Here is a 114829-nt window from a genome sequence, read left to right as displayed (position 1 = left end):
GAAGACGCCGACTGTCTCGCTGTTTTCCACAGCCAGCGCCAGCCGGGCGGCGGCGGCGTCCATACCATGCAGCGTGGAGGGATCGGGCAAGAAGTTGCGCAGGCGCGGTTCAACGAAAGCTTGTGCCGTATCGGGACGGAGACCCCGCATGGCCATGATACGGCCCACAATCTCGGGCACACCACAAATCTGGGCGATAGCGCTTCCCAGACGCAGCGTGGCGGGGCTATCCGCCCCGTCGCGCCAGACCCATCGATGCCCGAACAGACTGCATTCCACGCCAAGAACGGCTTCATCTGACGTGGTGGCGTCATCCATCGGGAGTGTCTCGGACATCGATATAGTCAACTGAGGCTCAGTTGGGGCTCCAGGTCTTGCGGTTGAAGTTGTGATACCCCTCGATGAAGCGGAGTGTTCCAGACTTGGAACGCATGACCAGCGAGTGTGTCACGGCGCGCTGGGGTGGCAGACGCTTGATGCCTTCGAGCAGGAAGCCCGAGGTCACGCCGGTTGCGGAGAACAGCACGTCACCAGCGGCCAGATCGGTCAGACCGAGCTTGCGATCCGGCTGCTTGCCGGGGTTCATCTTCTGGGCGCGCTCGCGCTGGGCATCGTCCTCAAACATCAGACGTGCCTGCATCTGACCGCCCATGCAGCGAATGGCGGCAGCGGCCAGTACACCTTCCGGCGCACCGCCTGAACCGGCGTAGATGTCCACTGACGAGCTTTCCAGACAGGCGGCAATGCCTGCGGCCACATCGCCGTCCGAGATCAGGCGCACACGGGCTCCCGCTTCGCGTGTCTTGGCGATGAGTTCCGCGTGACGCTCACGATCGAGCGCGCACAGCGTGATGTCGCCAATGTCGCATTTGCGGGCTTTGGCGAGATTACGGATGTTGGCGTCAATGGCAGCGTCAATGTCCACCACGCCCTCGGGCAGACCTGAGCCAACAATGATCTTGTCCATGTACACGTCCGGGGCGTGCAGGAAATTGCCGCGCTCGGCCAGCGCCACGACGGTGATGGCGTTGGGCATGTCCTTGGCACACAGATTGGTGCCTTCCAGCGGATCGACGGCGATGTCCATGGCGGGGCCGCCTGCGCCGACCTTCTCGCCGATATAGAGCATCGGCGCTTCGTCCATCTCGCCTTCGCCGATGACGACCGTGCCGTCGATGGCCACCGTGTCGAATGCCTTGCGCATCGCCTCGACGGCGGCGCCGTCCGCATCGTTCTTCTTGCCGCGGCCCGTCCAGTGAGCGGAAGCGAGAGCGGCGGCTTCCGTCACGCGCACCAGTTCAAGCGCCAGATTGCGGTCGGAGTAGAACAGTTCTTCGTTGGAAGCGGTCGGCATGAGCAACGTCTCCGGCAGGGTGACGCGGCGCGCTTCCTGCGGGCCGCGAAAAGTTAACGATGCACCGCCCTTTCGATCAGGTCGAGAGGGCGGGCACGCAGATCAGAACGTCTCGATACGGATCAGCACCGGTTCGGCCGAGACGACATCGAGTGCCGCGATGCGCTGACGGGCGGCCTGCATGGCCCGTTCTTCCGTCGGATGCGTAACCAGCACGAGCGGCACATCATCTCCACTGCGAGCGGACGGATGCTGGATCATGCGGCTCAGCGACACGCCGCAATCGCGCAGGATGGCGGTGATGTCGGCAATCACGCCCGCGCGGTCTGTCACGCTCAGGCGCAGATAGAACGCACCGTGCCATTCATCGGCGGGACGGCTGCGAACAGCGGTTACGTCCGTCTCGTAGGTGCCCCAGACCGGAATGGTCTTGCCGCGCGCGATGTCGATGATGTCGGCGGCAACCGCCGTGGCGGTCGGCCCTGCACCTGCACCACGTCCCTCGATCATCAGGCGTCCAACGAACGCGCCTTCCGCGATGACGGCATTGAACACACCATCCACCTGCGCGATCGGCGCCGTCTCCGGGACGAGGCAGGGAGCCACGCGGGCATCGATGCCACGCTCGGACTGACGGGCAAGGCCAAGCAGTTTGATCCGGTAGCCCAGCGTGCGGGCAAAGCCGAGATCGAGAGCGCCAATGCTGCGGATGCCCTCGACATGCACGCTGTCGAATTCGACGGGTTTGCCGAACGCCAGCGCAGCGAGGATCGCCAATTTATGGGCCGCGTCAAAGCCATCCACATCGGTGGTCGGGTTGGCTTCGGCATAGCCCAGATCCTGCGCTTCCTTGAGCACGTCCGCGAAATCGCGACCCGTCTCACGCATGGCGGTGAGGATGTAGTTGCAGGTGCCGTTGAGGATGCCGCCGATGGAGAGAATGCGGTCCGCCGCTAGCCCCTCACGCACGGTCTTGATGGCAGGGATGCCCCCGGCTACGGCGGCTTCGAAGAGCAGCGGCGCGTTGTGGGCGGCGCTCAGGCGGCTGAGGCGTTCGCCATGCAGCGCGAGGAGAGCCTTGTTAGCCGTGACCACGGGCTTGCCGGCGGTCAGCGCGGCTTCGACCAGTTCGCGGGCCTTGCCTTCCGCGCCACCGATCAGTTCCACCACGACATCGACATCCGGATCGCTGGCGAGGTCGATGGCGTCGGCGTGCCAGCTCAGGGCGCTCAGGTCGATGCCGCGATCGCGCGTGCGGTCACGCGCGGCAACGGCTGTGATCTGGATCGGACGTCCGGCCCGTGCCGTAATCAGGTCCGCGTTGTCACGCAGAAGGATGGCAAGCCCGGCTCCAACGGTGCCGAGCCCCGCGACACCGAGGCGCAACGGATGTTTGGATGCGGCTTCTTCCTTGGACGAAGTCACGACGCGGTATCCTCCAGAACTGACGGTTTGCCTGCTGTCGCAGGGGTAGGGGCTGTGACGCCGTGAGCGGACAGGAAGCCTTTGATGGCGCGTGTCGCCTGACGCAGGCGCTGGGTGTTCTCAACCAGACCGATGCGCACAAAACCTTCACCGTGTTCGCCGAACCCAAGACCCGGTGCTACGGCGACGCCTGCTTCCTGAAGCAGGAGCTTGGAAAAGGCGACGCTGCCCATGTCACGGAACTTTTCCGGAATGGGCGCCCAGGCGAACATGGAACCTTCAGGCGTGGGCACATCCCAGCCTGCGGCGTGCAGACCACGCAGCAGCACGTCGCGGCGGTCCTTGTACATGGCGCGGATTTCGGCCACGCAGTCCTGCGGGCCACTCAGCGCTGCGACGGCGGCAACCTGAATCGGCGTGAATGCGCCATAGTCCAGATAGGACTTGATGCGCGTAAGAGCGGAAATCAGGCGCGGATTGCCAGCGGCGAAACCCATGCGCCAGCCCGCCATGGAATAGGTCTTGGAGAGCGAGGTGAACTCGACGGCGATATCCTTCGCACCCTCGACAGCGAGAATGGAGGGGGGCACCAGATCGCCAAAATAGATCTCGGCGTAGGCAAGATCGGAAAGGATAAAAATCTCTTCCCGACGGCAGAAGGCGACCAGTTCCTTGTAGAAATCGAGGTCCGCCAGATAGGCCGTGGGGTTGGAAGGGAAATTGACGATCAGCGCCGTGGGTTTGGGCACGGAGTGGCGCACGGCGCGTTCCAGCGCGCGCAGCATCTCGTCATCCGGATAGGCCGGGATGGAGCGCACGGACGCGCCCGCGATAATGAAGCCGAACTGATGAATGGGATAGGACGGGTTCGGGACAAGAATGGTGTCGCCGGGGCTGGTGATGGCAGAGGCCAGATTGGCGAGGCCTTCCTTGGAGCCAAGAGTGGCGATCACTTCCGTCTCGGGATCGAGCTTCACGTCGAAACGGCGCTCGTAATAACCCGCCAGCGCACGGCGCAGACCGGGAATGCCACGGCTGACGGAATAGCGATGGCTGCGTGGATCGGCCACGGTTTCCACCAGCTTTTTCACGATGTGCGGCGGTGTGGGCGTGTCCGGGTTGCCCATGCCGAGATCGATGATGTCCTCGCCCCGGGCTCGGGCCGCTGCCTTGGCCTTGTTGACCTCCGCGAAGACATAGGGCGGGAGGCGACGGATGCGATGGAACTCTTCGGTCATGGCCGGACTGTCCTGCTGGCTCTTGTGGAGCTTCTTGCCGGAATGGCGGGGTTCAAACGTATAGGAAGCGGGGGCAGGAGTGGCAAGGTCGCGCGAGCCGATGCTCAGGCCGGGATTGCCCCTCTCCGACGCCTGCACAGGACAGCCGCGCGCCGCAGCGCAAACTGCGAGATGAGGGTGGCTGTCACCAGAACAATGGCTACGCCCAATGCTGTTGAGTGACCCGGTCCAGCGGCCAGTGTCGTGCACAGTGCGCCGATCCCCATCTGGGCGCTGCCATACAATCCGGAAGCCGAGCCCGCGACATGGGGATTGATGCTGATGGCTTCCGTCATGGCGGCAGGAGAGGTCAGGCCCGCGCCGATGGTAAAGATCATCATGCAGAACATAATGGGCAATGCGGAGAGATGGCCGCTCACCGCCAGTGCGAGGAACCCTGAGGCTCCAAGAAGACTGAGGAGATTGGCGCGGACCATGATCGTGGTGCCCTCCACCCGCGCGGCAATGCGGCTCAGGAGCATGTTGCCCAGCCATATACCGGCAAGAAGCGCCACCAGTGCCCAGCCCGTAACGGAGGGCGGTTGATGCAGTTCATTGGCGAAGATGAACGGAGCGGCGGCCACGAACGCATACATGGACGTCGTGGCGCAGCCACCGCCCAACGCGCAGAGAAAAAATGCGGGCGAACGCAGCAGGGCGATGTAATCACGCAGGACCGACGCACCTGAGCCTCGGCGGCCCGGACCATCCGTTTCGGGCAGGTGCGTGCGGGTGAGAAAAAGATTGAACGCCCCCATCAGCGCCATGGCCAGCAGGACGGAGCGCCAGCCGAAGACGTGGGTCATGAAGGTGCCCACGAGCGGGGCGAGACCGGGGCCGATGACCACCATCAGATTCATCAGGGCCAGCTTGCGCGCGACTTCGTTGGTGGTGGACGTGTCGCGCACAATGGCGCGGGCCAGCACAAGCCCGGCACATCCCCCCAATGCCTGTAGCAGGCGGGCGGTCAGAAGAAGCGGCACGGTGGGCGCGAAGGCGGCCAGAAAACCTGCCAGCGTGTAGAGGCTCAGGCCAACTGTCAGCACAGGCTTGCGCCCGAAGCGGTCGGAAAAGGGGCCGTAAATCAGTTGCCCGACGGCAAGCCCCGCGATGTAGAGACTGATTGCCGCCTGCATCGTCGCGGGAGATGTGTCCATTTCCTGTGCCGCGGCAGGGAGTGCGGGCACAAAGATATGCATGGCCAGAGTGCCGCTCAGCGTGATGAGAGCGAGCAACCACAGAGGTGGCGTTTTCATGCGGCGCGAGCCCGATGCGCCGGTAGTGGAAAGAAAATCATGGGTTACAGGATCGGGCATTGTTCCGCGGTAGGCAACTTGCTGTGTCGCCCGACTGTTTCATGAGCGGTGCGCTGGAAAAGGAAAGAACAATGGAAAAAGAGACTCCCAGAATGGGAACGGCGGAAAAGCCAGCGCACGCAGTGTCGGGTTTTTTCGGTATCCCATTGGTGTTGCTGCTTGCCTTCCTGGCCGTTGGGAGCATTGGCGCTTCCAGCCGATTGGGCGATGCGCCGCAGCAGACCCTTTTTCTGGTGACAGGGGGCGTATGCGGTCTGGGCGCTTTTTTTCTGCTGCGCGGCTTTCTCACGCTTCAGCCCAATGAATCGGCGGTTCTTACGTTCTTTGGCCGTTATTCAGGCACGCTCACACGGGACGGTTTCTGGCTGGTCAATCCTTTTTCAGTGCGCAGGCGCGTTTCACGGCGTCTTGTGTCGCAGGAAATCGGGCCGCTGAAAGTCAACGATGCGGCGGGCAATCCGGTCGAGATCGGCATGGTGCTGACATGGCATGTGGCGGAAGCCTCGCGCGCCGTGTTCGATGTGGAAAGTTATCCTGTTTATGTCTCGGCTCAGGGCGAGACGGCGCTGCGCAGTCTGGCGAACAGTCATCCTTACGATGAAGAGGAGTATCGTCAGGCTCTGTCCGTCAGGCAGGGCGTTGACACTCGGATTGCACAGGACATGCTTTCCTTGCGCGATGGTGGTGATCGTCTGACAGCAGCGCTGCTGGCGGATCTGCGGGATCGGATGGGACTGGCGGGTCTGATCGTGGCGGACGCCCGTCTGTCGCATCTGGCCTATTCTCCTGAAATCGCGGGAGCGATGCTGCGCAAGCAGGCGGCCAGTGCCGTGATCGCCGCGCGGCGGACCATTACATCGGGCGCGGTGGATATCGTGGAGCAGGCGTTGACGGAGCTTGAAGGACGGCTGGGGAGTGTGCTGGACGCTGACCGCAAGGCAGCGATGGTGTCCAATCTTCTTGTTGTGCTTGTAGGTGACCGGGAGGTGGCGCCGGTGATCAATACGGGGGTGCGGCAGCCGTAACCTGCACCGGAGATTGAGAAAACATGACCGAAGAAAAAGAATAATTTCATAAAAAGGATGTCGTTCGCTTGACCGATATCATGGAAGCCTGTGCGGCGCGCGCGTTTGCTGCGCGGGTATCAGGATCAGGAGAACGACCATGGCACGAGTAGCAGGCAAGGTTGCGATCATAAGCGGCTCGGCAGGAGGCATCGGCAAGGCAACGGCCGTGCTTCTGGCGAAGGAAGGCGCGTCCGTCGTCATTGGGGACGTGAACGAGGAAGAGGGCCGCAAGACGGTTGCGGAAATCGAGGCAGCGGGTGGAAAAGCCTTGTTCGTGCCTCTGGATGTGCGCAAGGAGGCGGCTTGGATAGCGGCTATCGACGCGACACTCAAAGCGTTCGGTAAGCTCGATATTGCGGTGAACAATGCGGGTATCGCTCATCCGGGCACGGTGGAAAGTGCTACACTTGAGGATTGGCATCTCGTGCAATCCATCAATCTGGACGGCGTCTTTCTCGGCACGAAGCATGCCATTGAGGGCATGAAGAAAAACGGCACGAAAGGGTCGATCGTCAATCTTTCGTCCATTGAAGGTCTGATCGGTGATCCGACGCTTGCGGCGTATAACGCCAGCAAGGGCGGCGTGCGTATCTTCACAAAATCAGCGGCGCTGCATTGCGCAAAATCCGGCTACGGTATTCGCGTGAACTCGGTGCATCCGGGCTATATCTGGACACCGATGGTTCAGGGACTGACAGCGGAAGATGTCGCTGCTCGTCAGAAACTGGTGGATCTGCACCCAATTGGACATCTGGGCGAGCCGGACGACATTGCCTATGGCATTCTCTATTTGGCATCCGATGAGTCGAAATTCATGACCGGTAGCGAACTGGTCATTGACGGTGGCTATACCGCACAGTGAAAAATGGAGCGGGAAGCTGGGTCTTTCCGCTCCATCTTGTCCTTACGACTCAATGAATCCGGACAGCACGGCCTGAAACTGCGCCGGCTGCTCGGCGTGAACCCAGTGCCCTGCGTTCTTGATGGTCGTCAGTCGGTAATGGGGGAAAAGCCGCTTCATCTCGGGATAGTTTTCGGGCTGGATATAGTGCGAGCGTTCCCCCGCCACGAACAGCGTGGGGCCGTCATAGGTCATGCCGGCAGGGGTGGATGGCCAGCCCACGATGTCCGGCATGGCGGCGGCAATCTCGTGAATGCCGATGGTCCAGTGCGGGTGATCGCCGAGTTCGATGTTCTGCATCATCAGATTGCGCACTTCGGGCTCTGAAATTACTTCTGCCAGAAGGGCATCCGCGCTGGCACGTGTCAGATGCTCGGGAAAGGGCAGGGCGGCCAGACGCGCCGCCAGATCGTATCCTTGCGAAAAGCCCCCCTCGCCGGGTGCGATGTCGGCCACCAGCAGTTTCGCCACCCGGTCGGGATGATGCAGCGCCAGCATCATGGCGGTCTTGCCACCCATCGAGTGGCCGACAACGATGGCGTTTTCCACATTGAGATGGGTCAGCGTCTCAAAGACGTCCTCGGCCATTATGGGGTAGCTCATCGGCCCGTGTGGGCTGTCGCCATGATTTCGCAGATCCATCGCCAGTGTGCGGCGCGACTGCGCGAGCCGACGCTGGAAGAAGCCGAAATTACGTGCCCGCCCAAACAGACCGTGCAGGAACACGACGGGAGGAAGGGAAGACGCGTCCGTGTCCGGTGCATCCGGTCCACGGTTTATGACATTGAGAAGCATGGTCTGGAAGAGTTCCGTTTTCTTCGATCAGGAATGGACGAGAATGATTTTTCCGCTGTGGCTCCCGTCTTCCATCATCCTGTGAGCTTCCACTACCTCTTCCAGCGGGAAGGTGGCGTGAATGACCGGCGCAAGATGACCGTCATCGAGGAGCGGCCAGACATATTCGTGCAATTCCCGTGCGACGTTCGCCTTGTAGGCTGTGTTGCGTGGCCGAAGCGTGGTGCCCGTGATGTGCAGACGGCGCGTCATGATGCGTGCCAGTCCGACTTCGGTGGCTTTCGCACCGCCTTGCAGCGCAATGATGACGAGCCGTCCGTCCACGGCCAGCGCCTTGAGATTTCGCTCGAAATAGGGGCCGCCCATGATGTCGAGGATGACATTCACACCCTTGCCATCCGTGTGCTCGCGTACCTTTTCCACGAAATCGTCCGTGCGGTAGTTGATGGCAACGGCCCCCAGCTTTTCGCACAGGGCGCATTTCTCGGCATCGCCGGCGGTCGCCAGCGGGACTGCGCCCATGGCACGGGCAATCTGGATGGCTGTCGTGCCGATGCCCCCCGCACCACCGTGAATGAGGACGGTCTCGCCCTTTTGCAGATGCGCGGTCGTGAACAGGTTGGACCAGACGGTGAAGAAGGTTTCCGGCAGGGCGGCCGCCCGCACGGCGTCGTAACCTTTGGGCCACGGAAGGCACTGCACGGCAGGAACCGCGCAGTAATCGGCATAACCGCCACCATTGGCCAGCGCGCAGACCTTGGTGCCAAGGGGTGGCAGCGTCACGCCATCTAGAGCCGGACCGTGTGCGACGACTTCGCCCGCGATCTCGAGCCCGAGCAACGGACTGGCACCCGGTGGAGGCGGATAAAGCCCCTTGCGTTGCATGATGTCGGGCCGGTTGACGCCGCTGGCCTGAACCCGGACCAGCACTTCTCCTGCGGCCGGGACTGGTAGAGAGACTTCACCGAGTTTCATGACTTCGGGAGAGCCGGGCTCGTCCACGAGGACGGCCGTCATTGTGTCTGGCAGGGTGATGCTCATGGGGTCGGACCTGTCCGGTTGCCTGCGATATCGTGTTCAACGCAGGCTAGGCCGGTCCGATCCCCAAGGCCAATAACAGCTCCTTTACGAGAGCATGTCTCAGACGACGCGATGTTCCCATCCGCGCGTGTCTTTCACGCGCCCGCGCTGCACACCGATCAACGTCTCACGCAGGCTCATGGCCACCGGTCCCGGCGCTTGCGGGATTTTGACTTCACCGGTCTTGGTGCGGACAGCCCCGATGGGCGAGATGGCGGCTGCCGTGCCACAGGCAAAGGTTTCGGTCAGACGACCGGATTTTGCGTCCGCCAGCCACTGGTCAACGGTGTAGGGCTCCTCACGCACCGTCATGCCTTTTTCGCGGGCGATGGTGAGAATGGAATCGCGCGTGATACCGGGCAGAATGGTGCCGGTCAGGGCGGGGGTGCTGATGGACCCGTCATCGAACACGAAGAAGATGTTCATGCCGCCCATTTCTTCGATGTAGCGGTGATTGACCGCGTCAAGGAACACAACCTGATCGCAGCCGTTTTCCTTGGCTTCGGCCTGTGCCAGCAGGGAAGCGGCGTAGTTGCCGCCACACTTGGCAGCGCCCGTGCCGCCGGGGGCTGCGCGTGTGTAGGTCTCCGACACCCAGACTGTGACGGCGCCAGAGCTGAAATAGGCGCCGACAGGTGCTGCGATCACAAGGAACAGGTATTCCGAGGCGGGCTTCACGCCGAGAAACGCATCATTGGCGAACATGAAGGGCCGGATGTAGAGGCTCGCGTTCTCGCCTTCGGGTACCCAGTCGCGGTCGGCTTTTACCAGTTCGTCCACGGCGCGGATGAACAGCTTTTCCGGCAGCGGTGGCATGGCCATGCGCTCTGCGGAGGAACGGAAGCGTCGGGCGTTGGCGTCGGGGCGGAAGATGGCAATACCATCGTCGGACGTGCGGAACGCTTTCATGCCCTCGAAGATTTCCTGCGCGTAGTGCAGTACGGCGGCCGAAGGATCGAGCGTGAGCGGGCCGCGCGGCATCACCTGCGCGTCGTGCCAGCCTTGACCTTCCTTGTAGCGGATCATGACCATGTGGTCTGTGGACACACGCCCGAACGCCGGATTGGCGATGAGTTCCGCGCGCCGCTCGGGGGATGTCGGGTTGGGATGCGCAAGGATCTTGAATTCGAGGTCTTCGGCGCTGCTCACGGCCTGTGTCTCCTGCCTCTGTCCGGCTTCGATGGGTGTGGGCCTTGCGGCCTTGTGTTGCGCACTTGACCGGAAATTGCCCGCGCGGGCAATCCGGAAGCTGTGCAATCCTGCTCGTGGTCGTTCTTTTAGGCCTGCGTCGCGTGCACATGGCGCATCGCCGCATGGAACTGGGCCGTCACCAGCATGGGCAACTGGTCGGGCGTTGCGGCAATAGCTTCGGGGGCGGCCTCAAGCATTTCACCTGCGCCGCTGTAGCCCCATGCCACACCGATGGCGCGGATGTTGTTTGCGTGCGCGCCGGAGATATCGAAGCGCCGGTCTCCGATCATCACGGCATGATGCGTTTCGATCTTATGATCGCGCAGAGCGGAGGCGATCAGTTCGGGCTTTTCCGCGCCGCTGTCGTCGGGCTGCGCGCCATAGATCTCGCGGAAACGCTCCACCAGCCCGTGGCGCTCCAAAATGCTTCGGGCCAATGCTTTCGGTTTGGACGTGGCAATATAAAGCGTGGCGCCGGCAGCACGTAATGTGTCGAGCACCTCGCGCATGCCTTCGAATACAGGCGTTTGTAGCTTGCCTGTCGTTTCATAGAGCTGACGATACCGCTCCATCGCCTCATCGCAGCGCGTGTCATCATAATAACGGAGGATTTCCCCGATCAGGTCACGCAATGGCGGCCCAACCACCCAGTTGAGGTCATGCTCAGGGTCGGGATCATGCCCCATATCGCGCAGAACCTGATGGATCGTGGCGATGATGCCGGTGCGGGAGTTGATGATCGTGCCATCGAGATCGAAAAGCACGGAGGCGCCGCCAAGCGGACTTGCGGGAAGTGTCATGACGACATGTTGCCCGGCTTTGCGAAAATCCGTCAATGCGAGGAGCGGCAGCGCAGTTTGCCGATGACGAGGCCTTTCATGGCTGAAGAGAAAGCGCTTTATCCGGAAGTAAAATATGTCTCTAAGTAATATAAATAATAAATTGTATTATTATTGATACTATGAGCTTTTTATAAGCTATTTTGATGTTCATTAGACTATATGCGCAAAGAAATGATGATATTGGGCAACGTAACGATCCCCATCATGTGATGTAGTACGTGACCCGTTCCGCATCCCAGACCGCGTCTGCAATCCAGATTCCCCGGCCCCAACCAACGCGGGCATTGAACGATCGCAGCGAGTCCCGGGAGGCGATGCCGCAGGATGACCGGGAGTCGTTGATCCGGTTGATCCGCCTCGCCATGCCGCGGAATGAACAACCGGCCATCCTTGCCGAAAACCTTTTGGAACGTTTTGGCTCGTTCCCATCCGTTCTGGCGGCTCCCACTCAGGCATTGCGGTCCGTCATGGGGGTGGGACCGCACATGCTTTCCGCTCTGAAAGTGTTTCGGGAGGCGGCGGTGCGTTTGCAGCGGGCTTCTCTTGAGGATTGTGAGGTTCTTCTCCACCGCGACCAACTGCACATCTATCTCGCGGCCGTGCTGGCGCGGGAAGTGATCGAGCAGTTCCACATTCTCTTCCTGGATGGTGAAGGGCGTCTGATTGCCGATGAATCGCAGGCACGTGGAACGGTCAACCATACACCGGTCTATCCGCGTGAAGTGGTGCGCAGGGCGTTGGAACTGGAAGCGACAGCGCTCATTCTCGTCCACAATCACCCAAGCGGCGATCCCACCCCGTCACGCGACGATGTAGAAATGACGAAGCAGGTGGCCGCTGCTGCAAGTGTGTTTGGGATCGTGGTGCGCGATCATATCATTGTTGGTAACGGCAAGTGGCTGAGCTTTGCCGATACCAACAGGATGTGAAGACAGACCGTCAGCGGCTCATCAGCACAGGCAGAGTGCTGTTCTCGAGAATATGGCGCGTGACACCGCCGAGAATGAGCTGCCGCAGACGGGAATGGGAGTAAGCGCCCATCGCGAGCATATCCGCGCCAAAATCCTGACAGGCGGCGAGCAACCCGCGTCCAATGTCGCGATCGATTGCGGAAAACTCGACGCGATCCGCCGCGATGCCGTGCATCGAGAGATAGTCCACGACTTCGCGGGCATCGGGTCCACGCCGCTGGTAGTCGTTGCAGTGCAGCACGCGCACCCGTTCCGCAGTACTGGCCCATGCCAGCACACCGCGTAGGGCAGACGCGGCTTCCGCCGTTCCATTCCAGCCGATGCATACGCGTTTGACCATATGACGCATGGGTTCACGCGGCGCGATGACAGCCGGGCGGCCGCTGTCGAACAGAACGGCGTGCAGGGCTTCAGACGAGGACACGTCATCGCCTGTGTCAGGATGTGGGACGAGCGTGAAGTCCGAAAGACGCGCATGCCACGGGACGATTTCGTGCTCCGGACCTTGGAACATGTTGAAGCTCATGCTCGGGCGACCCTGAGGGAACGGAATGCGTGGTGGCACCACTTCGATATCGGGTGTTCTGGCGCCAAAAGATTCAAAAGCCTGTTGAATCTCACGAGACAGCCGATTGCCCTCGCGCTCGGCGGAAGCGATCAGTTCTTCCACCATGCCCCCGGTCAACCCTTCTCCTGCAAGCGGGGCGATGTCGCGCCCGTCGGAGCGGACATGCAGGACCGCGAGATGAGCCTGAAAACGCCGTGCAAAGTTTGCCCCCAATACAAAAGCGGCCTCAATGTTGCGAAGGCCACTGATGGGGAGAAGAATTTTGCTCACCTGTTTCATTTTTTTATTCTCCTGAGCAGTCAGTGTGAGGGCAGGTGGGGGACGGACTTTTCCCCGATGGACCTTCAACGCCGGAAAGGGACATTGGTTACATGCCCAGTCCGCATCTTGTGCGAAATCGTCGCATGATCGAATGATCGAAGTCATGCGTGATCGCTTGCTGCGAGCCGCATCGAAAGGGAGTGCATGACAGTGAGTGAAGCTCGGGTGGGATGTGGCGCTGCCATCATTGAGAGGGGCCGCGTTTTATTGCTCAGACGCAAGCGGCCACCGGAAGAAGGATGCTGGGGGTTGCCGGGCGGCAAGGTCGATCCATTCGAGACATTACCTGCTGCCGTGCGCCGTGAGGTTGCCGAGGAACTCGGCCTCGACATTTCACCCCACTATCTGCTGTGCGTGGTGGACCAGATCGATCGTGAACAAGGGACGCATTGGGTTGCGCCGGTCTATCTTGTTACGGCTTTTGAGGGAGAGCCGCGCCTGATGGAACCTCACAAACACGCGGCATTTGGCTGGTTCCCGCTGGACGCCTTGCCTCAGCCACTTACGGAGGCGACCCGCGTCGCCATCCGTGCGCTGGAAGCTCGGGAACATGCTCAGGGATAAAGGCGCGTGACCTCCCACGCGGCCTTGCCGTGGTTTACCCAGATGGCCCGGTCATGCAGGCGATAGGGGCGCTCCTGCCAGAACTCGAAGCGCTCGGGACGCAGACAGAAACCTGACCAGTCGGCGGGGCGTGGCACGGGCTTGCCTTCATAGCGTTCTTCCACCTCATGGATGCGGCGCTCGAACGTTTCACGATCAGGCAGGGGACGGGACTGATCGGAGGCGATGGCGCCGATCTGCGAGAGGCGACGGCGTGTGGCGAAATAGGCATCCGCTTCGGCTGTCGTCACGGGCGCCACGGTCCCTTCGATGCGGATCTGACGCCGCAAGCTTTTCCAATGAAACAGCAGGGCTGCGACCGGTGTCGCTTCCAGTTCACGCCCTTTGCGGCTTTCCAAGTTGGTGTAGAATCGGAAGCCGTCGCGGTCGAATCCCTTTAGCAGGATGATGCGTGCCGAAGGCCGTCCTTCCGGAGAGACGGTGGCGAGGGTCATGGCATTGGGATCGGATAGTTCCGAGGCTTCGGCGTCCTGCATCCATTTCGTGAAGAGATCGAACGGATCGGAAGAAAGGTCGATCAGGGGCAGGGTGTCCACATTCGGCTCAGTGGCGGCCATGGCGTGTCTCCGTTCGACATGATGCGTGAGGGGATTCTCGGTCACGCGGACTTGTTCCCGCGCGCTGGTTGTGCAACGACCCGTGCCATCTTGTCACCATTCCAGCCAGTCGAGGTTTTTCGATGACCGAGCATACCACCGCTCCCGCAACCGGTAACCTGATGCGCGGGAAAAGGGGGCTCGTGATGGGGGTCGCCAATGACCGGTCCATCGCATGGTCCATCGCGCAGGCGGTTGCGGCACAGGGTGGTGAACTGGCCTTCACTTATCAGGGTGAGGCACTTGGTAAGCGGGTTTTGCCGCTGGCCGAGAGCATTGGCTCCAAACTGGTTCTGCCGTGCGATGTGGCGGATGATGCTGCCATCGACGAGACTTTTTCCGTGCTGGAAAAGGAGTGGGGCACCCTCGACTTCGTGGTGCATGCCATCGGCTGGGCTGACAAGAAGTATTTGCGTGGACGCTACGTGGACACGCCGCGCGAAGCGTTCCTCACCGCGATGGATATCTCCTGTTATTCCTTCACGGCCGTCGCCCGGCGCGCAGCCGCCATGATGAAGAATGGCGGTTCGCTTCTGACCCTGTCCTATCTCGGGGCCGAGCGTGTCATGCCGCATTACAACGTCATGGGTGTGGCCAAGGCGGCCCTGGAGGCTTCCGTGCGGTACATGGCGGCCGATCTGGGCCGTGACGGTATCCGTGTGAACGCCATTTCGGCTGGCCCCATCAAGACACTGGCGGCCAGCGGTATCGGTGACTTCCGCTATATCCTCAAGTGGAACCAGTACAATTCACCGCTGGAGCGCAATGTGGCGCTTGAAGAAGTTGGGGGCGCCGGCCTTTATATGGTGTCTGACCTGTCGCGTGGCGTGACGGGTGAGGTGCATCATGTGGACAGCGGTTATCACATCGTGGGCATGAAAAATCCGCTTGCGCCCGATATCTCGGTCGCGGGCGAGTAAGCAGCGGGGAGCGGTCGGGGATGTCCTACAACACCTTCGGGCACATGTTCCGCGTGACGACCTGGGGCGAGAGCCACGGTCCGGCCATCGGCTGCGTGGTGGATGGCTGCCCGCCACGGCTCGCACTGAGCGAACAGGACATTCAGCCGTTTCTTGAGCGCCGTCGTCCCGGTCAGTCTTCTTTCACCACGCAGCGGCGTGAGCCGGACATGGTGCGCATCTGTTCGGGTGTGTTCGAGGGGATGACGACGGGCACGCCCATCTCGCTCATTATCGAGAACACCGACCAGCGTTCGCGTGACTACGGCGAGATCGCCCAGACGTTCCGTCCCGGTCACGCCGATCTAGCGTATCAGAGCAAATATGGCATTCGCGACTATCGTGGTGGAGGTCGTTCGTCCGCGCGTGAAACCGCCATGCGTGTGGCAGCGGGTGCTGTGGCCCGCCGAGTGCTGGGTGATGGCGTGCGCATCCGTGGCGCTCTTGTGCAGATCGGTCAGCATGAAATCGACCGCAACCGCTGGAATTGGGACGAGGTGGGGCAGAACCCGTTCTTCGCCCCCGATCCGGAAATCGTTCCTGTGTGGGAAGAGTATCTCGGCGCCATTCGCAAGGCGGGTTCGTCCGTGGGTGCTGTGATCGAAGTGGTGGCCGAAGGCGTGCCCTCCGGATTGGGGGCGCCGATTTACGGCAAACTGGATGCGGACCTTGCGGGCGCGTTGATGAGCATCAACGCCGTCAAAGCCGTGGAGATCGGGGACGGCTTCGCAACAGCCGCCTATACCGGTCCGGAAAATGCGGACGCCATGCACATGCATGATGGACAGGTCATGTTCGAGAGCAATCACGCGGGCGGCATTCTTGGAGGCATCTCCACCGGACAGCCGATTGTGGCGCGATTTGCCGTCAAGCCGACCAGTTCCATGCTTATTCCCGTGCCATCCGTCAGCCTTGCGGGCGAGGATGTACAGGTCGTCACCAAAGGGCGTCACGACCCCTGTGTGGGCATTCGTGCTGTACCGGTGGGAGAGGCGATGATGGCCTGTGTGCTGGCCGATCATCTGCTGCGGCACCGCGGGCAGGTTGGAGACTTCTGAGAGTCGTCCTCCGTTAAGCGCTCCACGCGTCTTGTGTCCTGCGACGATGTGCCCCCATCATTGGCGCTCATTGTGGCGTGAGGGGAGCGAAAAGAATGAAACAGCACGACAATGATCTGCCGGATCGGTTGGGGTGTCTGCTTCCGTCTTTTCCTGTTTCTGAACAGCACAAATCCGCAATGGAGACGTTTAGGCGCGTCATCCGTGAGGATATTGCGCCTATGGCCGCCGAGAACGATCGGCAGGGACGTTATCCACGACAGTCCATTGCCGCTCTGAAAGCGGCGGATTTTCTCAGGGTGCCTGTACCTGTGGCGCATGGCGGCCTGGGCTTTTCACAGGCTCTTTCCCAACATTTGATGTTTGAACTGGGCAGGGCCGATCCCGCTGTCGCGCAGATATACAAAGTGCATGACGACCTGACACGCGAACTGCTCGATGTGGGGTCGGAGCGCTTTTGCGCCGCATTGGTGAAGGCCGTTTGTGAAGACCGGGCCATCATAGGGGCCGCTATTGCCGAGAATGGACGCAGTGTCGATCAGTTTGGGCAGGTGACGGCCGCGCCAGATGGGGAGGGAGGGTATGTCCTCAACGGACGCAAGATTTATGCAACTGGAGCCGCTGGGGCGGATCTGATTCTTGTGGCGTCTTTCGATCTTGGACAGCAGGCCATGCGGTTGGATCTAGTGCCGGCTGGAACGCCGGGCATGACGATCGGGCAGGACTGGGATCGTCTCGGGCAGCGCGCCACGGATTCCGGCAGCGTGACATTTGAGAACCTGCGCACACACCCAAACTGGAGCGCGCTGGCACCGGGACGAATGCCGCCCGTTCATGGTTCTCTGCGCTACCAGAATGGGTTTTCCATGATCCTGCTGGGTATTGGTGCAGGTGCACTGAATGCTGCGAATGATTTTGTAGTGACCACAAGCCGGCCTTGGCCTTCCGCCCAGGTGGAGCGGGCTAGTGACGATCTTCTGGTTCGGCGGTTGTTTGGAGAAATCGGCGCCGATTTGGCGGCGGCCTGTGCTCTGGGGCGAAATGCAGCGGAACTTCTGGATGCCTTCGAACGAGCGGAGGTGTCGCGCACCGATGTTGCGATGTCTGTCTATGCAGCCCGGTCCAGCGCCACACGGTCTGCATTGCGTGCGACGTCCGACCTCATGTCCGTTCTGGGGGCGAGAGTGACCGATGCACGGGTGGGATTCGACCGGTACTGGCGCGATGCCCGCACGTTGTCTCTGCATGATCCGGTGGAATGGAAGCACGAGGAAATCGGCCGGCATCTACTCACGGGATGGGAGCCGCCACCGGGACTGTATCAGTAACGTTGGAAAGAACCGGCGGATGGTAGCGGTGGACGGATTTGAACCGCCGACCAAGGGATTATGATTCCCCTGCTCTACCGCTGAGCTACACCGCCATCGCGCCGGTGAGCGGGGAAATAGCTTTCCGGCGGAGGCGCGTCAAGCGGGTGGGCGCATTTTGCCGTGGAAGACGTGAGAAAACAGCTCTCTAGGCATGGCGGCTTCCGAAAAACCGGAAGATTCCGGCCCCACAGCCCAGGTAAACGAGAAGCAGAATCGCAGAGATCGGGTTTCCGGTGAACAGACCGAGGAGCATATCCGAGACGAGCGGAAAAACCATAACCATCGAGAAGAAGATGCCCAGCGTGGGTATGATCCCGATGGTCATGCCTTTGATCCGGACGCTGGCGGACGGCATGCGGAAAGGCCGGGGCGCGTCCGGGCGACGGTTACGATCTATGATGGCGGTCAGATTGACGGCAGCGAACGCTGTTGCCGTGCCGAGACTGACCAGATCGCTGATGATGTCGATGGGCAGGAGAGCTGTCGCAAGCGCCACGATCGTACCGAGAACGAGCGTGCCGTGCGTGGGGGTGCGGTAGCGCGGATGGAGCGTGCAGAAGAAGGCCGGTAGAAGCCGGTCACGCGCCATGGTAAAGAAAATCCGGCTTTGCCCATAAAGCAGTCCGAACACCACGGAACACAGGCCGATCACGGCTCCAAGCTTGACCAGCAGCGCCAGCGACGGCCAGCCGATGGCATCGACCGCCAGCGCCAGCGGATCGGCCACGTCGAGCGTACGCCATGGCACCACGCCCATCAGCACCAATGCCACGCACAGATAGACCACCGTGGACAGGATGAGGGAGACGATGATGCCAATCGGCACGTCGCGCTTGGGGTTGCGAGCTTCGGGAGAGGCGGTCGAGACGACCTCGAAGCCGACATAGGCAAAGAAAATCACGGAAGCAGCCCGGAAGATACCGGGCACGCCATAACGGAATCCTCCTTCATAGGGTGGGATGAAGGGGTGCCAGAGGGCCGGGTGGATGGCGGGAATACCCACTGCCACGAACACGAACAGGACGCCCACTTTAAGCAGGACGATGGCTGTGTTGATCCGCGCGGATTCCTGCACGCCCAGCATGAGAAGGAACGTCACGAGCAACACACAGGCGGCGCCAATCAGATCGAGGCGTGGGGCGAACGTGACGTGCATCGTGCTGGCGGATGTCACTGTCTGGAGCATGGTTGTGTGCAGCCAACCCGGCACCATCACGCCGAAGTCCGCCAGCAGGCTCGTCGCATAGCCGGAGAAACCCGCGGCGACGCCCGAGCATGAGATTCCGTATTCGAGGAGTAGGAGCCAGCCGACCCACCATGCGCCTGCCCGCCCGAAGGAGAGGCGCGCGTAACCATAGGCCGAGCCGGAAACGGGCATGGCGGCTGCCAGTTCGCCATAGGAAAAGGCTGTGAACAGGCAGGCAAGTCCCGCGAGCATGAAGGACAGCACAATGGCCGGACCGGCGTAATTGGCCGCTGCGGTGCCGGTCATTACGTAGATACCAGCACCAATCGTGGAGCCGACACCCAGCATGGTCAGTTGTATTGGTCCAAGTGTGCGTCGCAGCGTCATGTCACCGGAGGCTTCCCCAATCTCTCTATTGGCGGGAGCGGCGGGTGGAGTGTGGATAATTCTTGCCTCCTCCGGGCGACTGTCCGTGTCTGTTTCATTCGCAAATGGCGCGACCGCGCCGTTTGTCCGACAGACAGGACGGATGACCGTTGCAGAGCCGGGCGTCAGTGAACGCCGTGCAGCACTGCGAACGAGCCAATGCCCATCAGGATGCAGTAAATCGCGAAAGGCGCGAGCGCCCAGTTATCGTGGTTGCGGAAGTAACGCATCAGGACAGCCGTGCAGATCAGGGCCGTGATTCCGGAGACGACGGCTGCAATCAGTCCGATATGAATCTGCTCGGACGTGACGGTCATATGCCGCATTTTGAAAAGCTGGTGAGCGGTGGCCGCCAGAATGACCGGTTCGGCCATCAGGAACGAGAAGCGTGCCGCCACATCATGATGCAGTCCACGCAGCAGGCCACCGGCGATGGTCGCACCCGAGCGCGAAATGCCCGGAAAGAGGGCCAGACACTGGAAAGAGCCGATCACCAAAGCGTCCTGTGCGGAGAGACTGGCAATGGGGCGATCAGCGGCTTCGTTTATGGAGGCCGCCTTGGTCGGGAGATGTGAGCGCAGGCGTTCTACCGTTAGCAGCATCAGGCCGTTGACCACCAACAGACCGGCCACAGGTAACGGCGAACCAAAGAGGTGACGCAGAAGATGCTCGAACAGTCCTCCCACGATAATGGCCGGGATGGTGGCGATGACGAGCAGAAAAAGGATGCGCAGGCTTTCAAGCCGGTAGCGATTGCCGTGACGTCCGAACAGTCCACTGAAAATGGCGGCCCAGTCGCGCCAGAAGAACACGAAAAGGGCAACGGATGTGCCCAGATGCAGCATGACGAGAAACGGCAGAAACGTCTCGTCGCTTTCATTGAAAGGCCAGTGGAGCAGGGCCGGAAGAAGTACGGCATGGCCGAGACTGCTGACAGGAAAGAGTTCCGTCGCCCCCTGAAGGATGGCGATGACCAAAGCCTGCAACAGCGTCATGTGCAAAAACCTGTTTGTTGCGTGCATGCGTGACGATGATCGTTGCAGGCACGGTAATGACGATAGGGAGTCGAACGACTTAAAAGTTGTATTAACGTGGGCTACGGAAAAACGATACCAGCCTCCACGCATTTCCTCGGCTTGACGTCCTGTCGCCCTCCGCCATTAGTGCGTGGAGAAACGCGCTTCCTGGAGGGAGACAGATCGCATGGGTCATAATCGTCAGACCGGCACCGCCGTGTTCAGCCTGCTTGTGCTGGGAATTGCCGCCGGTTTTGGGATCTATGCCCGCAGCATGCAGACGGGGCATGGCGTGCCGCGCTATCCGCTGTCGGCACGCTTTGTCTCCGCCAATGGGCTTGCGCGCGGTGCTGATGTCGCTCTGTCAGGTGTGACGGTCGGTCGCGTGTCCTCCATTCATCTCGATCCGCAGACAGACATGGCTGTCGTAGCGTTTGAGGTGAATGATACGTTGCATTTCCCGGTGGACAGCGTGCTGACGGTCGGGGCACCCACGCTCTCGCGTGACAATGCGCTGATGATCGAGCCGGGAAAATCGCCCCAGCTTGTCAAGGCGGGGGATATGCTGACGCACACGCGCGAACCGCTGAGCCTGGAGCAGCAGGTGAGCAACTACATCTTCGGCAATGGTGGTCTGCCGACGGAGTGATATCTCAGTCGTTCTGGGGGTAAGAACGCAGGAGCCGCTTCTGTTCGCGCCATTGCCGAATGCCTGCGGGCAGGGAGGTCGATTTCCAGCCCCGCGCCCGGTTTTTCGCGCCGATCCGGAACGCCTCGCCATAATGATGAAACTGCGCCGCATAGGCCTCGCGCAGCGTCGTATGAGCATCCCAGATATGGGTGGCCTCCGACCCAACACCGTTGATCTCGATGATTTCGAAATCCTTGCCTTCGCGCAGGGCGCTTTCCGATCGGAATTTCACGTCGATGCGTCCGAAATGAAACTCGGGGATGTCGCGCAGGATGCGGTTGAGCACATCTGTCAGGGCGGGCGTAATGTCCGCTGCTCCATTGCGGAAGATCGCGCCTTTGCAGTGATTGCCCGTGAACACGAGTGGCAGAGTCTGCCTTTTGGACAGCACATCATTGAGCCGGTCCGCCAGTCGGGGGCGATAAATGTGCGGCAGGAGGCGCGTGCGGGGATCGGCGTCGAGCAGTTCCGCGACAGTGGAACGCCCATCGCCCGTCAACGCCGGCACGTCCTTGTAAGTGAGAGATGTGATCTGACCGCAGTCTTCCTGAGGGTGGCGGATATAGAACAGTCCGGCCTCATGCTCCCATGGGATGAGACGCTGAAGCACAAGCCGCACACCTCTGGGAAATTCCGCCAGTGCGAGCGCCAGTGCGTCCGTGGTCCGCGCCAGCTTCACACCCGTACCGTTGCACCCGATGTCGGGTTTCACCACCACGGGCAGGGAAATCCCTGCTGCAGCAAGAGCAGCTTGTGCTCGTGTCAGATCGTTGGTGTCGGTGTCCAGAACGACCCATGGAGCGATGAACTGCCGGGCGAAGGGACCGGCCATGTCGAGGATGGAACTCTTGCTTTCGCCGCAGAGGCCGCCGGTGGAAATTAGCGGATTTGCGGCTGTGGGCATCCCGAAGTCGCGATACCGCACACCCATGGCGATCCAGTATGCGACAATGGGAGTGTAGAAGAGCCAACCGGGCCAGAACTCGAAGAAGCTGAGCGGTTCGTGTTCGTCTTTTCCGCGCCCCATGACAGACTCGAACAGCTTGCGGGCGCGCGACGTCCGGCGACGTGGTGTTTCCATGGGCGGAGCGGGTACCTTTGCGCTGGCGAGGCGGGGAAGGGGAGAAGGAGCGTCCGAGGGGGTGATGTCCGGCATGGAGAGAGTGCTGTCGGGCGTAAGCTCGATTTCGTGTAACTGGTCCATCGTGGCTCAAACCCGTGACGTTGGAGACTGCATGCGGGCGATATGTCGCCCGACTAGAAAGATGGCGACCACAAATCCGGCCACCCCGACCCAGCGCCAAGCTCCCAGCGCATCCAGCAGCACCTGACCGATTTTCAGCGATAAGGCAAACAGCGCGCTGGTCCAGATGAAGGTCGCCGCAATTGTGGCGAGCAGAAACACACGGAAACCGGCCGCGAAAAATCCCGATGCAGTGTAGATCGGCAGGCGCGTGCCGGGAATGAAGCGGCAGACGAAGATTACGCGAAATAGGGCGGCGCCCCGCCACCAGCCCATCGCCGGTTTGTCGCCCATGCGCGCGGTTTCCTGTCCGGATGGCGCCCATCGGCGGGCAGGCGGCCAGAAAGCGGCCAGTCGCCCCAGTCCGTACAGGCCCGCGTCTCCGGTGACGATGCCGACATACAGGGAAGCAAGCGCAAGAGGGAGCGCCACCACACCATCGCCCACGGCAATGGCGGTCAGGATGGTTGCGCCATCTTCGAGGATAAAGGTGCCAAGCAGGATCGCCAGCGCCTGAGCGAGCGGCTCATGGGAGGCCGCTTCCAGCCACGCGCCCAGATTGCCGGAGGAAGCAAGGGACATGCCCTGCTCTTTGCATGTCCGACGACAATCTCCAACTCGCATCGCATGAAGAGAGGGATCATGCCTGCCTGTGGCCGACTCTTTGTGTTAATGAATCATTATTCCTTTTCTCGGGTTGCGTAAGCCAGCCCCGATTGTTCGTCATTGCTGCAGGACCAACGGTTTGCCCGATACTTTCTGTTCTATCAGCGCGATTGCCCGTGAAATCCCCGATCTGCCGCCGCAGGGAGCGAAGCGCCTCACCGCATTGCGGCGTGCTGTTGCCGGGCGGAAGGCGCCCGCAGCGCTTGGTGTCCGGCGGCGACCTGTCCACGCAGCCGAGTCCGCAGTGGTGCCGAAAGCCCAGATTCGTCCGACAGCCACCATTGTCTGTCTGAGCGAGGAAGAGGCGCGTGCCATTCCGACCGAAGCACGCTATTTCGACCCACAGTGGTATCTGAAGACCAATCCCGATGTGCGGCAGGCCGGGATGAACCCGGTGCAGCATTACCGCCAAACGGGGGCGAAAGAGGGCCGCAATCCCAATCCTTATTTTGATTCGGCTGATTATCTGGCCGCAAATCCGGATGTCGTGGAAAAAGGTCTGGAGGCCTTCCGTCATTTCATCATGTACGGAATTGCCGAGCGTCGTCGCCTGAAACCGTGATGGACGCGCCACACAAGACGCCACGTCATTTCACGACTATGGAGCCTGTGCTTCCAAGGTATTAAGGAAGACCGTCCCGTAGATCGGGCACGAGCAGAATCTGAAACGGAGAGCAGTGTGGTCGAGTTTGTCCGGGCAAGGCGCATGATCGGTCGGCGTGCCGCAGTTGGTGGTCTTGTGGCTTCGGGCATGGCGACGGCGCTCAAATCGCCCGCGGCTCTCGCTGCGGCCGCGTCGGGCACCAGATCCAACGCCACGTCGTCCTACAGCGCCTTTCTGGCTGGCGTGCGGGAGCAGGCGGTGCAGCAGGGTGTGCCGGCCTCCATCGTGACCGAAGCTCTGGCCCTGACTCATGCGCCAAACGCCAAGGTGCTCAAACTCGACCGTCATCAGCCCGAGTTTACGCTGACCTGGGCGCAGTACCGCCAGCGCGTCATCACTCAGACCAAAATCGATGCGGGCCGCAAGGCGCTGGCAAGTTACAACGGCACGCTTGAAGCTGTGGAAGCCCGCACGGGCGTGGATCGTCAGCCGGTCATGGGCATCTGGGGCATGGAGTCGTGGTACGGCAAGCTGACGGGTGGGTTCAACGTCATCGATGCGTTGGCGACGCTGGCGTATGATGGCCGTCGCTCTTCCTTCTTTCGCTCCGAACTTCTCAAAGCACTCCAGATTCTGGGCGAGGGGCGTATCGCGCCGGCTCACATGACGGGCAGTTACGCAGGGGCCATGGGGCAGCCGCAGTTCATGCCCAGCGCCTATCTGCGCTACGCTCGCAGCATGGATGGCTCGGGCCATGCCGACATCTGGACCAATGTGCCGGATGTGATGATGTCGATCGCCAACTATCTGGCGAAATGCGGCTGGCGCACCGGTGAGCCCTGGGGGCAGGAGGTCACCGTTCCCGAAACGCTCGCGCAGGCCGAAATCGGACGGGAGCATACGCGCACGCTTGAGGCGTGGACGCAGGCGGGCGTGCGCCGCAAGGACGGCTCGAAGTTCTCCCGTTCCGATGTGGAAGGCGCGATCGTGCGCCCCGATGGACCCGGCACGGAAGCGTTCATGGTCTATCACAATTTCAACGTCATCCGGCGCTATAACCCTTCCGATTATTATGCGCTGGGCGTCGGCCTGATGGGTGCCGCCACCACATGATCTGCCGTGCCGTGAAGGCGGGTGCGCGTGTCGCTGGCCACGGCTGGCCGTTGGTGCTGGCTTTGGGCGTCAGCGCCTGCCAGCCACCGCGTCCGACACTGACGCCGCATGTTCATTATGAAGTCGGTGCGGCCTATCAGGCCGATGGGGTATGGCATTATCCCCAGCAGGATCTGTCCTATCGCGCGACGGGTCTGGCGGTCATCGACCCACCGACCGATGCTTCGCGCCTGACAGCCGATGGTGAGGTCTACGATCCGCAGGCCATGGCGGGCGCCCATCCCACGCTCCAGCTTCCAGCGCAGGTCACCGTGCGCAATCTCGATAATGGACGCGAGATCACAATCCGCATCAATGATCGCGGTCCGGTGCAGCGTGGACGGCTGCTCTCACTTACGCCGCAGGCGGCACGGATGCTGGCCATGAGCACATCACCTGCGCGTGTTGAGATCATCGAGGATGAGCTGCCGAGCCGCATGTTCGCCGAAACGCTGCCCGGTGGTCCTTTGCTAAATATGCAGGCGGCTCCAGTGGAGCAGGTGACAGTCAACGCGCTGGATGGGAAGAATGGTGTTGTCCAGACTTCTACCAGCCCCGCCGCGGTCGGATCAAGCTACGCGCCTGTGACCGCACTTGCTGCTCTTCCGGTGACGGCACGACAGGAGTGGGCCGTGCCGACCAGCTTGTGGATTGAAATCGGGCGCTTTACCCAGCGCTCCTATGCAGCGCTTGCCGCCATGCGGGCCGGCGGCACCGTCAGCGCGTCTGACGATGACCGTGGGCCACTGTGGCGCGTGCGTGTGGGGCCGTTCACACGGGTGGATGAAGCCGATGCAGCTCTGGACCGGGCACTGGCTGCCGGGTTAACGGGTGCGCACATAGTCGTCGAATAGGATTGGATCGTGCAGACTCGACGGATTCTTCTTGCTGGCACTGCGGCTCTCGCCGGAAGCGCAAGCCTTCTCAGCCGCACCGCTTCGGCGCGCTCGCATCATGGCGGGGGGCACAAGGCGGCTGCCGCTGCGAGCGAAACGCCTGCCGTTCCTTCCACACCGGCGACGACGCCCATCGGGCCAGTGGACACGATTGCGCGCTGGGCGTGCATCATCGATTTCGACAGCGGGCAGACCCTGCTGGAGAAGGCGGCGGACGAGCATATGCCGCCCTCCTCCATGACGAAGATGATGACGGCTTATGTCGTCTTCACCATGCTTCAGTCCGGTCGTCTGCGGCTCGATCAGCAGCTTCCTGTCAGCGAGAAAGCCTGGCGGATGCAGGGGTCGAAGATGTTCGTGCCGCTGGGCGCGAGCATCGCTGTGCAGGAACTGATTCAGGGGATGCTGATCCAGTCCGGCAACGATGCGTGCATTGTGCTGGCGGAAGGCATTTCCGGCTCGGAAGAGCAGTTTGTCGCCGTGATGAACGAGACGGCCGCCAAGCTGGGCATGACCAACACGCACTACGTGAACACGACCGGGTGGCCTGCGGAAGGCCATTACATGTCGGCCCGCGACACCTGCACCATCGCCGCGCACCTGATCCGCGATTTCCCGCAATATTATCATTTCTTCTCAGAAACCTCTTTCAGCTTCAACAAGATCAATCAGGGCAACCGCAATGTGCTGGTGGACAAGGGTTTGGCCGATGGGCTGAAGACCGGTCACACGGATGCGGGTGGGTTTGGCCTGTGTGCTTCTTCCAAGCGCGAAGGTCGCCGGGTCATCATGACCATCAACGGCACGCCCACCACCAACGCCCGTGCGCATGAGGGCGAGCGACTGATGGCGTGGGCATTTGCCAATTTCGAACTGGTAACGGTCGTTCATCAGGGGCAGCCCATTGAACAGGCGCCTGTCTGGCTGGGCGAAAGTGCAACCGTGCCGGTGGTGGCGCTGCGGGATGTGTCGCTGGTGCTGCCGCATGGCTGGCAGAACCGCGTGCAGGCTTCTCTTGATTACTCGGGGCCGATTCCTGCTCCCGTTACGCAGGGGCAGCCTGTCGGGCAGATGACGCTCATCGTGCGAGCCAATGCCACACCGGCGCCGGTTCCTGCGGCAGCGCCGTCCGTTTCGGGCGGAACGGTGACTCCGTCAGCAGCCCCTGCGCCTTCCGGCGATACGGTCATTACCGTGCCGGTCGTTGCCGGCGCGAGTGTCGCGAGGCTGGGCTTTGGCGGTCGGATCGCCGCGCGGCTTGGCTTGAGGCATCACTGATCCGATGAGCAGCACGCTGGCACGCGGCGCATTCATCACTTTCGAGGGCGGAGAAGGCGCGGGCAAATCCACACAGCTCCGCCTCGTTGCTGCGCAGCTAACGGAGATGGGGCATACGGTCGTGGCCACCCGGGAACCCGGTGGTTCGCCGGGGGCGGAGGCGCTGCGTGAACTGCTGCTGTTCGGCAAGCACGATTTGTCGGCGCGGGCCGAAATCATGACGCATTTCGCGGCACGGTGCGATCATGTGGACCGTGTGATCCGTCCTGCCATCGCGGCGGGGCAGATCGTGCTGTGCGATCGGTTCTTCGATTCAACCATGGCTTATCAAGGATATGGGCGGGGGCAGGGCGATGCTGGCCTGATCGGCCTGATCGCCTCCCTGCGCGGCCTGATCGATCTCGATCCTGATCTGACTGTGTTGTTCGAAGTCGGTCTTGAGACAGGGCACAGGCGTATTGCCGCGCGGGCTGCTGCGAATGCACCTGAGGGGGCAGCAGCGATTCTGGATCGTTATGAGCGGGCCGATCAGGAGTTTCATGCACGCGTGGCACAGGGCTTCCAGACGATTGCCGCGCATGAACCCGCCCGTTTCGCGCGTGTGTCGTCTGAATCCGCGAGCGTGGAAAGCGTGACGGCACGTGTCGTGGAGATTATCGAGACCTTTCTGAAAGGGCGCTGACCATTGGCCGCGCGTCGTGCCACTTCGGCTGCCGAGGCCGATCCCAATGCGGTGGTTTCGCCTCTGGATGCGGCCCGGCAGGCGTCGCTCGCGCTGGTCGGGCATGAGGCGGAACTTGCGGTGTTCGCCAAAGCCTTCGCCTCGGGGCGCCTGCATCACGCATGGCTGCTGACGGGGCCGGAAGGTATCGGCAAGACGGCGCTTGCCTTTCGCATGGCGCGAATACTGCTCAACGCTCAGGACGGTGCTTCGCAGGCCGGACATCTCGTAACGGCAGGTTCGCATCCTGACTTGCTGGCCGTGGGCCGCAGTTTCGATGAAAAACGCCAGCGGTTTCGTGGAGAAATCGTGGCGGATGAAATCCGGCCCATCAACGCTTTTATGCACCGCACGGCGGCGGAAGGTGGCTGGCGGGTGGTTATCATCGACACGGCTGAGGCCATGAATCGCAATGCCGCGAATGCGTTGCTCAAGATTCTTGAAGAGCCACCCGCGCGGGCGATCCTGATCCTGACCAGCGCCACGCCCGGTGCTTTGTTGCCCACCATCCGCAGCCGTGTCCGCAAACTTTCGGTCCTGCCGTTGAGTGAAACCGAAATGCGCCGCGTGCTGGACCGTGTCGCGCCGGAGGCCGAGCCACAGGAAATCGCGCGGGTGTTGCCACTGGCGCAAGGCTCGCCGGGGCGGGCGTTGACGCTGCTGGCTGACAAGGGCGGCGCTCTTGAAAAGCTGGCGCACGAAGCCCTATCCGGAATGCCCGCTGGACGCACTCTGGATGTGGCCGAGACGCTGGGCCGGAGTGGTGATACGGTTTTTGCGCTGTTCTTCGGTCTTCTGGGAAACGCTCTGGCCAATGCCGCGCGGAGTGCACCGCTTGCGCGTGGGGCGCATCTTGCCGATGTCTGGCATCAGATTGCCAGCTTGCGGGAGCAGACCGAACGGTTCAACCTCGATAAGCAGGAAGCGGTCATTGAGGCTTTGACACTCGCGGCAACAGCGGGCCGAAGCTGAGGCGGCTACGTGTTTTTGTCCCGCAGGGGTCGCGGGAGCGGGCGTGTTCCGATATGTGTGGCGCAACATCGCAGGCCGACATTGCGAAGCCTCTCGCCTTCGTACTGTCGCGACCCATGTAGACAGCAGGATTGAGAAGAGCAGGACATGACCGGCCGTTTCTACGTCACGACACCGATCTATTATGTGAACGGCGCGCCCCATATCGGCCATGCCTACACCTCGATCGCTGCCGACATCGTTGCCCGTTTCCATCGTCTGTGTGGGGATGACGTGTTCTTTCTGACCGGCACGGATGAGCACGGGCAGAAAGTGGAACAGGCCGCGCAGGCCGCCGGTGAAGCTCCGCAGGCGTTCACGGATCGGATTTCCAACGATTTCCGTGCCGTAGCGGATGCAATGAACATCTCCTACGACGACTTCATCCGCACGACCGAACCGCGCCATATCAAGGGTGCTCAGGCCATCTGGGAAAAAGTCGCGGCCAACGGCGATATTTATCTCGGTGCGTATGAGGGCTGGTACGCTCTGCGTGACGAGGCGTTCTACAATGAGGACGAAATCACCACGCGCCCGGACGGCACCAAGGTCGCGCCCACGGGCGCACCGGTCGAATGGATGCGCGAGCCGTCTTATTTCTTCAAGCTTTCGGCCTATCAGGACAAACTGCTCGAACTCTATGAGACGCATCCCGATTTCATCGGACCGGCAGGCCGTCGCAACGAGATTGTCAGCTTCGTCAAGCAGGGTCTGCGCGACCTGTCCATCAGCCGCACGAGCTTCAAATGGGGCGTGCCAGTGCCGGGCGATGCGGACCACGTCATGTATGTGTGGTTCGATGCCCTGACCAACTATCTCACGGCACTTGGCTATCCCGACACCAACAGTCCACGCATGGCGTTCTGGCCCGCCAACCTGCATCTGGTGGGCAAGGACATTGCCCGTTTCCACACGGTGTATTGGCCTGCCTTCCTGATGGCCGCGGGCATTGAACTGCCGAAGATGGTCTTCTCCAACGGCTGGTGGACGGTCGAAGGTGAGAAGATGAGCAAATCGCTCGGCAATGTCATCGACCCGCGCGATCTGGTGGCCGAGTTCGGACTGGACGCCGTGCGCTTCTTCCTGATGCGTGAAGTGCCGTTCGGTGGGGACAGCGATCTGTCGCGTCGCTCACTAATCAACCGCATGAATGTCGAGTTGGCGAACGATCTGGGCAATCTGGCTCAACGCACGCTCTCTCTGATTGCGCGCAACTGCGGGGGGTTGCTGCCAGCGCAGGGCAAGCACACAGAAGCGGACGCGCATCTGCTCGGACAGGCGGCTGTGCTGCCGGATGTGATGAAAGCGCAGATCGCGCGTGTGGCGCTAACGGACGCATTGGAAGAGGTGTGGAAGCTGATCCGCGCCTGTAACGCCTATATTGACCATCAGGCACCATGGGCGCTCAAGAAAACCGATCCGGAGCGCATGGCCGATGTCCTGCGCGTTCTGGCGGATGCCTTGCGTGCCATTGCCACGGTGCTTCAGCCCTATATGCCCGGCAGCATGGACCGGATGCTCACACAGCTTGGGGTGGAGACGGACGAGCGTGATTTCGATGCGCTTGACGTGCCATTGCCCGCGGGTCGTCCGTTGCCGAAACCCGAAGGTATCTTCCCGCGCTATGTCGCACCGGAAGGTGAGGGTGCGAAATGACCGGCCTGATCGACAGTCACTGTCACCTCGACCATTTTTCGGATGAGGAGATGCCGGGTCTTCTTGATCGCGCACGGGAGGCTGGTCTGGACGGTATGGTCACCATCGGCACGCGCCTCTCGCATCAGCAGGTGCAGAAAGCGCTGACCCGTCACGCGCGGCCGGATCTTTCCATCTGGTGTGCAATCGGTACGCATCCGGACCACGTTATGGAAGAAGGTGTGCCGCAGGCTGAAGAGATCGTGGCGTTGGCGGATGCGCCGGAAGTCGTGGCGATCGGAGAAAGCGGACTGGATTATTTCCACGGCGCACCCGAGGTTCGTCCCACCCAGCACGCGAGCTTTCGTGCCCATATTCACGCTGCGCGCCTGAGCGGCCTGCCTCTGGTCATTCATGCCCGTCAGGCAGATGAGGATGTGGCCGAGATCCTGCGGGACGAGACCGAGACCCGGGGCGCGTTTCCGTTTCTGCTGCACTGCTTTGCTTCAGGTCCGGAACTGGCGCGCACAACGCTCGATCTGGGCGGGTATGTCAGCTTTTCCGGTCTTGTGACCTTCCCTAAAACGCAGGATCTGCGTGACATCGCGGAGCAGGTGCCACTGGATCGGATATTGGTGGAGACGGATTCACCCTTTCTTGCGCCCGTTCCCAAGCGCGGCAAACGGAACGAACCGGGTTACACGGCTCTTACGGCCAGTGTGGTGGCGCAGCTTCATGGTCTGGACGATGAAGCCTTTGCCGAGACGACGACGACCAATTTTCATCGCCTTTTCACCAAGGCGCACTGACATTGTGTTCCGGGAGATCCGCGCGTGTCCGATAAGCTCCTGACCGTCACCGTTCTGGGTTGCGGCGGTTCTTCCGGCGTGCCGTTGATTGGCGGCGTGGACGGAAAGGGCGACTGGGGCGATTGCGATCCGACAGAGCCACGCAACCGTCGCACGCGCGCGTCCATCCTGCTCACGGCTCCCGATGGTCGTCGTCTGCTGGTGGACACAGGGCCGGACATGCGTAACCAGCTTCTGGCCTGCGGAATCTCCCACGCTGACGCCATTTTTTATACTCACGCCCATGCCGATCATATCGCGGGGCTGGACGATGTGCGGCCATTTAACTGGAAGCTAGGGCGGCCGATCGAGGCATTCGGAACCGAGCACACGCTCTCTGACATTCGAACACGGTTCGACTACGCTTTTCGCCCATGGACTCCACAGGATGCCTTTCGTCCCGGAGTGGAGGCCCGTGTCATTCCTCCCCGTGGCAAGGTGGAGATCGTGGGGCTGGAGCTTGATGTCTTCACGCAGCGTCATGGACGGATCGAGTCACTCGGGTTCCGCTGCGGTGGTTTTGCTTACTGCACGGACGTGGTGGAACTGTCGGAAGACGCGCTGGCCTGTCTCGAAGGCGTGGACACGTGGATGGTCGATTGCCTTCAGATGAAGCCCCATTCAGCGCATGCGTGGCTGGGGCAGGTGCTGGAATGGCGTGACCGTATCGCACCACGTCGCACCATTCTCACGCATCTTGGCCCCTTCATGGACTGGGCCACGTTGGAGCGGACTTTGCCCGAAGGGATAGAGGCGGCGTTTGACGGAATGGTCTTCAACGCGCCGTTTTCCGCGGTAATCTGAGAGGATCACGGCGTCTGTCGGACAGGGTTTGGAATCGTCCGCATGTCGGGCGCGACTCTGTGTGAGGCATGTTCATCACATCGCAGGCGACAATTTAACACTGAGACCGGGTGACGTTTTGCACAACCCGTTCGGATCATTGGCATAAATCGTCAAAGATAAGAGCCGCGTTCTTCGCGTTTCCGAAAGCTGCTCGCGATTTCTCTTGAAAATGTCGTGGTGTGTTCGATAGCGTGATTGCATGAACACCACACGAACCGCGCCTTTTGCCCGCTTTCTGTCTGCAAGACAACCCCTGTTTACGAGTCGAAGACAGAGACGAAGAGCATTTCGGCAAATATGTTCTGCCGGTTCGCGGTTGGAACGGTCAGACTGATGTCCGGGCGACAGTTCCGACCCTCCTCCCATCCCACCTGAAAGGGTTTTCCCGGCGCCACAGCAGTATCGCTGACATCTCTCGGAGAGCGTGACATATGGCTTCTGTCTCTGACGTCTTTTCTCTCGCTACCGCGATGCGTGACCGGCATCGCGAGACCGAAATGAGCCTTGCCGACTATCTGGATTTGTGCCGAACAGACCCGTCCTGCTACGCCAGCGCCGCCGAGCGCATGCTCAAGGCAATCGGTGAGCCGGTACTTGTGGACACCTCCCGCGATCCCCGCCTTTCGCGCATCTTCATGAACCGTACGGTGCGGACCTATCCTGCCTTCAAAGATTTCTACGGAATGGAGGAGACGATCGAACAGATCGTGGGCTTCTTCCGTCATGCCGCCCAGGGGTTGGAGGAACGCAAGCAGATCATCTATCTGCTGGGTCCAGTGGGCGGCGGCAAATCCTCTCTGGGTGAACGGCTGAAGAGCCTGATGGAGCATGAACCGATCTACGTGCTCAAGGCCGGTCGTCATCTCAGCCCGATTTTCGAAAGCCCGCTCGGCCTTTTCGATCCTTTCACGATGGGAGACGCGCTGGAGCGCGATTACGCCATCCCACGTCGCGTACTGACCGGAATCGCAAGCCCTTGGGCGCTCAAACGGTTGGAAGAGTTCGACGGCGATATTTCGCGCTTTACGGTGGTGAAGCTGCATCCTTCACGCCTGCGCCAGATTGCCATCGCCAAGACCGAACCGGGAGACGACAACAATCAGGACGTCTCGGCGTTGGTGGGCAAGGTGGACATCCGCCAGCTTGAACATTTCAGCCAGAACGATCCGGATGCCTACAGCTTCTCGGGCGGTTTGAACCGCGCCAATCAGGGCATCCTTGAATTCGTCGAGATGTTCAAGGCGCCGATCAAAATGCTGCACCCACTGCTGACGGCTACGCAGGAAGGCAATTATGTTGGCACGGAGAATATCGGCTCCATTCCCTTTACGGGTGTGATCCTCGCTCACTCGAACGAAGCGGAATGGCAGAGCTTTCGCAACAACCGCACGAATGAGGCGTTTCTCGATCGTGTCTCCGTCATCAAGGTGCCTTACTGCCTGCGGGTGACGGAGGAGGCGAAGATCTATGAAAAACTGGTGGACAGTTCGGCTCTGAAAGACGCGCCGCTTGCGCCCAACACGCTCGACATGCTGGCCCGCTTTGCCGTGCTTTCACGCCTCAAGCCGCACCCGAACTCCACGCAGTATGCAAAGCTGCGGGTTTATGACGGAGAAAATATCCGCGAGACGGATCCGAAAGCCCGCACCATGCAGGAATATCGCGATGCGGCGGGTGTGGATGAAGGTATGGACGGTGTCTCCACGCGCTTTGCCTACAAGGTGCTGTCGGCCACCTTCAACCATGACTCCACCGAGATTTCGGCTGATCCTGTGCATCTGATGTATGTGCTGGAGCAGACCGTGCGGCGTGAGCAGTTCCCCCCGGAAGTGGAGGCGAACTACCTTGCTGTTCTGAAATCCGAACTGGCTGGGCGTTATGCCGAGTTTCTCGGCAATGAAATCCAGAAAGCTTATCTGGAGAGCTACAACGATTACGGACAGAACCTGTTCGACCGCTATCTGGATTATGCCGACGCTTGGATTGAGGATCAGGATTTCAAGGATCCCGACACCGGGCAGATGCTCAATCGTGATCTGCTCAATGCGGAACTGACCAAGATCGAGAAGCCTGCGGGTATCGCCAATCCCAAGGACTTCCGCAACGAAGTGGTGAAGTTCTCGCTGCGCGCGCGGGCCTCCAACGGCGGCCATAACCCTTCATGGAACGCTTATGAGAAAATCCGCGATGTCATCGAGAAGCGGATGTTCAGCCAGGTGGAAGACCTGCTGCCGGTCATCAGTTTCGGGTCCAAGAAGGATGGAGATACAGAACGCAAGCATGACGAGTTCGTGGAACGCATGATGGAGCGCGGATACACGGAACGGCAGGTGCGCCGGCTCGTTGAATGGTACATGCGCGTGAAGCAGTCCGCCTGACACACCGAAAGCTCGGGAGTGGCGCTTTGGAAATTATCGACAGACGGTCCAATCCACACGGTAAAAATCTGGAAAACCGCCGACGTGCGCTGGAAAGGGCGCGCGGAGCGGTACAGGAAGCGGTGCGTGAAGCCGTGGCCAATGGACGCATCCGTGACACGGGGCAGGGCAATGCTGTCACCATCCCGGCGGATGCTCTGCATGAACCCGGTTTCCATCGGGTGTTTACGGAAGGAAAGCGGCATATTGTCCTCTCTGGCAATCACGAGTTTTCGCGCGGCGATCGTCTGCGGCGTCCTCCTTCGGGCGGCGGTGCCGGTGGTGGCGGTGCGGGACAGGCTGGGACGGACGGTGGTGGGGAGGATTCCTATCGTTTCCTGCTGTCACGCGACGAATTCCTTGATCTCTTCTTCGGCGATCTGGAGTTGCCAGATCTTGTAAAACGCGAGTTGGCGGCAACGGAAACCACGACACCCAGCCGTGCAGGCCTGAGCAGCGAGGGATCTCCCTCCCAACTCGATCTTGGGCGCACCATGCGGCACTCCATGGCACGCCGTATTGGTCTTGGGCGGCCCAAACCGGCGGAACTGAAGGAGGTGGAAGCGCGCATCGAGCAATTGGAAGAGGAACGTCCGCTTTCGGACGCGGCTCTGCTCGAACTTGAAGAACTGCGTGAACGACGCGGCGCTTTGCGGCAGCGGCTCAACCGTATTCCTTGGGTCGATCCAGTGGATCTACGTTATCGACGGTTCGCGCCTACTCCCAAGCCCTCCACGCGTGCCGTTATGTTCTGTCTGATGGATGTTTCCGGTTCCATGACGGAGCGCATGAAAGAACTGGCCAAGCAGTTCTTCCTTCTCCTGCATGTCTTTCTGGAGAAACGTTACAAGACACTCGATATCGTCTTCATTCGACATGCGGAGACGGCCGAGGAGGTGGATGAGGAAACGTTTTTCCACGATCCGCGCACGGGCGGAACGGTAGTGTCGACTGCGCTGGAAGAAATGATCCATGTCCAACGAGCACGTTATCCCGCGCAACAGTGGAACATCTACGTGGCCCAGGCCTCAGATGGTGACAACACGACGTCCGACACGCCTCACGCCGTCAAACTTCTGGAAGAGGATATCCTGCCCGTCGTTCAATACTATGCCTATATCGAGGTGGCAGGATCCGGTGCCGTCATCCGGGGTGAGACGGATTTGTGGCAGGCGTGGCGCACAGTGGCCGAACGCAACGCGCATCTGGCAATCCGGCAGGTGACGGATCGCAAGGACATCTTTCCGGTCTTTCGCGAACTGTTCTCGCGCAAGGCCGGCACGGAGGTTGCCCGCACATGACCAACACTGGAAAAGGATTGCTCTATCAGGGCGCGGACTGGAACTTCTCCATTATCCGCGATTGCTACGACGCGATCGAGCGTGTGGCGCATGACGAACTGGGTCTGGATACTTTCCCCAACCGCATCGAAGTCATCACGTCCGAACAGATGCTGGATGTCTACACTGCCAATGGCATGCCGATCAGTTATCACCACTGGTCTTACGGTAAGCGTTTTGCCAGCCATGAAAACGCTTACCGTCGTGGATTGATGGGGCTGGCGTATGAAGTTGTCATCAATTCCAATCCCTGCATCAGCTATCTGATGGAGGAAAACAGCGCCACGATGCAGGCGCTGGTCATCGCGCATGCGGCGTTCGGTCATAACCATTTCTTCAAGAATAACCGCCTGTTTCAGGAATGGACCGATCCGTCACAGATCCTGAATTATCTCGAATTCGCACGCGGTTACATCTCCCGGTGCGAGGAGCAGCACGGACAGCAGGCGGTGGAGCGCGTTCTTGACGCTGCGCATGCGTTGCAGGGGCAGGGGGTGAACCGACACAGCGGTTCGCGGCGGGTGGATCTGCGGGGAGAGCAGGAGCGCGCGCGGGCACGTCGGATGCACGAGGATGAATCCTATAACGATCTGTGGCGCACCCTGCCTCAAGGGGGGGAGATGATAGCACAGGGAGAAAGTGAGCGGGAAGCGCTGCGTCATCGCTTTGGACTGCCCGAAGAGAACCTGCTTTATTTTCTGGAAAAAAATGCCCCGCGTCTGGCGCCATGGGAGCGCGAGATCATCCGCATCGTCCGGTTGATCGCGCAGTATTTCTACCCTCAACCACAGCTCAAACTGATGAACGAGGGATGCGCCACATGGGTGCATGACCGGATTATGACCAGCTTGCATGAGCAGGGGCGTATTGATGATGCGGCCTTCATGGAGGCTATTCATTCGACATCCAATGTCATCATGCAGTTTGGCTATGAGCAGGGGGCGACGAGTTTCAACCCGTATGCCCTCGGTTTTGCGATGATGAAAGACATTGAGCGTATCTGCACAGCGCCGCAGGCAGAGGATCGGCACTGGTTTCCGGACATTGCGGGAAATGGAGACCCTTACGGCACTCTACGCTATGCCTGGGCGGAATATCGGGATGAGAGTTTCATTCTTCAATTTCTTTCGCCGCGTGTCATGCGGGACTTCCGCATGTTCCGCCTGCTTGACGATACTCGTGATCCCTATCTTCTGGTGGATGCCATTCATGATGAGGCGGGATATCGCGATATTCGTCGTACGGTGGCCGCAACACACGATCCGTCCGCATGGTACGCGGAAATCGAAATCGTGGATGTGGACATGTTCGGAGATCGTACACTGAGGCTGGAACATCGAACACAGAACGGGCAGATTCTCTCCGAAAACGACATGAAACTGACGCTACGGGGATTGGCCGATCTGTGGGGCTACCGCGTTGTTCTGGATGAGATCGATGTACCGAGCGGCTCCGTACTGGCGACCCATGAGTCGACACCGCCCCAGTAGAATAGAAGTCGGGTTATGAAATACACAAAGGGAGCGCGGGGATTGGCCGCGCTCCCTTTGAGAATTAAGCTTCTAAACCCTCAATATTCAGGAACGAAGCAACCGTTACGCACTCAGGCGCACTGAGGATTCGGTTAGAGCCAGATAAGGGCCACCAGCCAGTACCTGCACATCGAGAAAAGCAGCGTCGCCTTTCACGGGAGTATCGAGCAGCAGCACGGCGTTGCCATTCGTCCAGCGACAGGTTCCGTTGCTTTCCACGCCATACCAGCCCGGAAGCGGGGTGCGGACCAGATGCCCCGACACTTCGCGGGCCGTACCGCCTTGAGTCACCACGACCTCACCAATGAGCACGCCAAGTTCGCGGCGATCATCGACAAACGGTCCAACGACGTCGCTCGGACGGCTGGCGCGCGAGACAAGCCGGATGCGCTGCGTGCCACGTGGCAGATTGAAGGAGACACGATCGGCCAGCCGTCGCACGGGCTTCAGAATCTCACCATCGTCCGTGACAAGGTGAAGTCCGGATTCTGCCACTGTTGCGGCGGCCGACGAGGTTTCATGGTGATGACCTTCGACCCGGCTGGCACGCTCGGCAATGGCACGGAAAATGGGTTCCACGAAGGCCCGATCCGTGTCCAGAGGTGCGGCCAAGATGGACGCAGAAGAAGAGCCGCGCAGTCTGACAACCACGCCCTGCTCACGGAAAGCTGCGCGATTGCCTGTATCCAGATAGCTTTCCGTGAACGCACCTTCCGCCATGAGAATGGCGTGTTCAGCCGTTTCGATGTGGAAGTAATCGTAGGAGGTGATCGTGTGGTCGTAAAAAATGGACGAGCCGTTCACCAGCATCCGTACGGGGACCAGCTTGCCGCTCAGGAAAAGGGCGTGCTCTGGGGTCACGAGCAGATCGCGGGATGGTACACCGTCGGAAATCGCATTCTTGAGAATGCGCACGGGATATCCCGCTTCGTCGTCGGGAAGACCTTCGCGCACGACGGTGTGGGCATGACCGGCCCATACCACTTCGCGCGCCACCATCTCGCCCGCAACCAGCGTCATCACGCTGTCGCCACTATGGATGGTTTCCACAGCCTGCGGTCCGGTCGGCGTTTCGATCAGTGTGCCGGTCAGGAAGCACAGGGTGACGTTGAGATTCTGGCCGGTACCGGGTGCGCCGGAATGAAACCAGTCTCCAGGGCGATGGACGCCATTCATCGTTGCAACTGTATCTGCTGAAGATGCTGGAACGCCATTGACGCTGAGTCCCCCCAGCGTGGAAAGCGTGCCGCCACCATTACCCAGTGTAAAGGAGACCTCCGAAGAACCTGTCGGATAGGCCGTGCCGAGCGAGGTCATTCCGCTCACGTTCACGTTGCCACTGGAAAGAGACAGGCTGTCGGCCACATTCAGCGAGCCGTTCACGGCGAGAGAGCCATTTCCCTGGATACTGGCGACACTGGCGGTGACGTCCTTGTCGCCAACGATCTTGCCGCTGCCTGTTGCCATAAGAGTACCCAGTGACACGGAGGACGCAAAGGTCGTTGTGCCACCGCCGGTTACGGTAAAGGTGCCTTTGCCGGTCACGTCCTGACTGAACGTCACATGAGCCGTTCCCGCGGCAATCTGACCGTTGTCGATGACAGGCGCATTGATGGTCACGTTACCCCAATACGGAAGGTCGAGACTCGCTCCCGCCTGCACCGTGAGAGAGGCATAGTTCAGGGATGCCGTGCCCGATCCATCGGCATAGGCAAGAGCGACCGTGGCACCCTTGGGAATGACGACGTCATCGGTCGATGTGGGCGCGGCGGAGGCTGCGGACCCGTCTACGCTCCAGTTTGCCGGATCATCGAAACGTCCGCTTTGTCCGTCGCCAGACCAGATGTAAGTGGCCATTTTGGTTGCCTGTCTCAATAAATTATTGACTTGGCCACCGCCACTTAGCGCGTTGCGAAACGCGTGCGGAGCCAATTTCGTAAACATAATCTTAACATAAATTTTTTAAGGCGTCATATCGATTGGTCGTTAATTAAATGTAAAATACAGATTTCTCGCCGGTCATAATTCTGTCGAAAATATAAATATTGAACAGAATCCGAGATGAATGTGTCTGTCTCATTCAGTGAACTGATTTCCAAACAAAAAGACTATTTTGTGCCAGATAACCGCTTCCGCGACACGCACGGACGGTTGCCCTTGCAGCCCGGCGTCGTCCATGAGACGTCGCAGAGTAAGTTCAGGTTGCAGGAGAGAGAGCCCCATGCCGTCTGTCGCATATTCAGAGATGCCACCGCTGCTTGCGGCAGGGCTCGACCCGGAACCTGTAAACGTAGTGGGCGGCACGGACCCAACATCTCCTTTTTTGCTGGTGAGCGACCATGCCGGTCGGGCCATTCCACAGGCTTTGGGAGGTCTTGGCGTGTCGGCCGAGGAGCGGGCTCGACATATCGGCTGGGATATTGGCATCGATGGCGTGGGACGTCGGCTGGCGGAGAAAACCGGAGCTTTACTGATCGAACAGGCGTATTCCCGCCTTGTCATCGACTGCAACCGTGCGCCCGGGCATCCGACGGCCATTGTCACTGCTAGCGATGGCACGCCTGTTCCCGCGAACGCGGATCTTTCGGCGCAAGACGCGGCTGCCCGTACCCGCGCGATTTTCGAGCCGTATCATATCCGGATCGGGCAGGAACTCGACTGTCGCGAAGCAGAAGGACGCGAGACGTTTCTGATAGCACTGCACAGCTTCACGCCCACTATGCGTGGAATACAGCGGCCATGGCATTGCGGCATTCTTCACAATCACGATCCGCAGTTCGGTCATCTGCTGATGGAACTGCTGCGTGAGGAGGGGCTCATCGTTGGTGACAACGAGCCGTATGAGCTGACGGATACCAGTGACTACACCATTCCGGTTCATGGTGAGCGGCGAAAGATCCCCCATGTGGAGATCGAGATTCGTCAGGATCTGATCCTCGGTCGGGAGGGGCAGGAAGAATGGGGAGACCGGCTTTCCCGCCTGCTGCCTCAGGCCGTGGCGCATTATCATTCGCGTTATGGACGTCACCCCGATGAGGAGGCCAGTCAATGAACGGCCCGCGTATCACCGGAAAAGCACGATTGGCGGGTGTGATCGGTCAGCCGGTCAGTCACTCGCTTTCGCCCGTTCTGCACAACTACTGGCTGGCGCGTCACGGTATCGATGGTGCTTACGTGCCGCTTTGTGTGGCTCCGGAAGCGTTCGATACGGCCATTCGAGGATTACAGGCGGCAGGGTTTCGTGGCGCGAACGTCACTATCCCTCACAAGGAAGCTGCTTTTGCCATTGCAGATGAGGTCAATCCCATGGCCCGCATCGCAGGTTCTGTAAACACGCTCGTGTTTCGTGAGGACGGAACGATTCAGGGGACGTCCACCGACGGGTTCGGTTATATCGCAAGCCTGCAAGCCGAAGGGGTTGTGCTTCCAGCTCTGGCAGCGCGGGAGCCGGCGCTCCTTCTCGGGGCGGGCGGGGCCGCGCGTTCCATCGCGGTCAGTCTTCTGGAGCAAGGAATTGCGGTTCGCCTTGCAAATCGAACAGCTGCGCGGGCAGCGGAACTTGCCGCGAGCATCACCGCTGCGTGGACAAAACATGCCGGGCAGTCGGGCGCTGGCGTGAGTGTTTGCTCGTGGGACAGTTGGGAAGAAGAACTGAGAGACATCTCGCTCCTTGTAAACACGACCTCCCTCGGCATGGCGGGCGGCCCCAATCCTGCGTGGAAGCCAGATTTGTCACGTGCCGGTTCCGATCTTGTCGTGTCGGATATTGTCTATGTCCCGCGCGAGACGCCGCTACTGCGAAGCGCTGCGGCGCATGGTCTCCGGACTGTGGGCGGTCTTGGCATGTTACTGCATCAGGCGCGGCCGGGCTTTCGTGCGTGGTTCGGAGCGGATGCCGAGGTGGATGAGGCGACAGTCAGGCACGTGCTGGCCGCTTTGCATCGTTGAGCCACTCATGAAGATTCTGGGACTGACAGGTGGAATGGGCATGGGCAAAAGCACGGTCGCGCGGATGTTCCGTGAGGCCGGTTTGCCAGTGTTTGATTCCGACGCGACCGTGCACCGTCTTCAAGGTCCGGGCGGGGCTGCGGTTAAATCGATAGGGAAGCTGGTGCCTGATGCCCTGCATATCTCTGAGGGGCAGAGCACGTTGGATCGTGGGGTGTTGAGGAAGGCCGTTGTGGCGGACCCGACCTTGATGTGGGAACTGGAAAAAATCGTTCATCCTCTCGTGTTTGCGGCGCGGGACCGTTTTCTCAAGCGTTGCCGACGTCGTGGATGTGATTGGGTCGTGCTGGATGTGCCCCTGCTGTTCGAGACAGGAGGAGATAAACGCTGTGATAAGGTGGTCGTTGTGTCGGCTCCACGTCGCACGCAGATAAAACGGATAGCCCGTCGGCGTAGTCTGAACGCTGTGGAAACGCAGCGTCTGATTGCCCGACAGATGTCCGACCGGGAGAAACGCCGGCGGGCGGATGTGGTCATCCGTACGGGGCTGTCGTTTGCCGATACGCGTAAACAGGTGAAAGCATTGATCCGGGAGTTGCGGTCATGAAACGTGCGGTGCTGTTCGATACCGAAACCACGGGACTGGAAGCTACGGGCGGCGACCGGATCATCGAGATTGCGGCTCTCGAAATGATGGGCGATCTTCCAACGGGAAAGACTTTTCATGTTCTGATCGACCCTGAACGTGACATTCCCGAGGAAGCCTCGCGCGTTCATGGGTTCACGCTTGCGGATCTCGAGGGAAAGCCAAAATTCGCCGAGGTGGCACAGGGGTTTCTCGATTTCATCGGTGACGACGATCTGATTGCCCACAATGCGACCTTCGATTTCGGCTTCATCAACGCCGAACTGGCGCGCGTTGGAAAAGCGCCTCTCGATCCAGCACGGAAGGTGGACACGTTGGAACTTGCGCGGGAACGGTTTCCGGGCATGCCCAACAGTCTAGACGCCTTGTGTCGCCGGTATGGGATCGATCTCTCCGAACGCACGACCCATAACGCGCTGCTCGACTGCAAGCTGCTGGCGGAGGTCTATCTCGAACTCATGGGCGGCCGCCAGCACGGTCTTGGGCTGGGCGTGGAAGAGGGCGATTCTCCCGCCGTCCGCTACAGCGGCCCGATGGGGCGCACGCCCGTTTTGATCCGTCCCGATAAAAAAACTCTCGCGGCACACCGGATATTTGTGGAAGCCATGCCGGACTCGATCTGGCTCAGGGGTGAGCCGACAGTCGGGGAGTGATCCTCACGCAACGAGTGTGACAATAGCGACCAACCCTTGCGGAGAGCGGTTGCGGAGCACGACATTTCCCCCCAGACCACGGATGATGGTTCGGACGATGGCCAGTCCCAAACCTGTGCCTCCCGTTTCACGGTTGCGGCTTTCCTCACCCCGAACGAACGGCTCGAACATCCGTTCCAGATCGGCCTCATCCAGCCCCGGGCCGTCATCTTCAATCGTCACAATGACGCGCCCGTCTTCGGGAGGGGCGACCGTTACCCGTGCTTCACCACCGTAGAGAACCGCATTGTTGACCAGATTAGTGAAAGCGCGTTTCAGACTGAGGGGACGTCCGCGAATGACGATTTGTGGTGGATTTCCAACAAGTTCGATGTTGTCTGCGTGATCGGGATGACTTTCGGCCACATCGTCCACGACTGTCTGGAGGAGTGCTGTCAGATCGAGAGCAGAGATCGCCTCACGGGATGAGCTGTCCCGTCCAAACGCCAGAGTGGACTCCACCATGGCCGAAAGTTCATTGAGATCGTTGAGGAACTTTCCGCGCATGACGTCATCGTCGATGAATTCCGTACGCAGTTTCAGGCGCGTTATGGGTGTACGCAAATCATGGCCGATGGCCGAGAGAATTTGTGTGCGCTCGGCGACAAAACGCCGAATGCGCCGCGCCATCGTATTGAAAGCCGCCGCGGCGCGGGCGACCTCCACGGGACCGTCCTCAGAGAGCGGTGGCGCGGTATCATCGGGCACGAAGTTTTCAGCTGCAGCAGCCAGAGTCCGTACTGGAACGAGCAGGCGTCTCACGCCCCATACGATCAGAAACCCGCCGCCGGCTGTCATGAGGCCAAGGGCTATGGGAAAAGTGGGCGAGTCAAAAGGATTGGGAACGGGCAGCCAGTACCGGATGATGAGCCAGCGGTCTTCGTCTGGAAGTTGCAACGCAATGCCACGTCCACGCCCTGAGCCTTCGGGCAGCATCATTACCTTCCGGGGAAACCAGGGCGGCCCCATCCGCCGGAAACGGAACTGTGAGGGACCGGAAGGAAAGCCGAAAATATCCGGCGGGGGCATCGTGGAACAGGCTTCGGCGGATGGGTACTGGTTCCGAAGAAAAGGAGGAATATCGGCGGGATCGTGACATTCGGGAGCCGAAAATGGTGGAATGAGAGGCATGCCGAGATGATCGTCTTCCGGTCGCGGCCCTTCATTGTCCCTTGGAGGGAATGGAAAATGTCCTTCTCTTTCAGCAAATGGCGGCATTCCGTCGAAGCCACCCGGCCCACCACCGCCGCCGGGTCCGCCACCGCCTTCGGGGCCACCACCTCCGCCCGGCGGCCCACCACCCGGTCCTGCGGGCGGCAGAAAGAGCATGGTTCTTACAAGGTGCCGGGGAACCTCGACTGTCAGGTCTTCATCGGGTTTCGATGCCAGATGAACCGTGAAATCATCGGGAAGCGAGAGGTGTTCGACTTCATCGGTCCGCTCGGAGGGTGGGTTTTCCGCCACACTCCGATAGATCATCATGGCACGAACCGTCGCGCGATGCGCAGCAAGCCGTTCATCGAAGCTCATGCGGTCGAGAGTCTCGATGGTCAGCCCGAGCACTTCAAGAACGGCAAAGCCGACGATCAGAAGAAGGCTCATCCGTGCCGCCAGTGTGCGCGGCATGAAGCGTGAAAATCTGGCAGATGTGCTGCGAAGCATCCGGGTTCTCAGGAGTTTTCGGAGATGAAAATAGCTCCGAAAGAACCGCTTTCAGCGCCGCTCGACATCGGCTGCCAGCACGTATCCACCTCCGCGAACAGTCTTGATGAGCTGGGCGTTGCGGCCATCATCCTCAAGCTTTCGCCGCAGGCGGCTGACGGCAACGTCGATGGCGCGGTCAAACGGCCCGGCCTGACGTCCCCGGAGCAGGTCAAGTAGCATGTCACGGGTCAACACACGGTTTGCGCGCTCAAGGAGAGCCAGCAGCAAATCATATTCACCCCCCGTCAGTGCGACTTCCGTTCCCTGAGGATTGAGGAGCCGTCGGCGGGCGAGTTCCAGCGTCCAGCCTGAAAATACGATTTCGCGCACATCACCCGATCCAGCGTCGGATGAACTGTCGGCGCGGCGCATGACGGCACGTATGCGGGCCAGAAGTTCGCGCGGGTTGAAAGGCTTGGAGACGTAGTCATCCGCCCCGAGTTCCAGACCGATGATGCGGTCTGTCTCATCTCCCATGGCGGTGAGCATGATAATCGGGACATTGGCCTGCGAGCGCAGCCAGCGCGCAATGTCCAGCCCGGTTTCACCCGGCAGCATCAGATCCACCACGACCAGATGATAATGCCCCTGCGCCCACAGTTTACGGGCTTCCCGCCCGTCGCGAGCACTGGTGACACGCATCTGGTTGCGCTCAAGAAAGCACGAAAGCAGATCGCGAATTTCCCGGTCGTCATCAATGACCAGAATATGCGGTATTGGATCCATGTCAGACCTTATAGGACAGATGAATGGGCCTGTGCAGGCCATGTTGCACTCCGTTGCACTTGAGCACGAAAATGCGACATAGCCCGATGAGTCTTTGAGGATGCGAAAAGCTGGATCATGATAAAAGTCTGAATACCGAAGCGGGAAGTAAAAATGCGTTCAGTCAGTGCGCGTTTTCATGGATGGTTCATCTCGTCTTTCCTGGCGGGTTGCATCATCGCGCCATGCGGATGTGCATTTGCTCAGGACGCCGCACCTTCTTCGCAGGGTACGGGCACATCCGCCGATCCGCCCGGCTTTTCCCTTTTCAACCCTGTTCCAACAGATACGCCCCGAGAAGTGGTGTCTCCATTTCCGGCGCCAGACGGGACGAGCGGCGATAACCCCGACTTGCGTATCACGCTGCCTGTCGTACCCATCGCTCCAACACAGAAAGATGCGTCTTCCATTGAAGGAGAAATCGGTCACGAACGGCTTGACGGGTTGATTGACCGGGAGGTTCTGGGCGCAGACGGTCACGTCCTCGGTCATGTCGTGAATGTTCTGATCGGATCGGATGGGGAAATGCGGGCCGTGGTGCTCGATATCGGCGGATTTCTTGGCGTTGGTAGCCGCCGTGTTGCCGTATCGAGCGTCCTTCTGACGATTAATCGCGATAGTGGCAAGAACCGCACAATCACTCTGTATGTTCCCGATCAGGCGATCCGTTCAGCTCCTCAATACGACCCGGATGCTCAGGATGTTTCTGTCTTGATAGGACCACGGGTTGCGCCGGCGTCAGCATATCCTATGGAGGACACCACGCCTTCAGACATTCCCCAGAAAAGTGATCGGCCCTCTCCATGATCTCGCAAGGCTTTTTCGTGCGTTTGCAGGAGAGATAAGGCGGAGAATGACCGTGCTAAAAGGACTGCCACACAATAGCGGGCTGGGACTGGATGGTGTCAGTTTCTTTGTGGCCAATCTTCAGGCGGCTTTCGGACCTTTCATTTCCGTCTATCTGACTGAGGAACACTGGACTCAGGGCGAGATCGGCATGGCGCTGAGTATCGGTTCGGTCACGGCCATGGTCAGTCAGGTGCCAGCAGGGGCGCTGGTGGACGCATTGGTCAACAAGCGGCGAGTGGCGGAAGTTTCGATTATCGCGATCATCCTGTCCTGCCTTCTCATGGCCATCATGCCGCAGCGCCTGCCTGTTGCCTTGGCCGAAATCCTGCATGGTCTGGCAAGCTGCACCCTCAATCCCGCTATCAGCGCCCTGACGCTGGGTGTCGTAGCGGCGCGTCTCGCGCGTGATCCCGTGGGGGCAAGAGGGGCGCTGGGAGTACGCTTCGGGCGCAACGCCAGTCTCGCCGCGATCGGTAACGCTCTGTCGGCCGGATTGATGGGCGCTGCGGGCTATCTGGTGTCCGCTCGGGCAACCTTTGTTCTGGGTGCTCTCATGGCTGTGCCGGGACTGCTTGCTCTGCGGATGATTGAGCCGGTGGGCACGCCATTAAACGAAAGTGCAGCAGGTCTTGCGGAGGGTGAGCGACCCGAGCGCGCGCGGGTGCGTTCGGTTCTTACGTTGCTACGGGAGCGGGGACTGTTTTCGTTTGCTCTGTGTATCGTGTTCTTTCATCTCTCCAATGCTGCCATGCTGCCGCTTGCGGCCGGACAGATTACGAAAGAAGCCGGTCGGTCGGCGGAAATCGTTATTGCGGCCTGTATTCTCGGGCCGCAGCTTCTTGGTGCTTTGCTGTCCCCGTTTTTTGGCCGATGGGCCGAGAATATCGGACGTCGTCCGGTCATGCTCGGCGCTTTTCTTGCACTTCCCTTGCGAGGCATGCTTCTCGGTTACGTCTCCGATCCCCTACTGATCGTGGCTGTACAGATGCTCGATGGTGTCAGTTCGGCGGCATTTGGGGTCATGCTGCCGTTGGTGACAGCGGATCTGACCCGTCAGACCGGGCACTTCAATCTCTGTATGGGGATGTTGGGACTGGCGATGGGGCTGGGGGCGAGTTTCAGCACTACGCTGGCGGGTTCCGTGGCCGATCACTCGCTGCCGGAAGCCTTCGGGCTGCTGGCGGTTTGTGGTCTCATATGTGTTCTGGTGGTCGCCTTCATGATGAAGGAGACGGGCCTTGATGCCAGCAAACGGCCCGATGTGAAAACATGAGCCTATTGTTCAATCTGTAATGAGACGACACCATTCCTCACGCAGAATAGTGTCCAGTTGCGCGATCGTTATATCCAGTCCCAGATTCCGCAGACTTGTCACGCCGTGTTCGCGAATGCCGCAGGGAACGATGCCTTCAAACGCGGACAGGTCCGGGTCTACGTTGATGGAAATACCGTGCCAGCTCACCCAGCGGGTCACGCGCACACCGAGGGCGGCAATCTTGGATTCTACGCCTGTGGCCTCATCTACCACCCACACGCCCACACGACCTTCCCTGCGTTCCCCTCTCACACCGCACCGGGCAAGAGTGGCGATCACCCAGCTTTCCAGAAACCCGACATAGGCCCGCAGATCGCGGGGCGGCAGAGGGCCATGCTGTCGGGTGAGATCGAGCATGGGATAGGCCACCCGCTGACCGGGGCCATGATAGGTCCATTGCCCTCCACGACCGGCAGAATAGGTGGGATACCCTCGCGGATTAAACAGGTCGGCTTCTTTTGCAGATGTACCCGCCGTGAAGACCGAAGGGTGTTCAAGCAGCCAGATCCGTTCCTGCGCGCCGTCGGCGCGAATGGCGCGTGCTGTCTCTTCCATACGCGCCAATGCCAGCGGGTAGGGGACAAGTTCATCCGAGCGCTCCCACAGGATCTCATGCTCGCCGCCGGGAACGGTTCCGCAGGAGTGCGGGGGAGATAAATCTTTCGCCCGAATCGCAGATTCGGACATTGCGGCATCCTCAAGCATCGGTTATACGCCCTCCAACTTCAGCCGGTATCACTCAAACGATGCCGGTTGTCACGGGCGGCCGTGGCGGAATGGTAGACGCGCAAGCTTGAGGTGCTTGTGGGGGAAACCCTGTGGAAGTTCGAGTCTTCTCGGCCGCACCAAAGTTTCCGGAAATCCGGACACCCATAATGTGAGTTGATTTGGATCAAAGAGTTCTGCCCTCCGGGCAGGGCTGGATCGCAGGAATTGCGATCTCCTCGCATTTGTCACGTTTTTAACAATCTTAACCACTAGAACGATGCGGCCTGTGCGATCTACAGTCGCGCTACAGCAGCGTTACGCGCCGCGCATCCTTCGGAGTGTGCGGCGCGTAATGCTTGGTGTCTGCACATGAGCATAGAAGGTGCCGCTTCGTGACAAAACCTTTGCGTAAAGCCGTTCTCCCCGTTGCCGGACTTGGAACCCGCTTTCTTCCGGCCACCAAAGCCATGCCCAAGGAAATGCTGCCCGTCGTCGACCGGCCGCTGATCCAGTACGCGGTCGATGAAGCCCGCGCGGCCGGCATCGAGGAGATCTGCCTGATCACCGGTCGCGGCAAGGATTCCCTCATCGATTATTTCGATGTCGCGTTCGAGCTTGAGTACACCCTGCGCGAGCGCAACAAGGTCGAAGCTCTCAAGGCGCTGGAACCCAGCAGCATCGAGGCCGGTTCGCTTGTTGCCGTTCGTCAGCAGGAGCCGCTCGGGCTTGGTCACGCCATCTGGTGCGCCCGCAGCTTCATCGGTGACGATCCGTTTGCCATCCTGCTGCCTGACGACATCGTGCAGTCCGGTGTGCCGTGCCTCAAGCAGCTTGCCGATGCGTATTATGCGACCGGCGGCAGCGTTGTGGCCGTGGAAGAAGTGCCCCGCGAGCGCACCAATCAGTACGGTATTCTCAAGCCGGGCAAGGATGACGGCAAGCTGGTGGAGATCGAAGGGCTGGTTGAAAAGCCCAAGCCGGAAGATGCGCCGTCCAACCTGTCCATCATCGGCCGTTACATCCTGACGCCCGAAATCATGCCGTTCCTTGCTCTTCTTGAGAAAGGTGCGGGCGGTGAAGTGCAGCTTACTGACGCCATGGCCAAGACGATCGGCAAGACGCCGTTCCATGGTCTGCGCTATGAGGGCAAGCGCTTCGATTGCGGCAACAAGATCGGCTTCCTTGAAGCACAGATCGCGTTCGCGCTGGAACGTCCCGATCTGGCCAACGACGTCAAAGGCTTTCTCAAAAACTATACGGCGTCACTCTGATGAGCTTTCGGCACACGTTCGAAGCCACGAGCCTCCGCGAGTATGATATTCGCGGAATCGTGGGCAAGACTCTGAGCGTTGAGGATGCGTTCGCGATCGGACGCACCTTCGCCAGCATGGTTATCCGTAGCGGCGGCAAGACCGTGGTGATCGGTTATGATGGCCGCGTTTCCTCGCCTTCATTGGAAGAAGCGCTGGTCAACGGCGCTGTGTCTTCTGGCGCCGACGTGACGCGCATCGGGCGCGGCCCCACGCCGATGCTCTATTTCGCTTCCGTCACGCTCAAGGCGGACGGCGCGATCATGGTCACCGGCAGTCACAATCCGGCCAATTACAACGGCTTCAAGATGATGATGGCCGGCAAGCCGTTCTTCGGCGAGCAGATCCGTCATCTCGGTCATCTGTCGCACAAGGGCGATGTCGTGCCCGAGACCAAGGGCACGGTGAAGACCATCGACATCAAGCCTGAGTATGTGGCGCGTCTGCTTCAGGATTATGACGGTGGTGATCGCAAACTGAAGGTGGTCTGGGACAGTGGTAACAGTGCTGCAGGCGATGTTCTGCCCGCGCTGCTTGCCAAACTGCCGGGCGAGCACACGCTCCTCAATGGTAAGGTGGACGGTACGTTTCCGGCCCATCATCCCGATCCGACCGTAGCCAAGAACCTTGAGCAGCTTATCGAGGCTGTGAAGGCGCAGAAGGCCGATCTTGGTATCGCCTTCGACGGTGACGCGGATCGCGTGGGCGTGGTGGACGACAAGGGGGGCATTCTCTGGGGTGACCAGATCCTTGTCCTGCTGGCGCGCGACGTGCTGAAGAACCATCCGGGTGGCACGATCATCGCGGATGTGAAGGCGTCTCAGGTTCTCTTCGACGAAGTGAAAAAAGCCGGTGGCGAGCCGCTGATGTGGCGCACGGGTCATTCGCTCATCAAGACGAAGATGGCCGAGACGAAGTCACCGCTAGCTGGCGAGATGTCGGGACACATCTTCTTTGCCGACAAGTGGTACGGTTTCGATGACGCGATCTACGCGGCCATCCGTGTGCTGGGCATCGTTGCCCGCATGAAAGAGCCACTGTCGGCGTTCCGCGAGAGCCTGCCGCAGACCGTCACCACGCCTGAGATCCGCTTTGACTGCGATGACGTGCGCAAGTTCAAGGTGATTGAAGAAGTGGCGGAACGTCTGCGGAAGGATGGCGCGGATGTGTCCGAGATCGACGGCGTTCGCGTGAACACGCCGGATGGTTGGTGGCTGCTTCGTGCTTCCAATACGCAGGCCGTGCTTGTTGCGCGCTGCGAGGGCAAAAGCGAGCGGGGGCTGGACAATCTCAAGGCAGCACTTGCTCGCCAGCTTGAACTGTCCGGTCTGGAAAAGCCCGACTTTTCAGGTGAGAACGCCGGTCACTGAGGTCTGCTTTCCCAGAAAAGGAGTGGCGTTTCATGAGTGATGATACGTTTCGCTCCTTTCTGGAGCCGGGCCAGTGGGTCCGGCATCCCGATCATCCTCAATGGGGTGACGGACAGGTTCAGTCCGCCATCGGTTCCCGCGTGACCGTCAATTTCGAACACATGGGCAAGGTGGTGCTCGACGCCCGTGTCGTGACGTTGCAGGTGATCTGACACTTCCGGCTTTGCCGCGGGTCGGTTGCGGGCATATATAGTACCAATGCAGTCCGGTCTGATCGACTCCCAGGGCAGACACGTGTCCTATCTCCGCGTCTCGGTTACGGACCGATGCGATATGCGCTGCCTTTACTGCATGGCGGAGGAGATGGAGTTTCTTCCGCGCGACGATGTCCTTACGTTCGCTGAACTTGATCGCATCTGCACAGTATTCATCCGCCGGGGCGTGCGACGCATCCGGCTGACGGGAGGGGAACCTCTGGTCCGTCGGGGGATCGATGGGTTTGTGCGGGAACTTGGGCGCTGGACGACAGGCAATGCTCCGTTAAAGTTGGATGAGCTGACTCTCACCACCAATGGCACTCAGCTTCCTGTGCATGCTTCCGCATTGAAAGAGGCGGGTGTGCGTCGCGTCAATGTGAGCATGGATTCACTCGATCCGGCACGCTTCGCCAGTATCACGCGGAGAGGCACGCTGGAGAGAACGATAGCGGGCATCCACGCCGCGCGTGAGACGGGGCTGGAAGTGCGCGTGAACACGGTGGTCATGCGCGGTGTGAATGACGATGAACTGGATCGTCTCATTGCATGGTGTGGAGAAGTCGGGACCGATCTGTGTCTCATCGAAACCATGCCCATGGGCGAGACGGGAGATGATCGCACCGGGCATTATCTCCCATTAGGAGAGGTTCGCCGCGATCTTGCCCAGAAGTGGCATCTTGTTCCGCTGACGGACCGGAGTGCGGGACCTGCCCGTTATATGCGGGTGGAAGAAACCGGTCGCCGGCTAGGGTTTATCACCCCGCTAAGTCACGACTTCTGTGCGACCTGCAATCGGGTAAGGGTGTCTTGCACCGGGCAGCTTTACACATGCCTCGGGTCCGATGGTGCGGTCGATCTTCGCCGGATCCTGCGAGAAGGCGGGACAGACGATGATCTGCTGACAGCCATCAATCTGGCGCTCGCTTTCAAGCCGGCCCGGCATGATTTTTTCATTCCCCAAGAGGGGCAGGATGTGCGCGGGCCCGCCCGTTTGATGAACGTGACGGGAGGCTGATTCGGCACTTGTCGGGCATGCGGTTGACGGTATCCATTCCGCCCCGGAAACTGATGTAAAAGCATATTTGGCAATGAATGTTGGGTTTTTGGAAATGAGTCCCGTGTTGAATGATGGAGACTCGGGACAAGAGGCAGGAATGAACGGGAACACCAAAGTTACGCCAGTCATCCGCGATATCGTCGAGCGGTCGCTGGAGGAAATCGAAGACTCGCTTGAGGCACGGATTGTGCTGGCCTTTGAGTCAGGGGCGCGGGGCGCTGGTACGCCTTCACAGGACAGCCCGTGGCGCATTCATTTCGTGTTCGTTCATTCGCTCGACTGGTATCTGCGCCTCACTCCCGGCGCGGACAGCGTCGATTTGCCAGTATCGGATGATTTTACGCTTACGGGGTGGGATATCGGCCGTCTTGTTCGCACCATGAAAAATGAAAATCCCGGCGCCACAGCATGGTTGCGTAGCGCCATTGCGTGGCGCGCGGACGAGGATCTTCTTTCCCGTCTCGAAGCCTTGCAGCGTCGGAGTTGGCAGCCGGGGCAGGAGTTCCGGCGCCAACTGGATGAAGGTGTGAGCACCGTCCAGGGATGGCCGTTTGGTCACACCATTCTTCTGGATCAATATTTTACTGCCCTACGTGCGACCCTGTCCGCCCGTTGGATTGCTGATGGGCGTGGCCCACTGCCAGGGGATTTCCATGAACTCTGTTACGATATGGATGCCGACTTGCACGAAGAGATTATGAATCTTGTGCAAAAGAAGGCCGAGAGTCCATTGAGTATCCCGTTGCCGCCTTCGCGTCATTCGGAGGTGTTCATGGAGGCCGAGCAGAAGCGGTTGAAATATCTGGTGTTGCCATCTGGTGTTGTAACATCTGCAAAACCATTCGACCGGCTGTTTGCCGATACGGTTCGTCGCTTCGGCTGATAGGATTGTGGATTGGAAGGACAATAAGATGAGCGAGACCGAACAGGACCGGATCACCGAAGTGCGGTTTCTCGCCCGTCAGGTCAATCTTCCGATTCCCGAAGCCTGTCTACCGGGTGTTCAGGCCAATCTGGCCCTTTTGAGAACGCATGTGGATCTGGTGGAGAGTGTATCTCTTCCCGATGATTGCACGCCCGCTTATGTGTTTACGCCATGATGGGTGGAGGGCTTACGGCGACAGCCAATCGTGTGCGGTTCGGCATCCAGTCAGCGCATGAGATCGTTGAAACAGCGTTGCATGAATTGGAGACGCGCGATCATGCATGGCATTGCACGACGCGACTGTTATCCGAGCGCGCCCTTCGTATGGCGGACACGGTGGACGCTCGCATCAAAGACGGCGATCAGGTGGGACCACTTGCGGGGGTGCCATTCGGGGTAAAGGATATCTTCGATCTGGAGGGGATCACGACCACGGCGGGTTCCGTTGTGCTGAAGGGAAATCCTTTGGCCAAGCGGGACGCAGCAGTTATCCAGAGTCTGATCGCGGCCGGGGCCATTCCCGTTGCCACACTCAACATGGATGAGTTCGCATACGGGTTCGTGACGGAAAACGCGCATTACGGCACAACGCTCAACCCCCATGATCCGACCCGGCTTGCGGGTGGATCTTCCGGTGGTTCGGCGGCGGTCGTGGCAACCGGGATTCTTCCTTTTGCACTTGGTTCTGACACCAATGGTTCGATCCGTGTGCCGGCGGCTCTGTGCGGCGTGTGGGGTCTCCGCCCGACACAGGGCGCATTGCCGATGGATGGCGTGTATCCTTTTGCCTCCAGCCTTGACACCGTAGGACCGCTGGCTGCGCGCGCGGAAGACCTCCGCTGTGTATTCGAGGCGATGAACGGAGCCTCCATCGCCGATATTGATGACGTCATGTCCTTTCGGGTCGCGCGTCTGAGAGGATGGTTCGCCCGTGATCTGCCGCCTGCGTTGCTGGAGGGGCTCGATAGGATCATGGCTTTTTTCGGCAGTTCCCATGAGATCGAGATGTCGGGGGTGGAGCGGGCCCGTTCAGCGGCGTTCGTCATTTCTGCCTCCGAAGGCGGTAATCTTCATCTCCCGCGACTGCGTAAATGTCCGATGGATTATGATCCCGCGACCCGTGATCGCCTGATGGCGGGAGCGCTTCTCCCTGCAGCGGCGTTCATTCAGGCCCAGCGACTAAGAAATGCTTTTCGCAACTGTTTGCGCGAGCTTTTCAAAACAACGGACATTCTCATCGCTCCCACTGTGGCGGGTGTCGCTCCACGTATCGACGCCTCCACCATTCTTGTGGATGGCAAATCTGTTCCGGCTCGTGCCAATCTGGGCATTCTGACCCAGCCGCTCAGCCTTGGGGGGATGCCGATTCTGGCGGCTCCGTTGGCGCCTCATCTCAATGATGCTGAGCCCAGACTTCCGGTGGGCGTGCAGCTTATTGCCGCTCCCGGCCGGGAAGATGTGCTTTTCGCGGCAGCGCGTGCACTCGAACAGGCTGGCATTTTGGGGTATCCCACGCTTGCGACAAGCTGATTTCGGATTTTTGTCGTTCTGTTCCTGAGGGCAGGAACCAGATGCTCGGCATTGTCATGACGGATCAGCGTTGAGGTGGTCTCCTTGCCGCTTCTGATTGAGGAAAGAAGGGCGTTCAATGCTCTGGCATGAGGGAGACGAAAGAGATTCGACGGCCGATCTGAAGCTCGGTTGCTCTTTGTCGGCCGTTGCTGGCAGCATCAATGTGGCGGGATTTCTGGCGGTAGGATTTTATTCTGCCAACATGACAGGGAATGTCTCGATCATTGCTTCTGCGCTTGAGCAGGGAAAGATAGAAGACGTTCTCTTGGTTGCGGCACTCATTGGCACGTTTGTCACGGGGGCTTTTCTGGCCACTGTACTGGTAAATGCCGGTCGCCGCCGTGAACTGCGCTCCATCCATGCGTGGAGCATCATGCTGGAAGCCGGTTTACTTGCGGCTTTGGGTGTTTTCGTCATCATCTATCCTCAAGAAAACACTCAACCGGTCATGGTGTATGGGTTCAGCTTTCTCATGGGATTGCAGAACGCGACGGTAACCCGAATATCCAATGCACGTGTACGGACCACCCATGTGACGGGTCTTCTAACGGATATCGGCACGGAACTGGCCGACTGGCTTGGCGGACGCTTTGTTCCTCTCGATTCCGAGGAGCGGCGTGACAGTCGGGAAAAGCTCAGACTTCACGCTGCCATCGTGTTGTCTTTCGTGATTGGCGGTACGATAGGCGCTGTTTTCTACACGCGCTGGCACGGCTATTTTCTGGTATTCGTCGCGTTGTTTCTTGCCGCCTTGGTCATTGTTGGAACAGATCGCCAAAATAGCTGAGCTCTTTGTTTGAATCGTTTAATTCGGACGTATGCCGAAGTGGCGCTCCAGAAGTTCCACGTTCCGAAGATTGGCCTTGAAAGCGACATCGACGACATCTCCCACAACTGGCACAAAATCCAGTCCAGCTTCCACGATGATGTTGAGAAGCATTTTTCCAAGCACACGTGCCGGCACTTGCAGTTGTCGCGCTTCCCATACAAAGAAAAGAGAGATCGCTGTCATGACCAGTGTGCCGCCCACTGGCAGTAGCCCTATGATGGCGTCCGCCCCAAACCGCCACCGTGTGCCCGGGATTTTCAACGCCGCATCAAGCAGCCACGCCAGCTTTCGCAGACGTGCCACACGTTGCAGTGTATCCGCTCCGAGAGGAGGAAGAATGTGGCCGTGAAAGGCCGTGCTCATGTTCATCCCTTAAACATGGGAGGCCTGTATTTTCTGCACAAGAAGCTTGATGCGGAATCGATTCAAGTCTGTTATGGGGACGCGGCCTAGGCCATTACGCCTACGTTCATCATTATTCCATAAGCTGGTCGAACCAGGATCGGGATCCCGTCGGACAATGTATCTCCCTGCTTCGGTCACGGTCGCTCGCGACAGTTTCCTTCTGGCCTATCCGGCCTTTTTCTCCATCATCAATCCGCTGGGCGCTGCGATCATCTTTCTGCAGGCGGCAGGGGACCATACCGCAAAAGAACGCGCTGATCTGGCGCGTCTGGTGGGGATCTACACTTTCAGCATTCTGATGGTGTCCATCTGGGCAGGCAGTCTGCTGCTTGGCTTTTTCGGCATTACCATCAATGCCCTTCGTCTGGCAGGCGGCCTGTTTGTGGCACGTGGCGGCTGGGTGATGCTGCAAAGCCCGGAAGATACCGAGCATAAGCGGCAAAGCCAGATCATGCAGGATGACGGCACGCCGGTCTCTTCACCCAACTGGCGCGACATTGCCTTTTTCCCGCTCACCATGCCTTTTACGGTGGGACCGGGCACCATGTCGGTTGCGATCGCTCTGAGTTCGGGGGACAGCGGTCGAAATTCGCTCGCATATGGCGTGGGTATTTCAATTGCCGCGGCAGCTTCGGCCGTGACGGTCTGGGTGGCCTATGCTTATGCGGAGCGTCTCACGTCCATGCTCGGTGTGACCGGCACACGTATTCTGAGCCGTCTGGCGGCCCTGATTCTGATGGCGATCGGAGTGCAGATCATGGCTGGTGGAGTGATCGGTTTCATGCAGGAGGCCATACATTCGAGTGGCCTGGCTGCGCATTAGATCGGCGTGACCGGTTGTTCAAGGGCGAGCCGCACTTCTTTCCTCAGGGCGGGCAGAACTTCATCTCCGAACCACGGGTTCTTCCGCTCCCATGCCCCGGTTCGCCACGATGGATGGGGGAGAGGGAAAAATTGAGGGAGATAGTCCCGAAAATGCGCCACCCGATCCGACACACGGCCTGCACCAAGCACATAGTCCTGCGCATAAGCTCCCACGAGCAGCGTAAGGCGAATATTGGGCAGCTCAGCGAGCACCTCTTCGCGCCATAAAGGTGCGCATTCACGACGGGGCGGTCTGTCTCCACCCTGCGGCAGACGACCGGGGTAGCAGAAGCCCATTGGGACCAGCGCAACTTTCTCCGGATCGTAAAAAGTGGAACGATCCATGTTCAGCCAACTTCGCAGGCGGTCTCCAGAAGCGTCATTGAAGGAAATGCCGGTTTCATGGACTTTTGTGCCCGGCGCCTGACTGGCAATCAGCAGCCGTGCCCGCAGCGAGACATGGAGGACGGGACGTGGTCCCAGAGGGAGATGGGCGGCGCAAGCCGTGCAGGCTTTTATCCGCTTCAAAAGGGCTGCCAACGTTTCATCACTCATGAACACGGCCCTCCTGTAAGAGGCTCTGGACAAAACGCGGTACGATCTGAGTGGCGGGGCCATAGGCTGCTTCATCGAAAAGCACGGCATTTCCAGAAGGAACCAGATTGAGTTCAACAGTATGAGCGTGTCCGGACGCCTGTTCCACAAAACCTGCTGCCGGATAAACGGTGGCGGAAGTGCCGATCGCCACAAAAAGATCGCAACGCGCAATGGCCGAAAGAATACGCTCCATATGCAAGGGCATTTCGCCGAACCAGACGACATCTGGCCGCAGAGTGGGTTGGTCACATGCCGGACAACATGTTTCCGGATGACAGTCTTTTTCCCAATGGAACGTGATGCCGCAGGCGGAGCAACGTAGCCGCTTCAATTCGCCATGCATGTGGAGGACATTTCGGGAACCGGCACGTTCGTGCAGGTCGTCGATATTCTGCGTGACGAGCAGAAAAGCGTCGTCTTCGTTTGGATGACAGGCATTTTCCAGCGCAGCCAAGGCTTCATGTGCCGGGTTAGGATGGACGGCTTGCAACTCGCGACGTCGTTGGTTGTAGAAGTCGTCCACCAAAGCAGGATTGCGGGCAAAGCCTTGTGGTGTGCAGACATCCTCCAGCCTGACCTGGGACCAGATGCCACCTTCGTCGCGAAAGGTTTCAAGTCCGGATTCCTGACTGATGCCAGCGCCTGTAAGGATAACGATACGCGACATCAGGGGATCGACCGTGTTGAGAACATTGTGTTGCGGCCAAATATTTGCAGCGCGTTTTCGGATTTCTTCGACATTCTTCGACTATAGACGATGTGATAATTCCGGTTGAGTTCTTCCATCAGAAGGGAACGTGTGCGTGTATTTTCGCCATCGGGGCCGATTTTTTCAATGAAGATATAGCGTGGCTTTTGCATCAGTACATGCTGAATTTCTGTGACAGGATTCATCCCGGTGGCCTGTGCTTCCATTGCCTGATGGAAATGGCCGGGGAAGGGGTGTGTTGTGAGATGACACCACGGCGCCCTATCGTAGGGAGCCACAGGCCCTTCGTAGACGAATACGCAGCCAGAAGGCTTTGACAAAACCTGCATGAATTCTTTCATGGTGTGTCTGTCACCATGTCGTCTCGCATAGTCACCCAGCCTTTTCTCGCCCCAGATTGTTCCTATTACGATGAGGCTGACAAGCCCGATACGCCCATTGGTCCGGTTCCATAGAGGAGCGTTGATCAGCGCCAGCGGAAGAAAGGTGGGGAGAGCGTAGTGATTATACCAACCGCCAAAGACGACGAGACCGAGACAGGAGGATGCCGCCCAAAGTTCGAAAAAGCACACTGGCACGGAATATCGTGAAACTTTTGGCATCGTGAAATACGCCAAGATTCCTCCCAATATTAGAGGAAGTTCAACGGCGACAATATGTTTTATATTATTGAGAACAAGTGCGTTCGGTCCTTCTGATCGAAGGAAAATGGAATTGATATTGGCGAATACCCACTCTTGGCCATGCCCCTCCAGATAATAAAGGGCTGCCACCAAACCGGTGGGCAGAATGGCCACACCGATCCAGAGGCTGGCGTCCAGAAGAGTGGACAGCCACGATCTGGCTATTCTGCGGTCATACCAAAGAAGAAAACAGCCGAGGAAAATTCCTTCAAAAACAGCAGTATATTTTATCTGCAACGCCAGTCCGAAGAGTGCCATGGCTTCAAGCCCGGTGCGACGGATATGTGCAGGACCGGTCGGTTGGAGAAGAACCTGAAACACGACCCGTGCCATGGCAGTGGCAACGAGCAGGTTATAAAAGACCGGGGATTGTCCGCCTTCTCCGCCAGAAAGTTCGAGCCAGCAGATGTAAAGAAGCGCCGCAGCGATAGCTCCCCCAAGAGGAGCAATCGTTCGAGCCATTTTCATGATGAGAAAAGAAGTACGCCAGACGCTCAACAGTGCCGCGATTTGATAAGCCCAGATGCGGTAGGGGCCGAATAAATGGAAAAAAGCGTAAAGAAGGAACAGGCCGGCTGGTTTTCGATCCCAGATATCCACATAAGGGATATCACCTTGCAAAATACGTCCGCCGACAAAGAGGTAAAACTCTTCATCGACATGGATGAGAGGGTTACCAAATGTCTGAAAGCGGCACAGAATGGCGAAAGCCAGCAGAAGAAAAGCGATTTTTACTCGTGTTGTTCGGCAATCAGGACGAGGCTGCATCACAATCGTGTCTTTATCCTGATAGCGGGGGAAGAGCTTGCAAGCATGAGGCGCTCTTCCGGTCTATTGCAACGAATAGAATGTATTATTGAGCAATGATGCTGTCAGATGACATTTATATGACGCCACTTTCGTGGCGAAAGTCGTCTTTTTATCTCAACTTCCAACCCAACAGCGCAGATCGAAAATAGTTTCGGCGTTTCTGAATAAAAAACGTAATGCTGAGGATGGACATTCCATCCATCCTCAACATCGGTGCTTTTTAGTGAATTGCGTTCAGCACATGATTCACAAGTGCATCGGCATTCTGTTCAGGCGTCGCCTTGTCTGCCTGAATATGTAGGTCGGGTTTCGTTGGCGCTTCATAGGGCGCACTGATGCCTGTGAAGTTCTCGATCTTTCCGGCACGCGCCGCCTGATACAGCCCTTTGGCGTCGCGCTGTTCACAGGTGCCAAGACTGGTATCGACAAACACCTCGTCGAATTCGGTCCCAATGATCTTGCGCGCCAGCGCGCGATCCGCCGCAAGCGGCGAGATCAGCGCCACGATCACCACCTGCCCGGTGTGGGCAAGGATTTTCGCGACTTCAGCCGCGCGACGGACATTTTCATGACGGTCCGCTTCGGTGAAGCCCAGATCGCTGCACAGACCCATGCGCAGGGTGTCACCATCCAGCAAACAGGTATCAATGCCGCGCGCGAACAGCTTTTTCTCCGCCAGACGTGCAATCGTGCTCTTGCCAGCGCCCGAAAGACCGGTCAGCCAGACCACACGCGCGGCATGCCCTTTGCTGCGGGCACGTTCCTGAGCGTCAAGCTCGCCACCTGATGGATGGATGGCATGCTTGCCGTCCAAGGTCGCAGGGCCGAGCAGAGGCGCACCACCAACGATGCGCTGGTTGCGGTCCACCAGCACACCACGGCCGTCAGACGTGCCGGGGGCGAACGGGTCGAACTGAATGGCTTCGCCCGCTACCAGAGTGACTTGCGCAAAGCCTTCCGGACCGACTTCTTCAGCCTTCTGTTCCGTCAGGTCATCCAGTCGCATGACGGAATCGATGGACGCCACAGTGACCTGATGCTCAGCCGTGGCTAGCCGCAGACGAAAACTTTCGCCAGCCCGCAGCGGTTCCTGACGCAGCCAGAAGATATGCGCATGGATGCGCGCCGCCTTTTCAGGCGCTTCGTGCGGCAGGAACAGCAGGTCGCCACGTGCAGGAATGACGTCGGGTTCAAGCACGAGAGCGATGGATTCACCCGCTTCCGCTTCTGGCCGTTCGGCCGCGTGCCAGCGAGCAATCTCTTTCACGCGGGCTGTGCTGCCCTGTGTGCCGATCTGGAGCGTATCACCCACACGCACTGTGCCACGTTCCACGCGACCGGCGACATAGCGCACGTCCTCAAAGCGATAGACGTCCTGCACCGGCATGCGGAAAGGAAGCGCTGCCCGCGTATTGCCACTGGGAACCGCAGCGAGGGCTTCGGTCAGGATCGGCCCCGTATACCACGGGGAGCGCTCGGAGCGGCTGGCAATGTTGTCGCCATCCCGGGCCGATGCTGGGACGAACAGGGAAGGCGTCAGACCGAGTTGCGCCAGCAGGTCCGTCACAGATGCTTCCACAGCCTTGATCTTCTGTTCATCGAAGTTCAGCAGATCGGCCTTGTTGAGCAGCACGATGATGTGACGGATGCCAATCAGACGCAGCAGCATCGCGTGACGGCGCGTCTGTTCCTGTGCACCTTCATTGGCGTCCACGACCAGCACGGCGGCTTCAGCGTCCGCGGCACCTGTGATCATGTTGCGCAGAAACTGGCGGTGTCCCGGAGCATCCACGATGACAAACTGGCGGTTGCCCATGCGGAAAGGTATGCGCGTGGAATCGACCGTCACGCCCTGATCGCGCTCGATCTGAAGGCTGTCGAGGAGGAAACTCCATTCGACGGCCAGACCGCGCTTTTTGGAGGACTCAACGATCTGCGCGACTTTGCCGTCCTGCAGATTGTCCGTGTCATAGAGCAGGCGGCCGATCAGCGTGGATTTGCCATGGTCAACATGGCCCACGATCACGATGGGCGTTGCGGAATCCAGCAGGGCTTCGCGGTCTGCGGCGTCGAGGCGGGTGGCGGTGAGGGTATCGCTCATGATGTCAGTTCCAGCCTCTCTCAGAGATAACCTGCGACGCGCAGCCGCTCGAATGCGTCTTCCGACTCATGATCCATGGCGCGACCAGCGCGCTCGGACGTCTTGGTCGTCTCCAACTCAGTGATGACCTCCGCCAGCGTGGCGGCGTTGCTCTCGATAGGAGAGGTGATGTCGGCATCACCGAGCGAGCGATAACGCTTGCCGTCTTTGGCGAAATAGAGATCAACCAGCGGGATACCTTCGCGCTCGACATAACGCCAGATGTCGATCTCGCGCCACGAAAGCAGCGGATGCACGCGAATATGCATCCCTTCTTCATGCGGGGTGGCGTACTGGTCCCAGAACTCAGGAGGCTGGTTACGGATATCCCACTTATGGGACGCGCCGCGTGGGCTGAACACACGCTCCTTGGCGCGTGTGCCCTGTTCATCGCGACGGATACCGGCGATCACGCCCTGGAGCTTGTGCTTCTCGATCATGGCGGCGAGACCGGCGGTCTTGCGAGCGGCGGAGCGGGCAGCCGGCGGCAGCGTGGGGTCCATCTCTTCGACAGGAGGACAGTCGCCCAAGAGCAGATCGAGATTCCACTTCTTGGTGTATTCGTCACGGAATGCGTACATTTCCGGGAATTTTTTGCCCGTGTCCACATGCATGACCGGGAACGGCACGCGCCCCATGAAGGCCTTTTTGGCCAGCCAGATCATGACGTTGGAATCTTTGCCAAGCGACCACAGCATGGCCAGCGGCTTCAACTTGCGATACGCCTCGCGAAGAATGAAGACGCTCTGCGCCTCCAGTTGATCGAGATGGTCCATGGTGCGGAACCTTTCTTCTCTTCTGTCAGGTCGGCTTGTGGATGCCGCATTCAACCTTGGCAAGCCCGGCCCAGCGACCGGCTCGCGGATCTTCATTTTCACCCACGGGGCGTGTGCAGGGAGCGCAGCCGATGGAAGGATAGCCTTTCGCCGCCAACGGATGCGGGGGCAGACCACGACGTGTCATTTCCGCCTTGATCTCGTCTGCCGTCCATTCGGCGAGAGGGTTGATCTTTATCCGGCCACCATCATCGGGTTCGATGATTTCCATACGTTTGCGTGTCGCGGACTGGGAACGCTTGCGACCCGTCACAAGAGCGGGATAGGGCAGGGTAGCCGTATCGAGAGGTTCGACCTTGCGCAGGCGGCAGCAGGCGTCCGGGTCGAAGGCCCAGAGTTGCCCCTCGGGATCCCTATCCTCGATCACACGCGGAGCAGGACGCACATCGATCACATTCGTAAGACCCAGCGTCTTCGCCAGTTCATGACGGTATGCGATGGTCTCGGGAAAATGCATCCCGGTTTCCAGAAAAAGCACGGGGAGATCGGGATCGGTTTCCGCCACGAGCGCCAGCAGCAGGGCAGATTCCGCTCCGAAAGAAGACAGAATGGCAAGCTGCCCGGGCAGAACCCGACGCGCGGCGGCGAGAACGGCGTGGGCATCAGTCCCGACGTCGCGAAGCGCTTCGATCTGCTGCTGGGTAACGGTCATGGGACGCCCCTGCTGTTATACAACCAAAATCCGTGATTTCTCGGTCATGTAGGGGAGGAAAACCCCACTGGCAAGGCCATTCACGGATTTCCTAGGTGTTTTTGCCAAAAAATCCACTATTTCAAATCGTTTTATCGAAGGCGTGCCTTGTCCGTCCGTTCATGCCAAGGTCCATACAGGTGGCTGTCATCATGGACGGCCCAGCCTTCAATGACGGAGGATAGCATGAAACTTTACTACACTCCCGGAGCCTGTTCGCTGGCCTCCCACATCATTCTACGCGAAGCAGGTTTGCCCTACACGCTGGAGCGGGTCGATCTGGCAACGAAGAAGACGGAAACCGGGCAGGATTATCTGAAAATCAACGGACGCGGCGCCGTTCCGGCCATTGAAATCGAACCCGGTGTCGTGATCACCCAAAATCCCGCCATCTTGCAATATATCGGTGACCATTCGTCCGTTGAGGCTTTTCATCCGCCTTACGGCTCGCTGGAACGTGCTCGCCTGCAGGAAGCTCTGGGCTTTTGTGGCGATCTGCATTCGGCCATCGGCGGGCTCTTCGATCCCACACTTGAAGGAGCGGCCCGGGAAAAAGTTCTGGCTGCCGTGAAGCGGCGGCTGGGACAGTTCGAAGCCATGTTTCCAGACACGGGCGACTACTGGCTCGCCGCCGGTTTTACACAGGCCGATGCGTATGCCGGAGTGATTCTTTCATGGACTGGACCTCTGAAGATCGATCTCGGTCCTTACAGGAAAGCAAGTGCGCTGCTGGCCCGTGTGATGGCGCGCCCGACCGCTGTTGTGGCCCGGAAGGAAGAAGGGCTTTCCTGACGGGATCGAAACGCGACGGGACGATTACTCGTTTTCCAGAACGTCGCGCAGGGACGTCGTGAACGCGCCGGGTGCCAGTGGCTGAGGCTGAGTGGGGGCTGGCGCCCACGCGCTGATGATGGCCAGATGCAGCGGCATGGCAAGGGTGCCATCCGTGTCCTGATGTTCGCTGGAGAGCATGTCCAGCGCGGCGGGAAAAAGCAGTCGGGAGGGTGTGCGTCGGTCACGCAGGCTGACGGCATTGCTCTCCCCCGCGGCTTTCAGATCGCGCAGAAGCGCCAGACCGGAACGGTAGCGAATGTCGATGGCCTCCGCATCCACGACCGGAAGGGCAAATCCCGTTCGCTGGAGCAGTGCCGCGCAGTCCCGCAGCGTCGGGAGTGGGGAGACGCGGGGCGAAACTCCTCCACTGACAGCAAGTTCGGCTTCGCCCAGACTTTTCCGTAGCGCAGATAAAGTTGGTAGAACCGGAACGCTGGCCAGCAGCAGACCATCGGGACGCAGCACCTGACGGATCTGGAGCAGGGTGCCGGGAAGGTCGTTCACCCAATGCAGCGACAGATTGGCCACCACCAAATCGAAGTTGCCGGGAGCAAAGGGAAGAAACTCTTCGTCGGCGCACACGGACAACACATCCGGGATGCAGTTGCGTTGGGCCAGAGCCAATGAGAGATCGCTACAGACCACCTCGATCCCGCGCGCCTGGAGGCCGGAAATCGTGCTGCTGCGTCCGCCCAGATCGAGTGCCAGCGGGAAGCGGCGGGTCAGATCGTCCAGACGGTCGAGCAGGCGCTCGGCAGCATTGTCGAGAACATCCTGCACGCCATCAAGCGTGCGGGCTGCGCGGTCACGGTGCAGGCGCACGGCGTGACGGTCAAAGGTGAGGTGTGGCTCGGACATGTCTTTCAGGATGTGCGCCCGCTCAAACATTCTGCCAAGAGGTTAGTTGGCAGAATTGTGCATGTTCGAGGAGTGAAAATGGAGCAGAGCCGGCTATGGAAAACGACCCGTAAGGTAGGGCGGTTCGCGCTCGATCTGGTGTTGCCTCCTACATGCGCCATCTGCGGCACCGAGATCGACCAGCCCCGCGCCTTGTGCGCGACCTGTTTCGGACGGCTTCATCCGATCGGACAGCCTCGTTGCGACCAATGCGGTGTTCCGCTGCCTTCCGCCGCACATCTTGGGGCTGATGCGCGCTGCGTTTCGTGCGAACTGCATCCACCGCCATGGTCCCATGGGCGCGCAGCTTATGTGTATGACGAAGGATCGCGCGATCTGATCCTTGCTCTGAAATATGCGGACCGGACGGAAAACGCTGCCTTTCTGGCGCGGCAGATGGCCCGGGCGGCGGATGACATTCTGAGCAAGGCCGATTGGCTTATCCCGGTACCGGTCCACTGGCGGCGGCTTCTTGAGCGCAAATACAATCAGGCGGCGTTGCTCGCCCGAGCCGTGGAGCGGCTGACGCACCTGCCCGTGCTGGTGGATGCCCTGCAACGTCCACGCGCTACTGGACGACTGGCACAGTTTTCCGCAACGGCAAGGGCGCAGGAGATGAAAGACGCCATCACCGTGCGGGGGTCGCGGGTGGCAGCGCTCAAAGATCGGCACATTGTGTTGGTGGACGACATTCTCACGACCGGGGCGACCGCTACCGCCTGCACGCAGGTTCTGCTGGCGCATGGCGTGGCATCGGTCTCGCTTCTGGCGGCCGCACGCACACAGCCGGACCCGCAGGAAGACGTCTCGCGTCCGGAATCAATGCGGTAATGAAGCAAAGGCTCTGTCTGAGGCGTATGACAGGCAGGCAGAAATGAGTATGATCTTCCTTCAACCAATCGACGCTTTTGAGGAATGAAACCGGCACAATGAGCGAACGGATCGAGATCTACACCCAGCCGGGCTGCCCCTTCTGCATCCGGGCCGTGAACCTTCTGAAACAGAAGGGAGCGTCTTTTCACGAGATCAATGCGCCGCATGGCACGCGCGAGCGTGAGGAATCCCGTAGCCGTTCGGGGGGGCGGACGACGGTTCCGCAGATTTTCATCGACGGCAAATCTATCGGGGGCTGCGACGATCTGTTTGCGTTGGAGCGCAGCGGTAAACTCGACGCCCTGTTGAAGGCTGGCTGAGAGCGGAGCTTTCATGATTCACTATCAGCTCCGTTGCGAAGGAGGGCACGAGTTCGAGGGATGGTTCCGCAACTCTGACGCCTTCGAGGAGCAGGCTCAGCGCGGGCTGCTGTCCTGTCCTCTGTGCGGTACGACGCGGGTGGATCGTGCGCTCATGGCGCCCGCCATTAGAACGGCCCGCAGTTCAGCGCCGCCGAAAGAGGAAAAAACAGCTCCACCCGCAGCGCAACCTGTCGAAACGGATGGCAAAATTCCCGATGTGGCTCTGGCTCTCCTGCAGCGTTTACGGCATGAGGTGGAAACGACATGCGAAAACGTGGGCAATGGGTTCGCCGATGAGGCGCTGCGCATCCACCGGGGAGAGGCAGAGGAGCGTGGTATTTACGGCGACATGTCGGAAGACCAGCGTGAGATGCTTGAAGAAGAAGGCGTAGCCGTGCAGCGTCTTCCCTGGGTGCCCCGCGCGGACGGATAGTCTGATAAACAGACATGAGAGTCGGCACGATGGCCGGACAAACTGGAAAGGCAGAGACGTGACCACTTCTGTTCTCGTAAAAGACAGACAACGGACGGGAATGATTCCAGCCGCTGCAATGTGGCGCTCTCTCGTGGCGGTCACTCTGCTTGCGACGGGCGCCTTGACGCCCCCCGCGCATGCTCAGGACGTTGCGGCAAACAGCAGTCCCACCAAGGATGTGCAGGGAGTGTGGATCACGGAGAAGCACGATGGCGCTTTTCGTATCGCGCCGTGCGGGGATGCCATCTGCGGCACGCTTGTCGGACTGGATTACAAGGACAACGAGCCGGTTCCGACCGGCAAGGACGGGAAGTCCGAGTGTAACCTTGTCATGCTGACCGGCTTTCGCCCGCTTGAAGAAAAATCCGAGCGGCTGGGTGGCAAGATTCTCGATCCGGATACGGGAAATGTCTATCAGGCACAGATATGGTCGCCGGAGCCGGGTGTGTTGAAGCTGCGCGGCTACGTCATGATCCCGCTTCTGGGGGAAACCCGGACGTGGACCCGCTATACGGGCAAGATCGGTCCAGGCTGTCGTCTGCCGCAGAACTGAAATCGTTGTTTCTGTCGCCACTCACGGGCAATAGCTGAAACCGACAACTCGGCATCGCCCTGAGTGAAGGAAAGCAGAGGAGTTACCAGGGCGACAGCCCTATTGTGCATCATGACCGTTTCGTTTCATGCAGCACGCTCGAAAAGTCTGAAATGGCTGATCGTGGCGCTCACTCTCATTGGTTTCTGGGGGCAGATCGCCCTTCAGGGAGTGATGCTGCCCGGAGATACGCCGCGTGGAGCGATCCTGCGGCTGACGGGAATCGATATCGGCTCTGTTGCGGGTGTTTCCACGTCGCCCGCTTTTAATCACTCTCCCGCGTTTCATACCCATTCTCATCATGACATGAGCATGGAGCCGTCATCTCACGATGCGATGATGGCAGCCGATCATGCCGAGCATGATCACGGTAGCGGGCACGATGCGGATTGCCCTCTGTGCCCGCTGCTTCTGCTGTTCGGCGTTCTAGTGGGAAGTTTTGTCTTCCTTCCCAGTATTTCCTCGGCGTGGCTTGCCATGCGGCGTCGGCATCGTCAGCCACGCGCGCCGCCCGCCTTCACGCTGGCCGTTCCGCCAGCGACCGGACCTCCCATCCTGACCTGACGTGCTTTTCCTCGTCACGGCCATGCTGCCAGATGGGCGTTCGCGCGCCTGTCCGGAAGTGGAACGTGACCAGTTTTCACGCCCGCATCAGGACAGACCTTCATGTCTGCTTTCATCTCTTCCCGCGGCGGCCATGCGCTGTCGACCGGGTCGCTTGGCGTCATAAGCGCCTGCGTGCCGCTGTTTGTGTTTCTGATTATCCCGGCTCATGCTGAGACGGCGCATCGTGCCCAGCTTCTGTCCAATACGGCCTCCACACCTAATCCTTCCGCGAAAGAGGCAGTGTCGGCCCGAAAGGACAGCGCTCCGAAGACGGCGGAGTCCGGTAAGGTTGAACACATCATCGTCACGGCCATTCGCAAGTCGTCCGAGCACAGCCCGGACACCACCAATCTCTTTCGTCACAGTCTGGGGTTCAGCAGTTATTCTGCGGGGGGCGTTTCGGCGCTTCCGGTTCTCAACGGTATGGCCGACGACCGGGTAGCGACCATCGTGGACGGCATGCGTATTGATGCAGCCTGTCCCAATCACATGAATCCGGCTCTGTCGTATGTGGACCCTGATTCTGTGTCCACGGCCGTCGCCATCGCGGGAATCACACCCGTCAGCATCGGTGGCGACAGTATTGGCGGCACCATTCAGGTCGAGCGGCGGGATCCGATCTTTTCCTCCAATGGCAAGCTGCTTGTGACCGGTCATGTGCGGGGCGATTATCGCAGCAACGGGGGCGGCTCGGGCGCATCCGGCTCTCTCACGGTTGCCAACGACATGTTCAGCCTGCGCTACACTGGCTCTTATGCCCATGCGAGCAACTATCGTGCGGGCGGCAGCGGGCGGCAGGTCCGCTCCACCAGCTATCTCACCTTCAACCACGCGATCACGGCCGGTTTTCGCAAGGACAACCATCTGGCGTCCATCACCTTCGGTCAGCAGGATATTCCCTACGAAGGCTTTCCCAATCAGTGGATGGACATGACCAACAACCGTTCGACCTACGTGAACGGCAAATACAAGGGGGAGTTCGACTGGGGCACGCTGGATGCCCGCGCATGGTGGCAGCGGGTCGATCATGTGATGAACATGATGAACGACAAGGGCGGCCATACTGCCACCACCGGCATGCCCATGAATACGGACGCCCGTTCCGTGGGTTATTCGCTGAAAGCCACCATTCCTCTGGGTCCGTCGCACACGCTCAAGCTCGGCAGCGAATTCGACCACAACGGCCTCAATGACTGGTGGCCAGCTCTGCCCGGCAGCATGATGATGGGGCCGAACACGCTACACAACATCAACAATGGACACCGTGATCGTCTCGGTCATTTCGTGGAATGGGACGCGCGCTGGCTGCCGCGTCTTTCCACCCAACTCGGTTTTCGCAACGATTTGGTGATGATGAATACGGGCGATGTCTCTCCCTATTCCTGGACCGGCATGATGTCGATGGCGGATGCTGCGGCCGCGCGTGCGTTCAATGCCGAGAAACATGGTCGCACGGACACCAATTTCGATGTGACGGCGCTCGTGCGCTGGAAGCCGCTCGACAGCCTGTCGATTGAGGGAGGCTATGCTCGCAAGACGCGCTCTCCCAATATGTACGAACGATACGCTTGGGGACGCGGCGGCATGACAAGCAGCATGATCGGCTGGTTCGGAGACGGGAACGGTTACGTCGGTAACCTCCACCTTTCTCCTGAGGTGGCAAATACGGCAAGCGTCACCGTGACATGGCACGACCCGACCGACGATGCATGGGAGGTGAAGGTGCAGCCGTACTACACCTACACTCATAACTACATCAACGTGATGCGGATCGGTTCGTTCTCAGACGGACGGCAGAAGCTTCAGTTCGTCAATCACAATGCCCAGAGCTACGGAATCAACGCTTCGGGCCGTCGTCGTCTGTGGAAAAGCGAAGCCTACGGCACAGGCGAATTGCGGGCGAACGTCAACTGGGTGCGCGGGCAGGATCTGGTCAATCACTCCGGTCTTTACCAGCAGATGCCCACCAACGGTTCGATCAGCCTGCACGAGACATGGCACAATTGGTCCGGTCGTGTGGAAGTCACACTTGTGAAGCGCAAAAGCACGGTAGACTGGGTGCGCGCGGAACCTCACACACCGGGATATGCGTTGTTAGGGCTTGGTGGCAGCTATCGGTGGCGTAATTTCCTGCTGGATGCCAGCATCGAGAACATCTTCAACCAGAAATACTATCTGCCGCTGGGTGGCCTCGGGATCGGGGATTACAAAGCCACCGGCCTGCCACTGGGGCCGGTGGCGGGAATGGGCCGGTCTTTCAACGTCAGCCTAACGGCTTCGTTCTGACGCTTGGTGTTGCGGTGTTCGGATGGGAGGTGGCTTTCGTTGTCTCCCTCACAACGGCATCCCCATTCGACGCACGAGGTGCATGGTCAGCAGATAGAGCACAAACGTCAGAATGCAGCCCAGAAGAAGAGCGACGTAGAATCCTGTTCCATGTTTCATCAGCCACGGAATGAGCAGAAACATCGGAAGAGAGGGAATGACGTACCAGAACGTCGCGAAGACATGGGTTTCCATGCGTTGCGCGTCGTGCGTCTCCAGCCATAGCCAGAGCATTCCGAAAACGGAGACGAGGGGGAGGGATGCGACAAGAGCGCCCGCTGCCGGGAACCGTCGCGCAATGCTGGATGCCAGCGCGATCATCAGGCCGGACAGGATAACCTTGAAAAGAAAGAACATATGGCCCTGACGGATGACAGAAAAAAGTAAGCCTACACTGTCTTCTCTTGGGAAAGGAATGGGGTGCTGGCCTGTCGGCGCATTCCTGTCACGACACGACAAACGCACGGAACGATTAGACGCAGTGCCGGATCGGCGTATGCTGCTCTTCATTGTCCGAACCGATTGCCGAGGTCGTTATGTTCGCAATGCAGCTCTCAAAGCCCCGCACGCCGCTTGAATGGGTCGAGTTACCCGATCCGCAGCCCGGTCCGGGGCAGATTCGTGTGAAAGTAGGGGCATGCGGTGTCTGTCGCACGGACCTGCATGTGGTGGATGGCGATTTGACGCATCCGAAACTGCCAATCATTCCCGGTCATGAAATTGTCGGACGGATTGACGCGCTCGGCTCCGGTGTGACCGATCTCAAGATTGGGGAGAGGGTGGGCATCCCGTGGCTGGGGCACACCTGCGGCCATTGCTATTACTGCGATGAAGGCAAAGAGAATCTCTGCGATCACCCTCTCTTCACCGGCTACACCCGCAATGGCGGCTATGCCACGGTGACGGTTGCGGATGCGCGTTACGCCTTTCCTTTGGGGGAGGTGGGAAACGATGTCTCGCTGGCACCTCTTCTCTGCGCCGGTTTGATTGGCTGGCGTTCCCTGTCGCATGCAGGAAATGGCAAGAAAATCGGTCTGTATGGTTTCGGTGCCGCCGCGCACATCATTGCGCAGGTTCTGAAATGGCAGGGGCGCGAGGTTTACGGCTTTACGCGCCCGGGCGACACGAAAACGCAGGACTTTGCACGTTCGCTTGGAGCTGTCTGGGCGGGTGGCTCCGATGAACTTCCACCGGAACCGTTGGACGCCGCCATCATCTTCGCGCCTGTGGGGGCTCTGGTGCCGGCGGCCCTCAAAGCCATCCGCAAAGGAGGCCGCGTGGTTTGCGCCGGCATCCATATGAGCGAGATTCCGGCCTTTTCCTATGACATCCTGTGGGAAGAGCGGGAGATCGTCTCCATTGCCAATCTCACACGTCAGGACGGCATCGATTTTCTCTCACTTGCACCGAAGATCGGCATCAAGGTGAGCACGACGACCTATCCTCTGCCTAAGGCAAACGAGGCGCTGGACGATCTCCGGCATGGTCGGTTCGAAGGAGCCGCCGTTCTGGTTCCATGATGGATAGGCGCTCCGCTCCTGCGTTCAACCGCAGGCTGTCTGGAGCGCCTTGATCAATCCGCTGCCCGTGTAGGGTTTGTGGACGAGAGGAACATCGGCAAAGGCGTCCGGTATGCCGCCGCGGTTGCCATAGCCGGTCGCAAAAATGAACGGTATGCCGCGCGCGCGCAGAAGAACGGCCAGATCGAGCGACGTACCTTCACCCAGATTGAGATCCAGCACGGCAATATCGGAGTGCATGTCGGTCAGAAATGCCCGTGCTTCACTGACAGACGCTGCGGTGCAGACGTCGCTTACGCCATGATCGCGGAGGATGTCCTCGGTTTCCATGGCAATCAGTATCTGATCTTCCACAACCAGTACCCTGCGTCCCTTCAGATCGCCCGTAATCTTTTTTGCGGACGAGGCCGGCGGAGGGGCAGTTAAAGGCTGGTTTTTCTGTGTGCTTTCAATGGGTTTTTGCAAAAGAAAGCGGGCGGGTACGGCAAGGTGGATAACCACACCTTCAGCCTGAAAGTCTCGCGTGGCCGTCCCCCCGAGTTCATGCCTTATCGCACGTTCGAGCAATACGGATCCGAACCCTTGCCGAATGGGGATGCGGATCGGCCGTCCACCGGTTTCTTTCCAGCAGAAGTGCCACATATCGCTGGCCCGATCATGGTGCCACTCGACCACCAGTTGGCCCGTATTGGTAGCAAGCGCGCCATATTTAGCAGCGTTCGTAAGCAGTTCATGAATCAGCAGCGTCATGATGGAAAGCACTGTGCCCTCCATCCACAAATCTGGTCCGTTGAGTGTGACCGCCTCAGGTGAGAGCTGGTAGGGGGCCAGTTCCACGTCGAAAAGGGTTCGCAGGGAACTGCCACCCTGTTCACCCATGATCTGGTCATGGGCGAAGGCCAGGGCGTTTATCCGCTCCCGCAATGTCGTGAAATGTTCACGGAAAGTCCGATTCTCTGGAGCGGGGCGGCTGACCAGAGACTGGACGACGGCCAGAATGTTCTTGACCCTGTGTGTGAGTTCCTCGTTGACGAGTTTCTGGCGTCGTTCGGCCTCAGCTTGCTCACGCAGCAGAAACTGATGATAGGCGCCTGTGATTTCCATCATTGCGGCGCGCAACTGGGTGGCGGCTTCCTGATCTTCTGTAGTCCAGGGATGCGCGTAACCAAATACGTGCTCCTGAAGGAAACCGCTTACTTTCTGCGGATCCCGTCCAAGGGGCGCCAGATTGACGATACGCTCCCGCTCCCGACGGAAGAAAAACAGGCAATCTTTCGTGCCTGTTGCAATGGGAATGGCCATGACGCCTGCGAAATCAGGGAGGGCCGGGAGTAGTTCGGTCGCATCATCGTGCAGGGAATCCGTAGAGCACGTTCCCACTGAATCGGATTCACGCATCCATTCAAGGAGTTGAGGAACGGCTTCCACGGACGGAGCGTGCCCATGAGTGGCCCACTTGCCATCCATCCACACGCCAACGCCATCGCATTCCACGAAGTGAGCGAACCGTTCGACTTCTAAGCGTATCCGACGCGGCACGCTTGCGATGTCGGTTTGGCTATGGAGAAAATGATGAAGGAGATCGTGCGCCTGTTCCGCAATCCGCAGGCGATTGGTGCGTGTGACGGCCGCAATCTGGAGCGCGACATACTCCCCGAACATACGCACGATAGCGCGTTCGTCCATGCTGACGGGGCGAGGTTCATAGTGCCGGAAGGTCAGCATACCCCATAGTCGTCCATCCACGACCAGAGCCAGAAGCATCGTCGCCTTAATGCCACAGGCTTCGAGATAGACCCGTCCGGCAGGCAAAACGGAGCGAAGCATGAGAGAGGACGTATCGAACTCGGGCAGGCCGGGGCTTTCCTGCACCGCAATCTCGGGCGCTTCGATATCCTCGATCACGCGAATGAGTGTCTGGCGATAGAGTGTCTGGATAGATGGCGGAAGATCGTCTTCCGTCATGTACTGACCGCGCAGGCTTGTGAGCCCACTCCTGAAGGCATCGGCCACCACGACGGGGCGTTCCTTCCGGTCGAAGCGGTAGAGCAGGATGTGGTCGTATTCGCTTATGAGGCGCGCCTGCTTTACGGCGACATCCAGAAGGCCCTGTAGATTTTCAGGTTCCCGCAGACGTTCAAGCGCATTGCGCAGTGCGCCGATCAAACAGCCGTTAAGCGCTGGTGCGCCAGCACGAAAGCATTCCAGGACAAACTCGGACCCTACGATATGCAGAGCCACATCGCAGGGGATATGCCGCAGTCCCATCGCCAGACCCAGTAGAAGAACCGGTCGATGGCTTGACGGCTGTTCCTCAATCGTCGCGCATATTCGCTGTGCAGCAGAAGAGCCGATGCACATTGAAATATCCGCGCCGAGAGACAGCGAGGGATTGGCAAGAAAGAGAACGGAATTGGCCGAACTCCGTTGGAGGCGAAGCGTTGAGGCATTGAATGTCAACAGGCAGCCGCCCGACTGCACCAGCATACGTGCCAGCGCAGGCCGTGTCGTGGCCGCAGGCATGTGAAAAGGTGCTCGCGTGGGTTCAGGAGCCGCCATTATCTTCACAAAGCCCTCCAGCCGTTCATGCAATGCTCTTCCGATTTCGCTGGCTCACAATTTTCCGTGCAAATGGTGAGGGTGGTTAAAAATTTAAAGTATGCCGCCGAGAGAACTGGCTCATGAGGCCACGGATTACGGTGATTATCTCTTTATCATGGCAGCCATGAGAAATCGGAAAAGTGATATCACGTTCCGCCGCGTGTCCGACACATGCAATGTCTAAACATTGGGCGGTTTGACGTCACAGATGCGCCATCACCACTATTCCACCAACCAGGAGCACGGCAAAGATGCCGCAGACCAACGGTAGACGCCGCTCAATGAAGCTCTCGATAGGGGCACCATAGCGCTTCAGAAGACCAGCTATCAGGAAGAAACGGGCTCCACGTGTGACAAGACTGGCCACCATAAAGGGCAGGAGAGGGAAGTGTGCGGCTCCACTGGCGATGGTGACAAACTTATAGGGGATGGGCGTCAGCCCTTTGATCATGATGATCCATACACCCCATTTACGAAACATTTCCTGCAGCGCCACCAGTCGGCCTTCAGCGTGATAGAAATGCACGATCGGTTTCGCGACTGTCTCAAGGAGAACAGCGCCAATATACCATCCCAACAGACCGCCAGCCACACTTGCCAAGGTGGCGATCGCCGCATTGATCCAAGCGCGCCGGCGATTGGCGAGTGTCATGGGGATCAGCAGGACATCGGGCGGAATGGGGAAGAAGCTTGCTTCGGAGAAGGCAAGGAGCGCCAGCCAGAAGGGAGCCTGTGGTCCGGCGGCGTGCGCTCGCACGCGCGCATAGAGACGATCCAGCATGGCAGGTAGGCATCCTTTTTGACATGAAGACGAACTGAATGGCCCGGGAGCAATGCCACTCGGTCCGCCATGCGGCAAGGGTTCCAGATTGCCGGTCTGCCGAACCGTTCATAGAGGGAGAGACTATCAGGCTCTTGGGATAAACGGCGCTGACATCCGAAAGTCGCATAAGATATATTATGCCAACTCACGGGCGTGACTACATGGCGCGGCACCGAGATGTCGTCCCATTTCACTCCACAGTATCCGTCTTCACGCGAAATATCATCATCTCCTCGGTGAGGCTGATTTTTCACTGCGAGAGATGATGACAAAACATGTGTTGCCTGCGACGTGATCGACAAGCTCCGTTGTCGCGCTTTCAACCCTGTGCAAACACTTCCGGGCACACACTATCCGCTTGGGAGTAACCGGACAGGATGATCGTCAACAAACGGATCGGTCTTCTCGTGCTCATGCGTGAAAGCATGGGAGCGCTTGTGCTTCTGGCAGCGTGGGACTTCGCTGTCGTGGTTCTCTACCAGCTCTTTCATCAGGAATGGATGGAAATCCCGGGCTTGCCCCTGTCCCTGATCGGTTCGGCCATCGCACTGTTCATGAACGTGCGCAACAACTCCGCCTATGCCCGCTGGTGGGAAGGCCGGACGCTCTGGGGTGCCGTTACCAACAATTCCCGTTCCTTTGGCAGGCAGGTTGTCACCATTCTTGGTGGGCGCAAGGATCTTGTGCGGGCCATGGCCGCCTACCCCCACGCCCTGCGACAGGCATTGGGGGAAATTGATGCTTCGGAGGATATCGCGCGGCTGTTGCCGCCTGAAATGGCACAGCGCATCCATGGATGGGTCAATCAGCCCAATGGAATCCTGCTCGAACTGGGACGTGGCGTGACGGAAGAATCGACCAGGCTTGGAATCGATGGCGCTCTCCATGGCCAGATCGACCGCATCCTCTCCGATCTGGCCAATGCCCAAGGCGGACTTGAACGTATCCGAAAGACCCCCCTTCCGATTCAATATTCGGCGGTCCCCCGTGTGTTGGCCAATGTGTTCTGCATCGTCCTGCCGATCTCGGCCGTGCAGACTCTCGGCTGGCTCACCCCTTTGGGGTCTTCGCTCGTGGGAGTGCTCTTTGTGGTGCTCGACAAGATGGGCGGTGATCTTCAGGAGCCATTCAGGGCATCTCCACATGCTCTTCCGATGGCCACCATGGCTCGTGGCATCGAGACCGACCTCCTTCAATCCATCGGAGACGCACCGTTGCCTCCCATCCCGGTGAAAAACGGTATTCAGCTCTGATTTTTGGGCCTATTTCCCTATGCGATCACGATCAGATGATCGCACATTTTGTCATCTGCCGATTGACCCTCATTACCATTCTGTCACACTCGCCCGATATCGGAGGTGTGGTTGAACGCAGACACAGGTGGTCTGTCACGACTGATGGAAAGTAGCGGGCGCAGCGGAAATGAGGACCAGATTGATCGACATTTCGATGGCGTCATGCTCCGGCACATCCGAGGCGGAGAATAGCTTCGCTGCCCGTCTCGGTCGTCCGCTTGGGCTTGGCCTTCTGGTCGGCTCGCTCGCTTTTGGCGCGCCCGTTGCTGCGCGGGCTGATGAGTACACGGACCTGCTTGATATTTTGCGCGTCAAAGGCAGCCTGACTCAAGGTGAGTATGGGGCACTCAAACTCAAGCACCAGCGGCATATTGCCGAGGATGCGGCGCAGACGCGGCGTGTTGTCCAGAGCACGCGTGATACCGGCTCCCCTGCCCGCCTGCGTGCCGCACGTAACGGGGGAACACGACTGGCAAGCGCCGGGCATGTGACGGGTCAGTATGCGGCCTCCCCGGATGGAGATGTCACGCCTGTTTTCGTCGATGCCAACGATGCCGCCATGAGTGCCGCGGCGAGCGCGCGTGACGCCCGACAATCCATGCTCGCGGCCCGCGCGGCCATGCATGACACAAGCATTATCCGGATGGACAATTATGTTCCCGGCAAGGGGCTGACGTTCCATGCAGGTCCGGTGGACATCAATTTCTCCGGCTTTGTCAATGGGTTCTACACTTACGACAATGCTTACGGAAAAATGGTGGCTGGCGGCACATCGGCTGGTGCTGGTGGCAGCAAGTTCGATGCGTCCGCCATCCGCAATGGTTATCTCCCGGCGGGTCTGATCACCAAGATCAGCACGCGACAAGAAGGTTATGACATTCAGGCCGTGTTCGGCATGTATCCGGGCATGGACAACAACAAACCCGGCGCCATGAACGCCAATTCGGGCGGTAGCGCGGTAGCGCTTGGAACGCCGGGTATCGATTTTCGTCAGGTTTACATGACGTTCGGCAACAAGAAGATGGGCACCATCAAGATCGGACGCGATCTTGGCATCTTCGGCTCCGACGCCATCCTGTCTGACGCCACGCTCATTACTCTTGGCTCCATCGGCGGCAATTCCGCTCCGGGCAATACATCGCTCGGTCGCATCGGTGTAGGTTATCTCTACGCCGACTGGATACCGCAGATTTCCTATCAGACGCCGACCATCAGCGGTTTTCAGGGCACCATCGGTATTCTTCAGCCGCTGGATGAATTCAATTTTGCAGGCGGGGTGACCAACAGTACTGGTGGCACCGATGCTCTGTCCGCGCAGTCCACACATCACGGCGCGCCTATGGTCCAAGGTAAAGTGACCTACGATTTCACGGTTGGCGAGATCAAGACGCATCTCTGGGCCGGCTTCCTGATCCAGCATCAGCAGCGACTCTATTCCTCCTTCATTCCTGAAAGCGCCAAGCGCAGCGCTACTGTGGAAGCCGGGGAAGTCGGCGCCAAAGTGGATTACAAAGGCTTTGAAGGCCTCGCCTATTACTATCGAGGTAGTGGTCTTGGCACGACGGGCCTGTTCTTTGACGGTATCGATCCGGGCGGTCATAAGCGCGATTCTGAAGGTTACTACGTGCAGGCCACCTACTCGTTCAATAAACGCTTCCGCATTGCGGGAAGCTATGGCGTCAGCAACCTCTATTCCGGGCCGCAGGAAATCAATCCGATCCTTGTGCGACGCAATGAATCGGAGGTTGGAGCCGTATTTTACAAGCTGACGGACTGGCTCCAGCTTGTGGGAGAATACAGCCACACCGAATCCATTGCCCATAATGGCAACCGGGGCAAAGACAACTCCATGTCGGCTGGCGCAGTTCTGTTCTTCTGATTATTTGACCTCATCCACACGATGCGTGTGATGGCGTGAGCAGTCGGAGTAAAAGGCACCAAACCTGCCTCTATCGTTTGTCAATAACTCTCACAGCAAGTCTGATTTTCATCAATCGGCGCGCAACCTTTTCTCTACCGTGGACTTATTCGTCACATGGCAGCCTGTCCGAGGGGAGCGGCGCCCCCAAGACAGGAGCGCGTTTTTGTGATAAAGACAGGCAACATGAGCACATTCAGATCCCCACCGAAAGGCGGCGTCACCGACGCCATGGCACGAACAGCGGCTGCGACGACGGCTGCTCAGGCAAAGACCAAGGTAAAAGACGAAGATCCTTTCCAGGAAGGTGACTCCATCGTTTACGCCGCACACGGCGTGGGCCGCGTCGATCGTATCGGAGTGGACGAGATCGCCGGGACCAAGCTGGAGGTGATCCAGATCTCCTTCCCCGGCAATCAGATGACCCTGCGCATCCCGCTGACAAAGGCGCGCAAAGCCGGTCTGCGCAAGATCGTCTCCCGCGAGATCGTGGACAAGGCCATGGCGATCATCAAGGGCAAGCCGCATGTGAGCAAGGGAATGTGGGCTCGCCGCGCAGTTGCCTATCAGGAAAAGATCAACTCCGGCGACCTTGTACAGATTGCGGAAGTGCTGCGCGACCTGCGCCGGAATGTCGACAGTCTGGATGGCAGTTTCAGCGAGCGCAAGCTTTTCGAGGCCGCACAGGAACGGTTTGTGGCCGAGGTTGCCGTGCTGGAGAAGAAAGAGCCCGCCGATGTTCTGGAATCGCTCACAGCGATCATGAAAGCGGCCTGAGCGGAACAGGTTCGACGTGGTGGCATTTCCTGAGCAGCCTGTCGGGCCTGCGTTCCCGCAAGCCGCAGACATGGATGTGCTTCTGCGTCGAGCTGAAGTCGAACTCAAAGCCGGACATTTTCAAGCAACGCGGGGTGTGCTTCTGCCTCTCGGTGGCATGGGCAATGCCCGGGCGGATTTTTTGTTGGCTTGCGCCCACGCCGGATGCGGCGAATATGAGCATGCGGCGACGTCTCTCATGGCAGTAGGTCTGTCCAACGACAGCGGACGTCATGCGGCCAGCGATCTCGTAACGCTTTTCGGTCAACTGGATCGGCGCGCGGACAGCTTGAATGTGCTGCGGGCACTGGTTCGCAGAGTGCCGGACGATCCACGTATCCTTGACGCGCTAGGCGATCTTCTGAGTCATCTTGGCGAGTATGACGAAGCGCTGGACATACTCGATCGCAGCCTCGCCATCCGGCCGCATGCCCAGTACACTCGTAACCTCAAGGCCATTGCCCTTCTTGAGCGCGGAGACATCGAGGAAGCCAGTCGCATTTTCCGCTCCGTGCTGGACATGACACCAGACAATGCGGTGGCTCTCTCCAACCTCGCCTGTATTCACTCTGCGCTCAACGAACCCGATGCATCCCTCGCCCTCTATCGCACGGCCCTTCAGCGGCAACCCGGTAACGCCGTCATTCGACTGAATCACTCGGTTGCCCTGCTCAAAGCCGGACGTTTCGCGCAGGGGTGGAGCGAGCATGAATGGCGGCTCAGACTGCCGGGGCACACCAATCTTCCACCTGAGAGAATGCTTCCGGCCCTGACGGACGATGTGGAGCTGCGTGGTCGCCGCGTCCTCATCACTCAGGAAGAAGGTTTGGGCGATACATTGATGTATCTCCGCTATATCGCGCCTCTTGCGCGACGCGGCGCGATCGTCTCCCTCTGGGTGCCCAACTCTCTGGCCTCCCTGTGCCGCAGGGTCGAGGGGGTGGCAAAAGTGTACATGGGGAGCACATGCCCCGATTATGACTGGCATTGTCCTTTCATAAGCCTTCCGCGCGTCTTCATGGCGACGCCGGACGCGATGGGAGCGCCTGTCCCCTATCTGAAAGCGGACGAAGAACTGGTGGAGCGTTTCGCCCCGCTGCTTCCCCAGAACGGACGACTGAATGTCGGTCTTGTCTGGGGAGGCGCGCCACGGCGCCATATGACAACGGCCATGATGCTCGATCGCAAGCGTTCCATGCCGCTTGCCACACTGGCACCACTGGCCAAGCTCCGCGGCATCAATCTCATCAGTTTTCAGAAGGGCCCTTACGCCACACAGGGAACGACGCTTCCAGCCGGCATGACGCTCTATAATCCCATGCCCCATGTCCACTCGATGGACGACACAGCAGCGCTTCTCATGGGCATCGATGTGCTCGTGTCCGTGGACACTTCGGTGGTGCATCTCGCGGGAGGACTGGGGAAACCAGTTCTACTGATGGACCGTTTCGACAATTGCTGGCGCTGGCTGTCTGGACGCACGGATTCCATCTGGTATCCCGATCTCACGATCTTTCGTCAGCCCCGTCCAAGGGACTGGGAAAGCGTGGTGAAGAACGTCACCCGGCGTGTGAGAGAAATGGCAGCCATCCGTAAAGCTGCCTGATTTTCTTCGCTTCGGAAAACCAGAAACTGGCGGCCTCTGTCGCCTCACATACAGGAACAGACGATGACCCACGACGCGACTGGCTGGAAAGCCAATCCGCTTCGCGAAAGCCTTGCAGGCATGGTGGCCACTTTCGCGCTCATTCCGGAAGTGATCGCCTTTGCCTTCGCGGCTGGCGTCGATCCTTCCGTCGGCCTCTATGCCTCCTTCGTCATCAGTATCGTCATCGCGTTTACAGGCGGGCGTCCGGCTATGATCTCGGCGGCCGCGGGATCGGTGGCGCTCGTCGCGGCCGGTCTGGTGCATGCGCATGGTGTGGCCTATTTGCTGGCGGCCACGCTACTCTGCGGTGCCATTCAGGTTGTTTTCGGTCTACTGAAACTGCATGTGCTGATGCGCTTTGTCTCACGGCCGGTGCGGACCGGGTTCGTGAACGCCCTCGCCATTCTGATCTTCTCGGCCCAATTGCCACATATGCAGCATGTGACATGGCACACATGGGCGCTGATCGCGCTCGGTCTTGCCATCATCTATCTCGTGCCACGTGTCTTTACGGCAATCCCCTCGCCTCTCATCTGCATCGTCGTGCTCACGGGTATCCTCGTCCTCCATCCCATGCCGGTCGCCACCGTTGCTGATCTAGGGCATCTGCCCGACGGGCTGCCGACGTTCACCGTCCCTCACCTGCCGTTCACGGGCGAGACGCTGGAAATCATTTTTCCCTATGCGCTGGCCATGGCCATGGTCGGTCTTCTGGAAAGCCTCATGACAGCGCGGGTGGTGGATGATCTGACCGGAACATCGTCCAACAAGCGCCGTGAATCCATCGGTCTCGGACTGGCCAATTTGGCCGCAGGGCTGTTCGGTGGCATTGCGGGATGTGGCATGATCGGACAGACGGTCGGCAATGTGCGTTACGGCGGCCGAGGGCGTCTCTCCACACTGATGGCCGGCGTCTTTCTATTGGTGCTGATGGTGGCGCTTCGTCCGCTGGTCGCACGGGTGCCGGTGGCGGCCCTTGTGGCGATCATGATCATGGTCTCTGTCAGCACGTTCTCGTGGTCATCGCTGAAAGATCTAGTGGTCCATCCGCGTCTGGCCAGCACCGTGATGGTCATCACCGTCATTGTCGTGGTGCTGACGCACGATCTGGCGGCCGGTGTGGCTGTGGGTGTGCTGCTGAGCGGTGTGTTCTTCGCTTCGAATGTCTCCGCCATGGTGCGGGTGACATCGCGGACCGACCCGAGCGATGGCACCATCCGCCATGTGGTGCATGGCGATATTTTCTTTGCCTCAGCGGAACTGCTCGAAGACGCCATCCTGCGTGCGGACATGAAGAGCGCTCCGGGACACAGGCCGGTTGTGATCGACCTGCATGACGCTCATCTGTGGGATATTACCGGAACAAGCACCGTGGAGAACATCGTCACGACACTGCGCGGACGTGGCTATGATGTTCGTCTCGAAGGTCTTGATGAAAAAGACGCCCGGTTTCTTGAACGCCACACGTCTTTGACACTCACCTGAGATCTGCGATCAGGGCGTCTTTGGGGGCTTGTACCATGACGGTATTTTCGGCCCCTTGTAATGCTTGGCGTGATAATGGGTGTGGCTGTCCAGATTGGGATCGTCGCTCGAACAGGCCTCCAACGCCACAAGCGGCAGAATAAGAAGCATCCCCCACACGACCTGTTTTATTCGCCGCGCACGAGGTTTGCGGTTCATATTCATTTGTCTGTTTCCTTGACCGCAAAGGGCTGAAGCGGCAGCGAGAGTCCCGCTTCGTTCATATACTGAATGGCCAGTGGATCATTCTGTCCGGTCGTGGCGCTGCGGGCCGCCTGCCCCTGCGCCGCGCGTGCGAGTAGCGCTGACGCCACATCAGGGTGCCCGGCTGCTTTCGCCGCCTGCGCTTCGAGTGCCATGGCGTGAATCATGGCCCGATCATCACCATTCTTCCGGCGAAGCTCCACGGCCTGCGCCGCCAGTTCCTGCGCGCGGGCCGGGTCCGTGTGGAGCAGTGTCAGTGCCTGCAGAGCGGCGACATCTCCCTGCACATCGAGCGAATGAGGCTGAGGCAATGACGACAGGCTCTGGAGGCTGGCCGCAAGCGTTGCGGAATCCGAGCGTCGAGCTGCCACGATTCCGGCAATGAATGTTGCACGTTGGTTGATATCGGTTTCCGTGGATTGTTCGGCCCGTCGCGCCATATCGGCGGCTTCGGCCAAGCGCCCCAGCCGCGAATAAGCCCCAGCCGCCACGAGATCGAGCGCGCTGGTACCCATTGCCGCTGTTTTCTGTTCCGTTCCAGCCGTTTGCGCCTGAATCCCGACGGAGCGGATCTCAAGTGCAGCGCGCGCATTCTGCACCGTTTCCAGAGCATCGGTCGGCTTGTCGGCGGAAAGCTGGGTCACGGCGAGGTTGTAGGAGGAATCAGCAATACCCTGCGGGTCATCGTCACGCAGCGCAAGACGAGACGCCTCACGGTATTCCCGTTCCGCCACGGAATAACGCCCGATGGCGAGTGCCTGTTGCCCCGCATCCATGGCCTGCTGCCACGCGGCATTGCGTACCTGCACGCCCTGATCCTGATTGCCGCCGCCGCTGCATCCTGCCAGTGCGGCGCAAAGCGGCAGTGCAAACAGCAGTCGGTATTTCATCGGCCTCATGGCGAGACTCTCCGCGCGGGAAGCCTCTTGGCCGACTGGCTGGTGCTATGGCCGCCCAGCAGCCAGAGACTGCGCAACTGGTCCGTCAGCTTTTGGAGCGTGTAGAGGGTGGTCTGCGCCTGCGTCAGGAGCGCCGGCGCATCGGCCAGCGTGTCATCAACATTGCGCGTGATCGATGGCAGACGTGGCGTGGCCGTCTTGAGATCGTGCGTCGCGGATTTCACGTTTGCCATGGTGGCGTCAGTCTTTTTCAGGATGGCCTGAAGCTGCGCCTCCTGCGGCTTAAGACGATTGATGACGTCATTAAGAGAGACGATGGTGCTCTCCGCCTTGCGGATCAGATCGTCGTTGGTCATCAACTGGCCGACGCTGCCCTTGCCCGCGTGCATGTCGGAAATCGTATCATCAAGCTGCGCCATCATGTGACGGGCGCTGGCGATGGCCGGCATGACCTCGGCCTGAATGTTCTTGAGCGTCTGCGTGATCATGTCGGTGGGGCTGGGTTCCGTCACGGCGTTAATGACGGCGTATTTCCAGTCCATCGCCTCACCACTGCCACGTGTCAGATCAAGATAACTCGCACCCGCCACCACGAACTGCTTGCGGATGACAGCAGTGCTGTCGCGCTTGATGAAAGGCTCCACCTGTGGGTCGAGGTCAACAAGCGCATACATCCGCCCCGTAGGATTGAGCTTGATGCCGCGAATGGTGCCGGCATGCGCACCAAGGATCTGCACATCCCCACCAACGGCAAGACCGCCCACGCCGGTTTCGGGCAGCACCACTCGCAGCCGTGCCGGCGGACTCAGCCAGTCGCTCAACACGCCGGCCTCGATCACCGCCGCCGCAAAAACGACAATGCTGATCAGGACGAGCAGGCCCACCCACTCATCGGCATAGCGGAGATGAATAAGGGGGCGGCCCTTCTGGCGTAACCTGATCTGAAACATCAGCGCATCCGTATCGTCATGAGTCCGTCATCCGCAAGGCGCCACTGGCCATTGATCGCCTGTCGGTAGCGCTGCCACACAGTCGGGTCACGTACGAACCAGATGGCGGAAGCCCCCCGGTCGCGGGCCTCGGTGAGGGATTCCAGAAAGGGTTGCGAAAGATCCACAGGGCTTGTCTCCAGAGGGTCTTCCAGAAGAAGGAGCTGCGGCTTGCCGAGAAAGGCACGCACACAGGCCGCACGCACGATGTCCGCTTCCGAAAGGCGGCCGGGCACATCGGTGGGAATACCCGGCAGACCGAAACGCTCGCACAAATGCTCGGTGTCCGTCGTGACGGTCTCCAGCGGTATCGTCGTGTGATGCAACTGCTTGAGCATCATCGCGACATGGGTGCCGAACAGGTTGCTCCAGATCGCGCGGCGGGTGATGCGACCGATCCGCCCTCGCAGCGCGTTGCGACGCCGGTCATTCAACTCCGTCCAGTCCAGTCCCATGAACCGGACATTGCCCTTGAGCAGATGAATCATACCCGAGCACAGATCCGCAAAGACAGTGGCCCGCGTCATGTCCCGCGTTTCCACGATCACGCATTCGCCCGGCATCAGTCGCAGCGTCAATGGCGTCGGCGGCATGCCGCTTTCATCGAAAACGGGTGTCGCATCCGCCAGTTCCAGCATCGGCCCCGCCAGACGATTCACGGATGTTGTTCCTGTGTCACTCATCAGTCCCGCCCCTCACAGCTTGAGACTGAACAGAACGCTGACCGTCATGACGATCAGCATGCCACGGGAAAAACCACGCGGAAGCATGGTGCGCATGGAGTCTTCTTTGGAAGCCGTCAGCCCGCTTACACAGCAGCCCAGTCCCACGAGAAAGCCCACGACCACGAATTTCAGCGGAATGAGCAGATAGTCCAGCGGCGTCATGGCAATCACCACGTCGTAATAGAACGACAGCAGCGAGTTCGAGAGGGCACCTGAAGCCCGGCTGATGATGTAGCCGGTGGTCAGTGAGGCCAGCGAGAAAATGATGCCAAGCGTAAAGCCCGACACCATGAAGGCCAATGTGCGCGGCAACACCAGCAGGAGGAAAGGATCGAGGCCTTCCGCCTGCATGGATCGCACCTGACCGCCCGTTGTCAGCATGCCGATCTCGGCCAGCGACAGCATTCCGCTGCGACCGAGCATCAACACGCCCACAAGAATTGGCGCCAGTTCACGCACAATCACGGTGACCAGAACCGATCCCGTCATTTTCGCCATACCGGCGAATCCCAGCCAGTAAATCGCCTGTGACACCACCCCGACACCTGTCAGCGCGCCCGTCACGGCGGTGCTCAGCAGGCCTCCACCCGCTACATCACCCAGCGTCATCTGGAATTCGTAACGCACCGTGCGGCGCCAGCTGTTGGGACGACAGCTTTCGCGGATCACACCCCACAACGTGCCCAGCATGATAAGCAGGAACCACACCTGCCGACGCACCAGAGCACCAAGCCAGCCAAGGAAATGGACGAATCTCTCACTTAGCGTCGCTTTGCGGGAGTGATCGTCGTCATCCTGATGGAACGTCGCAGGCGGTGCCCCCAAACCGAAGGAGATGTCCTCCTGATTATCGGGCAACACTGCCCCCGCAGGCGGTGGGTTGCCCTGCTCCGACGATGTGCCGCCCGGCCCTTTCGGGTTTTCAGGATCCTGTGTCACCGGCGTGTCGCGAGCACGTAGACCCGCCCTATGCCTGAACGTGGCGCATAGAAAGAGCCACGACTGCGGAACAGATAATGGTCACGAAGCGCCTGATACACCCGTTCCGTGACTTCGATCGTGCCCACATCCGGCGCACCCTGCGCCATGAGTTCGGCCAGAGTCACGGTCTCGCCCCACAGGTTGAACGATTTGGGATCGTTGCCAAGCTCTCCGCCCATCGCGGGGCCAAAATCCATGCCGATGCTGAAGATCGGTTCGATATTGGCCTGCGAGAGAAGCATCATGCACGTCTCGCGCAATACCAGTGCGGCTTCGGCAAGACGCCAGATCGCGGTCGGATCCGCGTCTTTCGTGCAACCCGCGACGCAGATCAATCGATGTCCCGCGACCTTGACCGAAAACAGTTCATAGCGACGCGCGATGGCCTGCACTTCGCCCGCGATACGATCGATCAGCGGTAGTACGGCAGACCCCTCGTCTTCCGCTTCCATCACCGGATCGGTGAAGGTGATGACCATGACGGCGACACTGGGGAACAGCCCTTTCCCGATTTCGCCAGCGGCAACAGGCGGCTGCATCAGCGATTCGTCGAAGCGAGGTTCGGGTAGCGCTGTGGGAGACGCAGGTAGGGTGTCGCTGCCGCTCGCCTCGTTGCCTGGTGTGCCGGTGGCGCCCATGGCGCCAAACCGGATGGCAGCAATGCCCGCAATGATGTCGAGGAAATAGACAAGATGAGGCGCGAAGTTCGCGTTCTCAAGCGTGATCATGCCCAGAATTTCCGACCGACCGCCTACCGTGCCACGAATGGGGTGAACGATCAGGGATTGCGTGGCCGCATCCCGCATGACCAGCCGTTCAAACGGAGCTGTGCGTTCATCGGACCCGGCGTGAGCCACGGTCACTGGAACGCCGGCGTCCACGATCTTGAAGAAATCCTCCATTTCATGGCGGGAGATCTCAAAACCACCCGCATGAGCCGTCTGACGGGTATCGAAACTATCCTCGCAGATGAGCGCCGTCCCATCGTGCACCAAACGCCAGAGTGCGGCACGCTGAACACCGCCCACGCGCGCCATAGCCTCGGTCAGCACGAGCGCTTCGTCTTTCGGATCGAGAATGCCCGGTGTCTCCGCGATCTGCCGCAAGGCCGCCGATTCCGAGTTGGTCTGATCACGTTCATGGCGCAGCTCGCGCGTCACACGTTCGGTGCGGCGGCTCTGTCTGGCCAACAATCCCGCCAGCAGCGAGGCCAGCACGATAATGACGACCGAGAATTGCAATCCCTCCCGACCGCTCTGTCGAGCAAAACTGGCAAAATCGTTCTCCGGTGCCACGATCAGCAGAACCCAGCTGTCCGATCCCGGAAGATCCTGCGCCATCCCGATATAATTGCGGCCATCATATTGGAAAGGATGTGAGCCGGCTCCTCGCACCCGATACTGGTCATAGACCCGTCGAAATGTGCCTTCGGTCGCCGGGTCGAGTGTCATACGTGACGGATCGCCGCCGGCCCTCGCGACAATCTGTTCGAAGCCATGCCCAGCAATAATCCGACCATGACTGTCGAGGATCATTGCATTGCCGTTTTCGCTGATTTTCAGGCTGTCCAGAAACTGGCTGAGCTGATTGAGCGAGATATTGATGGCAAAAACGCGCTGGATTCCATCCGTGCCAACCAGAGGCACGGAACCTGTCACAATGAGCTGCTTCGTGGTGGCGTAGATGGTGGGCGACGTCCAGGCGAAGCTCTTCTTCTCTATTGTATTCGCATACCAAGGACGCGTGCGGGGATCATAGTTCTCAGCGTCGTTTTCTTCGCTGCGTATGATTTTTCCATCAGCGCCACGAAAGTCATGGTGGAAGATCTTGTGGCCGTTAACGGTTTTGAGCTGGGTGTATTCCAGCCCTTTTCCGGTAGGATCACGTTCCACAAGCAGGAAATTGCCATTGGCATCGCCGAGATAATAGGACTGTATTTGCGGCACCAGCCGCAGCATGGTGGCCCCATAGGAATAGAAGGCGCCCTGCGTAAAGGCCGCTGGCGCATGGCTGATGAAATCCTGGGCGAAACTTCCGCCCAATGTCGCAGCGCCCATATATGCCGTGACATCCTGCACGACATAACGCTGTACCGATTGCAGGAGACGGTGTGTCAGTTGCAGCACGCCGGTGCGCGTGGTGCGGTAGGTGTGCAGACCAATTCCGCCAATCGCCACAAGGATCAGCAGCACCCCAAGAACCGGAACAACGACCTGAAGCAGCTTCTGCCGCAGAGAGGCGTCATTTTGTTCCGTGGGGTCGACTATCTCGTTGGCCGCCAAAAGTCCTGCATCCCCATGCCATTGCGCGCGAGGACAACCCTCGCCACGATCATTCGATCATGAACACATTATTACCAAACCTTCGAAAGGTCATCCACCATCAGGGGGACCCGCTCCTGCGTGAGCGACAACGGCAGGATCAGTTCAAGGGAAGCAGTGGGCGATGTCGCCATACGACCGCCCAATAGAGTGCAATGCACAGAAAGAGCGCGGAAAAACTGGCCGGGTAGCCCAACCAGACGCCCCATGCGCCATAATGATGGGCGCACCAATAACCAACCGGCAGTTCGACCAGCACCACACATCCCAGCATGATCGACATCGGTGCCATCACATCTCCGCTAGCACGCATGGCGGCACCGAGAATCCCGCCCAGAGCAAGAGGAACGGCGCTCCACATAACCACCTGAAAAGCGTGAGTGGCCAGAGCGATAACAGCGGGATCGGATGTGAAAAGCAGTGAAACGGTAGTGGGAGCGAAGGAAACAGCTAACGCTAGAACGCCCGTCAGCACCAAACCGATCATAAAACCTGTTCGGAGCACAGCACGCGCTCTTTTCTCATTCCGTGCGCCAATCGCGTGCGCCGTCAACACCGAGACCGTGATGCCCACAGCCATCCCAGGATACTCAATGTAGGTGAGGGTCTGCGTAAAAAGCCCATACGCGGCCGTCATGTCCGAGCCAAAACCGTTGATGCGCCCCACCAGCGCAATTTCGGCCAGCCCCATGGTCATGACTTCCACCATGGCCGGCAGTCCCAGTCGCAGAACGGACAGGAAAATCTTTTTTTCAGGCAGCATTTCACGAAGCATCTGCCTTGTGGGCGCCAAAGGATGATCGACGTGCCGGAGTGAGATGCCGACAAAAACAAGAGCCAACACCCATCCTGCAATGGTGGCGGCTGCGGCTCCTCCCAACCCGAAGCCCATTACGAGAAACAGTGGCGTCCCCACGAGAGCAACGGCGATCTGAATGCCCATCATCATAAGTGGGCGCATATTGTCCCCCGCTCCACGCAGGGTGATGGCAGTCGTCACCAGAATGATAAGCGCCGGACTTCCTGCCAGAAGAAAGGCGCAATAGCTGGCCGCATCTGACAGCACGTCATTTGGCACATGCAGCAACAGGAGAATCCTGTGCACCAGAAACTGACCGCCAAGTCCAATCCCTAGTCCCCCGCCCAGAGCAATCCCTAGAGCGGCGGCCGCCGCGGGGCGGGCCCGCTCAGGGTGGCCAGCTCCCCACAACTGTCCCACCAAAACGCTGGCCCCGGTCCCTAGCCCGACGCCGCAGGACACGAGCAGCAACAGAAGCGGATAAAATGTACTGGCCGCCGCGAGGTCGCGCGTTCCCAGCATATGGCCGACATAGGCGTTTCCGATGGTCCCGGCGAGTGACTGGAGGACACAATCCAGCATGACCGGCAGCATGAAGACGAGGAACGGACGCAGAACGGTTTCGTTGGTCCCTTTAGCGGCAAGGCCGATTTCACCGCCCGCACTATCAGATGAAATGCCCGTTTTTCCGCTCACAGCTTCCCCGTTTCTCCGCACCCACACAATCGTTCACACTGTGAAGGCGAACGCTTTCCGCTTTCTGGGAACGAAACAGCTGCGGCGTTTATTTTATTTTCGGGAATCTTGTAAAAGCCTGGTGCTGCTGGCGAGGATTGAACTCGCGACCTCTCCCTTACCAAGGGAGTGCTCTACCACTGAGCTACAGCAGCGTTCGGCGGAGGGCTACCTACAGTTTCATACCGTACTCGGCAACCCCCCGAATCTCTCGCAACGGAAGTTTTTCTTCCACCGTGAGAAAATCAATCGTCGCGGTGAACTTTCTCCATCCGCTCGTGGCGTTCCTGTGCCTCGATCGAGAGCGTCGCAATGGGGCGGGCTTCCAGTCGTTTCAGTCCGATCGGATCGCCCGTTTCCTCACAGTATCCATACGTGCCGTTTTCAATCCGCTGGAGTGCCTGATTGATCTTTCCCACCAGCTTGCGCGCACGGTCGCGTGTCCGCAACTCAAGCGCACGATCTGTTTCCACGCTCGCGCGATCCGTCACGTCGGCTTCATGAATGCCGCCCTCTGACAGGCTGGCAAGAGTTCCTCCCGCCTCCTTGAGGAGTTCCGTGCGCCACCTGACAAGCTTTTGACGGAAATATTCCACCTGCAAGGGGTTCATGAACTCTTCATCATCGGACGGTCTGTAGTCCGGAGGAAGTGTGATCATTAGATTGCGTCTCCGTTCCCCGAGGCAAGCGGCCTCCAACGAATGCGCGGCTTATAGCCGTGCAGAAATGGTGCGCCAAGTTTAAATCGTCTCACGTCCACAGGAGCCTGTTTCTCCGCCTTCCGGCATTTCCTCTCCCAGTGGAGAGATGGAAAAATTTTGCTCGGCAATGCGTCGTCGTGATTTTGCGGCCTCAATGATCGCCCGAACACGAATTGATCGCACAACATTTGAGAGCCCAGAGCCCACCATATCGAACTCTTGGGCGCAGAGCGTTTCGATTTGAGTGAGAATATCGGCCGGAATTCGTCCCTCCAGCAGAGAAACCTGCAACTCGCGCAGCGCCGAGAGCACATCACTTCCCCACGCGACGGCCTCCCTCTCTTGTTCCTCCTGACTCACCGCCCCTGCCTCTTCCTGGAGAGACAGCAAAGCAATGGGTGTCAGACCGGACACCTCGGAAATGGGGGCTTCGGTGTTTTCGGCAGGTAGCGTGAATGGCGAAGGCGCTGTCTGCCGCCGGACACGACGGGACGTCGTAATGCGGGGAGAATAACCAACCGTGCCGATGGGGCTCATTGTCTCTTCATCCTGCCAGCGTGTGTCACTTCACGCAGAAGGAAGTTTCACGCCGAACGTTGAGGAATTGTTTGCTCTTGCCGTGGATAACAATGACGCGAAAACATTGACGAGCGGCAAAGATCGGCATGACATCATTCAATCGCAAGGTATGGGGCACGGGATTGAAAAGGGTTTTCCCTTCATCAATTGCGTGCGGGGCATGCCTGCTTGTCTGTGTATTCCTGCTCGGAATGTCCTCTGCGAATGCCGCACGTGTGCGCGTAAAGGATATCGCCGATTTCGAGGGGGTGCGCACCAATCAGCTCATCGGATACGGACTTGTGGTCGGCCTACACGGGACGGGTGACAAGCTGACGAACGTCCTGTTCACCCGTGAGACTCTCATCAGCATGCTTAACCGTCTGGGGGTGAACATCCGCGACCGGGAGATTCAGCTCCAGACGCACGATGTGGCCGCCGTGATGGTGACGGCCGATCTCCCGCCCTTTGCGCATGGTGGTGGACGCATTGATGTTACGGTTTCAGCTACCGGCGATGCCACGGATCTGACAGGCGGCACGCTTTTGGTTACACCGTTGATGGCTGCCGATGGAGAGGTCTATGCGGTAGCGCAGGGCTCTCTCGCGACCAATGCTTTTGCGGCACGCGGCGCTGCGGCTTCCATCGTGCATAATATTCCCACCAATGGGCACATTGCCAACGGAGCCGTCGTGGAACGCGAAGTACCCGTGGATCTCAGCAACAAGAAATTGCTGCATCTCTCTCTTCGCAACCCTGATTTCACGACAGCAAGCCGCATTGCACGGGCCATCAATTCTGCTCTGGGGGGCACTATGGCGCGCGTTACCGATCCACGGACCGTGGCATTGGATCTGACAGGACGTGACAGCGTTCCGGTCCTCTCGCTGATCGGAGACCTCATGGTTGAACCCGATACACTGGCGAAAGTCGTGGTCGATGACGCCAGCGGTACGATCGTCATTGGAAATGATGTCCGGATCAGTACTGTCGCTATCGCTCAGGGCAACCTCACCATTCAGGTCACGGAAACTCCCATGGTTTCGCAGCCCGGCCCCATGTCGAACGGCACCACCACTGTCGCCCCCCGTACAACCATCAATGTGAATAACGGGAACAATGCCAAGCTCGGCATTCTTCCAAACGGTCCGACATTGAGCAATCTCGTTTCGGGACTCAATGCTTTGGGAGTGGGGCCACGCGATATGATCTCCATTCTGCAGGCCATCAAAGCCGATGGTGCGTTGCAGGCCGATCTGGAAGTACGATGACAGATTCAACCCGCATCACAAGCGCATTGCCTTCGGCAGGCCTCCCACTGTCGAATGATGCAGCCTCATCCAAACCTGTGGACGCGAAAATCTGGAAGACCGCCACCGACTTTGAGTCCATGACCGTCGGTCAGATGCTCCAGCCCATGTTTGACACCATCGATACCTCAAAAGGATCTTTTGGAGGGGGGGTAGGAGAATCCTCGTTCCGCCCCATGCTCACAACCGAAATGGCCAAGCAGATCGAAAAGAAGGGCGGCCTCGGTCTTGCACCTTCGATCTATCGTCAGATGCTTGAAATTCAGGAGAAAAAACGTGACAGATGAAGCGCTGGCGGTCATTCGCGACGTCACGGCACTTCTGGAAGAAGAAAACGTCCATCTTCGAAAAGGAGATGTTCCTGCGGCAGTTGGACTGCTGCGCCAGAAAGAAGCCGTACTGATGCAGCTTGACGCATTGGATATCGATTGCAAACGCGATCCGAACGATAAGGACGCTAACTGCTGCTCGGAGGAACTGCCGGCAGCGTTGGAAAATCTTGAGAACGTTCTTGCTGACAACAGGGTTCTTCTCAAACGCGCTCTGACTGCGCAACGCCACATTGTTGAAATCCTGGCACGTGCCCTTCCCTCTCCCGAGAACCGGACACATTACGGGAAAACAGGAGGATATGTTCCTTCCCGCGGCATTCCAGGCCGCGCTTATCGCAATAATGCCTGAATGCAAGAAACCCCGCCGCAGCGGGGTTTCTCTACACTACCGATTTTCGCAGAAGCTTGTCGTCTTCACTTGCGACGGCTCGTGCGCGTAGCCGTTGTTTTGCGAGGAGCCGCTTTTTTCGGTTTTTCGACAACAGTTGCCTCTTCTGCCGCCTCTTTTTCCGCAGCCAAACGTGCAATTCGCTTCTGGCGACGTGCTTCCTGCGTCTGACGGAGCTTTTCCACGGCCGTCAATTTGACGGGTGCCACCGGTTCCCTCTGTCGTGTGGCGCGCGGGGTGGTTGTGGCGCTTCTGGCCTTGCGGGGAGCGCGCACAGTCTCGGTGACTTTGGGAGCCGCAGGACGGGCTGCAGTAGCCCGACGGGGAGCGGCTGCTTTTTTGGCTGTTGCGACATTTGCTTTGGCAGCAGCTGGTCTGCCCCGTGACGGCGCCTTGCTTGCCAGAACCGTTGCTTTTACGCGAGCCGCCGTTTTAGGAGCCGCGGCAGCTCTTTTGCGTGTCTTTTCCGGTTCAACAGCCGCTTTGGTCGTCTTGGCGCGACGGGTCGAAGCAACGGCGGCCTTGCCCCTGACGGAACTCTTGGCAGCCGGTGTGGGCTTGCTGTCTGCTTTTCTTGCCATGTCTTCCGCTTTCATGGTTCCAGCATCAGAGATAAAATCAAAACCCTGATGCTATGTTTTTATATTTTCCAGAATCAGCTTTCGCAGAGGCTGTTCTTGAAGGTGAGTTCCCGGACATCTTCAGAACGTTCTCGAACAAAGCGCCTATCCGCATATTGTTTTCCAATATAGAGCCGCATCGGATTTTGCAATATCATGATATCTCATCGGAAATACAGAAAACGCATGCACATAGCTCCGGCCGGGCACCAAAAAATCTTATGAAAGAGAGGGGAATGTATTTCATCTTATAATGGAAATAACAGCGACCTTTGAAAGTCGGCCCATCCCGGTTTTGCACGGAATTGAAACATTTCCCTTTGCTCTTGCCCCGCACGCTTTTTCATGTCCATTTTCCACACTGCGAAATTGTCAGTGGATATGTCCGCTTTTCGCCCTTTCCTTATTTTCAGCAGGATGCTCGCTTCATGAAGATCAATGGTGTGTCCTATCGCAGTGTCTGGGTCGATCCGAACGATCACCGCACAATCTGCATCTTTGATCAGACTCGCCTGCCCTTTTCTCTCGATATCCTGCGTCTGACCGAATGTGCTCAGGTGGCCCATGCCATCACAAGCATGCAGGTCAGAGGCGCCCCTCTTATCGGTGCCGTTGCTGCCTATGGTCTGGCGCTTGCGCTGACGAAGGACGCCACTGATGAGGCCATGGAGCGGGATGCTGCGATGCTGGCTTCAACACGTCCCACAGCGATAAATTTGCGCTGGGCTATTGAGCGTATGCTGAAACATCTGCGACCTGTCTCACCACAGAAACGGGTCGAGGCTGCTTATAAGGAAGCGGCCCGCATCTGTGATGAGGATGTCGCCTGCAACGAGGCTATCGGTCGTCATGGCCTCGAACTGATCCGCAAGCTCGCGGCGGAGCGAACATCAGATCGACCGATCAATATCCTGACCCATTGCAATGCTGGCTGGATTGCGACCGTGGACTGGGGCACAGCGCTTGCCCCGATCTACATGGCCCATGACGAAGGGCTGCCAGTGCATGTGTGGGTCGATGAAACGCGCCCCCGCAATCAGGGGGCTGGTCTCACGGCATGGGAACTGGGCAGTCACGGCGTTCCACACACTGTCATTGTGGACAATGCCGGTGGGCATCTGATGCAGCACGGCAAGGTCGATATCGTGATCGTAGGCACGGACCGCGTGACGACACGTGGTGATGTCGCCAACAAGATCGGCACCTACCTCAAGGCGCTTGCCGCACATGACAACGAGGTGCCCTTCTGGGTGGCGCTTCCATCCACTACCATCGACTGGCAGGTCGAGGATGGGCTGCACGACATTCCCATTGAGGAACGTTCCGCAGACGAGGTCACAATGCTGACCGGACAAACCGCATCGGGTGCCATGGAGACCATTCGCATCACGCCGCCCGCCAGCCCTGCCGCTAATCCGGCTTTCGATGTAACGCCCGCGCGTCTTGTGACCGGCCTGATCACCGAGCGCGGACGGTGTAAGGCAACCGCTGAGGGCCTTCTCTCTCTGTTTCCCGAACGACAGGCATGACCACGAGATGTCTTTTCATTGCCTGAAAAGGTTGACAGAAAAGGCAATTCTGACGGCATGATCCGTTCGTTTACCAAAACGGCACCACGTGCCTGAGAATTCGGGGACCGGGCAAAAATCCGGCATTGAGATGAGCAAGATCGTGTCCTGCCGCGCCACAGCCCTTCTTCTGGCGCTTGGGGTGGCTGCCTGTGCCCCGCAGTCTGGCGTAAGCCCGACACCAGCGAGCACTCCCGTCGCCCAGTATCGTACCGGCGAGGGGATCATGGGATACGATCCGCATGTGCCGGATTTTGCTACCCGCAACTTCACACCCTTCAACCGACAGGATGTCGCTGCCATCGCCATGCGTGAGTGGCGCCTCTTTGGCATGCCGGTCGATGATGACGATCCGGAATTGCGCCCGGAACCCACAGTCGCCAGCGTCAAGCCGGAACGCGCGCCGGGATTGTGGCAGCGTGTGGGAGAATACTGGTGGATCGGCCAGGATCCGCAGGAGACGGAATCCTCATGGAGCGGCAAATATGATGCCGATGGCCGCCTTTTCAATTTCGTGCATGACGGACGTTACGCTTGGTCTGCCGCATTTATTTCCTATGTGATGCGGGTGGCGGGCGCGAACGGGCGCTTCCCCTATTCTCCCAATCACTCCACCTACATCAACGCCGCAGCCTCGGGGCAGTCGAGCGGCCTTCGGGCGCATGACCCAGGGCAATATATTCCGAAATTGGGCGATCTCATCTGCACCGGTCGTGGCGGGAGTAAATCGGTTCGCTTTTCTAACCTGCCCACGACCTACGGCTTTCCGGCACACTGCGGAATTGTCGTGGCCACAGGCCAGAATGGACAGCCATTTGGCCACCAGTTGAGCATCATTGGTGGCAACATCGACGATGCCGTTACCCTCACCCATGTGCCCACGGATACTAATGGCGCCATCGCTTCGGCAGACGGTCACAGCTACGACTCACGTTATCCGTGGTGCGCCATTCTTGAAGTGCTCTACGATGCCGACGCCGAACCGGACGCCGGCCTGTAAGAAAAAGCAGTCGAGCGGCAGATGTCAGCTCTGCCGCCAAGGAAGATTGTCCTTTTTCCACCCGGCAACGCTGCCGCGATGCCCCTCTCCATTGAGTGGGCCTTCGAAGCCGTCCGCGACATTGAAAACCGTTTCAAAGCCGCTCTGTAGCGCCATCATCGCAGCGGAACGGCTCCGGGCGCCAGAACGGCAGATGAAATGAAGCGGCTGAGACCCATCAAGACCGACGAGCCGTAGCTCTTCAATGAAGCGCTCGTTAATCAGACCGCCGGGCAGTTGCCAGCTGATGGTATGAATATTGCGGCCCAGCACCGAGAGATCGGGGAGCCCGACGAAATGCCATTCGGCTGGCGTGCGGACGTCAATAAGCTGGGCTGTCGGGTCGGCTTCCATCATTTCCCAGACCGCGCGCGGCTGTATATCTCTGATCATTTTCCGCCAACTCCTTTTTTATCCGGACAGTGCGGCTACATCTTCGAGGTTTGGATTTCGTGAAGTATGAAAGCCGATTGCACGCATGAGCAACACGCGCTAGCCCAAATCACATCAGGATGAAAGGCAGGACACAATGACTTCCACTCCGAGTTCCCGCACCCTTCACGGCTGGACGACCTGCTCGGCCGATATGGCGGGCGCGATTGGCGGCACGCCTCTGATCCGCCTTGCCCGCGCCTCGGAAGCGACCGGGTGCGAGATATTCGGGAAGGCGGAATTCATGAACCCCGGCGGTTCCGTCAAGGATCGCGCCGCACTCGCCATTATTCTGGATGCTGAAAAACGCGGCCTTCTCAAGCCCGGTGGCACGCTTGTGGAAGGCACGGCAGGCAATACGGGTATCGGCCTGACCCTTGTCGCCAACGCGCGGGGCTACAAAAGCGTCATCGTCATGCCGGAGACGCAAAGTCAGGAAAAGATCGATTTCCTGCGTATGATCGGCGCCGATCTGCGTCTGGTTCCCGCCAAGCCGTATCGTGATCCCGGCAACTACGTGCACGTTTCGCGTCGTCTGGCGGAAGAGAATGGCTATGTCTGGGCCAACCAGTTCGACAATCTCGCCAATCGTGAGGGTCATCGTCACAGCACCGCTCCTGAAATCTGGGAGCAGATGGAGGGACGGCTAGATGCTTTTACCTGCGCCTGCGGAACAGGAGGCACGCTTGCGGGTGTTGCGTTTGGTCTTGAGGACAGCGCTCGCGCCGCCGGGACGGAACGTCCCAAAATCGTGCTGGCCGATCCTGAAGGTTCGGGTCTGTATGGATGGGTGAAGTCCAACGACTTGTCGATCAGCGGATCCTCCATCACGGAAGGCATCGGCCAGTCCCGGATCACGGCCAATCTGGAAGGTGCTCCGATCGATGATGCAGAGCGTATTCCTGATCCCGAAGCGCTGGAACAGATCTACAGCCTGTTGATCCATGAAGGCCTGTCTGTGGGCGGCTCCTCAGGAATCAATGTGGCGTCGGCCATCCGTGTGGCGCGCAATCTGGGACCGGGTCATCGGGTCGTGACCATTCTGTGCGATGGTGGAGCACGCTATCAATCCAAGCTGTTCAATCCGGATTTCCTGCGCTCGAAGGATCTCCCCGTTCCATTCTGGCTTGATAAGAAGTCTTAAATAAACACCACAACTATCTGTTTATAAAGTTCTTTTTTAGAAAATCCATTGTGAGATTAATATAAGAAAGGCCCGGCGCACTTCACAGCGCGCCGGGCCTTTCTTCTTCGTTATCGTTCTGACGTCAGACGCCGTATTCGCTCCTGACCTGCGTCTCAGCCCAGTCCAACCACGGCAGAAGCGCTTCAATATCTGCCGTCTCGACAGTAGCGCCTCCCCAGATACGAAGTCCGGCCGGCGCATCCCGATAACTGGCGATGTCGTATGCCACGGCTTCGTCGTGAAGCAGTGAGGCCATTTTCTTCGCGGCCTTTGTCTGGCTCTCAGCGTCGAGCGCTTTGAACCAAGGCGCTACGATCCGCAAACAAATCGCTGTATTCGAGCGAAGCGCGGGATCACGGGCAAGAAACTCTGCCCACTCCGACTTCGCTTCCCATGCCTCGACAGCCGCCAGATTGGCGCGACTGCGTGCAATCAACCCCTTCAAGCCACCAACACTTTCAGCCCAGCGCAGACCATCCAGAGCGTCCTCGACGCACAGCATCGAGGGAGTGTTGATCGTATCGCCGCGGAAAATGCCTTCGTTCAGCTTTCCCTTGGAGGTCAGGCGAAAAACTTTTGGCAGAGGACGCGGCGCTGGCCCGGCTTCAAGTCGCGCAACAGCACGTGGCGACAGTGCCAGCATACCGTGCGCCGCCTCTCCGCCGAGCACCTTCTGCCATGACCACGTCACGACATCGAGCTTCTCCCACGGAAGCTCCATTGCAAACGCGGCGGACGTCGCATCGCAGATGATCAATCCATCATGCTCGGTGGGAATGGCCGCCGTATCGGGCAGTTTCACGCCTGATGTGGTGCCGTTCCATGCCAGAACCACATCACGGAACCAATCCACGGCCTGAAGGTCGGGCAGTTCGCCATAATTGGCCTTGAGAACACGCGCATCCAGACCAAGCTGGGCGGTGATATCGTTGGCCCATGTCGCGGAAAAACTCTCGAACGCCAACACATCCACGGGACGTGTGCCAAGCAGCGACCACAACACCATCTCGACTGCACCGGTGTCGGAGCCCGGCACAATCCCGAGCCGCCAGCCTTCGGGCAGACCGAGGATGGCAGCGGAACGCTCAATCACTTCGCCAAGTTTGGCGCGTCCCTCGGTTGACCGGTGAGAACGTCCCAACAGCGCTCCGGACAGCGCTTCGAGTGACCAGCCCGGCCGCTTCGCGCAAGGGCCAGACGAAAAATCGGGATTGGCGGGACGTGTCTGCGGCTTGCTCACGCGCGAAGGCGCGACGTCTGCATTGAGGGTCATCTGTCTTCCGGAATACTGGTGCGAGAGGGGGGATTCGAACCCCCATGCCTTGCGGCGGTCGATTTTGAGTCGACTACGTCTACCGTTCCGTCACTCTCGCGACTGTCGTTCTCCTACCAGCATCTGCGGCCTTGGGAAAGATGCGAAGATACGCTCATGCAGCTTGTGCATCCATCAAAGGAACATTGGACAGACGTGACATCATCTGGCGGTAGGCTTCCACCTCTGGGGGATACACCACACCTTCAACGACCGAGAGACTGTGCAGGACGGCAAACAGATGGATGTCGTCCGTGGACAAGGTACCGTTCACGGCATCCGGTGAACGAATGAGCGACACCAATGAAGGCAGCTGGTTGTTCAGTTCTGCCAGTTGTTCGGTGCCGGATTCGAGATAAGGCGCAAACATGCCGGTCGAAGCTTCCTTCTTGCGCACGAAATACGCTCGCGCGCCGGTCGTCTCAAACTCCGGAAACGGCGCACAGGCCACGCGCGGCAACATCAGCCGATAAAGCGGGCCGCTGACGGAAGATATCCATGCTGCGATTGCCGGGTTGGTTTCACCCACCAACGCGGGCTCTCCCATCGCATCGACATGCGCCACGATGTCCATGCTTTCACCCATGAAGCGCCCATCTTCCTCAAGGATCGGCAACAATTTCCGGCCGATCATACGGATCGGGTCCGCTTCATTGTCATTGAGCAGCCAGACAAGCTCCACGGGCACATCCTTGAGCCCAAAGATCATCCGCGCTTTCACGCAGAAAGGACAGTGTTCATAAATGTAGAGTCTGCGCGTCATCGTTGGTTTTCCTCAGGCAGGCGAAACACCGAGCATCAGGGCAATATTCTGGATGGCAGCCCCTGAGGCGCCCTTACCCAGATTATCCAGCCGCGCCGTGAGCACGACATGTGTGTTCGCTTCATCCGCATGCACGCGCAGTTCCATATCATCCGAGCCCGCCAGAGCATCTGCCACCAACGTATTCTCCGCTTTACATACGCGCACGAAGGAAGATGCGACGTAACGCTCCTCCAGAGCGCGGCGCAGATCGGCCGGCGTGGTGCCCTTGACGAGCAGATCCATGTAAACGGGAATGGATACGATCATGCCACGTGGGAAATGCCCCACCGATGGCACGAAGATTGGCCGTTTCTCCAGAAGAGCGTGCTGCCGGATCTCGGGAAGATGCTTATGCGCCAATCCAAGACCATAGAGCATGAACGCCGGACCGCCTTCTTTCTCCTGTGTCTCGATCATGGTCCGGCCACCGCCTGTGTAGCCACTGACTGCATTGATCGTGACCGGGAAGTCCGGCTTCATCAGGCCCGCATCAATGAGCGGCCGCAGGAGCGCTATGGCCCCCGTGGGGTAGCAGCCCGGATTCGCCACACGGCTGGCCTGACGGATGGCCTCGGGTTGATCCTCGGACAGTTCGGGAAAGCCATAAACCCAGCCCGGGGCCGTGCGGAAGGCAGTGCTGGCATCGAGAACTTTCGGCGTGCGCTGCCCCGAGGCCGCCAGCCGCTCCACCATTTCTACGGCTTCCTTCGATGCGGCGTCGGGCAGGCAGAGGACCACGAGATCGGCCACCGCCATCGCCTCGGAGCGCGCCTGCGTCTCTTTCCGACGGACAGGATCGATCGAATGGATACGCACCGGCAAAGCACGCAGACGTTCCCGGATGCCCAGCCCCGTGGTGCCTGCCTCTCCATCGATGAAAACGACCGGTTCCGCACTCATTATTCACTCTCCCGCTGCTAGCTCCGTCCTATAGCCTTCGTATCGTTTTGCGACGAGTCCGTGTTTTTCATCCAGAAAAAGACGTAAAAATCACAATAAGACCTGTTCCGAGCACACAGAATCGTGTTCATCAGTGAAGATTCGGCGCAATTCTGCCCTGTCTGGTCAAGTTCTCACGTTTGACCTAGGCTCTGTGCTGCCTATGACGGATCAACGCCCCTCCCAGCCCGCCACACAGACTGGCCAGCCGCACGACCGCCCTCAATGGAACATCGCGTCCTCGGGAGAGACGGCGACCCTTCGCCTTTCCGGTCAATGGACAGTCGATGACGGCGTGCCGCTCGAACTGCCAGCCGATGCTCTGACAAAAGCAGCTCATGGCGCCTCTCATCTCAGCATCGACACGTCGGGGCTGGGACAATGGGATTCTTCACTGGTTTCGTTTCTATGGAATGCTCGGCAGAGCACTGAAAAAGCAGGACTGGCCTTCGACACCACACACCTACCCGACGGTGTCCAGCGCCTGATCGCCCTTCTTCCGCCTGCTCCTCAGCCGCCCGCCACTCCCCACGCGCATGTTCCCAATCCGTTTCAGGACGCGGGCGCCTTCACCATCGCCTCCCTTGAGGAAGTCGGAGCCGTCACTCTGCTGGGTGTCGATACGGCGAAAGGATCGGCCAAGGCTCTGAGTGGCCATGGCGGCATGCGCTTGCGTGACCTGCTGACCAATATCTCGGATGCGGGCCCATCGGCCCTGCTGATTGTCCTTGTGGTCAACTTCCTCGTAGGGGCAATTCTGGCCTTCGTGGGCGCCGTCCAGCTCCAGAAATTTTCGGCCGATATTTATGTCGCCAATCTTGTAGGCATTGCCTGCGTGCGCGAACTGGCCGCTGTCATGACCGCCATCATCATGGCGGGCCGTACAGGTGGAGCCTATGCCGCCCGTATCGCGACCATGTTGGGCAATGAGGAAATCGATGCCCTTCAGGTCTTTGGCATCCCCATCTCCAGCTACATCCTGCTTCCGTCCGTGCTGGCACTGATGCTGATGATGCCGCTTCTCTATCTGTATGGTTGCCTGGCCAGCATTCTCGGTGGCTACACCGTCGCAGTGGTCATGCTCCCCGATATTACCGGCACGGGCTACCTGCATCAGACCTGGGATGCGGTCGATCTCCACCAATTCGAGTTCGGTTTCATCAAGTCCATCGTGTTTGCAACCATGATCGGTCTCACGTCATGTCGCATCGGTCTGAAGGCCGGACGCAGTGCCGCAGATGTTGGAACAGCGGCAACAAGCGCCGTCGTGGTGGGCATTGTGGGTGTGATCGCGCTTGATGCTGTCTTCGCGGTGATCGCCGACGTGATTGGCATATGATGAATCCGTCAGCTTCCTCCCTTCCCGCCCCTTCGGATCGCACCCGTGGAGATGTCCTGCTTTCTCTGCGGGATGTGACCATCGGTTATGGAAAGAAGGTCATCCAGAAAAACATTTCCATGGATGTGAAGCGCGGCTCGATCTTCGCCATCATGGGCGGTTCGGGATGCGGCAAAAGCACGCTCCTTCGGGCCATGATCGGACTTTTGCGTCCCCAGAGCGGAACCTATACCGTCGATGGCGATGAATATTGGACAGGTCCGGATAGCCATCGCACAGCGCTGAATCGCCGGTTCGGCGTGTTGTTCCAGAGCGGCGCGTTATGGAGTTCCATGACGGTAGGCGACAATGTGGCGCTCCCGCTGGAAATGTTCACGCGGCTTGATGACGAGATGATCCGCCGACTGGTGGAGTTGAAGCTGGGTCTCGTTGGCATGTCTCATGCCATTGACCTCATGCCGTCCGAAATTTCAGGCGGAATGAAAAAGCGCGCGGGCCTCGCACGCGCCATGGCTCTCGACCCGGACGTGCTGTTCTTCGATGAGCCGTCCGCCGGTCTTGACCCCATCACCTCGGCACGACTGGACGATCTGATCCTGACCCTGCGCGATGGACTGGGCGCTACGATCGTTATCGTAAGTCACGAACTGCCCAGTCTCTTTGCCATTGCCGATGACGGCATCTTCCTTGATGCCGATACGCACACCCCGATTGCTCACGGCTCTCCCCGTGATCTTCGCGATCACAGCACCAACCCCATGGTCCATGCCTTCATGAACCGTGAGGCCAGTACGGACGCGCCCCCCGCCGAGCCAGCCACGAAAGGCACGAATTCCAATGGCCACTGATTCAGGAGCAACCCGACAGACGCTCGTCGGAATCTTTGTCACGGGTGGAATTCTTCTTGGCGTGCTGGCTCTGATCTTTTTCGGGAACATCAATTTTTTCTCGAAAAATCATCGTGCGGTGATCGTGTTTCAGGATTCCGTCGCGGGGCTGAGCATCGGGGCACCCGTGACCTTTCGTGGCGTGCGCGTGGGCTCCGTGGAGAGCATCAAGCTGCGCTATGATCCAGTAGCGCGTGTTCCCTACATTCCCGTCGTCATCAGTCTGGATGCAGCGCAGGTCCATGTCATGCACGATCCGGGGCATCCATCACGCCCGCTGGACCTGCGTGAGGTGGTGGCACACGGGCTACGTGCCGAGCAGAATCTTCAGAGCTTCGTGACCGGCACCCTCAACATCAATCTGGATTTCTTCCCCGGAGCACCAGCGACCTTTCATCCGCGCGTGGCCGATGAACTGCCTGAGATCCCGACACATGAGTCGGCTATGCAGAAGATCAAGCAGACAATCAGCGATCTTCCTCTCAAGCAGCTTGCGACACACGCGGATGAGGCCGTTCTTTCCATTCGTGATGTCGCTCAGAAGCTGAATGTCGAGTTACCTCCCCTTGCCGCCAGCCTCCAGCAAAGCTCGGCCGACGCGCAGGAAACGCTCAAGACCGCCACGCAGGCCGTGCGCGATCTCGAAGGGCGGCTGGATACAACTCTTGTCGATATCGATAAGCTGATGCGTACGGGCAATACACAGATCGAAGCCCGTGGCGCGGATCTGCATGCGACGCTGACCAGTGCGACAAAAGCGACCGATGAAGCGCGGCGGACACTCCAGAATGTCGAAGGCATTCTGTCTCCCCGGTCGGCGGATCGGGACAACCTCGATTCCTCGCTGCGCGATATCGCTGCCGCTGCCGCATCCCTGCGTGGATTTGCCAGCGACGTGGAGCGCAATCCGCAACTTCTGCTCATGGGACGCCGCCCGTAGGCCTCGCGTCATGATCCATCAACCCGTTCAGGAGAGCGACGCATGATCGCGGTTCGCAAAAGCTTGTCCCTCGTGGCCTCACTGGTTCTGGCGACAAGCGTGGCTGGTTGCTCCAGCCCGCCCCTGCAACTGTACACACTTGCCGGAGCCGGCACGGGCCAGAATGGTGCTGTGACACCGGGCACACCCATTCTGGAAGTCCGGCGCGTGCAAATGCCAGACTATCTGGACACACAGGATATTCTGACCCGCAATGGTACGGCTCTGGCCCGTAGCCCCAATGGACGGTGGGCGGAGCGTCTGTCCGATGGCGTGACCGATGTGTTGGCAGCGCGAATTGGTGTCAGTCGCCCCGATCTGTTCGTGACGGAACAGGCGCCACTGGGCACTACAGCCAACCGTCTGCTGGTCACGATCACGCGCCTCGATATTTCCTTATCGGGCACGGCCACTCTCGAAGCTCATTGGACCGTTATTCCCGCCGATGAGAAACAGCCCGAGCAGACCTATCGTGCGAGCTTCAGCACGACCGGGAATGCGTCCTCGGATGCCGGAACGGTGGCACTTGTAAACGCCATGAGCCAGCAACTCGCCACCCGAATCACGAATTCGCTGCCAGCAACTCTGCTTGCCGGGACGAGTCCGTCCTGATTGCATGACGATCAGGCGGCGAAACGGTTAATGTTCATGGCGCATCGCTAAAATTAACCGGATAAAAAGCAATTCCCGGCAATTTCGCCTGGACCGATGCAAAGCGTGTCGGCCGAAACCGATTTTGCAAAAGGGATTGTCCGATGCGCATTGTGGAAGCTGCCCGTCTCATTACAACAGGACGTATGGACCCGGACGTGCTGTGGGAGGTCACGACAGTGGCCGAGCGTGTCACCATTGCTCTGCTTGTAGGACGACCAGACTATCTTCCACAGGCGGCCAGCACTCCCACAAGCGCTTGGGATGTCATGGACGCCCGGTGCCGCAACCTTGTTCTGCGGCGTGCACCTTCGCGTATCCGTCGTCGGCTCCCGGGTTATATCCCCACTCCAACCCCACTCCATGCGCCAGTAGTGGAAACGAAGAAGAGCGTCACGGCTGGCGTGCGCCGTACACACCAATATCAAGCCACTTCCCCGTCGAGTAATTGAAGCCTTTTACTCGATCGCGTTCTATGGCCTGTACGCCCAACGAAGCCAGTGTCGTGTCAAAAATCGGCTGGTGCTGACGTCCCATCAGTACCAGCGTGCAGGTTTTGTCCTGTGTCAGAGCCTGCGCCGCCTCATGTGCATCCGCGAGACGGACATGCCCTTGCATGAGAAACACAAGACTGGGTTCCGAAAAAGAACTCGAGATGACACGCATGTTTGGGCAGGTACGCTGGCGCTCCACAGCCGCAACCAGACGTGGGGCCAGCCAGATCGTATTCAGGCGTGGGATCACTCCCGAGAACAGACCGGCATAGACAATGACAGCCGTGCCTACCGCACACATGGCTCCTCGTTGCAGGCGTCCCGCCACAATATTACGCAAAGCAAGAGCCCATAGCGGCAGAGCTCCCCCTGCCACGATCCACGCTGTCATCGGTACATGCTTCTCAAAGACCAGTGAGACAGCAATTCCCGCGACGGATAATGCTATGCCCAGCAATGCCCAGAGGAAACCGTAAGCGCTCAGTGCAATCCGTGCCCACCTGTGCAAGGGCCACGATGCCCATTGCGATCCACCTGCGCAAAGCGCTCCAGCGGTCAGGATCGCAATCGGGGGATAGACTGGCAGAACATAATGCGGAAGCTTGGTCGCGATCAGTTCAAAGACCAGCCAGTGCGGAACGATCCAGCACACCAGAAACCGTACATCCCAGCGGGACCACCATGTTCTAATTACCGGAAGAGCCGCAGCGGCAAAGAAAGACCCCGGCCAGAAGGCAAGCAGGAAAACAGCAAGATGGAACCCAGGAAATGCACCGTGCGCTTCCTGCCCATGTCCTATTTTGCCAAGAAAATTTCGGCCGACCGCCCGTTCGAAGAACTCACCATGGCTGATAATTTCGATGGCCGCGCACCAAGGTAGAACTACCGCCACCATTGCCAGCCATCCCCATGCGGGACGCAATCTGTGCAGCCATCGGCCGTCCCGTTCGATCAATGAAAAAGCCAATAATGTGCCCAGTGTAGGAACCAAAATGACCGGCCCTTTAAGCATCAGGCCGATGCCCAGTATTCCCCAGAATCCAAGAGCAATCATGACAGAGGTTGGTTTTTGCTCCCGATACTCGCGGATCACCCGGAAAATCAGGCATTCCGCTCCAACGACAGCCAACAGAAGAGTACTGTCGATTGTAGCCATTCGGCCTTCTGCCTGCACCAGAACGGAAACAGCGAGAAGAACACCGGCAGATAGGCCAGCCGTCGCGCCAAACAGGAGACTTCCCATCCATCCTGTCAACATAATCGCCAGGGTCATGGAGACAAGAGAAGGCAGCCGGTAGGCCCATACGGCCCGTTCATGCAAAGTGCCTGAAGCGGAAACGGCAAGCGCTTCCAGCCAGTATATTCCTGCAGGCTGAAGATAGCGGGGCTGATCCTGGAAGCGGACATCCACGAAATTTCCGCTTTCCAACATTTGTGCCGTCGCCTGCATATAGCGTGGCTCGTCCCGGTCAAAGGGAGGAATGCTTGCCCGGCCGGGAAGTAAAAGCAGGAACGCACAGAACCCGAGTGCGAAAAGCTTCCGAAGAAAGGGAGACCGAAAGACGCTTCCGATGAGCGACTTCAACATTCCCGAACGGAACCGGGCAAACGTGTGCGATTTCGCAGCCAGATGACTCCAAGCATGTCTCTGATTCCCACGATAGCCCGACCGAAATTCGTATATTTCGAATGGCCATGGAGCCTTACACGGTGCCGCACGGACTTACAGAGTAACGGAACGCCATATGTGCGCATCAGTGCCGGGAGAAAACGATGCAATCCCTCAAACTGGGGAAGATCCAAAAAATCCTGCCTTAGGAACACCTTCATCGGAGCACCCGTGTCCGGGCATCCATCATCCAGAAGACGTTGGCGTAACCCGTTGGCAAAACGCGTGGCCAATCGGCGGGACAGCGTGTCCCTGCGCTTCATGCGGGTGCCGACGACCAGAGGAGCCCGTCCGCTCTTCTCTCCTGACAAAGCCAGTGCCAACAGTTGGACAATTTCAGCAGGATCATCCTGGCCGTCTCCGTCCAATGTGGCGATCCATCGTCCACTCGCCGCACGTATCGCTGTTCGCAAAGCACCGGATTTGCCGCAGCGATGATCGTGAATGAGAATGCGCAACGATTTGAGACCGAGAGACTGACGGACCCGCTGCAATTCCTCCGCCGATCCGTCCGTACTACCGTCATCCACAAAGATGATTTCACAGGCGGGAAGCCCGGGAAGCACACTGGCCAGTTCCCGACAGACCGGAAGAATATTCTCCCGTTCATTGAGAACAGTAATCACGATACTCAAAACAGGAGCACCCGCAGGGGCAGACTTTGCCCCTGCGGGTGTCATATCGACAGACAAGATGGACTCTGTGCTCAGGCTGCGCGCGCCGAAAGAGCCGTGGGCAGATCAGCAATGGCCTTATCGACCATTGAGGCTGCCGTTCCGGCATCCACACCCTCGCCCATGACGAGACGTGCACTTTCGAACGCTACATCGACTGCCGCTGCACGGACCTCATCGATCGCAGCACGTTCAGCCGCAGAGATGCGATCCCGCGCCATCTGCTCGCGCCGCTGAAGCATATCTTCCGCTTCTGTACGGGCTCTGACGGCAAGTTCCTCAGCCTGCTTGCGCGTTTGCTCCATAAGAGCATTCGCTTCCGCGTGAGCCTGCTCACGCTCACGCGTGGCATCTTCAAGCATCTGCTCAGCTTCCCGACGAAGACGGGCTGCTTCATCAAGTTCGACGCGAATGCGATTGGCGCGCGCGTCAAGCACCTGAACAACCGGCTTCCAGATCTTTGGGCCGAAGATAACAAAGAAGAGAACAAATGATACGGTGTACCAAAAGCCTGCTTCATGAAAGATATTGGACATCGGCGTCATTCCCTCGTCACGCCACGATCAGAATGATCCGTGTTCAGCCCTGTACCCGGGCCGCTACAGTCGCGACGGCCTGTTCAATTCGTGAGCGATCCGGTGCAACGCCGGTCAGCCGACGGACCAGCGCTTCAGCCACATCACCCGCAATCGGTCGAAGCGATTCCAACGCTTGAGCGCGTTCTTTCGCAACACCGGCTTCAGCTGCTGCAATCTCTGTTTCCAGCTTGGCTCCCAGTTGAGCGAGCCGATCAGCCGCAGTTTTCTTTTCCGCAGCCAGCACGGAATCCAGATGCGCCTGCGCTTCCGCAGCCGCCGCTTTCTTCGTCTGGTTCAGATCACGAACAGCGGCATCAGCCTCGGCTTTTGCCTGATGAGCCTGATCCAGATCTCCATTGATCCTCTGGCTACGATTCTCAAGAACCGCACCAACCCGAGGCAATGCCCATCCGCGCAAGGCGAGATAGAAGAAGAGGAATATCCCAGCTCCCCAGACGACCTGCCCCGTAAGGAGCGGGTTTCTGAAGTCGAGCTGGGGCATGCCCGCCGCGTGCGCGCCGGGCGCCGCCGCCACGAGAAGCGGCAGACTCGCGACACCCATCATAAGGGAGTGACGAATCAGTGAAACCGGAAGACGCACGGGGCTTACTCCGTTCTCAGACGAACAGGATAAGGAAGGCGATCAGCAGGGCAAAAAGAGCAACCGCTTCCGTCAGCGCGAAGCCAAGCATGCCAAGGCCGAACACGTGCGGACGGGCCGCCGGGTTGCGAGCGATGCTGCTGACCAGCGTCGAGAAGATGTTGCCAAGCCCGATGCCGACACCGGCAAGGGCAATCACGGCGATACCGGCACCGATTTCACGGGCTGCAGCGATGTCCATTTTGATTTTTCCTTGTTGACGAAGACGTAGACTGACGGGGGCACCCAAACTCAGTGGGATACGGCCTCCCGCAGATAGATGCAGGTCAGAATGGCAAACACATAGGCCTGCAGAACTCCGACAAGCAGTTCCAGCCCCATCAGCGCGATATTGATCACGAGCGGGCCCACCGCCAGCACGTCACCAAAGAAGCCGAGACCGGCCAGCATGATGACGAAGCTTGCGAAGATATCGAACATCACGTGACCAGCCACCATGTTGGCAAACAGTCGAATAGACAGACTGACCGGACGCGACAGAAAGGAAAGGATCTCAATCGGCACCAGCAGCGGCGCAAGCGCAACAGGCGCTCCCGGCGGCATGAAGTGCGCGAAGAACTTGAAGCCCTGCACCTTGAGGGAAACAATGACCGAGAGAATGAACACCATCATGGCCATCGCGAAGGTCACGGCGATATGGCTGGTGAAGGTGTAGGAATATGGCAGAAGGCCGAGATAATTGCCCGCCAGAATAAAAAAGAACAGCGCGAAGATGAAGGGGAAGAACGCCACGCCCTCCGGCCCGATCGTATCGACCGCCAGATTACGCACAAATTCGTAGCAGACTTCCGCCGCCGCCTGCAGCCGCCCGGGAACGACTGCTGCGGGCTTCATGCCATAATGAAGGAAAGCAAGAACGATAACGCAGGCCACGATCATGAAGACGGGAGCCTGACTGAAGCGCAACGCCTCACCAAACCCGCCGAGCACCGGGTGCAATTCGAACTGCTCGAGCACGTTGATACTTGATCCGCCAGCCAACGTCTTACTCCCCGACCCTCTGTGGCCGCTCAGGACTCTTGTTTTTCTTCTTCCAGCGACTTCATCAGCCGCCAGACGTTCAGGATACCGGCACAACCACCCAGAAGAGCGAAAATGACCATGAAAAGAGCCCGGAAATGGAACACATGGTCCACTCCCCACCCAATCAGGACACCTGCCACCAGACCACCGAGCATTTCGCTTCCCGCTCTTGCCGCAAGAGACAACAGGTTTTTGTCCTGCCTGTCCGGCTGAGCTTCCTGCTCTACACTTTTCCCCGCACTGCGCTCTCGCGCTGCACGGAGACGTTGGTCGAAAGAGGCTTTGTCCTCAGTCATTCGCACCTCCAGATAGGGTGCATCGGTTTGCTAACGATCCGGCTTTTGCATGTCAAGCAAGCGTGACGGCTCTGCAATCAAAAGGAAAGACTTCACCGCCAGTGAGGCTGTGCTGAAGGCTGGTTTGGTGGGGCAAGCGCTCCATTTCACGCCGGGAATTTGTCTCAATAATTATTATCAAACTTTTAACGGCAGCACATAAACAGTTAATGCGACAGTATTCACGTAACGTATCGATACGTCTGGAAACGAATCTCCTGAAAGAAACGTTTTCCCGACCTGCGTTTTATCCTCGGCTCACGGGAAGTTTCTGTCATGGTCGCCTCTTCTACCGTCACTTCGAACAACGCGATCATTGTCAGCGGCCAGACGGCAACGATTCCGGATGGTGACGTCGTGTCAGGAACACTTGTAGTTGGCGGCGGCACGCTGGTGACGAGTGGAGGCGCGGTGGACACCCAATTGCAAGGAACCACCGCCGGCTCGGCAAAAGAAATTGTCGTCAGTGGCGGAACAGAAAGAAGTGTGACCGTCGCTTCGGGCTTTCTCGATGTTCAGTCTGGTGGCGAACTTGGCTCGGCCAACGCGGCTCAGGGAGGCAATATAGAGCTTGATCCGGATGCACATGCCAGCGCGATCACCGTGGGAACCGGCAGTTATCTGACGATTTCAGCAGCAGATGTGAGCACCGTTACGCTTGCGGGTGGCTCTGTGGACATCACGTCGGCAGCGGTCCCTCTCTCCACTGTCAGCAATGGAACTGTGACACTACGGGCAGATGTGAGTGCGAGCGGGCTGTCCGTGGGCAGTGGCAGCACGCTCTATCTCGCAGGTGGAACCGCTTCCGGCACAGTGATCAGTGGTTCCGGGGCTCAAGAGGAAATTCTGGAGGCTCCCCAGACAGGCGGAGCAGCTGAGACACAATTTGTCATTCTTTCCGGCGGGCAGCAGATTCTTTTTGATGGTGCAAATGCCATAGAGGGCACGATCAGCGCGGGCGGCCAGCAGCGTCTCTCCAGTAACGCCTCTGTTTCTCACATGACGGTTTTATCAGGCGGGCTTCAGTCACTGGAGTCTGGGGCAACCGGAAGTGATGAGACGATCGAGAGTGGCGGCAGCGTCTTCCTCAATGGAGGCACTCTGGCCTTCAGCAGTCAGACCACGGTGGAAGGGCATCTTTCCGGATCGGGCACGATCTCTGAAACGGCAAGTGCGTCCACCGTCACCTTTCAAGCCGGTGCTTTGGCGAATTTTTCAGGTGCAGTTGTGCTCTCCAATGGTTCCGTGGAAATCGCCAATGGAACGGAGACGAATGGCATTCAGTTCGATTTTTCCGGATCCGGCAACGAAAGCCTTATTCTTGGGTCTCTCCCCACTTCTCCTCTTCAGGTTTCCGGATTCAGCACAACGGATCGTATCGTGCTTTCCGGCATAACATCGGGCGCGACCCTCTCCATTCAGGACGGCTCGCGTGTGGAGATCGAATCGGGAGGGTCCACGATCGAGACGCTGATCCTCGACAGCGGAGTGGATTATACTGGCGCTCAGCTCGCCTTGACGGAAACAGCCGGTGGCCAGGCAGCTGTCCTGACAATGGGCGGACAGACCTCCGGCTATGCCGGAAACGTCATCACGGCCGGTAGCGTCAGCGCGCATGTCTCATCCGGTACAGGCGATCTCGTTCCGGATGGCGCGCGGACGATTGGCACATCCGTCGACAATGGCGGTCGCCTCTATATCAATGGCACAGCGATTCAGGATGAAATCCAGGGGCTGGAAGTTCTCAGCTCTGGCGGCCGAACGCTTCTGACGGTGGTGCATGCTACCGGCAGCGAGACGGTTCTTGCAGGCGGACAGGCAACCAGCACCACTGTCGATGGCGGCACGCAAACCCTTCTGGGCGGCTCAGCCACAAACACTTTCGTCACAGGTGAAGTAGATTCTCTTGGCGAAAACATGATCGCGGGAACGCAGATCATCCGTGATGGCGGCGTGGCCACTCACACCACCCTGACGGCAGCTTCCGCCGAAGCCATGTTTCCCGGCGAGCCCATGTATTCGGATGCCTATCAGTACGTGCAGGATGGCGGCACGGCTGTCGACACCACCATGACCGGGATTCATGGTGTCTGGTACATGCACATGACCCTGCAATGGGCCAACGGCACCATGCACCAGATCGTGTCATCGGGCGGAACTGCAATACGCACGACTGCCAATGTAAACGCCGTTGTCGATGTCCTGTCCGGCGGCACGGCTACCGACACGATGCTCGATGGAGGGACGCTCATTCTTGAGGTCGGTGCCAAATATACCGGCACATTGACCTTCCTGCCGAATACACAAGCCTCGCCCGCGTACGACCAGTATGCGACAGCTTCGACGGTCAGGGCGAGCATGGCGCAGCTACAGGGAATAACCATTGAGGGATTCGATACCATCGGCTCCATCTCTCAGGCTGGCGCTTATTTTACATACAACCCGCCCTACACCTCCATCAGCACCATCAACCAGATCGACATCTCCGACCTTACCTTCGCCGGTAGTGCCAACGAGATCGACACAGGCCATATCGGTGCGGATGGCTCGCTGACGGTCACGGAAGGTGGCCAGAGCACAACCCTTCATCTCGATGGCACCTTCGGTTCCGATTTCTATTTCCAGAAGGCAGCGGACGGCGGTACTCTCATCACCTACGGCGTGCCCTGCTACTGCCCCGGCACCCAGATCGCCACCCCGAAGGGCGAGCGTGCGATAGAGAGTCTTGCTATCGGTGACATGGTTCTGACCGCGTCAGGTCAGGTGCGACCCATTCGCTGGATCGGACGCCGCAGCTATGATGGGCGCTTTGCTGCCGGCAATCCCGACATCATGCCGGTTCTGATCAAGGCCGGAGCGCTCGGTGCTGGTCTACCGCGCCGGAACCTGCGTGTGTCTCCGCTTCACGCCATGGCGCTGGAAGGACACCTTATCCCGGCCAGCCTGCTGGTAAATGGTGTGACCATCACACAGCCGACCCGGGCGCAGCAGGTGGATTACATTCATATCGAACTCGACACTCATGACCTGCTTCTCGCTGAAGGTGCCGCTTCCGAGACGTTTGTCGACGATGGCAGCCGCAACATGTTCCACAATGCCGATGAATTCGCGGCTCTCTATCCGGATGCTCAACAGACATACTCGGATGCTGGGCTTTTCTGCCTGCCCCGTCTGGAAGACGGCCCTCTCCTTGAAGTCATATCTGCACGCCTGAGCACCTACGCACCGACCGTTCTGGCTCACACGCATGTCACTGGTTTTGTCGATGTCATCACGGAAAACCGTGTGGAGGGCTGGGCACGCCGCGACACGGACCCGGATCAGGCACGCGAACTCGTCATTTTTGCCGATGATGTCGAAATCGCTCGCGTCACAGCCGACCGCTTCCGTGCCGATCTGACAGAAAACGGTCAGTTCTCTGGTCAGCATGGCTTCTCTATCATCACGGACTCTCGCGTTTCACCCGCCTCTGTTCGGGTCGTGGACGCCGAAACCGGGCAGCCTCTTCCACTCGCGGGCACACCTGTCGCGCACCGCATGGCAGCCTGACACGAACCGTTGGCGAATTTTTCAGGCTTTCATGTAACAGCCATTGCATGAACGCCCGCCAACCTTCACCCGGTCCGACTTTTTCTCCGGACAGTCACGTTGAAGGATTCCTTGATCTCATTGCCCGTCTTCCGGATGGAGCGTGGCAGATTGCTGGCTGGGTCCGACGGACTGCGCAGACTGCCAACACGCCGGTGGAAGTGGTCGTGCTCTGCCACGGACAGGAACTCGCACGTGCCAGAGCCGATCTTTTCCGGGAAGATCTGGTCGTTCCCGGTCGTGCGGATGGACATCACGGCTTCGATATACTCATCCCGGATGAAACGACCCCGATAGCAGAGGCTTCCGCATTCGATGTGTTGATTCTTCCAGAGCGTGCGCCGCTTCCACGCGCCGCTCATCTCCTGGTGCCAACGTCACTCGCAATCCGGGGGGCCGTGGATGTCGTGGGGCGAGACCGGTTGGCCGGCTGGCTCGTAAATGAAACCGATCTGACGCGGCGGTTAGGTATCTCCGTCATGGTGGACGGTTCTCTCCAGCATCGTGTCATGGCCAACCAGTCCCGTCCCGATCTCCGCAATATCGGACTGGGGGACGGACGCTACGGATTCGACGTTCTGCTCAATCCGCCCTTATCCGCCGACAGCGATCATGTCGTGTCGCTCATCTGCGCGGAAAATGGAGAAAATCTCCCCGGTTCGCCTTTTCATGTTCCTGCGACGCGGCGCTTCAACGAAAGCTTCCGCAGTCATGTCCGGCAAACTCTTGGCAGTATCGCATCGGGCCAGCAACGTGAGCAGGCCATCGATTTTCTGATGGGGCTGGCCGATTCCCTGCGTCAGCAGCAGGGCCGAGATGACGCGCGCGAGACTGCGACACGCCAGCATCAACTTGCCCGTCGGAAAGGCACGGCCAACTTGGCCCCTTCCCCTTTTCGCGTTCTGTTCATTGATGACCGCGCGCCCGATCCCACCCGGGACGCCGGATCGTCCGCACTGCTTTCACATATGCAGGCCGCACGCGCTCTGGGTTATGAGCCGAGCTTCATCGCTTCCGTCACCATGCCTACGGGGAGCGTAGTGCGGGAGCTGGAAAAGCTCGGCATTACATGCTGGTGCGCCCCCACCTATCCC

The 114829-nt window shown here is 59.1% G+C and carries 112 protein-coding genes and 4 tRNA genes (2 of these 116 running past the window's edge); 62 read left to right on the top strand and 54 right to left on the bottom strand.

The annotated features are described in order from the left end of the window. From recJ to KUA11_RS04375, 5 genes are all read right to left on the bottom strand, one after another. Window positions 1–336, bottom strand: the 5' end (the start) of a protein-coding gene (gene recJ, locus KUA11_RS04395; RefSeq protein WP_217409137.1) for a single-stranded-DNA-specific exonuclease RecJ. The gene continues 1485 nt to the left of window position 1, outside the view; only the first 336 of its 1821 coding nucleotides appear in the window; the start codon lies at window positions 334–336; its stop codon lies off the left edge, out of view. Window positions 337–355: 19 nt separating this feature from the next. Next, window positions 356–1354, bottom strand: a complete 999-nt coding sequence (gene glpX / locus KUA11_RS04390) for a class II fructose-bisphosphatase (RefSeq protein WP_217409136.1) — start codon at window positions 1352–1354, stop codon at window positions 356–358. A gap of 102 nt (window positions 1355–1456) precedes the next feature. Then, the gene (locus KUA11_RS04385) at window positions 1457–2779 is read right to left on the bottom strand and encodes a homoserine dehydrogenase (protein WP_217409135.1); all 1323 of its coding nucleotides are present in this window, start codon (window positions 2777–2779) and stop codon (window positions 1457–1459) included. Continuing rightward, window positions 2776–4017 carry an LL-diaminopimelate aminotransferase gene (locus tag KUA11_RS04380; RefSeq protein ID WP_166312868.1) on the bottom strand — a complete coding sequence of 414 codons (1242 nt, stop codon included), beginning with the start codon at window positions 4015–4017 and terminating at the stop codon, window positions 2776–2778. The genes KUA11_RS04385 and KUA11_RS04380 overlap by 4 nt, the downstream gene beginning before the upstream one ends. A gap of 104 nt (window positions 4018–4121) precedes the next feature. Continuing rightward, window positions 4122–5372 carry a multidrug effflux MFS transporter gene (locus tag KUA11_RS04375; protein WP_254454643.1) on the bottom strand — a complete coding sequence of 417 codons (1251 nt, stop codon included), beginning with the start codon at window positions 5370–5372 and terminating at the stop codon, window positions 4122–4124. 71 nt (window positions 5373–5443) lie between these two features. On the opposite strand from KUA11_RS04375, the gene KUA11_RS04370 reads away from it, so the two are divergent. Both KUA11_RS04370 and KUA11_RS04365 read left to right on the top strand, forming a co-directional pair. Continuing rightward, window positions 5444–6397: an SPFH domain-containing protein gene (locus KUA11_RS04370; protein WP_217409134.1), complete on the top strand. Its 954-nt coding sequence runs from the start codon at window positions 5444–5446 to the stop codon at window positions 6395–6397. A gap of 139 nt (window positions 6398–6536) precedes the next feature. Further along, complete coding sequence (locus KUA11_RS04365) at window positions 6537–7301, top strand: glucose 1-dehydrogenase (protein ID WP_217409133.1); 765 nt, start codon at window positions 6537–6539, stop codon at window positions 7299–7301. A 42-nt stretch (window positions 7302–7343) separates the two neighbouring features. Here the strand turns inward: KUA11_RS04365 and KUA11_RS04360 are convergent, their stop codons facing one another. From KUA11_RS04360 to KUA11_RS04345, 4 genes are all read right to left on the bottom strand, one after another. Next, a complete protein-coding gene (locus KUA11_RS04360) occupies window positions 7344–8135 on the bottom strand; it encodes an alpha/beta fold hydrolase (protein ID WP_217409132.1) in 792 nt (263 codons plus the stop codon). Window positions 8136–8162: 27 nt separating this feature from the next. Next, on the bottom strand, window positions 8163–9176 hold the full coding sequence (locus KUA11_RS04355) for an NAD(P)H-quinone oxidoreductase (protein WP_254454642.1): 1014 nt from the start codon (window positions 9174–9176) through the stop codon (window positions 8163–8165). 99 nt (window positions 9177–9275) lie between these two features. After that, window positions 9276–10364, bottom strand: a complete 1089-nt coding sequence (locus KUA11_RS04350; RefSeq protein WP_217409131.1) for a branched-chain amino acid aminotransferase — start codon at window positions 10362–10364, stop codon at window positions 9276–9278. A gap of 128 nt (window positions 10365–10492) precedes the next feature. Beyond that, window positions 10493–11206, bottom strand: a complete 714-nt coding sequence (locus tag KUA11_RS04345; protein WP_217409130.1) for an HAD hydrolase-like protein — start codon at window positions 11204–11206, stop codon at window positions 10493–10495. 260 nt (window positions 11207–11466) lie between these two features. Here KUA11_RS04345 and radC point away from each other — a divergent pair, with 260 nt between their 5' ends. After that, window positions 11467–12177, top strand: a complete 711-nt coding sequence (radC, locus tag KUA11_RS04340) for a RadC family protein (protein ID WP_368040917.1) — start codon at window positions 11467–11469, stop codon at window positions 12175–12177. 10 nt (window positions 12178–12187) lie between these two features. Here radC and KUA11_RS04335 read toward each other — a convergent pair whose 3' ends face one another. Beyond that, on the bottom strand, window positions 12188–13066 hold the full coding sequence (locus KUA11_RS04335; protein WP_217409129.1) for a universal stress protein: 879 nt from the start codon (window positions 13064–13066) through the stop codon (window positions 12188–12190). Between the two features lie 192 nt (window positions 13067–13258). Between KUA11_RS04335 and KUA11_RS04330 the strand changes: the two genes are divergently transcribed. Further along, window positions 13259–13672 (top strand): NUDIX hydrolase, encoded by a 414-nt coding sequence (locus KUA11_RS04330; RefSeq protein WP_408744144.1) that lies wholly within the window; start codon window positions 13259–13261, stop codon window positions 13670–13672. Here KUA11_RS04330 and pdxH read toward each other — a convergent pair. After that, the gene (pdxH, locus tag KUA11_RS04325; RefSeq protein ID WP_217409226.1) at window positions 13663–14289 is read right to left on the bottom strand and encodes a pyridoxamine 5'-phosphate oxidase; all 627 of its coding nucleotides are present in this window, start codon (window positions 14287–14289) and stop codon (window positions 13663–13665) included. The two genes, KUA11_RS04330 and pdxH, sit on opposite strands and share 10 nt — an antisense overlap. 122 nt (window positions 14290–14411) lie before the next feature. On the opposite strand from pdxH, the gene fabI reads away from it, so the two are divergent. The 3 genes from fabI (at window position 14412) to KUA11_RS04310 (ending at window position 17673) form a co-directional block, all read left to right on the top strand. Continuing rightward, window positions 14412–15248, top strand: coding sequence for an enoyl-ACP reductase FabI (gene fabI / locus KUA11_RS04320; protein WP_217409127.1), 837 nt, complete (start codon window positions 14412–14414; stop codon window positions 15246–15248). A 20-nt stretch (window positions 15249–15268) separates the two neighbouring features. After that, window positions 15269–16345, top strand: a complete 1077-nt coding sequence (aroC, locus tag KUA11_RS04315; RefSeq protein WP_217409126.1) for a chorismate synthase — start codon at window positions 15269–15271, stop codon at window positions 16343–16345. A gap of 95 nt (window positions 16346–16440) precedes the next feature. Next, window positions 16441–17673 (top strand): acyl-CoA dehydrogenase family protein, encoded by a 1233-nt coding sequence (locus tag KUA11_RS04310; protein ID WP_217409125.1) that lies wholly within the window; start codon window positions 16441–16443, stop codon window positions 17671–17673. A 20-nt stretch (window positions 17674–17693) separates the two neighbouring features. Here KUA11_RS04310 and KUA11_RS04305 read toward each other — a convergent pair. From KUA11_RS04305 to KUA11_RS04295, 3 genes are all read right to left on the bottom strand, one after another. Then, window positions 17694–17768, bottom strand: a tRNA-Met gene (locus tag KUA11_RS04305). 92 nt (window positions 17769–17860) lie between these two features. After that, window positions 17861–19288 (bottom strand): APC family permease, encoded by a 1428-nt coding sequence (locus tag KUA11_RS04300; protein ID WP_217409124.1) that lies wholly within the window; start codon window positions 19286–19288, stop codon window positions 17861–17863. A 164-nt stretch (window positions 19289–19452) separates the two neighbouring features. Next, the gene (locus KUA11_RS04295) at window positions 19453–20322 is read right to left on the bottom strand and encodes an undecaprenyl-diphosphate phosphatase (RefSeq protein WP_217409123.1); all 870 of its coding nucleotides are present in this window, start codon (window positions 20320–20322) and stop codon (window positions 19453–19455) included. A gap of 208 nt (window positions 20323–20530) precedes the next feature. On the opposite strand from KUA11_RS04295, the gene KUA11_RS04290 reads away from it, so the two are divergent. Next, a complete protein-coding gene (locus KUA11_RS04290; RefSeq protein ID WP_217409122.1) occupies window positions 20531–20992 on the top strand; it encodes an MlaD family protein in 462 nt (153 codons plus the stop codon). 4 nt (window positions 20993–20996) lie between these two features. Here the strand turns inward: KUA11_RS04290 and KUA11_RS04285 are convergent, their stop codons facing one another. Further along, window positions 20997–22061, bottom strand: coding sequence for a D-alanine--D-alanine ligase (locus tag KUA11_RS04285; protein WP_217409225.1), 1065 nt, complete (start codon window positions 22059–22061; stop codon window positions 20997–20999). 183 nt (window positions 22062–22244) lie between these two features. Continuing rightward, window positions 22245–22859, bottom strand: a complete 615-nt coding sequence (locus KUA11_RS04280; protein ID WP_217409121.1) for a DedA family protein — start codon at window positions 22857–22859, stop codon at window positions 22245–22247. A 163-nt stretch (window positions 22860–23022) separates the two neighbouring features. Between KUA11_RS04280 and KUA11_RS17430 the strand changes: the two genes are divergently transcribed. The 12 genes from KUA11_RS17430 to KUA11_RS04220 all read left to right on the top strand — a co-directional run bounded on the left by KUA11_RS17430 (window position 23023) and on the right by KUA11_RS04220 (window position 37181). Next, window positions 23023–23505: a hypothetical protein gene (locus KUA11_RS17430; RefSeq protein ID WP_254454641.1), complete on the top strand. Its 483-nt coding sequence runs from the start codon at window positions 23023–23025 to the stop codon at window positions 23503–23505. 144 nt (window positions 23506–23649) lie between these two features. After that, window positions 23650–24660, top strand: coding sequence for a lytic murein transglycosylase (locus KUA11_RS04270; RefSeq protein ID WP_217409223.1), 1011 nt, complete (start codon window positions 23650–23652; stop codon window positions 24658–24660). Beyond that, window positions 24657–25553, top strand: a complete 897-nt coding sequence (locus KUA11_RS04265; RefSeq protein WP_217409120.1) for a septal ring lytic transglycosylase RlpA family protein — start codon at window positions 24657–24659, stop codon at window positions 25551–25553. Before KUA11_RS04270 ends, KUA11_RS04265 begins: the two co-directional genes overlap by 4 nt. A gap of 6 nt (window positions 25554–25559) precedes the next feature. After that, window positions 25560–26873: a D-alanyl-D-alanine carboxypeptidase family protein gene (locus KUA11_RS04260; RefSeq protein ID WP_217409222.1), complete on the top strand. Its 1314-nt coding sequence runs from the start codon at window positions 25560–25562 to the stop codon at window positions 26871–26873. A 4-nt stretch (window positions 26874–26877) separates the two neighbouring features. Next, window positions 26878–27555, top strand: coding sequence for a dTMP kinase (gene tmk, locus KUA11_RS04255; RefSeq protein ID WP_217409119.1), 678 nt, complete (start codon window positions 26878–26880; stop codon window positions 27553–27555). A gap of 63 nt (window positions 27556–27618) precedes the next feature. Next, window positions 27619–28566 carry a DNA polymerase III subunit delta' gene (locus KUA11_RS04250; RefSeq protein ID WP_217409221.1) on the top strand — a complete coding sequence of 316 codons (948 nt, stop codon included), beginning with the start codon at window positions 27619–27621 and terminating at the stop codon, window positions 28564–28566. Between the two features lie 147 nt (window positions 28567–28713). Then, the gene (metG, locus tag KUA11_RS04245) at window positions 28714–30261 is read left to right on the top strand and encodes a methionine--tRNA ligase (protein ID WP_217409118.1); all 1548 of its coding nucleotides are present in this window, start codon (window positions 28714–28716) and stop codon (window positions 30259–30261) included. Further along, entirely contained in the window at window positions 30258–31049 is a 792-nt protein-coding gene (locus tag KUA11_RS04240; RefSeq protein WP_217409117.1) for a TatD family hydrolase, read from the top strand. The genes metG and KUA11_RS04240 overlap by 4 nt, the downstream gene beginning before the upstream one ends. 24 nt (window positions 31050–31073) lie before the next feature. Beyond that, complete coding sequence (locus KUA11_RS04235; protein ID WP_368040916.1) at window positions 31074–31892, top strand: MBL fold metallo-hydrolase; 819 nt, start codon at window positions 31074–31076, stop codon at window positions 31890–31892. Window positions 31893–32365: 473 nt separating this feature from the next. Continuing rightward, window positions 32366–34312, top strand: a complete 1947-nt coding sequence (locus KUA11_RS04230) for a PrkA family serine protein kinase (RefSeq protein ID WP_166312744.1) — start codon at window positions 32366–32368, stop codon at window positions 34310–34312. After that, window positions 34282–35652: a DUF444 family protein gene (locus KUA11_RS04225; RefSeq protein WP_475638914.1), complete on the top strand. Its 1371-nt coding sequence runs from the start codon at window positions 34282–34284 to the stop codon at window positions 35650–35652. The genes KUA11_RS04230 and KUA11_RS04225 overlap by 31 nt, the downstream gene beginning before the upstream one ends. Continuing rightward, a complete protein-coding gene (locus KUA11_RS04220) occupies window positions 35649–37181 on the top strand; it encodes a SpoVR family protein (protein WP_217409115.1) in 1533 nt (510 codons plus the stop codon). The genes KUA11_RS04225 and KUA11_RS04220 overlap by 4 nt, the downstream gene beginning before the upstream one ends. 105 nt (window positions 37182–37286) lie before the next feature. On the opposite strand, the gene KUA11_RS04215 is transcribed toward KUA11_RS04220, so the two are convergent. Further along, the gene (locus tag KUA11_RS04215) at window positions 37287–39080 is read right to left on the bottom strand and encodes a Hint domain-containing protein (protein WP_217409114.1); all 1794 of its coding nucleotides are present in this window, start codon (window positions 39078–39080) and stop codon (window positions 37287–37289) included. A gap of 388 nt (window positions 39081–39468) precedes the next feature. Between KUA11_RS04215 and KUA11_RS04210 the strand changes: the two genes are divergently transcribed. Genes KUA11_RS04210 through dnaQ form a run of 4 tightly spaced genes read left to right on the top strand, consistent with a single transcriptional unit; the run spans window position 39469 to window position 42470 of the window. After that, window positions 39469–40275, top strand: a complete 807-nt coding sequence (locus KUA11_RS04210; protein WP_217409219.1) for an N-formylglutamate amidohydrolase — start codon at window positions 39469–39471, stop codon at window positions 40273–40275. Next, window positions 40272–41171 (top strand): shikimate dehydrogenase, encoded by a 900-nt coding sequence (locus KUA11_RS04205; RefSeq protein ID WP_217409113.1) that lies wholly within the window; start codon window positions 40272–40274, stop codon window positions 41169–41171. The genes KUA11_RS04210 and KUA11_RS04205 overlap by 4 nt, the downstream gene beginning before the upstream one ends. A gap of 7 nt (window positions 41172–41178) precedes the next feature. Then, on the top strand, window positions 41179–41778 hold the full coding sequence (gene coaE / locus KUA11_RS04200; RefSeq protein ID WP_217409112.1) for a dephospho-CoA kinase: 600 nt from the start codon (window positions 41179–41181) through the stop codon (window positions 41776–41778). Then, complete coding sequence (gene dnaQ, locus KUA11_RS04195) at window positions 41775–42470, top strand: DNA polymerase III subunit epsilon (RefSeq protein WP_217409111.1); 696 nt, start codon at window positions 41775–41777, stop codon at window positions 42468–42470. The genes coaE and dnaQ overlap by 4 nt, the downstream gene beginning before the upstream one ends. Window positions 42471–42473: 3 nt before the next feature. On the opposite strand, the gene KUA11_RS04190 is transcribed toward dnaQ, so the two are convergent. Together KUA11_RS04190 and KUA11_RS04185 are read right to left on the bottom strand one after the other, a co-directional pair. Next, complete coding sequence (locus KUA11_RS04190; protein ID WP_254454639.1) at window positions 42474–44135, bottom strand: ATP-binding protein; 1662 nt, start codon at window positions 44133–44135, stop codon at window positions 42474–42476. 87 nt (window positions 44136–44222) lie between these two features. Continuing rightward, complete coding sequence (locus tag KUA11_RS04185; protein WP_166312752.1) at window positions 44223–44939, bottom strand: response regulator; 717 nt, start codon at window positions 44937–44939, stop codon at window positions 44223–44225. Between the two features lie 153 nt (window positions 44940–45092). Between KUA11_RS04185 and KUA11_RS04180 the strand changes: the two genes are divergently transcribed. Continuing rightward, window positions 45093–45785, top strand: a complete 693-nt coding sequence (locus KUA11_RS04180) for a PRC-barrel domain-containing protein (protein WP_217409110.1) — start codon at window positions 45093–45095, stop codon at window positions 45783–45785. A 46-nt stretch (window positions 45786–45831) separates the two neighbouring features. Further along, on the top strand, window positions 45832–47100 hold the full coding sequence (locus KUA11_RS04175) for an MFS transporter (RefSeq protein ID WP_217409109.1): 1269 nt from the start codon (window positions 45832–45834) through the stop codon (window positions 47098–47100). Between the two features lie 9 nt (window positions 47101–47109). On the opposite strand, the gene lipB is transcribed toward KUA11_RS04175, so the two are convergent. Continuing rightward, entirely contained in the window at window positions 47110–47829 is a 720-nt protein-coding gene (gene lipB, locus KUA11_RS04170; RefSeq protein WP_217409108.1) for a lipoyl(octanoyl) transferase LipB, read from the bottom strand. Window positions 47830–47904: 75 nt separating this feature from the next. Between lipB and KUA11_RS04165 the strand changes: the two genes are divergently transcribed. From KUA11_RS04165 to KUA11_RS04125, 9 genes are all read left to right on the top strand, one after another. Beyond that, window positions 47905–47990, top strand: a tRNA-Leu gene (locus KUA11_RS04165). A 252-nt stretch (window positions 47991–48242) separates the two neighbouring features. Then, the gene (gene galU, locus KUA11_RS04160) at window positions 48243–49121 is read left to right on the top strand and encodes a UTP--glucose-1-phosphate uridylyltransferase GalU (RefSeq protein ID WP_217409107.1); all 879 of its coding nucleotides are present in this window, start codon (window positions 48243–48245) and stop codon (window positions 49119–49121) included. Further along, window positions 49121–50530 (top strand): phosphoglucomutase/phosphomannomutase PgmG, encoded by a 1410-nt coding sequence (pgmG, locus tag KUA11_RS04155; protein WP_217409106.1) that lies wholly within the window; start codon window positions 49121–49123, stop codon window positions 50528–50530. The genes galU and pgmG overlap by 1 nt, the downstream gene beginning before the upstream one ends. Window positions 50531–50562: 32 nt before the next feature. Next, window positions 50563–50742, top strand: a complete 180-nt coding sequence (locus tag KUA11_RS04150; RefSeq protein WP_166312758.1) for a DUF3553 domain-containing protein — start codon at window positions 50563–50565, stop codon at window positions 50740–50742. 46 nt (window positions 50743–50788) lie between these two features. Then, window positions 50789–51802, top strand: coding sequence for a GTP 3',8-cyclase MoaA (gene moaA / locus KUA11_RS04145; protein ID WP_217409105.1), 1014 nt, complete (start codon window positions 50789–50791; stop codon window positions 51800–51802). A 139-nt stretch (window positions 51803–51941) separates the two neighbouring features. After that, window positions 51942–52727, top strand: coding sequence for a nucleotidyltransferase domain-containing protein (locus KUA11_RS04140; protein WP_217409104.1), 786 nt, complete (start codon window positions 51942–51944; stop codon window positions 52725–52727). A 28-nt stretch (window positions 52728–52755) separates the two neighbouring features. After that, on the top strand, window positions 52756–52944 hold the full coding sequence (locus KUA11_RS04135) for a DUF4089 domain-containing protein (protein WP_217409103.1): 189 nt from the start codon (window positions 52756–52758) through the stop codon (window positions 52942–52944). Beyond that, window positions 52941–54299: an AtzE family amidohydrolase gene (locus KUA11_RS04130; RefSeq protein WP_217409102.1), complete on the top strand. Its 1359-nt coding sequence runs from the start codon at window positions 52941–52943 to the stop codon at window positions 54297–54299. The genes KUA11_RS04135 and KUA11_RS04130 overlap by 4 nt, the downstream gene beginning before the upstream one ends. Before the next feature lie 118 nt (window positions 54300–54417). Beyond that, on the top strand, window positions 54418–55128 hold the full coding sequence (locus KUA11_RS04125) for a YoaK family protein (RefSeq protein ID WP_217409101.1): 711 nt from the start codon (window positions 54418–54420) through the stop codon (window positions 55126–55128). An 18-nt stretch (window positions 55129–55146) separates the two neighbouring features. Here the strand turns inward: KUA11_RS04125 and KUA11_RS04120 are convergent, their stop codons facing one another. Next, window positions 55147–55533, bottom strand: coding sequence for a DUF4112 domain-containing protein (locus KUA11_RS04120; RefSeq protein WP_217409100.1), 387 nt, complete (start codon window positions 55531–55533; stop codon window positions 55147–55149). Between the two features lie 157 nt (window positions 55534–55690). Between KUA11_RS04120 and KUA11_RS04115 the strand changes: the two genes are divergently transcribed. Next, entirely contained in the window at window positions 55691–56398 is a 708-nt protein-coding gene (locus KUA11_RS04115; RefSeq protein WP_217409099.1) for a MarC family protein, read from the top strand. Here KUA11_RS04115 and KUA11_RS04110 read toward each other — a convergent pair. From KUA11_RS04110 to KUA11_RS04085, 6 genes are all read right to left on the bottom strand, one after another. Further along, a complete protein-coding gene (locus KUA11_RS04110; RefSeq protein WP_217409098.1) occupies window positions 56395–56994 on the bottom strand; it encodes a uracil-DNA glycosylase family protein in 600 nt (199 codons plus the stop codon). The genes KUA11_RS04115 and KUA11_RS04110 overlap by 4 nt on opposite strands. Beyond that, the gene (locus KUA11_RS04105; protein ID WP_217409097.1) at window positions 56987–57703 is read right to left on the bottom strand and encodes an NAD-dependent deacylase; all 717 of its coding nucleotides are present in this window, start codon (window positions 57701–57703) and stop codon (window positions 56987–56989) included. The genes KUA11_RS04110 and KUA11_RS04105 overlap by 8 nt, the downstream gene beginning before the upstream one ends. After that, a complete protein-coding gene (locus KUA11_RS04100) occupies window positions 57703–59199 on the bottom strand; it encodes an ArnT family glycosyltransferase (protein ID WP_217409096.1) in 1497 nt (498 codons plus the stop codon). Before KUA11_RS04100 ends, KUA11_RS04105 begins: the two co-directional genes overlap by 1 nt. A gap of 259 nt (window positions 59200–59458) precedes the next feature. After that, window positions 59459–61339, bottom strand: a complete 1881-nt coding sequence (gene cysC / locus KUA11_RS04095; protein ID WP_217409095.1) for an adenylyl-sulfate kinase — start codon at window positions 61337–61339, stop codon at window positions 59459–59461. A 20-nt stretch (window positions 61340–61359) separates the two neighbouring features. Further along, window positions 61360–62154: a sulfate adenylyltransferase subunit CysD gene (cysD, locus tag KUA11_RS04090; protein WP_217409094.1), complete on the bottom strand. Its 795-nt coding sequence runs from the start codon at window positions 62152–62154 to the stop codon at window positions 61360–61362. Window positions 62155–62179: 25 nt separating this feature from the next. Then, window positions 62180–62866, bottom strand: coding sequence for a phosphoadenylyl-sulfate reductase (locus KUA11_RS04085; protein WP_217409093.1), 687 nt, complete (start codon window positions 62864–62866; stop codon window positions 62180–62182). Between the two features lie 225 nt (window positions 62867–63091). On the opposite strand from KUA11_RS04085, the gene KUA11_RS04080 reads away from it, so the two are divergent. Continuing rightward, window positions 63092–63697: a glutathione S-transferase N-terminal domain-containing protein gene (locus tag KUA11_RS04080; protein ID WP_217409092.1), complete on the top strand. Its 606-nt coding sequence runs from the start codon at window positions 63092–63094 to the stop codon at window positions 63695–63697. A 24-nt stretch (window positions 63698–63721) separates the two neighbouring features. On the opposite strand, the gene KUA11_RS04075 is transcribed toward KUA11_RS04080, so the two are convergent. Beyond that, on the bottom strand, window positions 63722–64597 hold the full coding sequence (locus KUA11_RS04075) for a methyltransferase domain-containing protein (RefSeq protein WP_217409091.1): 876 nt from the start codon (window positions 64595–64597) through the stop codon (window positions 63722–63724). 78 nt (window positions 64598–64675) lie between these two features. Between KUA11_RS04075 and KUA11_RS04070 the strand changes: the two genes are divergently transcribed. The 6 genes from KUA11_RS04070 (at window position 64676) to KUA11_RS04045 (ending at window position 69830) form a co-directional block, all read left to right on the top strand. After that, window positions 64676–65467 (top strand): ComF family protein, encoded by a 792-nt coding sequence (locus tag KUA11_RS04070; RefSeq protein ID WP_217409090.1) that lies wholly within the window; start codon window positions 64676–64678, stop codon window positions 65465–65467. A 98-nt stretch (window positions 65468–65565) separates the two neighbouring features. After that, the gene (grxC, locus tag KUA11_RS04065; protein WP_217409089.1) at window positions 65566–65829 is read left to right on the top strand and encodes a glutaredoxin 3; all 264 of its coding nucleotides are present in this window, start codon (window positions 65566–65568) and stop codon (window positions 65827–65829) included. A gap of 13 nt (window positions 65830–65842) precedes the next feature. Then, a complete protein-coding gene (locus KUA11_RS04060; protein WP_217409088.1) occupies window positions 65843–66304 on the top strand; it encodes a DUF1178 family protein in 462 nt (153 codons plus the stop codon). A gap of 58 nt (window positions 66305–66362) precedes the next feature. Continuing rightward, the gene (locus KUA11_RS04055) at window positions 66363–66899 is read left to right on the top strand and encodes a DUF2147 domain-containing protein (RefSeq protein WP_368040915.1); all 537 of its coding nucleotides are present in this window, start codon (window positions 66363–66365) and stop codon (window positions 66897–66899) included. A gap of 111 nt (window positions 66900–67010) precedes the next feature. After that, on the top strand, window positions 67011–67502 hold the full coding sequence (locus KUA11_RS04050) for a DUF2946 family protein (protein ID WP_217409087.1): 492 nt from the start codon (window positions 67011–67013) through the stop codon (window positions 67500–67502). A gap of 102 nt (window positions 67503–67604) precedes the next feature. Further along, a complete protein-coding gene (locus KUA11_RS04045; RefSeq protein WP_217409086.1) occupies window positions 67605–69830 on the top strand; it encodes a TonB-dependent receptor in 2226 nt (741 codons plus the stop codon). Between the two features lie 48 nt (window positions 69831–69878). Here the strand turns inward: KUA11_RS04045 and KUA11_RS04040 are convergent, their stop codons facing one another. Next, window positions 69879–70226: a DUF3147 family protein gene (locus KUA11_RS04040; protein WP_217409085.1), complete on the bottom strand. Its 348-nt coding sequence runs from the start codon at window positions 70224–70226 to the stop codon at window positions 69879–69881. A 179-nt stretch (window positions 70227–70405) separates the two neighbouring features. On the opposite strand from KUA11_RS04040, the gene KUA11_RS04035 reads away from it, so the two are divergent. Next, complete coding sequence (locus KUA11_RS04035; RefSeq protein WP_217409084.1) at window positions 70406–71389, top strand: zinc-dependent alcohol dehydrogenase family protein; 984 nt, start codon at window positions 70406–70408, stop codon at window positions 71387–71389. 24 nt (window positions 71390–71413) lie between these two features. Here the strand turns inward: KUA11_RS04035 and KUA11_RS04030 are convergent, their stop codons facing one another. Next, a complete protein-coding gene (locus KUA11_RS04030; protein ID WP_217409083.1) occupies window positions 71414–73912 on the bottom strand; it encodes an HWE histidine kinase domain-containing protein in 2499 nt (832 codons plus the stop codon). A gap of 280 nt (window positions 73913–74192) precedes the next feature. Further along, window positions 74193–74771, bottom strand: a complete 579-nt coding sequence (locus KUA11_RS04025; RefSeq protein WP_217409082.1) for a YqaA family protein — start codon at window positions 74769–74771, stop codon at window positions 74193–74195. A gap of 419 nt (window positions 74772–75190) precedes the next feature. Here KUA11_RS04025 and KUA11_RS04020 point away from each other — a divergent pair, with 419 nt between their 5' ends. The 5 genes from KUA11_RS04020 (at window position 75191) to KUA11_RS04000 (ending at window position 81975) form a co-directional block, all read left to right on the top strand. Then, on the top strand, window positions 75191–76066 hold the full coding sequence (locus KUA11_RS04020; protein WP_217409081.1) for a bestrophin family protein: 876 nt from the start codon (window positions 75191–75193) through the stop codon (window positions 76064–76066). A gap of 169 nt (window positions 76067–76235) precedes the next feature. After that, complete coding sequence (locus KUA11_RS04015; protein ID WP_254454638.1) at window positions 76236–77987, top strand: porin family protein; 1752 nt, start codon at window positions 76236–76238, stop codon at window positions 77985–77987. A gap of 225 nt (window positions 77988–78212) precedes the next feature. Continuing rightward, entirely contained in the window at window positions 78213–78803 is a 591-nt protein-coding gene (locus KUA11_RS04010) for a CarD family transcriptional regulator (RefSeq protein WP_166312783.1), read from the top strand. Window positions 78804–78819: 16 nt separating this feature from the next. Continuing rightward, window positions 78820–80448, top strand: coding sequence for a tetratricopeptide repeat protein (locus tag KUA11_RS04005; RefSeq protein WP_368040914.1), 1629 nt, complete (start codon window positions 78820–78822; stop codon window positions 80446–80448). A gap of 63 nt (window positions 80449–80511) precedes the next feature. Further along, window positions 80512–81975, top strand: a complete 1464-nt coding sequence (locus tag KUA11_RS04000) for a SulP family inorganic anion transporter (protein ID WP_217409080.1) — start codon at window positions 80512–80514, stop codon at window positions 81973–81975. A gap of 9 nt (window positions 81976–81984) precedes the next feature. Here KUA11_RS04000 and KUA11_RS03995 read toward each other — a convergent pair whose 3' ends face one another. From KUA11_RS03995 to KUA11_RS03950, 10 genes are all read right to left on the bottom strand, one after another. After that, on the bottom strand, window positions 81985–82173 hold the full coding sequence (locus tag KUA11_RS03995) for a hypothetical protein (protein WP_217409079.1): 189 nt from the start codon (window positions 82171–82173) through the stop codon (window positions 81985–81987). Window positions 82174–82175: 2 nt separating this feature from the next. Next, entirely contained in the window at window positions 82176–83117 is a 942-nt protein-coding gene (locus KUA11_RS03990) for a hypothetical protein (protein WP_254454637.1), read from the bottom strand. Then, window positions 83114–84067 carry an MlaD family protein gene (locus KUA11_RS03985; protein WP_217409078.1) on the bottom strand — a complete coding sequence of 318 codons (954 nt, stop codon included), beginning with the start codon at window positions 84065–84067 and terminating at the stop codon, window positions 83114–83116. Before KUA11_RS03985 ends, KUA11_RS03990 begins: the two co-directional genes overlap by 4 nt. Further along, window positions 84067–84789, bottom strand: coding sequence for an ABC transporter ATP-binding protein (locus KUA11_RS03980; protein ID WP_166312787.1), 723 nt, complete (start codon window positions 84787–84789; stop codon window positions 84067–84069). The genes KUA11_RS03985 and KUA11_RS03980 overlap by 1 nt, the downstream gene beginning before the upstream one ends. A gap of 12 nt (window positions 84790–84801) precedes the next feature. Then, window positions 84802–85692, bottom strand: coding sequence for an MlaE family ABC transporter permease (locus tag KUA11_RS03975; protein ID WP_166312882.1), 891 nt, complete (start codon window positions 85690–85692; stop codon window positions 84802–84804). A 74-nt stretch (window positions 85693–85766) separates the two neighbouring features. Next, window positions 85767–88094 (bottom strand): cache domain-containing protein, encoded by a 2328-nt coding sequence (locus KUA11_RS03970; RefSeq protein WP_217409077.1) that lies wholly within the window; start codon window positions 88092–88094, stop codon window positions 85767–85769. 139 nt (window positions 88095–88233) lie between these two features. Continuing rightward, window positions 88234–89628 (bottom strand): MATE family efflux transporter, encoded by a 1395-nt coding sequence (locus tag KUA11_RS03965; RefSeq protein ID WP_217409076.1) that lies wholly within the window; start codon window positions 89626–89628, stop codon window positions 88234–88236. A gap of 119 nt (window positions 89629–89747) precedes the next feature. Next, window positions 89748–89822, bottom strand: a tRNA-Thr gene (locus KUA11_RS03960). Window positions 89823–89912: 90 nt separating this feature from the next. After that, the gene (gene dksA / locus KUA11_RS03955) at window positions 89913–90326 is read right to left on the bottom strand and encodes an RNA polymerase-binding protein DksA (RefSeq protein ID WP_166312790.1); all 414 of its coding nucleotides are present in this window, start codon (window positions 90324–90326) and stop codon (window positions 89913–89915) included. Window positions 90327–90407: 81 nt separating this feature from the next. Further along, complete coding sequence (locus KUA11_RS03950) at window positions 90408–90905, bottom strand: flagellar assembly protein FliX (protein WP_217409075.1); 498 nt, start codon at window positions 90903–90905, stop codon at window positions 90408–90410. Between the two features lie 128 nt (window positions 90906–91033). Here KUA11_RS03950 and KUA11_RS03945 point away from each other — a divergent pair, with 128 nt between their 5' ends. The 3 genes from KUA11_RS03945 to KUA11_RS03935 are packed head-to-tail and all read left to right on the top strand — an operon-like array spanning window position 91034 to window position 92917. Further along, complete coding sequence (locus tag KUA11_RS03945; protein ID WP_217409074.1) at window positions 91034–92197, top strand: flagellar basal body P-ring protein FlgI; 1164 nt, start codon at window positions 91034–91036, stop codon at window positions 92195–92197. Then, window positions 92194–92523 (top strand): rod-binding protein, encoded by a 330-nt coding sequence (locus tag KUA11_RS03940; RefSeq protein ID WP_217409073.1) that lies wholly within the window; start codon window positions 92194–92196, stop codon window positions 92521–92523. Before KUA11_RS03945 ends, KUA11_RS03940 begins: the two co-directional genes overlap by 4 nt. After that, window positions 92513–92917, top strand: a complete 405-nt coding sequence (locus KUA11_RS03935) for a flagellar protein FlgN (RefSeq protein ID WP_166312793.1) — start codon at window positions 92513–92515, stop codon at window positions 92915–92917. The genes KUA11_RS03940 and KUA11_RS03935 overlap by 11 nt, the downstream gene beginning before the upstream one ends. Before the next feature lie 65 nt (window positions 92918–92982). Here the strand turns inward: KUA11_RS03935 and KUA11_RS03930 are convergent, their stop codons facing one another. Next, window positions 92983–93537, bottom strand: a complete 555-nt coding sequence (locus KUA11_RS03930; RefSeq protein ID WP_217409072.1) for a hypothetical protein — start codon at window positions 93535–93537, stop codon at window positions 92983–92985. Window positions 93538–94004: 467 nt separating this feature from the next. On the opposite strand from KUA11_RS03930, the gene mtnA reads away from it, so the two are divergent. Both mtnA and KUA11_RS03920 read left to right on the top strand, forming a co-directional pair. Further along, window positions 94005–95105, top strand: a complete 1101-nt coding sequence (gene mtnA, locus KUA11_RS03925) for an S-methyl-5-thioribose-1-phosphate isomerase (RefSeq protein ID WP_217409071.1) — start codon at window positions 94005–94007, stop codon at window positions 95103–95105. Between the two features lie 130 nt (window positions 95106–95235). Then, a complete protein-coding gene (locus tag KUA11_RS03920) occupies window positions 95236–96144 on the top strand; it encodes a DUF2272 domain-containing protein (RefSeq protein WP_217409070.1) in 909 nt (302 codons plus the stop codon). A gap of 24 nt (window positions 96145–96168) precedes the next feature. Here the strand turns inward: KUA11_RS03920 and KUA11_RS03915 are convergent, their stop codons facing one another. Next, the gene (locus KUA11_RS03915) at window positions 96169–96576 is read right to left on the bottom strand and encodes a rhodanese-like domain-containing protein (protein ID WP_166312797.1); all 408 of its coding nucleotides are present in this window, start codon (window positions 96574–96576) and stop codon (window positions 96169–96171) included. A gap of 136 nt (window positions 96577–96712) precedes the next feature. Between KUA11_RS03915 and KUA11_RS03910 the strand changes: the two genes are divergently transcribed. Continuing rightward, the gene (locus tag KUA11_RS03910; RefSeq protein WP_217409069.1) at window positions 96713–97759 is read left to right on the top strand and encodes a cysteine synthase A; all 1047 of its coding nucleotides are present in this window, start codon (window positions 96713–96715) and stop codon (window positions 97757–97759) included. 124 nt (window positions 97760–97883) lie between these two features. Here KUA11_RS03910 and KUA11_RS03905 read toward each other — a convergent pair whose 3' ends face one another. From KUA11_RS03905 to argC, 4 genes are all read right to left on the bottom strand, one after another. Further along, entirely contained in the window at window positions 97884–99074 is a 1191-nt protein-coding gene (locus KUA11_RS03905) for a phosphoserine transaminase (protein WP_217409068.1), read from the bottom strand. A 16-nt stretch (window positions 99075–99090) separates the two neighbouring features. Further along, a tRNA-Leu gene (locus tag KUA11_RS03900) sits at window positions 99091–99174 on the bottom strand. A 54-nt stretch (window positions 99175–99228) separates the two neighbouring features. Then, complete coding sequence (gene grxB, locus KUA11_RS03895) at window positions 99229–99876, bottom strand: glutaredoxin 2 (protein WP_217409067.1); 648 nt, start codon at window positions 99874–99876, stop codon at window positions 99229–99231. A 12-nt stretch (window positions 99877–99888) separates the two neighbouring features. Then, window positions 99889–100818, bottom strand: a complete 930-nt coding sequence (argC, locus tag KUA11_RS03890; protein ID WP_217409066.1) for an N-acetyl-gamma-glutamyl-phosphate reductase — start codon at window positions 100816–100818, stop codon at window positions 99889–99891. A gap of 202 nt (window positions 100819–101020) precedes the next feature. Here argC and KUA11_RS03885 point away from each other — a divergent pair, with 202 nt between their 5' ends. From KUA11_RS03885 to KUA11_RS03865, 5 genes are all read left to right on the top strand, one after another. After that, a complete protein-coding gene (locus KUA11_RS03885; protein WP_217409065.1) occupies window positions 101021–102196 on the top strand; it encodes an ABC transporter permease in 1176 nt (391 codons plus the stop codon). Then, the gene (locus KUA11_RS03880) at window positions 102196–103044 is read left to right on the top strand and encodes an ABC transporter ATP-binding protein (protein ID WP_217409213.1); all 849 of its coding nucleotides are present in this window, start codon (window positions 102196–102198) and stop codon (window positions 103042–103044) included. The genes KUA11_RS03885 and KUA11_RS03880 overlap by 1 nt, the downstream gene beginning before the upstream one ends. Then, window positions 103034–104023, top strand: coding sequence for an MlaD family protein (locus tag KUA11_RS03875; RefSeq protein ID WP_166312803.1), 990 nt, complete (start codon window positions 103034–103036; stop codon window positions 104021–104023). Before KUA11_RS03880 ends, KUA11_RS03875 begins: the two co-directional genes overlap by 11 nt. A 42-nt stretch (window positions 104024–104065) precedes the next feature. Beyond that, window positions 104066–104674, top strand: coding sequence for a PqiC family protein (locus KUA11_RS03870; RefSeq protein WP_217409064.1), 609 nt, complete (start codon window positions 104066–104068; stop codon window positions 104672–104674). Between the two features lie 143 nt (window positions 104675–104817). Further along, window positions 104818–105165, top strand: a complete 348-nt coding sequence (locus KUA11_RS03865; protein ID WP_217409063.1) for a hypothetical protein — start codon at window positions 104818–104820, stop codon at window positions 105163–105165. Here the strand turns inward: KUA11_RS03865 and KUA11_RS03860 are convergent. The 7 genes from KUA11_RS03860 to KUA11_RS03830 are packed head-to-tail and all read right to left on the bottom strand — an operon-like array spanning window position 105107 to window position 110108. Continuing rightward, window positions 105107–106795, bottom strand: a complete 1689-nt coding sequence (locus KUA11_RS03860; protein WP_217409062.1) for an ArnT family glycosyltransferase — start codon at window positions 106793–106795, stop codon at window positions 105107–105109. The two genes, KUA11_RS03865 and KUA11_RS03860, sit on opposite strands and share 59 nt — an antisense overlap. After that, window positions 106789–107556, bottom strand: coding sequence for a glycosyltransferase family 2 protein (locus KUA11_RS03855; protein WP_217409212.1), 768 nt, complete (start codon window positions 107554–107556; stop codon window positions 106789–106791). The genes KUA11_RS03860 and KUA11_RS03855 overlap by 7 nt, the downstream gene beginning before the upstream one ends. A 26-nt stretch (window positions 107557–107582) precedes the next feature. Next, window positions 107583–108077: a F0F1 ATP synthase subunit B family protein gene (locus KUA11_RS03850; RefSeq protein ID WP_217409211.1), complete on the bottom strand. Its 495-nt coding sequence runs from the start codon at window positions 108075–108077 to the stop codon at window positions 107583–107585. Window positions 108078–108129: 52 nt separating this feature from the next. Further along, complete coding sequence (locus KUA11_RS03845) at window positions 108130–108729, bottom strand: F0F1 ATP synthase subunit B family protein (RefSeq protein WP_368040913.1); 600 nt, start codon at window positions 108727–108729, stop codon at window positions 108130–108132. A 16-nt stretch (window positions 108730–108745) separates the two neighbouring features. Further along, window positions 108746–108970, bottom strand: a complete 225-nt coding sequence (locus tag KUA11_RS03840; protein WP_146886574.1) for an ATP synthase subunit C family protein — start codon at window positions 108968–108970, stop codon at window positions 108746–108748. Between the two features lie 50 nt (window positions 108971–109020). Further along, window positions 109021–109770 (bottom strand): F0F1 ATP synthase subunit A, encoded by a 750-nt coding sequence (locus KUA11_RS03835; protein WP_166312809.1) that lies wholly within the window; start codon window positions 109768–109770, stop codon window positions 109021–109023. 29 nt (window positions 109771–109799) lie between these two features. Further along, the gene (locus KUA11_RS03830; protein ID WP_166312810.1) at window positions 109800–110108 is read right to left on the bottom strand and encodes an AtpZ/AtpI family protein; all 309 of its coding nucleotides are present in this window, start codon (window positions 110106–110108) and stop codon (window positions 109800–109802) included. Window positions 110109–110423: 315 nt separating this feature from the next. Between KUA11_RS03830 and KUA11_RS03825 the strand changes: the two genes are divergently transcribed. Both KUA11_RS03825 and KUA11_RS03820 read left to right on the top strand, forming a co-directional pair. Beyond that, entirely contained in the window at window positions 110424–113696 is a 3273-nt protein-coding gene (locus KUA11_RS03825; protein WP_217409061.1) for a Hint domain-containing protein, read from the top strand. A 47-nt stretch (window positions 113697–113743) separates the two neighbouring features. Beyond that, window positions 113744–114829 carry the 5' portion of a glycosyltransferase gene (locus KUA11_RS03820; protein ID WP_217409060.1) on the top strand. 936 nt of this gene lie beyond the right edge of the window, so only the first 1086 of its 2022 coding nucleotides appear in the window; its start codon is at window positions 113744–113746; the stop codon falls past the right edge of the window.

Origin of the sequence: Acetobacter estunensis (genome assembly GCF_019083805.1) — a bacterium.
GTDB lineage: Bacteria > Pseudomonadota > Alphaproteobacteria > Acetobacterales > Acetobacteraceae > Acetobacter > Acetobacter estunensis_A.
The sequence above is the reverse complement of the archived record's forward strand: the minus strand, read 5'-3'. Positions and strand labels throughout refer to the sequence as shown.

Coding starts and splice junctions, on each gene's coding strand:
- glpX (WP_217409136.1), bottom strand. CDS start 1,354: ATGCCGACCGCTTCCAACGAAGAACTGTTCTACTCCGACCGCAATCTG.
- KUA11_RS04380 (WP_166312868.1), bottom strand. CDS start 4,017: ATGACCGAAGAGTTCCATCGCATCCGTCGCCTCCCGCCCTATGTCTTC.
- KUA11_RS04375 (WP_254454643.1), bottom strand. CDS start 5,372: ATGCCCGATCCTGTAACCCATGATTTTCTTTCCACTACCGGCGCATCG.
- KUA11_RS04370 (WP_217409134.1), top strand. CDS start 5,444: ATGGAAAAAGAGACTCCCAGAATGGGAACGGCGGAAAAGCCAGCGCAC.
- KUA11_RS04365 (WP_217409133.1), top strand. CDS start 6,537: ATGGCACGAGTAGCAGGCAAGGTTGCGATCATAAGCGGCTCGGCAGGA.
- KUA11_RS04360 (WP_217409132.1), bottom strand. CDS start 8,135: ATGCTTCTCAATGTCATAAACCGTGGACCGGATGCACCGGACACGGAC.
- KUA11_RS04355 (WP_254454642.1), bottom strand. CDS start 9,176: ATGAGCATCACCCTGCCAGACACAATGACGGCCGTCCTCGTGGACGAG.
- KUA11_RS04345 (WP_217409130.1), bottom strand. CDS start 11,206: ATGACACTTCCCGCAAGTCCGCTTGGCGGCGCCTCCGTGCTTTTCGAT.
- KUA11_RS04335 (WP_217409129.1), bottom strand. CDS start 13,066: ATGAAACAGGTGAGCAAAATTCTTCTCCCCATCAGTGGCCTTCGCAAC.
- pdxH (WP_217409226.1), bottom strand. CDS start 14,289: ATGGCCGCCACTGAGCCGAATGTGGACACCCTGCCCCTGATCGACCTT.
- fabI (WP_217409127.1), top strand. CDS start 14,412: ATGACCGAGCATACCACCGCTCCCGCAACCGGTAACCTGATGCGCGGG.
- aroC (WP_217409126.1), top strand. CDS start 15,269: ATGTCCTACAACACCTTCGGGCACATGTTCCGCGTGACGACCTGGGGC.
- KUA11_RS04310 (WP_217409125.1), top strand. CDS start 16,441: ATGAAACAGCACGACAATGATCTGCCGGATCGGTTGGGGTGTCTGCTT.
- KUA11_RS04300 (WP_217409124.1), bottom strand. CDS start 19,288: ATGACGCTGCGACGCACACTTGGACCAATACAACTGACCATGCTGGGT.
- KUA11_RS04295 (WP_217409123.1), bottom strand. CDS start 20,322: ATGACGCTGTTGCAGGCTTTGGTCATCGCCATCCTTCAGGGGGCGACG.
- KUA11_RS04290 (WP_217409122.1), top strand. CDS start 20,531: ATGGGTCATAATCGTCAGACCGGCACCGCCGTGTTCAGCCTGCTTGTG.
- KUA11_RS04285 (WP_217409225.1), bottom strand. CDS start 22,061: ATGGGGCGCGGAAAAGACGAACACGAACCGCTCAGCTTCTTCGAGTTC.
- KUA11_RS04280 (WP_217409121.1), bottom strand. CDS start 22,859: ATGTCCCTTGCTTCCTCCGGCAATCTGGGCGCGTGGCTGGAAGCGGCC.
- KUA11_RS04270 (WP_217409223.1), top strand. CDS start 23,650: ATGATCGGTCGGCGTGCCGCAGTTGGTGGTCTTGTGGCTTCGGGCATG.
- KUA11_RS04265 (WP_217409120.1), top strand. CDS start 24,657: ATGATCTGCCGTGCCGTGAAGGCGGGTGCGCGTGTCGCTGGCCACGGC.
- tmk (WP_217409119.1), top strand. CDS start 26,878: ATGAGCAGCACGCTGGCACGCGGCGCATTCATCACTTTCGAGGGCGGA.
- metG (WP_217409118.1), top strand. CDS start 28,714: ATGACCGGCCGTTTCTACGTCACGACACCGATCTATTATGTGAACGGC.
- KUA11_RS04240 (WP_217409117.1), top strand. CDS start 30,258: ATGACCGGCCTGATCGACAGTCACTGTCACCTCGACCATTTTTCGGAT.
- KUA11_RS04230 (WP_166312744.1), top strand. CDS start 32,366: ATGGCTTCTGTCTCTGACGTCTTTTCTCTCGCTACCGCGATGCGTGAC.
- KUA11_RS04225 (WP_475638914.1), top strand. CDS start 34,282: ATGGTACATGCGCGTGAAGCAGTCCGCCTGACACACCGAAAGCTCGGG.
- KUA11_RS04220 (WP_217409115.1), top strand. CDS start 35,649: ATGACCAACACTGGAAAAGGATTGCTCTATCAGGGCGCGGACTGGAAC.
- KUA11_RS04215 (WP_217409114.1), bottom strand. CDS start 39,080: ATGGCCACTTACATCTGGTCTGGCGACGGACAAAGCGGACGTTTCGAT.
- KUA11_RS04210 (WP_217409219.1), top strand. CDS start 39,469: ATGCCACCGCTGCTTGCGGCAGGGCTCGACCCGGAACCTGTAAACGTA.
- KUA11_RS04205 (WP_217409113.1), top strand. CDS start 40,272: ATGAACGGCCCGCGTATCACCGGAAAAGCACGATTGGCGGGTGTGATC.
- coaE (WP_217409112.1), top strand. CDS start 41,179: ATGAAGATTCTGGGACTGACAGGTGGAATGGGCATGGGCAAAAGCACG.
- dnaQ (WP_217409111.1), top strand. CDS start 41,775: ATGAAACGTGCGGTGCTGTTCGATACCGAAACCACGGGACTGGAAGCT.
- KUA11_RS04190 (WP_254454639.1), bottom strand. CDS start 44,135: ATGCCGCGCACACTGGCGGCACGGATGAGCCTTCTTCTGATCGTCGGC.
- KUA11_RS04185 (WP_166312752.1), bottom strand. CDS start 44,939: ATGGATCCAATACCGCATATTCTGGTCATTGATGACGACCGGGAAATT.
- KUA11_RS04180 (WP_217409110.1), top strand. CDS start 45,093: ATGCGTTCAGTCAGTGCGCGTTTTCATGGATGGTTCATCTCGTCTTTC.
- KUA11_RS04175 (WP_217409109.1), top strand. CDS start 45,832: ATGACCGTGCTAAAAGGACTGCCACACAATAGCGGGCTGGGACTGGAT.
- lipB (WP_217409108.1), bottom strand. CDS start 47,829: ATGTCCGAATCTGCGATTCGGGCGAAAGATTTATCTCCCCCGCACTCC.
- pgmG (WP_217409106.1), top strand. CDS start 49,121: ATGAGCTTTCGGCACACGTTCGAAGCCACGAGCCTCCGCGAGTATGAT.
- KUA11_RS04150 (WP_166312758.1), top strand. CDS start 50,563: ATGAGTGATGATACGTTTCGCTCCTTTCTGGAGCCGGGCCAGTGGGTC.
- moaA (WP_217409105.1), top strand. CDS start 50,789: ATGCAGTCCGGTCTGATCGACTCCCAGGGCAGACACGTGTCCTATCTC.
- KUA11_RS04140 (WP_217409104.1), top strand. CDS start 51,942: ATGAACGGGAACACCAAAGTTACGCCAGTCATCCGCGATATCGTCGAG.
- KUA11_RS04135 (WP_217409103.1), top strand. CDS start 52,756: ATGAGCGAGACCGAACAGGACCGGATCACCGAAGTGCGGTTTCTCGCC.
- KUA11_RS04130 (WP_217409102.1), top strand. CDS start 52,941: ATGATGGGTGGAGGGCTTACGGCGACAGCCAATCGTGTGCGGTTCGGC.
- KUA11_RS04125 (WP_217409101.1), top strand. CDS start 54,418: ATGCTCTGGCATGAGGGAGACGAAAGAGATTCGACGGCCGATCTGAAG.
- KUA11_RS04120 (WP_217409100.1), bottom strand. CDS start 55,533: ATGAGCACGGCCTTTCACGGCCACATTCTTCCTCCTCTCGGAGCGGAT.
- KUA11_RS04115 (WP_217409099.1), top strand. CDS start 55,691: ATGTATCTCCCTGCTTCGGTCACGGTCGCTCGCGACAGTTTCCTTCTG.
- KUA11_RS04110 (WP_217409098.1), bottom strand. CDS start 56,994: ATGAGTGATGAAACGTTGGCAGCCCTTTTGAAGCGGATAAAAGCCTGC.
- KUA11_RS04105 (WP_217409097.1), bottom strand. CDS start 57,703: ATGTCGCGTATCGTTATCCTTACAGGCGCTGGCATCAGTCAGGAATCC.
- cysC (WP_217409095.1), bottom strand. CDS start 61,339: ATGAGCGATACCCTCACCGCCACCCGCCTCGACGCCGCAGACCGCGAA.
- cysD (WP_217409094.1), bottom strand. CDS start 62,154: ATGGACCATCTCGATCAACTGGAGGCGCAGAGCGTCTTCATTCTTCGC.
- KUA11_RS04085 (WP_217409093.1), bottom strand. CDS start 62,866: ATGACCGTTACCCAGCAGCAGATCGAAGCGCTTCGCGACGTCGGGACT.
- KUA11_RS04080 (WP_217409092.1), top strand. CDS start 63,092: ATGAAACTTTACTACACTCCCGGAGCCTGTTCGCTGGCCTCCCACATC.
- KUA11_RS04075 (WP_217409091.1), bottom strand. CDS start 64,597: ATGTCCGAGCCACACCTCACCTTTGACCGTCACGCCGTGCGCCTGCAC.
- KUA11_RS04070 (WP_217409090.1), top strand. CDS start 64,676: ATGGAGCAGAGCCGGCTATGGAAAACGACCCGTAAGGTAGGGCGGTTC.
- grxC (WP_217409089.1), top strand. CDS start 65,566: ATGAGCGAACGGATCGAGATCTACACCCAGCCGGGCTGCCCCTTCTGC.
- KUA11_RS04060 (WP_217409088.1), top strand. CDS start 65,843: ATGATTCACTATCAGCTCCGTTGCGAAGGAGGGCACGAGTTCGAGGGA.
- KUA11_RS04050 (WP_217409087.1), top strand. CDS start 67,011: ATGACCGTTTCGTTTCATGCAGCACGCTCGAAAAGTCTGAAATGGCTG.
- KUA11_RS04045 (WP_217409086.1), top strand. CDS start 67,605: ATGTCTGCTTTCATCTCTTCCCGCGGCGGCCATGCGCTGTCGACCGGG.
- KUA11_RS04040 (WP_217409085.1), bottom strand. CDS start 70,226: ATGTTCTTTCTTTTCAAGGTTATCCTGTCCGGCCTGATGATCGCGCTG.
- KUA11_RS04035 (WP_217409084.1), top strand. CDS start 70,406: ATGTTCGCAATGCAGCTCTCAAAGCCCCGCACGCCGCTTGAATGGGTC.
- KUA11_RS04030 (WP_217409083.1), bottom strand. CDS start 73,912: ATGCCTGCGGCCACGACACGGCCTGCGCTGGCACGTATGCTGGTGCAG.
- KUA11_RS04025 (WP_217409082.1), bottom strand. CDS start 74,771: ATGCTGGATCGTCTCTATGCGCGCGTGCGAGCGCACGCCGCCGGACCA.
- KUA11_RS04020 (WP_217409081.1), top strand. CDS start 75,191: ATGATCGTCAACAAACGGATCGGTCTTCTCGTGCTCATGCGTGAAAGC.
- KUA11_RS04015 (WP_254454638.1), top strand. CDS start 76,236: ATGAGGACCAGATTGATCGACATTTCGATGGCGTCATGCTCCGGCACA.
- KUA11_RS04010 (WP_166312783.1), top strand. CDS start 78,213: ATGAGCACATTCAGATCCCCACCGAAAGGCGGCGTCACCGACGCCATG.
- KUA11_RS04000 (WP_217409080.1), top strand. CDS start 80,512: ATGACCCACGACGCGACTGGCTGGAAAGCCAATCCGCTTCGCGAAAGC.
- KUA11_RS03995 (WP_217409079.1), bottom strand. CDS start 82,173: ATGAACCGCAAACCTCGTGCGCGGCGAATAAAACAGGTCGTGTGGGGG.
- KUA11_RS03990 (WP_254454637.1), bottom strand. CDS start 83,117: ATGAGGCCGATGAAATACCGACTGCTGTTTGCACTGCCGCTTTGCGCC.
- KUA11_RS03985 (WP_217409078.1), bottom strand. CDS start 84,067: ATGTTTCAGATCAGGTTACGCCAGAAGGGCCGCCCCCTTATTCATCTC.
- KUA11_RS03980 (WP_166312787.1), bottom strand. CDS start 84,789: ATGAGTGACACAGGAACAACATCCGTGAATCGTCTGGCGGGGCCGATG.
- dksA (WP_166312790.1), bottom strand. CDS start 90,326: ATGATCACACTTCCTCCGGACTACAGACCGTCCGATGATGAAGAGTTC.
- KUA11_RS03950 (WP_217409075.1), bottom strand. CDS start 90,905: ATGAGCCCCATCGGCACGGTTGGTTATTCTCCCCGCATTACGACGTCC.
- KUA11_RS03945 (WP_217409074.1), top strand. CDS start 91,034: ATGACATCATTCAATCGCAAGGTATGGGGCACGGGATTGAAAAGGGTT.
- KUA11_RS03940 (WP_217409073.1), top strand. CDS start 92,194: ATGACAGATTCAACCCGCATCACAAGCGCATTGCCTTCGGCAGGCCTC.
- KUA11_RS03930 (WP_217409072.1), bottom strand. CDS start 93,537: ATGGCAAGAAAAGCAGACAGCAAGCCCACACCGGCTGCCAAGAGTTCC.
- mtnA (WP_217409071.1), top strand. CDS start 94,005: ATGAAGATCAATGGTGTGTCCTATCGCAGTGTCTGGGTCGATCCGAAC.
- KUA11_RS03920 (WP_217409070.1), top strand. CDS start 95,236: ATGAGCAAGATCGTGTCCTGCCGCGCCACAGCCCTTCTTCTGGCGCTT.
- KUA11_RS03915 (WP_166312797.1), bottom strand. CDS start 96,576: ATGATCAGAGATATACAGCCGCGCGCGGTCTGGGAAATGATGGAAGCC.
- KUA11_RS03910 (WP_217409069.1), top strand. CDS start 96,713: ATGACTTCCACTCCGAGTTCCCGCACCCTTCACGGCTGGACGACCTGC.
- KUA11_RS03905 (WP_217409068.1), bottom strand. CDS start 99,074: ATGACCCTCAATGCAGACGTCGCGCCTTCGCGCGTGAGCAAGCCGCAG.
- grxB (WP_217409067.1), bottom strand. CDS start 99,876: ATGACGCGCAGACTCTACATTTATGAACACTGTCCTTTCTGCGTGAAA.
- argC (WP_217409066.1), bottom strand. CDS start 100,818: ATGAGTGCGGAACCGGTCGTTTTCATCGATGGAGAGGCAGGCACCACG.
- KUA11_RS03885 (WP_217409065.1), top strand. CDS start 101,021: ATGACGGATCAACGCCCCTCCCAGCCCGCCACACAGACTGGCCAGCCG.
- KUA11_RS03880 (WP_217409213.1), top strand. CDS start 102,196: ATGAATCCGTCAGCTTCCTCCCTTCCCGCCCCTTCGGATCGCACCCGT.
- KUA11_RS03875 (WP_166312803.1), top strand. CDS start 103,034: ATGGCCACTGATTCAGGAGCAACCCGACAGACGCTCGTCGGAATCTTT.
- KUA11_RS03870 (WP_217409064.1), top strand. CDS start 104,066: ATGATCGCGGTTCGCAAAAGCTTGTCCCTCGTGGCCTCACTGGTTCTG.
- KUA11_RS03865 (WP_217409063.1), top strand. CDS start 104,818: ATGCGCATTGTGGAAGCTGCCCGTCTCATTACAACAGGACGTATGGAC.
- KUA11_RS03860 (WP_217409062.1), bottom strand. CDS start 106,795: ATGTTGAAGTCGCTCATCGGAAGCGTCTTTCGGTCTCCCTTTCTTCGG.
- KUA11_RS03855 (WP_217409212.1), bottom strand. CDS start 107,556: ATGACACCCGCAGGGGCAAAGTCTGCCCCTGCGGGTGCTCCTGTTTTG.
- KUA11_RS03840 (WP_146886574.1), bottom strand. CDS start 108,970: ATGGACATCGCTGCAGCCCGTGAAATCGGTGCCGGTATCGCCGTGATT.
- KUA11_RS03830 (WP_166312810.1), bottom strand. CDS start 110,108: ATGACTGAGGACAAAGCCTCTTTCGACCAACGTCTCCGTGCAGCGCGA.
- KUA11_RS03825 (WP_217409061.1), top strand. CDS start 110,424: ATGGTCGCCTCTTCTACCGTCACTTCGAACAACGCGATCATTGTCAGC.